The sequence below is a fragment of the Brevibacterium ammoniilyticum genome (genome assembly GCF_038429965.1).
Taxonomy (GTDB): domain Bacteria; phylum Actinomycetota; class Actinomycetes; order Actinomycetales; family Brevibacteriaceae; genus Brevibacterium; species Brevibacterium ammoniilyticum.
Window position 1 is genome coordinate 1 of sequence record NZ_BAABNP010000001.1, and the last position, 113,569, is coordinate 113,569.

102 protein-coding genes and 2 tRNA genes (1 of these 104 cut by a window edge) are annotated in these 113,569 nt (G+C 68.0%); 65 read left to right on the forward strand and 39 right to left on the reverse strand.

Features of this window, described 5'->3' with window-relative positions; genetic code table 11:
• Nucleotides 1-119: 119 nt before the first annotated feature.
• Both AAHA49_RS00005 and AAHA49_RS00010 read right to left on the reverse strand, forming a co-directional pair.
• Nucleotides 120-770 carry a GNAT family N-acetyltransferase gene (locus AAHA49_RS00005; RefSeq protein ID WP_339393956.1) on the reverse strand — a complete coding sequence of 217 codons (651 nt, stop codon included), beginning with the start codon at nt 768-770 and terminating at the stop codon, nt 120-122.
• Between the two features lie 40 nt (nt 771-810).
• A complete protein-coding gene (locus tag AAHA49_RS00010) occupies nt 811-1,326 on the reverse strand; it encodes a flavin reductase family protein (RefSeq protein ID WP_342036764.1) in 516 nt (171 codons plus the stop codon).
• Nucleotides 1,327-1,357: 31 nt separating this feature from the next.
• Between AAHA49_RS00010 and AAHA49_RS00015 the strand changes: the two genes are divergently transcribed.
• Together AAHA49_RS00015 and AAHA49_RS00020 are read left to right on the forward strand one after the other, a co-directional pair.
• On the forward strand, nt 1,358-1,612 hold the full coding sequence (locus AAHA49_RS00015; protein WP_339393958.1) for a DUF3039 domain-containing protein: 255 nt from the start codon (nt 1,358-1,360) through the stop codon (nt 1,610-1,612).
• Nucleotides 1,613-3,394 (forward strand): DEAD/DEAH box helicase, encoded by a 1,782-nt coding sequence (locus AAHA49_RS00020; protein WP_339393959.1) that lies wholly within the window; start codon nt 1,613-1,615, stop codon nt 3,392-3,394.
• Between the two features lie 44 nt (nt 3,395-3,438).
• Here the strand turns inward: AAHA49_RS00020 and AAHA49_RS00025 are convergent, their stop codons facing one another.
• Entirely contained in the window at nt 3,439-4,758 is a 1,320-nt protein-coding gene (locus AAHA49_RS00025) for a nicotinate phosphoribosyltransferase (RefSeq protein ID WP_339393960.1), read from the reverse strand.
• A gap of 52 nt (nt 4,759-4,810) precedes the next feature.
• Between AAHA49_RS00025 and clpS the strand changes: the two genes are divergently transcribed.
• From clpS to AAHA49_RS00075, 10 genes are all read left to right on the forward strand, one after another.
• Nucleotides 4,811-5,116, forward strand: a complete 306-nt coding sequence (clpS, locus tag AAHA49_RS00030; protein ID WP_339393962.1) for an ATP-dependent Clp protease adapter ClpS — start codon at nt 4,811-4,813, stop codon at nt 5,114-5,116.
• 3 nt (nt 5,117-5,119) lie between these two features.
• The gene (locus AAHA49_RS00035; RefSeq protein WP_339393963.1) at nt 5,120-5,695 is read left to right on the forward strand and encodes a DUF2017 family protein; all 576 of its coding nucleotides are present in this window, start codon (nt 5,120-5,122) and stop codon (nt 5,693-5,695) included.
• Nucleotides 5,692-6,513 (forward strand): MBL fold metallo-hydrolase, encoded by an 822-nt coding sequence (locus AAHA49_RS00040; RefSeq protein ID WP_339393964.1) that lies wholly within the window; start codon nt 5,692-5,694, stop codon nt 6,511-6,513. The genes AAHA49_RS00035 and AAHA49_RS00040 overlap by 4 nt, the downstream gene beginning before the upstream one ends.
• A gap of 38 nt (nt 6,514-6,551) precedes the next feature.
• On the forward strand, nt 6,552-7,277 hold the full coding sequence (gene rph / locus AAHA49_RS00045) for a ribonuclease PH (protein ID WP_339393965.1): 726 nt from the start codon (nt 6,552-6,554) through the stop codon (nt 7,275-7,277).
• Nucleotides 7,274-7,879, forward strand: a complete 606-nt coding sequence (gene rdgB / locus AAHA49_RS00050; protein ID WP_339393966.1) for an RdgB/HAM1 family non-canonical purine NTP pyrophosphatase — start codon at nt 7,274-7,276, stop codon at nt 7,877-7,879. The genes rph and rdgB overlap by 4 nt, the downstream gene beginning before the upstream one ends.
• Before the next feature lie 130 nt (nt 7,880-8,009).
• The gene (locus tag AAHA49_RS00055) at nt 8,010-9,512 is read left to right on the forward strand and encodes an ABC transporter substrate-binding protein (RefSeq protein ID WP_339393967.1); all 1,503 of its coding nucleotides are present in this window, start codon (nt 8,010-8,012) and stop codon (nt 9,510-9,512) included.
• 12 nt (nt 9,513-9,524) lie between these two features.
• A complete protein-coding gene (locus AAHA49_RS00060) occupies nt 9,525-10,472 on the forward strand; it encodes an ABC transporter permease (protein WP_339393968.1) in 948 nt (315 codons plus the stop codon).
• Entirely contained in the window at nt 10,469-11,329 is an 861-nt protein-coding gene (locus AAHA49_RS00065; RefSeq protein WP_339393969.1) for an ABC transporter permease, read from the forward strand. The genes AAHA49_RS00060 and AAHA49_RS00065 overlap by 4 nt, the downstream gene beginning before the upstream one ends.
• A gap of 1 nt (nt 11,330) precedes the next feature.
• Complete coding sequence (locus AAHA49_RS00070) at nt 11,331-13,079, forward strand: dipeptide ABC transporter ATP-binding protein (RefSeq protein ID WP_339393970.1); 1,749 nt, start codon at nt 11,331-11,333, stop codon at nt 13,077-13,079.
• A gap of 26 nt (nt 13,080-13,105) precedes the next feature.
• A complete protein-coding gene (locus AAHA49_RS00075; RefSeq protein WP_339393971.1) occupies nt 13,106-14,527 on the forward strand; it encodes an amidase in 1,422 nt (473 codons plus the stop codon).
• A 54-nt stretch (nt 14,528-14,581) separates the two neighbouring features.
• Here the strand turns inward: AAHA49_RS00075 and AAHA49_RS00080 are convergent, their stop codons facing one another.
• On the reverse strand, nt 14,582-16,432 hold the full coding sequence (locus AAHA49_RS00080) for a hypothetical protein (RefSeq protein ID WP_342036765.1): 1,851 nt from the start codon (nt 16,430-16,432) through the stop codon (nt 14,582-14,584).
• Between the two features lie 117 nt (nt 16,433-16,549).
• Here AAHA49_RS00080 and AAHA49_RS00085 point away from each other — a divergent pair, with 117 nt between their 5' ends.
• On the forward strand, nt 16,550-17,767 hold the full coding sequence (locus tag AAHA49_RS00085; protein ID WP_339393973.1) for a cell division protein PerM: 1,218 nt from the start codon (nt 16,550-16,552) through the stop codon (nt 17,765-17,767).
• Nucleotides 17,768-17,799: 32 nt separating this feature from the next.
• On the opposite strand, the gene AAHA49_RS00090 is transcribed toward AAHA49_RS00085, so the two are convergent.
• Nucleotides 17,800-18,252: a hypothetical protein gene (locus AAHA49_RS00090; RefSeq protein WP_339393974.1), complete on the reverse strand. Its 453-nt coding sequence runs from the start codon at nt 18,250-18,252 to the stop codon at nt 17,800-17,802.
• 103 nt (nt 18,253-18,355) lie between these two features.
• On the opposite strand from AAHA49_RS00090, the gene purN reads away from it, so the two are divergent.
• The 4 genes from purN (at nt 18,356) to AAHA49_RS00110 (ending at nt 21,385) form a co-directional block, all read left to right on the forward strand.
• Entirely contained in the window at nt 18,356-19,015 is a 660-nt protein-coding gene (gene purN / locus AAHA49_RS00095) for a phosphoribosylglycinamide formyltransferase (RefSeq protein WP_339393975.1), read from the forward strand.
• Nucleotides 19,012-20,565 carry a bifunctional phosphoribosylaminoimidazolecarboxamide formyltransferase/IMP cyclohydrolase gene (gene purH / locus AAHA49_RS00100; protein WP_339393976.1) on the forward strand — a complete coding sequence of 518 codons (1,554 nt, stop codon included), beginning with the start codon at nt 19,012-19,014 and terminating at the stop codon, nt 20,563-20,565. Before purN ends, purH begins: the two co-directional genes overlap by 4 nt.
• Nucleotides 20,566-20,671: 106 nt before the next feature.
• Entirely contained in the window at nt 20,672-20,908 is a 237-nt protein-coding gene (locus AAHA49_RS00105; RefSeq protein WP_339393977.1) for a hypothetical protein, read from the forward strand.
• A 294-nt stretch (nt 20,909-21,202) separates the two neighbouring features.
• Nucleotides 21,203-21,385, forward strand: a complete 183-nt coding sequence (locus AAHA49_RS00110; RefSeq protein WP_339393978.1) for an antitoxin — start codon at nt 21,203-21,205, stop codon at nt 21,383-21,385.
• Nucleotides 21,386-21,544: 159 nt separating this feature from the next.
• Here the strand turns inward: AAHA49_RS00110 and AAHA49_RS00115 are convergent, their stop codons facing one another.
• Together AAHA49_RS00115 and AAHA49_RS00120 are read right to left on the reverse strand one after the other, a co-directional pair.
• Nucleotides 21,545-24,133 (reverse strand): UvrD-helicase domain-containing protein, encoded by a 2,589-nt coding sequence (locus AAHA49_RS00115; protein WP_342036766.1) that lies wholly within the window; start codon nt 24,131-24,133, stop codon nt 21,545-21,547.
• Between the two features lie 129 nt (nt 24,134-24,262).
• On the reverse strand, nt 24,263-24,679 hold the full coding sequence (locus AAHA49_RS00120) for a hypothetical protein (RefSeq protein WP_342036767.1): 417 nt from the start codon (nt 24,677-24,679) through the stop codon (nt 24,263-24,265).
• 64 nt (nt 24,680-24,743) lie between these two features.
• On the opposite strand from AAHA49_RS00120, the gene AAHA49_RS00125 reads away from it, so the two are divergent.
• The 6 genes from AAHA49_RS00125 (at nt 24,744) to pth (ending at nt 29,949) form a co-directional block, all read left to right on the forward strand.
• A tRNA-Gln gene (locus tag AAHA49_RS00125) sits at nt 24,744-24,815 on the forward strand.
• A gap of 35 nt (nt 24,816-24,850) precedes the next feature.
• Nucleotides 24,851-26,305, forward strand: a complete 1,455-nt coding sequence (gene glmU / locus AAHA49_RS00130; protein WP_339392527.1) for a bifunctional UDP-N-acetylglucosamine diphosphorylase/glucosamine-1-phosphate N-acetyltransferase GlmU — start codon at nt 24,851-24,853, stop codon at nt 26,303-26,305.
• Complete coding sequence (locus tag AAHA49_RS00135) at nt 26,302-27,273, forward strand: ribose-phosphate diphosphokinase (protein WP_339392526.1); 972 nt, start codon at nt 26,302-26,304, stop codon at nt 27,271-27,273. Before glmU ends, AAHA49_RS00135 begins: the two co-directional genes overlap by 4 nt.
• Before the next feature lie 133 nt (nt 27,274-27,406).
• Nucleotides 27,407-28,417 (forward strand): alpha/beta fold hydrolase, encoded by a 1,011-nt coding sequence (locus AAHA49_RS00140; RefSeq protein WP_342036768.1) that lies wholly within the window; start codon nt 27,407-27,409, stop codon nt 28,415-28,417.
• 137 nt (nt 28,418-28,554) lie between these two features.
• Nucleotides 28,555-29,196: a 50S ribosomal protein L25/general stress protein Ctc gene (locus tag AAHA49_RS00145; protein WP_342036769.1), complete on the forward strand. Its 642-nt coding sequence runs from the start codon at nt 28,555-28,557 to the stop codon at nt 29,194-29,196.
• Nucleotides 29,197-29,346: 150 nt separating this feature from the next.
• Entirely contained in the window at nt 29,347-29,949 is a 603-nt protein-coding gene (gene pth, locus AAHA49_RS00150) for an aminoacyl-tRNA hydrolase (RefSeq protein WP_342036770.1), read from the forward strand.
• 8 nt (nt 29,950-29,957) lie between these two features.
• On the opposite strand, the gene AAHA49_RS00155 is transcribed toward pth, so the two are convergent.
• Complete coding sequence (locus AAHA49_RS00155) at nt 29,958-30,680, reverse strand: rhomboid family intramembrane serine protease (RefSeq protein ID WP_342036771.1); 723 nt, start codon at nt 30,678-30,680, stop codon at nt 29,958-29,960.
• A 192-nt stretch (nt 30,681-30,872) separates the two neighbouring features.
• Between AAHA49_RS00155 and mfd the strand changes: the two genes are divergently transcribed.
• The 4 genes from mfd to eno all read left to right on the forward strand — a co-directional run bounded on the left by mfd (nt 30,873) and on the right by eno (nt 37,160).
• Complete coding sequence (gene mfd, locus AAHA49_RS00160; protein WP_342036772.1) at nt 30,873-34,496, forward strand: transcription-repair coupling factor; 3,624 nt, start codon at nt 30,873-30,875, stop codon at nt 34,494-34,496.
• Complete coding sequence (locus AAHA49_RS00165) at nt 34,493-34,999, forward strand: MazG nucleotide pyrophosphohydrolase domain-containing protein (protein ID WP_342036773.1); 507 nt, start codon at nt 34,493-34,495, stop codon at nt 34,997-34,999. The genes mfd and AAHA49_RS00165 overlap by 4 nt, the downstream gene beginning before the upstream one ends.
• Nucleotides 34,996-35,796, forward strand: coding sequence for a tyrosine-protein phosphatase (locus tag AAHA49_RS00170; protein ID WP_342036774.1), 801 nt, complete (start codon nt 34,996-34,998; stop codon nt 35,794-35,796). The genes AAHA49_RS00165 and AAHA49_RS00170 overlap by 4 nt, the downstream gene beginning before the upstream one ends.
• Nucleotides 35,797-35,879: 83 nt before the next feature.
• Nucleotides 35,880-37,160: a phosphopyruvate hydratase gene (gene eno, locus AAHA49_RS00175; RefSeq protein ID WP_342036775.1), complete on the forward strand. Its 1,281-nt coding sequence runs from the start codon at nt 35,880-35,882 to the stop codon at nt 37,158-37,160.
• 266 nt (nt 37,161-37,426) lie between these two features.
• Here eno and AAHA49_RS00180 read toward each other — a convergent pair whose 3' ends face one another.
• Nucleotides 37,427-38,353 carry a DUF559 domain-containing protein gene (locus AAHA49_RS00180; RefSeq protein ID WP_342036776.1) on the reverse strand — a complete coding sequence of 309 codons (927 nt, stop codon included), beginning with the start codon at nt 38,351-38,353 and terminating at the stop codon, nt 37,427-37,429.
• A gap of 609 nt (nt 38,354-38,962) precedes the next feature.
• On the opposite strand from AAHA49_RS00180, the gene AAHA49_RS00185 reads away from it, so the two are divergent.
• The 6 genes from AAHA49_RS00185 to AAHA49_RS00210 all read left to right on the forward strand — a co-directional run bounded on the left by AAHA49_RS00185 (nt 38,963) and on the right by AAHA49_RS00210 (nt 44,725).
• Complete coding sequence (locus tag AAHA49_RS00185; protein WP_339392516.1) at nt 38,963-39,466, forward strand: FtsB family cell division protein; 504 nt, start codon at nt 38,963-38,965, stop codon at nt 39,464-39,466.
• Nucleotides 39,463-40,014, forward strand: a complete 552-nt coding sequence (locus AAHA49_RS00190; RefSeq protein ID WP_339392515.1) for a DUF501 domain-containing protein — start codon at nt 39,463-39,465, stop codon at nt 40,012-40,014. The genes AAHA49_RS00185 and AAHA49_RS00190 overlap by 4 nt, the downstream gene beginning before the upstream one ends.
• 8 nt (nt 40,015-40,022) lie before the next feature.
• Nucleotides 40,023-40,961, forward strand: a complete 939-nt coding sequence (locus AAHA49_RS00195; RefSeq protein ID WP_339392514.1) for a Ppx/GppA phosphatase family protein — start codon at nt 40,023-40,025, stop codon at nt 40,959-40,961.
• Nucleotides 40,958-42,256, forward strand: a complete 1,299-nt coding sequence (locus tag AAHA49_RS00200) for a S8 family peptidase (RefSeq protein ID WP_339392513.1) — start codon at nt 40,958-40,960, stop codon at nt 42,254-42,256. The genes AAHA49_RS00195 and AAHA49_RS00200 overlap by 4 nt, the downstream gene beginning before the upstream one ends.
• A gap of 79 nt (nt 42,257-42,335) precedes the next feature.
• Entirely contained in the window at nt 42,336-43,709 is a 1,374-nt protein-coding gene (locus tag AAHA49_RS00205; RefSeq protein ID WP_342036777.1) for an NAD(P)/FAD-dependent oxidoreductase, read from the forward strand.
• Nucleotides 43,710-43,867: 158 nt separating this feature from the next.
• Nucleotides 43,868-44,725, forward strand: a complete 858-nt coding sequence (locus AAHA49_RS00210) for a hypothetical protein (protein ID WP_339392511.1) — start codon at nt 43,868-43,870, stop codon at nt 44,723-44,725.
• A gap of 34 nt (nt 44,726-44,759) precedes the next feature.
• Here AAHA49_RS00210 and AAHA49_RS00215 read toward each other — a convergent pair whose 3' ends face one another.
• Entirely contained in the window at nt 44,760-45,377 is a 618-nt protein-coding gene (locus AAHA49_RS00215) for an NAD(P)-dependent oxidoreductase (RefSeq protein WP_339392510.1), read from the reverse strand.
• Between the two features lie 85 nt (nt 45,378-45,462).
• Here AAHA49_RS00215 and AAHA49_RS00220 point away from each other — a divergent pair, with 85 nt between their 5' ends.
• Nucleotides 45,463-45,837 carry a winged helix-turn-helix transcriptional regulator gene (locus tag AAHA49_RS00220; RefSeq protein WP_339392509.1) on the forward strand — a complete coding sequence of 125 codons (375 nt, stop codon included), beginning with the start codon at nt 45,463-45,465 and terminating at the stop codon, nt 45,835-45,837.
• On the opposite strand, the gene AAHA49_RS00225 is transcribed toward AAHA49_RS00220, so the two are convergent.
• Complete coding sequence (locus tag AAHA49_RS00225; protein WP_339392508.1) at nt 45,827-46,255, reverse strand: hypothetical protein; 429 nt, start codon at nt 46,253-46,255, stop codon at nt 45,827-45,829. The two genes, AAHA49_RS00220 and AAHA49_RS00225, sit on opposite strands and share 11 nt — an antisense overlap.
• A 43-nt stretch (nt 46,256-46,298) precedes the next feature.
• Nucleotides 46,299-46,372: transfer RNA gene (locus AAHA49_RS00230), tRNA-Leu, on the reverse strand.
• Nucleotides 46,373-46,519: 147 nt separating this feature from the next.
• On the opposite strand from AAHA49_RS00230, the gene AAHA49_RS00235 reads away from it, so the two are divergent.
• Together AAHA49_RS00235 and ppk2 are read left to right on the forward strand one after the other, a co-directional pair.
• Nucleotides 46,520-47,791 carry an MFS transporter gene (locus tag AAHA49_RS00235; RefSeq protein WP_339392507.1) on the forward strand — a complete coding sequence of 424 codons (1,272 nt, stop codon included), beginning with the start codon at nt 46,520-46,522 and terminating at the stop codon, nt 47,789-47,791.
• A gap of 98 nt (nt 47,792-47,889) precedes the next feature.
• Entirely contained in the window at nt 47,890-48,792 is a 903-nt protein-coding gene (ppk2, locus tag AAHA49_RS00240) for a polyphosphate kinase 2 (protein ID WP_339392506.1), read from the forward strand.
• 93 nt (nt 48,793-48,885) lie between these two features.
• Here the strand turns inward: ppk2 and AAHA49_RS00245 are convergent, their stop codons facing one another.
• The 6 genes from AAHA49_RS00245 to AAHA49_RS00270 all read right to left on the reverse strand — a co-directional run bounded on the left by AAHA49_RS00245 (nt 48,886) and on the right by AAHA49_RS00270 (nt 52,928).
• The gene (locus AAHA49_RS00245; protein WP_342036778.1) at nt 48,886-49,200 is read right to left on the reverse strand and encodes a hypothetical protein; all 315 of its coding nucleotides are present in this window, start codon (nt 49,198-49,200) and stop codon (nt 48,886-48,888) included.
• Between the two features lie 332 nt (nt 49,201-49,532).
• Entirely contained in the window at nt 49,533-50,618 is a 1,086-nt protein-coding gene (locus AAHA49_RS00250) for a TIGR01906 family membrane protein (RefSeq protein WP_342036779.1), read from the reverse strand.
• Between the two features lie 110 nt (nt 50,619-50,728).
• Nucleotides 50,729-51,655, reverse strand: coding sequence for an AEC family transporter (locus tag AAHA49_RS00255; RefSeq protein WP_342036780.1), 927 nt, complete (start codon nt 51,653-51,655; stop codon nt 50,729-50,731).
• 134 nt (nt 51,656-51,789) lie between these two features.
• Complete coding sequence (locus tag AAHA49_RS00260) at nt 51,790-52,110, reverse strand: hypothetical protein (RefSeq protein ID WP_342036781.1); 321 nt, start codon at nt 52,108-52,110, stop codon at nt 51,790-51,792.
• A gap of 63 nt (nt 52,111-52,173) precedes the next feature.
• Nucleotides 52,174-52,515: a DUF202 domain-containing protein gene (locus AAHA49_RS00265; RefSeq protein WP_342036782.1), complete on the reverse strand. Its 342-nt coding sequence runs from the start codon at nt 52,513-52,515 to the stop codon at nt 52,174-52,176.
• Nucleotides 52,512-52,928, reverse strand: a complete 417-nt coding sequence (locus AAHA49_RS00270) for a YidH family protein (RefSeq protein ID WP_425286492.1) — start codon at nt 52,926-52,928, stop codon at nt 52,512-52,514. The genes AAHA49_RS00265 and AAHA49_RS00270 overlap by 4 nt, the downstream gene beginning before the upstream one ends.
• 75 nt (nt 52,929-53,003) lie before the next feature.
• On the opposite strand from AAHA49_RS00270, the gene AAHA49_RS00275 reads away from it, so the two are divergent.
• The 4 genes from AAHA49_RS00275 to hrpA all read left to right on the forward strand — a co-directional run bounded on the left by AAHA49_RS00275 (nt 53,004) and on the right by hrpA (nt 59,880).
• Complete coding sequence (locus tag AAHA49_RS00275; RefSeq protein WP_342036783.1) at nt 53,004-53,432, forward strand: DUF4186 domain-containing protein; 429 nt, start codon at nt 53,004-53,006, stop codon at nt 53,430-53,432.
• Between the two features lie 153 nt (nt 53,433-53,585).
• Complete coding sequence (locus AAHA49_RS00280; protein WP_342036784.1) at nt 53,586-54,893, forward strand: Nramp family divalent metal transporter; 1,308 nt, start codon at nt 53,586-53,588, stop codon at nt 54,891-54,893.
• A 33-nt stretch (nt 54,894-54,926) separates the two neighbouring features.
• On the forward strand, nt 54,927-55,517 hold the full coding sequence (locus AAHA49_RS00285; RefSeq protein WP_342036785.1) for a DinB family protein: 591 nt from the start codon (nt 54,927-54,929) through the stop codon (nt 55,515-55,517).
• A 67-nt stretch (nt 55,518-55,584) separates the two neighbouring features.
• A complete protein-coding gene (gene hrpA / locus AAHA49_RS00290; RefSeq protein ID WP_342036786.1) occupies nt 55,585-59,880 on the forward strand; it encodes an ATP-dependent RNA helicase HrpA in 4,296 nt (1,431 codons plus the stop codon).
• A 251-nt stretch (nt 59,881-60,131) separates the two neighbouring features.
• Here the strand turns inward: hrpA and AAHA49_RS00295 are convergent, their stop codons facing one another.
• Nucleotides 60,132-60,506 carry a hypothetical protein gene (locus AAHA49_RS00295; protein ID WP_342036787.1) on the reverse strand — a complete coding sequence of 125 codons (375 nt, stop codon included), beginning with the start codon at nt 60,504-60,506 and terminating at the stop codon, nt 60,132-60,134.
• Between the two features lie 182 nt (nt 60,507-60,688).
• Here AAHA49_RS00295 and AAHA49_RS00300 point away from each other — a divergent pair, with 182 nt between their 5' ends.
• The 6 genes from AAHA49_RS00300 (at nt 60,689) to AAHA49_RS00325 (ending at nt 68,420) form a co-directional block, all read left to right on the forward strand.
• Complete coding sequence (locus AAHA49_RS00300) at nt 60,689-62,281, forward strand: peptide chain release factor 3 (protein WP_342036788.1); 1,593 nt, start codon at nt 60,689-60,691, stop codon at nt 62,279-62,281.
• Between the two features lie 131 nt (nt 62,282-62,412).
• Nucleotides 62,413-63,498, forward strand: a complete 1,086-nt coding sequence (locus AAHA49_RS00305) for an inositol-3-phosphate synthase (RefSeq protein WP_342036789.1) — start codon at nt 62,413-62,415, stop codon at nt 63,496-63,498.
• A 249-nt stretch (nt 63,499-63,747) separates the two neighbouring features.
• Nucleotides 63,748-65,331, forward strand: a complete 1,584-nt coding sequence (locus AAHA49_RS00310; RefSeq protein WP_342036790.1) for an AbgT family transporter — start codon at nt 63,748-63,750, stop codon at nt 65,329-65,331.
• 256 nt (nt 65,332-65,587) lie between these two features.
• Nucleotides 65,588-66,385, forward strand: coding sequence for a Bax inhibitor-1/YccA family protein (locus AAHA49_RS00315; RefSeq protein WP_425286493.1), 798 nt, complete (start codon nt 65,588-65,590; stop codon nt 66,383-66,385).
• A gap of 34 nt (nt 66,386-66,419) precedes the next feature.
• Nucleotides 66,420-66,749 carry a hypothetical protein gene (locus tag AAHA49_RS00320; RefSeq protein ID WP_342036792.1) on the forward strand — a complete coding sequence of 110 codons (330 nt, stop codon included), beginning with the start codon at nt 66,420-66,422 and terminating at the stop codon, nt 66,747-66,749.
• A gap of 3 nt (nt 66,750-66,752) precedes the next feature.
• Nucleotides 66,753-68,420, forward strand: a complete 1,668-nt coding sequence (locus tag AAHA49_RS00325) for a molybdopterin-dependent oxidoreductase (protein ID WP_342036793.1) — start codon at nt 66,753-66,755, stop codon at nt 68,418-68,420.
• 89 nt (nt 68,421-68,509) lie between these two features.
• Here AAHA49_RS00325 and AAHA49_RS00330 read toward each other — a convergent pair whose 3' ends face one another.
• On the reverse strand, nt 68,510-70,504 hold the full coding sequence (locus tag AAHA49_RS00330) for an acetoacetate--CoA ligase (protein ID WP_342036794.1): 1,995 nt from the start codon (nt 70,502-70,504) through the stop codon (nt 68,510-68,512).
• Between the two features lie 248 nt (nt 70,505-70,752).
• On the opposite strand from AAHA49_RS00330, the gene AAHA49_RS00335 reads away from it, so the two are divergent.
• Genes AAHA49_RS00335 through AAHA49_RS00345 form a run of 3 tightly spaced genes read left to right on the forward strand, consistent with a single transcriptional unit; the run spans nt 70,753 to nt 73,065 of the window.
• Nucleotides 70,753-70,959, forward strand: coding sequence for a hypothetical protein (locus AAHA49_RS00335; RefSeq protein WP_342036795.1), 207 nt, complete (start codon nt 70,753-70,755; stop codon nt 70,957-70,959).
• Entirely contained in the window at nt 70,956-72,494 is a 1,539-nt protein-coding gene (locus tag AAHA49_RS00340) for a sodium/proline symporter (RefSeq protein WP_342036796.1), read from the forward strand. The genes AAHA49_RS00335 and AAHA49_RS00340 overlap by 4 nt, the downstream gene beginning before the upstream one ends.
• A 4-nt stretch (nt 72,495-72,498) precedes the next feature.
• Nucleotides 72,499-73,065, forward strand: coding sequence for a hypothetical protein (locus AAHA49_RS00345; RefSeq protein WP_342036797.1), 567 nt, complete (start codon nt 72,499-72,501; stop codon nt 73,063-73,065).
• A gap of 22 nt (nt 73,066-73,087) precedes the next feature.
• Here the strand turns inward: AAHA49_RS00345 and AAHA49_RS00350 are convergent, their stop codons facing one another.
• Together AAHA49_RS00350 and AAHA49_RS00355 are read right to left on the reverse strand one after the other, a co-directional pair.
• Nucleotides 73,088-73,996 carry a nucleotidyl transferase AbiEii/AbiGii toxin family protein gene (locus AAHA49_RS00350; RefSeq protein ID WP_342036798.1) on the reverse strand — a complete coding sequence of 303 codons (909 nt, stop codon included), beginning with the start codon at nt 73,994-73,996 and terminating at the stop codon, nt 73,088-73,090.
• A complete protein-coding gene (locus AAHA49_RS00355) occupies nt 73,989-74,813 on the reverse strand; it encodes a type IV toxin-antitoxin system AbiEi family antitoxin domain-containing protein (protein WP_342036799.1) in 825 nt (274 codons plus the stop codon). Before AAHA49_RS00355 ends, AAHA49_RS00350 begins: the two co-directional genes overlap by 8 nt.
• 161 nt (nt 74,814-74,974) lie before the next feature.
• On the opposite strand from AAHA49_RS00355, the gene AAHA49_RS00360 reads away from it, so the two are divergent.
• Nucleotides 74,975-76,123 (forward strand): BREX system ATP-binding domain-containing protein, encoded by a 1,149-nt coding sequence (locus AAHA49_RS00360; protein WP_342036800.1) that lies wholly within the window; start codon nt 74,975-74,977, stop codon nt 76,121-76,123.
• A 30-nt stretch (nt 76,124-76,153) separates the two neighbouring features.
• Here AAHA49_RS00360 and AAHA49_RS00365 read toward each other — a convergent pair whose 3' ends face one another.
• Nucleotides 76,154-76,564, reverse strand: a complete 411-nt coding sequence (locus AAHA49_RS00365; RefSeq protein WP_342036801.1) for a VOC family protein — start codon at nt 76,562-76,564, stop codon at nt 76,154-76,156.
• A gap of 108 nt (nt 76,565-76,672) precedes the next feature.
• On the opposite strand from AAHA49_RS00365, the gene AAHA49_RS00370 reads away from it, so the two are divergent.
• Complete coding sequence (locus tag AAHA49_RS00370) at nt 76,673-77,563, forward strand: helix-turn-helix domain-containing protein (protein ID WP_342036802.1); 891 nt, start codon at nt 76,673-76,675, stop codon at nt 77,561-77,563.
• Here the strand turns inward: AAHA49_RS00370 and mqo are convergent.
• Nucleotides 77,546-79,045 carry a malate dehydrogenase (quinone) gene (gene mqo / locus AAHA49_RS00375; protein ID WP_342036803.1) on the reverse strand — a complete coding sequence of 500 codons (1,500 nt, stop codon included), beginning with the start codon at nt 79,043-79,045 and terminating at the stop codon, nt 77,546-77,548. The two genes, AAHA49_RS00370 and mqo, sit on opposite strands and share 18 nt — an antisense overlap.
• A gap of 115 nt (nt 79,046-79,160) precedes the next feature.
• Here mqo and AAHA49_RS00380 point away from each other — a divergent pair, with 115 nt between their 5' ends.
• Nucleotides 79,161-80,072 (forward strand): LysR family transcriptional regulator, encoded by a 912-nt coding sequence (locus tag AAHA49_RS00380; protein WP_342036804.1) that lies wholly within the window; start codon nt 79,161-79,163, stop codon nt 80,070-80,072.
• Here the strand turns inward: AAHA49_RS00380 and AAHA49_RS00385 are convergent.
• A complete protein-coding gene (locus AAHA49_RS00385; RefSeq protein ID WP_342036805.1) occupies nt 80,069-80,989 on the reverse strand; it encodes a LysR family transcriptional regulator in 921 nt (306 codons plus the stop codon). The genes AAHA49_RS00380 and AAHA49_RS00385 overlap by 4 nt on opposite strands.
• A gap of 115 nt (nt 80,990-81,104) precedes the next feature.
• Between AAHA49_RS00385 and AAHA49_RS00390 the strand changes: the two genes are divergently transcribed.
• The 4 genes from AAHA49_RS00390 (at nt 81,105) to AAHA49_RS00405 (ending at nt 87,654) form a co-directional block, all read left to right on the forward strand.
• Nucleotides 81,105-82,274, forward strand: coding sequence for a PrpF domain-containing protein (locus AAHA49_RS00390; protein WP_342036806.1), 1,170 nt, complete (start codon nt 81,105-81,107; stop codon nt 82,272-82,274).
• Nucleotides 82,275-82,356: 82 nt separating this feature from the next.
• Nucleotides 82,357-83,736: an SLC13 family permease gene (locus tag AAHA49_RS00395; protein WP_342036807.1), complete on the forward strand. Its 1,380-nt coding sequence runs from the start codon at nt 82,357-82,359 to the stop codon at nt 83,734-83,736.
• Nucleotides 83,737-83,875: 139 nt separating this feature from the next.
• Nucleotides 83,876-85,009, forward strand: a complete 1,134-nt coding sequence (locus AAHA49_RS00400) for a metallophosphoesterase family protein (protein WP_342036808.1) — start codon at nt 83,876-83,878, stop codon at nt 85,007-85,009.
• Nucleotides 85,006-87,654: an AAA family ATPase gene (locus AAHA49_RS00405; protein ID WP_342036809.1), complete on the forward strand. Its 2,649-nt coding sequence runs from the start codon at nt 85,006-85,008 to the stop codon at nt 87,652-87,654. The genes AAHA49_RS00400 and AAHA49_RS00405 overlap by 4 nt, the downstream gene beginning before the upstream one ends.
• Before the next feature lie 20 nt (nt 87,655-87,674).
• Here AAHA49_RS00405 and AAHA49_RS00410 read toward each other — a convergent pair whose 3' ends face one another.
• The 5 genes from AAHA49_RS00410 to AAHA49_RS00430 form a co-directional block, all read right to left on the reverse strand.
• Nucleotides 87,675-89,432, reverse strand: a complete 1,758-nt coding sequence (locus tag AAHA49_RS00410) for a class I adenylate-forming enzyme family protein (RefSeq protein ID WP_342036810.1) — start codon at nt 89,430-89,432, stop codon at nt 87,675-87,677.
• A gap of 152 nt (nt 89,433-89,584) precedes the next feature.
• Nucleotides 89,585-90,751 carry an acyl-CoA dehydrogenase family protein gene (locus AAHA49_RS00415; RefSeq protein WP_342036811.1) on the reverse strand — a complete coding sequence of 389 codons (1,167 nt, stop codon included), beginning with the start codon at nt 90,749-90,751 and terminating at the stop codon, nt 89,585-89,587.
• A 128-nt stretch (nt 90,752-90,879) separates the two neighbouring features.
• Nucleotides 90,880-91,722: a fumarylacetoacetate hydrolase family protein gene (locus tag AAHA49_RS00420; protein WP_342036812.1), complete on the reverse strand. Its 843-nt coding sequence runs from the start codon at nt 91,720-91,722 to the stop codon at nt 90,880-90,882.
• A 44-nt stretch (nt 91,723-91,766) separates the two neighbouring features.
• Nucleotides 91,767-92,645 carry a VOC family protein gene (locus AAHA49_RS00425; RefSeq protein WP_339392904.1) on the reverse strand — a complete coding sequence of 293 codons (879 nt, stop codon included), beginning with the start codon at nt 92,643-92,645 and terminating at the stop codon, nt 91,767-91,769.
• Between the two features lie 122 nt (nt 92,646-92,767).
• Nucleotides 92,768-93,754 (reverse strand): AraC family transcriptional regulator, encoded by a 987-nt coding sequence (locus AAHA49_RS00430; RefSeq protein WP_342036813.1) that lies wholly within the window; start codon nt 93,752-93,754, stop codon nt 92,768-92,770.
• Nucleotides 93,755-93,908: 154 nt separating this feature from the next.
• On the opposite strand from AAHA49_RS00430, the gene AAHA49_RS00435 reads away from it, so the two are divergent.
• The 3 genes from AAHA49_RS00435 to AAHA49_RS00445 are packed head-to-tail and all read left to right on the forward strand — an operon-like array spanning nt 93,909 to nt 97,815.
• Nucleotides 93,909-95,837, forward strand: coding sequence for an FAD-dependent oxidoreductase (locus AAHA49_RS00435; protein WP_342036814.1), 1,929 nt, complete (start codon nt 93,909-93,911; stop codon nt 95,835-95,837).
• Entirely contained in the window at nt 95,834-96,892 is a 1,059-nt protein-coding gene (locus AAHA49_RS00440; protein ID WP_342036815.1) for a maleylacetate reductase, read from the forward strand. The genes AAHA49_RS00435 and AAHA49_RS00440 overlap by 4 nt, the downstream gene beginning before the upstream one ends.
• Nucleotides 96,889-97,815, forward strand: coding sequence for a dioxygenase family protein (locus AAHA49_RS00445; RefSeq protein WP_342036816.1), 927 nt, complete (start codon nt 96,889-96,891; stop codon nt 97,813-97,815). Before AAHA49_RS00440 ends, AAHA49_RS00445 begins: the two co-directional genes overlap by 4 nt.
• A gap of 64 nt (nt 97,816-97,879) precedes the next feature.
• Here AAHA49_RS00445 and AAHA49_RS00450 read toward each other — a convergent pair whose 3' ends face one another.
• From AAHA49_RS00450 to AAHA49_RS00470, 5 genes are all read right to left on the reverse strand, one after another.
• Nucleotides 97,880-98,605 carry a DeoR/GlpR family DNA-binding transcription regulator gene (locus AAHA49_RS00450; protein ID WP_342036817.1) on the reverse strand — a complete coding sequence of 242 codons (726 nt, stop codon included), beginning with the start codon at nt 98,603-98,605 and terminating at the stop codon, nt 97,880-97,882.
• 28 nt (nt 98,606-98,633) lie between these two features.
• On the reverse strand, nt 98,634-99,680 hold the full coding sequence (gene pdxA / locus AAHA49_RS00455) for a 4-hydroxythreonine-4-phosphate dehydrogenase PdxA (protein ID WP_342036818.1): 1,047 nt from the start codon (nt 99,678-99,680) through the stop codon (nt 98,634-98,636).
• A gap of 88 nt (nt 99,681-99,768) precedes the next feature.
• On the reverse strand, nt 99,769-100,359 hold the full coding sequence (locus AAHA49_RS00460) for a nucleotide-binding domain containing protein (protein WP_342036819.1): 591 nt from the start codon (nt 100,357-100,359) through the stop codon (nt 99,769-99,771).
• Complete coding sequence (locus tag AAHA49_RS00465) at nt 100,360-101,166, reverse strand: four-carbon acid sugar kinase family protein (RefSeq protein ID WP_342036820.1); 807 nt, start codon at nt 101,164-101,166, stop codon at nt 100,360-100,362.
• Nucleotides 101,163-102,629 carry a GntP family permease gene (locus AAHA49_RS00470; RefSeq protein ID WP_342036821.1) on the reverse strand — a complete coding sequence of 489 codons (1,467 nt, stop codon included), beginning with the start codon at nt 102,627-102,629 and terminating at the stop codon, nt 101,163-101,165. Before AAHA49_RS00470 ends, AAHA49_RS00465 begins: the two co-directional genes overlap by 4 nt.
• 196 nt (nt 102,630-102,825) lie before the next feature.
• Between AAHA49_RS00470 and AAHA49_RS00475 the strand changes: the two genes are divergently transcribed.
• Nucleotides 102,826-104,991, forward strand: a complete 2,166-nt coding sequence (locus AAHA49_RS00475; RefSeq protein WP_425286488.1) for a heavy metal translocating P-type ATPase — start codon at nt 102,826-102,828, stop codon at nt 104,989-104,991.
• 37 nt (nt 104,992-105,028) lie between these two features.
• On the opposite strand, the gene AAHA49_RS00480 is transcribed toward AAHA49_RS00475, so the two are convergent.
• Complete coding sequence (locus AAHA49_RS00480) at nt 105,029-105,946, reverse strand: VOC family protein (RefSeq protein ID WP_342036822.1); 918 nt, start codon at nt 105,944-105,946, stop codon at nt 105,029-105,031.
• Nucleotides 105,947-106,090: 144 nt separating this feature from the next.
• Here AAHA49_RS00480 and AAHA49_RS00485 point away from each other — a divergent pair, with 144 nt between their 5' ends.
• The 5 genes from AAHA49_RS00485 (at nt 106,091) to AAHA49_RS00505 (ending at nt 111,362) form a co-directional block, all read left to right on the forward strand.
• Complete coding sequence (locus AAHA49_RS00485) at nt 106,091-106,810, forward strand: VIT1/CCC1 transporter family protein (RefSeq protein WP_342036823.1); 720 nt, start codon at nt 106,091-106,093, stop codon at nt 106,808-106,810.
• Nucleotides 106,811-106,962: 152 nt separating this feature from the next.
• Nucleotides 106,963-108,474 carry a sugar ABC transporter ATP-binding protein gene (locus AAHA49_RS00490; RefSeq protein ID WP_342036824.1) on the forward strand — a complete coding sequence of 504 codons (1,512 nt, stop codon included), beginning with the start codon at nt 106,963-106,965 and terminating at the stop codon, nt 108,472-108,474.
• Entirely contained in the window at nt 108,475-109,521 is a 1,047-nt protein-coding gene (locus tag AAHA49_RS00495; RefSeq protein ID WP_342036825.1) for an ABC transporter permease, read from the forward strand. It begins immediately after the preceding gene.
• A 64-nt stretch (nt 109,522-109,585) separates the two neighbouring features.
• Nucleotides 109,586-110,554, forward strand: coding sequence for an ABC transporter substrate-binding protein (locus AAHA49_RS00500; RefSeq protein WP_342036826.1), 969 nt, complete (start codon nt 109,586-109,588; stop codon nt 110,552-110,554).
• 43 nt (nt 110,555-110,597) lie between these two features.
• Complete coding sequence (locus AAHA49_RS00505; protein WP_342036827.1) at nt 110,598-111,362, forward strand: FadR/GntR family transcriptional regulator; 765 nt, start codon at nt 110,598-110,600, stop codon at nt 111,360-111,362.
• Nucleotides 111,363-111,384: 22 nt separating this feature from the next.
• Here AAHA49_RS00505 and AAHA49_RS00510 read toward each other — a convergent pair whose 3' ends face one another.
• From AAHA49_RS00510 to AAHA49_RS00520, 3 genes are all read right to left on the reverse strand, one after another.
• Nucleotides 111,385-112,140 (reverse strand): SDR family NAD(P)-dependent oxidoreductase, encoded by a 756-nt coding sequence (locus AAHA49_RS00510; protein WP_342036828.1) that lies wholly within the window; start codon nt 112,138-112,140, stop codon nt 111,385-111,387.
• Between the two features lie 53 nt (nt 112,141-112,193).
• Nucleotides 112,194-113,075, reverse strand: a complete 882-nt coding sequence (locus AAHA49_RS00515) for a fumarylacetoacetate hydrolase family protein (protein ID WP_342036829.1) — start codon at nt 113,073-113,075, stop codon at nt 112,194-112,196.
• An 88-nt stretch (nt 113,076-113,163) separates the two neighbouring features.
• On the reverse strand, nt 113,164-113,569 hold the final stretch of the coding sequence (locus AAHA49_RS00520; protein ID WP_342036830.1) for an aldo/keto reductase. The gene runs 587 nt beyond the window's last position; 406 of the gene's 993 nt are visible here — the last part of the coding sequence; its start codon lies beyond the right edge, outside the window — the gene reads right to left on this strand; the stop codon is at nt 113,164-113,166.

A 113,569-nucleotide genomic window follows, 5' to 3' on the forward strand; every position in this document is an offset into this window, starting at 1 on the left:
GTTGTGGGAGAGTAAGTGACTGCCGCAATATTCTTCGGGTGGGGGCACTCCTTCAAGGGGTGCCCCCACTTTTTGCATTCACGACCCCGCAACCAGAGCGGCAGCCTGGACCTCGGCGGTCAGCCGGCGTCGAGGCCGAGGAAACGGCGGACCGCCTCGGCGCCGGTGATCCCGACCCCCTCATCGCGGACGAGATCAGCTGCGTCGAGCACGAGCTGGTGCTCACGATGTGCCTGACCGTCCTGGACGACGATGAGCTTCTCACCATTGGGCCGGTACCCGAGCTTCTCCGAGACCCGACGACTCGCATCATTGCCCTCGACATACGCGGTATGGAACACCCGGGTGTCGAAGTACTCGGCGCACGCCGTGAGGAGGGCGCGACGCATCCGTGTGCCGAAGCCCCGACCCTGCTCCGTGAGGGCCAGCCAGGACCCGGTCGTGACCGACAGCGTCTGCGGATAGTCCGTCGCGCTGATGCCCTGCACGCCGACCACGCGGCCGTTGACCCGCACCGTGAACTCGAGAGTCCAGTCCTCCGTGCGGTAGTTCGCCCGTGTGCCCCACTGGTACTGGGCGATCGAGCGGGCGATCTCCTCATCGGTGCCCGAATCCCAATCGACGAGGAACGCCTGGACCCCGTCGCGGCGCACACCGCCGCGGGCGATCTCCGCAAGCTCCCCGTAGTCCGCTTCCCGGGTCGGGGCGAGCTCCATATCGGCGGTGGTGATGCGCAGGCCGAAGGGCGGCCAGATCTGTGCAAGCTCCATGGTCGGAGTCTAACGGTCCTGGTCAGGCCGGCGACTCGTCTCAGCGCGGACCGATCGTGCCGTACGCCTTCCGCCAGCGCAGCAGCGGCCGGCTCTGCCCGCTGCCCGGACTCGCCCCGAGGGCCACGACCTCGCCGACGACGAGACTGTGCGTCGCCACCGTGAGGATGTCGACCGTCCGCAGCTCGAACCACGCGACCGCCCCGCCGATGATCGGCTGCCCCGACCGCGGCGCAGGGGAGTGGTCGACGCCGGCCAGCGCCCCGTAGAGAGGCTGCCCGGTCGCACCGAGGCGCTCGGAGAGATCCCGCTGCTCGGAGGCGAGCACGGAGATCGCGAAGTGCTCGCTCATCTCCAGTGTCTCCATCATCCGCGACCCCGAATAGATGCTCACCGCCATCGTCGGCGGATCATAGGAGACGTCGAGGAACGAATCGACCGTGATCGCGTGCGCCGTGGTGCCCCGCCTCGCCGAGACCACGGCGACGGCCGCAGCGATGTCGTCGCTGAGCTCGCGGTAGCGCTCTGTGAGCGAATACTCGTGGGACCGATCCATGGTTCCCATTCTAGGGAACTACAATGGAGCCATGACCTATCCATCATCAGGCGGTTCAGCCACGATCGAGCGCGAAGCGACCGAGCAGCTCGTCGAACCGGGCGACCACGAGCGCTTCAGCCACTACGCGCCCAAGGACAAGATCATGGAATCCATGGTCACCGGGACGCCGCTCATCGCCCTGTGCGGAAAGGTGTGGGTCCCCACCCGCGACCCCGAGCGCTTCCCCGTGTGCCCGAAGTGCAAAGAGATCTTCGAATCGATGCCTGAAGGACCCAAGGAGTAGATGGCTGCGGAACGTCTCCCCGGGACCTCCGCCGCCGAACAGCTCTCACCGGCCTTCCCCGAGCGCGCCGCGTGGGGAACGGCCGGCAAGCTGCGCGCCTGGCAGGCCGAGGCCCTCGAACTCTACTTCCGCGACCAGCCGAAGGACTTCCTCGCAGTCGCGACCCCGGGCGCCGGCAAGACCACGTTCGCTCTGCGCCTGGCCGCCGAACTGCTCGCCCAGCGCGTCGTCAACCGCGTCACCGTCGTCGCCCCCACCGAACACCTCAAGGTGCAGTGGGCGGACTCCGCGGCCCGCGTCGGCATCAAGCTCGACCCCCACTTCAGGAACTCCCAGGGCAAGCATGCTCCCGGCTACCACGGTGTGGCGCTCACCTATGCCCAGGTCGCCGCGAAGCCCGTCCTCCACCACAACCGCACGGCCGCCGGCCGCACCCTCGTCATCCTCGACGAGGTCCACCACGCCGGCGATGCGCTCTCGTGGGGCGACGCCGTCCGTGAGGCCTTCGGACCCGCGGTGCGAAGGCTCTCGCTGACGGGCACCCCGTTCCGGTCCGACACCTCGCCGATCCCGTTCGTCACCTACGCTCCCGACGACGAGGGCATCCGCACCTCGGTGGCCGACTACTCGTACGGCTACGGCCGCGCCCTCAAGGACTTCGTGGTCCGCCCGGTCCTCTTCCTCGCCTACGCCGGCGCCATGTCATGGCGGACGAAGGCCGGCGACGAGATGTCCCACGTCCTCGGTGAGGAGACGACGAAGGACATCAACTCCCAGGCCTGGCGCACCGCCCTCGACCCTGCCGGCGACTGGATCCCCGCCGTGCTCAAGGCCGCAGACATCCGGCTCACCGAGGTGCGCCGCACCGTGCCCGACGCCGGCGGCCTCGTCATCGCCACCGACCAGGACGCCGCCCGCGCGTATGCGAAGGTGCTGCGTGAGATCACGGGGGAGCGGCCCACGGTCGTCCTCTCCGACGAAGCCGGCGCCTCGGCGCGCATCGAGGAGTTCCAGAACTCGACGGACCGCTGGATGGTCGCGGTGCGCATGGTCTCCGAAGGCGTCGACGTCCCCCGCCTGTGCGTCGGGGTCTACGCGACCTCGTCCTCGACCCCGCTCTTCTTCGCCCAGGCCATCGGACGCTTCGTGCGCGCCCGCAAACGCGGAGAGACGGCCTCGGTGTTCCTGCCCTCCGTCCCGATCCTCCTCGCCCTGGCCAACACGATGGAGGTCGAACGCGACCACGCCCTCGACCGGCCGAAGACCGAGGACGAGAACGACGTCGTCGTCTTCGACGACCAGGCGCTCGAAGCGGCCAACCGGAACGAGGGCGCCTCCGATCAGCTCGGATCCTTCGAGGCCCTCGGCGCGGAAGCGCTCTTCGACCGGGTCCTCTTCGACGGCGGCGAATTCGGCACCGGCGGGGCGATCGGCTCGGAGGACGAACTCGACTTCATCGGCATCCCCGGCCTCCTCGAACCCGACCAGGTCCACGAACTCCTGCGCACCCAGCAGGCCAGGCAGGCCCAGCGCAAGACCGCCGCCGCCCCACCGGCGCCCGAGACGCACACGAGCGAACTCGAGCACCGGGCGATGAAGGAGGAGCGCAACCAGCTCCAGAGCCTCGTCGGCGCATGGTCGCGGCGCACGGGCAAACCGCACAAGACCGTCCACGTCGAACTCCGCAAGGCGTGCGGGGGCCCGGCCGTCGCCCAGGCCACCCGGGAGCAGATCCAAGCCCGGATCAAGCGCCTCCAGGGCTGGTTCGTCGGCCAGAAGTGAGCCGGGCTGGGTTCGAGCCGACCGCGGCTCGAGCCGAACGCGGCTCAGTTCGTGTAGAACACCGTGGGGATCGCCGGCTCCCCGTCCTGCAGGCGGCGCGCCGACCGCGGCAGCTCCGCCAACGACTCGTCATGCCGGGCGCAGGCCTTCTTCACACCGCCGGCACCCGTGAACGAGCGGTCGATCTCCCCGCCGACGACGAGGTCGACCGAGAGCCGACGACCGTCGTCGAGGTCATCGGGCAGGTCGGGGATGCCCACGGCCTCCTCGACGGCGATCGCCCCGTCGATGAGCCGCCTCGCCTCCTTATGACCGCCGCGTGAGGGTTTGCCGGTGGAGTTCTTCGCCACCGCCGTCCACGTGCCCGATTCGTCCGCGCGGGCCACGAGCTTGTAGACGAGTCCCGCCGCCGGAGCACCCGAGCCGGTGACGACGCGGGTGCCCACGCCGTAGGCGTCGACGGGGGAGGCGGCGAGTGCGGCGATCGCGTACTCGTCGAGGTCGCTGGTCACCGTGATCGTCGTGTCCTTCGCCCCGAGGCGGTCGAGTCCCGCCCGGACCTCGCTCGCCTGCTCGATGAGGTCGCCCGAATCGATGCGCACCCCGCCGAGGCGGGGGCCGGCGAGCTCGATCGCCGTCTTCAGAGCCTCCTCGACATCGTAGGTGTCGAGCAGCAGGGTCGTGTCCGTGCCCAGCGACTCGAGCTGGGCGGCGAAGGCCTCCCGCTCGGAGTCGTGGAGGAGGGTGAACGAGTGCGCGGAGGTGCCGATCGTCGGCAGCCCGTAGCGCAGACCGGCTGCGAGGTTCGACGTCGACGCGAAGCCGCCGATGACCGCGGCCCGGGCGGCCGCGACCGCCGCATGCTCGTTGGTCCGCCGCCCGCCCATCTCCGCGCACGGCCGGTCCCCGGCCGCCTGCGCCATGCGGGAGGCCGCCGAGGCGACCGCGCAGTCGTAGTTGAGAGCGGAGAGGATGAGGGTCTCCAGGATGACGCCCTCGGCGAAGCTCGACTCGATCGTGAGCAGGGGAGAGCCGGGGAAGTAGATCTCGCCTTCGGCATAGCCGCGGATCGTGCCCCGGAACCGGTAGTTCGCCAGCCAGTCGATCGTATGCGCGTCGACGATGCGCTCCCGGCTGAGGAACGAGAGCTCCTCGTCGTCGAAGCGGAAGTCCGAGAGCATCTCGAGGATCCGGCCCGTGCCAGCGACGACCCCGTAGCGGCGGCCCGCCGGCAGGCTGCGTCCGAAGACCTCGAAGAGGCTGGGCCGGTGAGCGGCCCCGGACCTCAAGGCGGCCTGCACCATGGTCAGCTCGTACTGATCGGTGAAGAACGCAGTGGAATCGATGCGTGTGAGATCACTCATAGGCGTGATCCTACGTCACGACAGCATCACGGATCTGCCGTATTGTGGAAACGTGAGCAATCCAACGACCCCTGTTCTGGAGCCGGACGTCGGCGTCCGGACCGCCCTGGATCAGGCGCGGCCATGGAAGACCGTGGTCTTCAACGACCCGGTCAATCTCATGAGCTATGTCAGCTACGTCTTCCAGTCCTACTTCGGCTATTCGGCGGAGAAGGCCCACACGCTCATGCTCGAAGTCCACGAGAAGGGCCGCTCCGTCGTCGCCACCGGCGGTCGCGAGGAGATGGAGCGCGACACCCAGGCGATGCACGAATTCGGCCTGTGGGCCGCGTGCCAACCCGAATCAGGATCCGACTGACGCATGGCAGCCATCGACGCTCGTGGGGACGACGTCGTCCTCAGACTCGAGGACAACGAACGCTCCCTCATGCTCACCGTCTTCACCGACCTTGCAGCCCTGCTCGCCGAGGACGAGGACGCCGAAGGGCGACCCGACTCGGAGAACTGGGAGGCCCGTCTCGGGCTCGTCGACCGTCCCCGCCCCGAGGACCCGGCGCTGCTGCGACTCTTCCCCGACGTCGATCCCCTCGACGAGGAGCGCTCGGCCGAGTTCCGCCGCCTCACCGAGTTCGACCTCGCCCAGGCGAAGGCCCACAATGTGCGCATCATCGTCGCGGGACTCCGGCGAGGCGCGGCGATCACGCTGAGCCGAGACGAAGTGCTCGCGTGGATGAAGGGACTCAACGATCTCCGGCTCGTCCTCGCCGTGCGCCTGGGCATCGACACCGAGGAGGCGCAGGAGGACAAGTACGCCCACCGCGGCGACCTCGACGAGTCCGAAGAGCTCACCCTGACCCTGTACGACTTCCTGACCTGGATTCAGGACCGACTGACGATGACCCTGCTCTCCGAGATGCAGGGGGATGACGACGAATGAAACTCACCGCCTTGGGCACCGCCGGATCCTTCCCCGGACCCGGCTCCTCAGCCAGCTGCTACCTCGTCGAGACCGAGGAGGAGAAGCCGACCCGCGTCGTCCTCGACCTCGGCTCCGGGGCGCTGACCCCTCTGCAGCGGGCGATCGACCTCGACTCGATCTCCGCGGTCGTGCTCAGCCACCTCCACCCCGACCACTGCATGGACATGCTCGGCTTCTACGTGCGCCACAGCTACGATCCGCGCTTCTTCTCCGGCGACGTCACCGACACCGGCACGATCCGCACCCGCACCGCCGTCTACGCCCCCGCAGGCGCCCAGGAGCGCCTGACCCGGGCCTACCACACCGATCCGGGGAAGTCCCCGACGGCCGGAGGCTGTGAGGACACGGACTTCTCCCGGGCCTTCGAGTTCGTCGACCTCGACCATCGCCTGGTCTGGCAGGTGGGCTCGCTCACCCTCGAGGCCTTCCTCGTCGACCACCCCGTGGAGACCTACGCGGTGCGGATCACCGACGCAAAAGGATCCGTCATCGTCTACTCCGGCGACACCGACGAGTGCGAGAACCTCGTCGAGGCCGCCCGCGACGCCGACCTCTTCCTCTGCGAAGCCGCCTTCCAGGAGGGCAGGGACTCATCCCGCGGCGTCCACCTCACCGGACGCCGCGCCGGCCGCGTGGCGACGAACGCCGACGTCCGCTCCCTCGTGCTCACCCACATCCCGGTGTGGACCGACTGCACGATCGTGCGCGGGGAAGCCGCAGGAGAGTACCGCGGACCCATCGAACTGGCCAAACCCGAAGCCTGGTGGAGCGTGTGAGCGCCACCGGGGAGACGACACCGACAGGAAGGGCGAGCATGGCACGCGCAGACGGACGAGCAGCGGATGAGCTCCGCGATGTGCGGATCACCCGCAACTGGATCACGACGGCCGAGGGGTCGGCGCTCATCGAGTTCGGCAACACGCGTGTGCTCTGCGCCGCCTCCCTGACCGAAGGGGTGCCGCGCTGGCTCAAGGGCCAAGGCCGCGGCTGGGTGACCGCCGAGTACGCGATGCTCCCGCGCGCCACGGACTCCCGCAGCACCCGCGAATCCGTCAAGGGCAAGCTCGGTGGACGCACCCACGAGATCTCCCGCCTCATCGGACGCAGCCTGCGGGCCGTCATCGACATGACGAAGCTCGGCGAGAACACCCTCGTCCTCGACTGCGATGTCCTCCAGGCCGACGGCGGAACCCGCACCGCGTCGATCACAGGCGCCTACGTCGCCATGGCCGACGCCATCGACAAGGGCCGCTCATCGGGGATCATCCCCGCCGCCAACAAGCCCCTGACCGACTCCGTCGCCGCGATCAGCGTCGGCATCATCGACGGCCAGCCCCTCCTCGACCTGCCCTACGTCGAGGACTCCCGCGCCGAGACCGACATGAACGTCGTCATGACCGGGTCGGGCAAGTTCATCGAAGTCCAGGGCACCGCCGAAGGCGCCCCCTTCGACCGCGACGAGCTCTCGGCCCTGCTCGACCTCGCCGCGAAGGGCTGCACCGACCTCACCGCACTCCAGGCCGAAGTCCTGGCCCGATGACGACGTTCGTCCTCGCCACCCGCAACGAGAAGAAGAAGCGCGAGCTCCTCCAGATCCTCCTTCCCGTCCTCGGTGAGGACACCGAGATCCGCACCGCCGCCGAGGCGGGACTCGCCGACGTCCCCGAGACCGGGGTGACGTTCGCCGAGAACGCGCTCATCAAAGCGCGCGCCGCCGCCGTGGCCACCGGCCTGACCGCGATCGCCGACGACTCCGGGATCGCCGTCGACGTGCTCGGCGGGGCTCCCGGGATCTTCTCCGCCCGCTGGGCCGGGCGCCATGGCGACGACCGGGCCAACCTCGAACTCCTCCTCGCGCAGCTCGGCGACATCGCCGAGGAGCACCGCGGTGCGCAGTTCCGCTGCGCGGCTGCCGCGGTGACCCCCGACGGCCGCGAGTTCGTCGCCGAAGGGGCGATGCCCGGACACCTCGCCGCCGCCCCGGCCGGTGAGGGCGGCTTCGGCTACGACCCGATCTTCGTTCCCGCAGGGTCGACGAAGAGCGCGGCGCAGATGACGCCCGAGGAGAAGAACGCCCGCTCGCATCGGCGGATCGCCTTCGACGGCCTTGCCGCCATCCTCGCCGAGCAGACGGGACTCTGAGCGCCCCTTGCCGCCTCGGCGACACCGTTCCCGGTCAGCGGCTCACGATGTGATCATGGACACATCTTCACAGGGTCTTCTCGGTTAGACTGAGCGAGCCGATGGGCGTTGACGAACTACGAGGTGAACCATGACGATTCCGCGCACCGCCCTTCTGGGCGCAGCAGCAGCGGCCCTTGCCCTTGTCCTCTCCGCCTGCTCGGCCGGCGCCTCGTCGCCCGGAGACGATGAGCAGAAGGACTCGATGGCGATCGCATTCACCGCCGAACCCGTCAACCTCGACTTCACCTCGACCTCGGGAGTGGCCATCCCCGAGGCGCTCATGGAGAACGTGTACGAGTCCCTCGTCCGGCTCGACGAATCAGGCAAGGTCCAGCCGGCGCTCGCCGAGGACTGGACGGTCTCGCAGGACCGGAAGACCTACACCTTCACCCTCCGTGACGGCGTGAAGTTCTCCAACGGGGCCGACCTGACGAGTGAGGACGTGAAATTCTCCTACGAGCGGGTCAAGAGCGACTGGAAGAACGCGCTCAAGGCGAAGATGGACGTCGTCGACTCGATCGCGACCCCCGACGAGAAGACCGTCGAGATCACCCTGGCCAAGCCCTCGAACCAGTGGCTGTTCAACCTCACCACCCTCGTCGGCGCGGTCTTCGACACCGAAGGCACCGGGGATCTCGCGAATCAGGCGATCGGCACCGGACCGTACACGATCGAGAAGTTCACCCGCGGACAGTCGATCGACTTCGCCGCCAGGGGCGACTACTGGGGTGAGGCGCCGGCGGTGAAGAACGTCGAGTTCAAGTACTTCAAGGACGCGGTGTCGGCCGCCAATGCGCTGAAGTCCGGAGAGATCGACATCGTCTCGAACCTCCAGGCCCCGGAACTCGCCGGGGACTTCCAGAGCGCTGATTACCAGATCATCTCGGGCACGACGAACGGCGAGGTCGTGCTGTCGATGAACAATGCCGAGGGGATCTTCACCGACAAGCGGGCCCGCGAAGCGGTGATGTACGCGATCGACCGCAAGGCCGTGCTCGACACCGCGTGGGCCGGCTACGGAGAGCTCATCGGCTCGATGGTTCCCCCGACCGATCCCTATTACGAGGACCTCACCGGGGTGTGGCCGTACGACCCGCAGAAGGCGAAGGACCTTGTGAAGGAGGCGGGACTCGAGGGGAAGGAGTTCGCCTTCACCGTCCCCAACCTCCCGTACGCCAAGGCGATCTCCGAGATCGTGTCCTCGCAGCTGAACGAAGTGGGACTCAAGGCGAAGATCGAGACGCAGGAGTTCCCCGCGGTGTGGCTCGACAAGACGTTCACGAAGCACGAATACGACATGTCGGTGATCAACCACGCCGAACCCCGGGATCTGCTCACGGTCTTCTCCTCGGATTACTACACCGGCTACGACGATGAGAAGATCAAGGCGCTCGCGGAGAAGGCCGACACGGGTACGGAGGAGGAGTACATCTCCGGGATGAAGGACATCGCCCGGACGATCACCGAGGACGCCGCCGCGGACTTCCTCTTCCTCTTCCCCAACCTCGTCGTCGCGAAGGCCGACATCGCTGGCATCCCCGCCAACCGCGTCTCGGATGCCTTCCGCATCGCCGACCTCAGCTGGAACTGACCTGCGCCGACCATGATCGCCTACATCCTCGGTCGGCTCGTCCAGTTCCTGCTCTCCCTCCTCGTCGCCTCGGTGGCGGTGTTCGCGCTCATGAGCGTCCTGCCCGGCAATGCCGCGCAGGTGGCTTTGGGCACGAACGCCACCCCGGAGGCCGTGGCCGCACTCGAAGCCCAGTACGGTCTCGACCAGCCTCCGCTCGTGCGCTACCTCGACTGGCTGGGCGGGATGCTGCGCGGGGACTTCGGGACCTCGTATGTCACGGGCGCCCCGATCACCCCGGTCATCGTCGACAGCGTCCAGGTCACCCTCATCCTCGTCATCGCATCGATCATCCTCGCCGTGCTCATCGCCGTGCCCTTGGGCACCGTCGCCGCCCTCGAACAGCGCACCTGGGTGGGGTCGACGATCTCCGCGCTCAGCCAGGTCGGGATCGCGGTGCCGAACTTCCTCGCAGCGATCCTCCTCGTCATGGTCTTCTCGCTCACCCTGGGCTGGTTCCCCTCGCAGGGGTGGATGGCACCGATCGAGGGGTTCGGAGGGTTCCTCGCCCGACTCGTGCTGCCCGTCGTCTCCCTCGCCCTCGTCCAGGCGGCGATCCTCACCCGCTACGTGCGGTCGGCCGTGCTCGACGTCATGCGTGAGGACTTCATCCGCACCGCCCGTGCGAAAGGGCTGACCCGCTCGCGGGCTCTCTTCCGGCACGGACTGCGCAACGCCGCGATCCCCGTCATCACGGTCGCCGGAGTCCAGTTGGCGACCCTGCTCGTCGGCGCCGTGGTCATCGAGCAGATCTTCGTCATCCCCGGCATCGGCTCCGAACTCGTCCGCGCCGTGTCCAACCGCGACCTCGTCGCCGTCCAGGGCATCGTCATGGTCCTCATCGTGCTCGTGCTCATCATCAACTTCACAGTCGACCTCCTCTACCCGGTCATCGACCCCAGACTGCGGAGCGCGGCATGAGCGCGCCGCGCACCCGCGCCCGGTCGCGACGGCGGATCGGGGCGCCGATGGTCATCGGCGCCGTCCTCGTCTCACTCGTCGTCCTCCTCGCCGTGGTCTCCTTCGTCTGGACCCCGTACGATCCGGCCGCGATCGACCCGACGCAGCGCCTGCTCTCGGGCAGCCCCGACCATCCCTTCGGCACCGACCAGTTCGGCCGGGACACCCTGACGTGGATCATGTACGGGGCGAGGATCACCCTCATGGTCGGCCTCGTCGCCGTCGGCATCGCCCTGCTCATCGGCACCCCGATCGGCATCCTCGCCGCGGTCTTCGCCCAGTACCGGTGGGGCATGTGGCTGAGTGCGCTCATCATGCGCGCCAACGACATCCTCCTCGCCTTCCCCGCGCTGCTCCTGGCGATCATCTTCGCCGCCGTCACCCAGCCGGGCACGGGACCGGCGATGCTCGCCGTCGGCATCGCCTCGATCCCCGGGTTCGCGCGGGTCGCCCGCTCGGGGACGATGCAGGTGCTCGGCTCCGAATACGTCCGCGCCGCCCGGGCGGCCAACCGCAGTGCCGCCGCGATCGCGGTCGTCCATGTGCTGCCGAACATCGCCGGCATGGTCATCGTCCAGGCTTCGGTGACGTTCGCCCTCTCCGTCCTCGCCGAGGCGGGACTGTCCTTCCTCGGCCTCGGCACGCAGGCCCCGGTGCCCTCATGGGGGCGGATGCTCCAGGAGTCCCAGCAGTTCCTCGCCAGCCAGCCCGAGCTGGCCCTGTGGCCGGGGCTGTTCATCGCGCTCGCCGTCCTCGGGTTCAACCTCCTCGGCGACGGACTCCGCGACCGCTTCGACCCGAAGATGGAGGTGCGCTGAGATGGCCGAGACGCTCGTCGACGTCACCGACCTCACGATCACCCCGGCCGGGTCGCCGACCCCCGTCCTCGACTCCGTGTCCCTTTCCATCCGTGCGGGGGAGCGGGTCGGGCTCATCGGCGAATCCGGGTCCGGCAAGTCGCTGACCGCGGCCTCGATCATGGGTCTCCTCCCCGAAGAGCTGCACGCGAGCGGGACGGTGACGGTCGCAGGCTTCGCCGGCAACGTGCTCACGGCGAAGGAGAAGCGGCTCGCCCGGATGCGCTCGGACCTCGTCTCGATGGTCTTCCAGGAGCCGATGAGCGCCCTCAACCCGCTCATGCGGGTGGGCGATCAGATCGCCGAAGTGCTCCGCCTCCACGGCAGCGTCCCCCGCGCTGCGATCCCGGCCCGGGTCCGGGAGCTCCTCGTCAGCGTGCGCATGCCCGATCCCGACAGCGCTCGGTTCGCCTACCCGCACCAGCTCTCCGGCGGGCAGAGGCAGCGCGTCATGCTCGCGATCGCCCTGGCGAACACGCCGCGCCTGCTCATCTGCGACGAACCGACGACCGCGCTCGACGTCACCGTCCAGAAGCAGATGCTCGACCTCATCTCCGAACGTGTCAATGCCGTCGACGCGGGCCTGCTCTTCATCACCCACGACCTCGCCGTCGTCGCCGGCATGTGCGAACGCGTCATCGTCATGTACCAGGGGCGCATCGTCGAGACCGGGGACGTCGAGGCGATCTTCACCGCCCCGCAGAACCCCTACACCCGTGGACTCCTCGCCTCCTCGGACCTCGCGGCCACCGATGCGGACGGGAAGCTGTTCACCCTGCGCACCGCGGGGGACTACTCGGGACCCGGCGAGGGCGAGCCGGCGGTGACCCGCCCTCGCAGCACCGCCTCGGCGGGGACCGGGCTGACCAACGAGGACACGACCGCCTCGGCGGGGGAGGACCCACCGGGCGCACCTCCGCTCATCGAGGTGGCGGGAGTGTCGAAGATCTACCGTCCCGGGGGACTGGTGCTGCGCCGCAAAGCGCCGGTGCAGGCCCTCGACGAGGTGAGCTTCACGGTGCGGCGCGGTCAGCGCCTGGGCATCGTCGGGGAGTCCGGCTCGGGGAAGTCGACGCTGCTGAACATCCTCTCCGGCCTCGACCAGCCGAGCGCCGGGCATGTGCGGGTCGGCGACATCGCCGTCGAATCCGCGTCCGCCGCGGGCCTGCGGCGACTGCGCGAGAACCTCCAGATCGTCTTCCAGGACCCCTTCGCCTCCCTCGACCCGCGGATGCGGGTCGAAGACATCGTCGCGGAGCCCCTCGTCGCCAAGGGCGTGGGACGTGAGGCCCGCCTGAGCGAGGTCGAGGCGATGCTCGACGCCGTCGACCTCGACCCCGCGTCGATGCGCCGCTACCCTCACCAGTTCTCCGGTGGGCAGCGGCAGCGGATCTCGATCGCCCGGGCGCTCATCACCCGGCCGCAGATCCTCGTCGCCGACGAACCGGTCTCCGCGCTCGACGTCTCCGTCCGTGCCCAGGTGCTCAACCTGCTCACCGACTTGGTCGACGACTACGCGCTCACCCTGCTCTTCGTCTCCCACGACCTCGGCGTCGTCAGGCACCTGTGCTCCGAGGTCATCGTCATGAAGGACGGACGCATCGTCGAGGCGGGAGAGACGGAGGCGGTCTACGACCAACCGCGCGAGGAGTATACGAAGAGCCTCATCGCGGCGACCCCCAACCTCGCCGCCGCGCTTGCGACCGGGTGAGGCCCGGGAACCATCGGGAGGATGAGATGACGACGACGGAGCCTGGCACGACCCTGGCCGACCTCAGCGCCGCAGCGATGAGCGCCGGATTCGCCGCGGGGACGTTCACGCCGCTCGAGGTGCTCGCCGACGTGCACGCGCGCATGGATGCCTGCGAACCGGTCGTCAACGCCCTCCACCACCGCGACGACGCGCGCTCGACCACGGCCGCCGAGGCGGCGGCCCGCCGCTGGGAGACCGGCCGGCAGCGCGGCGGGCTCGACGGGGTGCCGGTGACGATCAAGGAGAACATCGCCCGCAGGGGAGTGCCGATGCCCTCGGGCCATGCGTGGGTCGAGATGCCCGTGGCCGACCACGACGCCCCGATCACCCAGCGTCTCGAAGAAGCCGGGGCGATCATCGTCGGGTCGACGACGATGCCGGACTGGGGGATGCTGTCCTCCGGAGTCTCCTCCCTCCACGGCATCACCCGGTCCCCGCTCGACCCGACCCTGACCACGGGCGGGTCGAGTGCGGGAGCCGGGGCCGCGGCGGCCGCGGGCTACGGACCCATCCACATCGGCTCCGACATCGGCGGGTCGATCCGCCTGCCGTGCACGTGGCTCGGGCTCGCCGGACTCAAACCGAGCTTCGGCCGGGTGCCCCTCGATGCCCCGTACATGGGCCGCTGTGCGGGGCCGCTCGCCCGCACCATGGCCGACGTCGCCCTGGCGATGAGCGTGATCTCGGCACCCGATGACCGCGACTGGACCCGACTGCCGGCGCTCGCCGTCGACGACCCCCGGGACGAGGCGGGTGCCGACTTCGACCCCGCCGGTCTGCGCATCGGACTCCACCTCGACGCCGGCTGCGGCGTGCCGGCGTCACCGGAGACCCTGGCGGTCGTCGCCGAGGCGGCCGAGCGGTTCCGTGCCGCCGGTGCCGAGATCGTGCCGATCGACCCATTCATCGACGACGCGCTGCTGGCGGACATGGACCTGTTCTGGCGGGTCCGGTCGTGGAACGACCTCCGGGGCCTCCCGATCGCCGAGCAGGCGCTCATCCTGCCCTACATCCGGGCGTGGGCGCAGGGCGGGGCCGATGTGACGGGGACGAGGCTCATGGACTGCTACCACAGTGTGCAGGAGATCCGGCGGCGCACCGTGGCGGCGACGGCGGACCTCGACCTCGTGCTCTCCCCGGTGGCGCCGGATGCCGCGTTCCCCGCCGAACAGCCGATGCCCTACCCGGACGTCTCGCAGCCCATGGGCCACATCGGCTTCACGATGCCCTTCAACATGTCCGAACAGCCTGCCGCCTCCGTGCACGCGGGCTTCACGGACGACGGACGCACGATCGGGGTGCAGATCGCCGGGAGGCGCTTCGCCGACGGCGTCGTCATGGCCGCAGGCCGCTGGTTCGAGGCGGCCGCGGCGGTGCCGGCGCCGCAGCGCTTCGATCTCGGCTGAAACGCCGATCGCCGGGACTCCGTGCGGAGTCCCGGCGATCGGTGCGGTGCGAGGTCAGAAGTCGAAGAACTCGACCGTGAGCTTGTCGCCTTCGATCTTCACACTGCCGGAGACCGACAGCGGGTTCCCGTTGGAGAAGTACGAGGATCCGCGCTGCTTGCCCTCGACGCTGAAGTCGAAGCTGCCGTTCTTCTCGGTGAAGAACGATCCGGTGCCGGGGTCACCGGTGCCGAACGACGCCTTGACCTTCGGCGACTCCTTGAGGGTCCACTTCGCGGTGTTCTTCTTCGCGAGTTCGTCGAGCTTCTTGTCCGTGCCGCCGACCGGGATCTGCGTGGGATCGAACTTGATGAACTTGCACTTGGGCTTGATGTCCTTGTTGTCGAAGCACTTCTTCAGCTCCGCATCGACCTGCTTCTGGACCTCCTTCTCGAAGTCCGGAGTGGGGGCGAGATCGAGGTTGAGCGAGAGCGGTGCGACCTGATCGCCGGTCGGCTGGTCACCGGGGGCGTACGCCTGCGGGAAGTTCGCCGCAGCCGTATCCGAGGCCTCCGAGACCCACTTGCTCGCGGGGATCGAGAACTCGTAGTTGCCCGGGTAGACCGCGAATGCCGTCGTCCCTGCCTGCGCCTGGTAGTCCGTGCCGTTGATCGTCAGACCGTCGGCGGCGGGAACGTCGAGGGAGATGACGTGGAGCGCGGGCCCGGCCAGCGACCACTTGTCGAAGAAGAGGTTCTGCTTGCCGTCCTTCTTCGCCGTGAGATCGACGTTGTAGGTCGCGCCGTCGAGCTGGTAGGTGACGGTGACCTTGCCGTTGTCACCGTCGACGCTGGAGGACTCGACCTTCGCGTTCTCGATCTTCGCCGCCGAGGCTTTGGTGAAGTTCGTCGAGAGCAGGTCGAGGTTCGTGCCCTCGGGCCGCGGTGAGGGGGCGATCTTCTCCGCCGCGGCGAAGTCGCCCTTGTTCAGGGCCGCGACGTAGTCCTCGGCGACCTTGTCCGGTCCGTAGTTGTTCTTGTTCACCGAGTTGACGACGAGGACGCCGACAAGCACGAGGACGAGGACTAGGACCACGGAGCCGAGGGCGATGAAGAGAGGGAGCTTGCCCTTCTTCTTCGGTGCCCGGGACTCCGCGCGGGTGGCCGTGGCCGCTCCGCCGGCGAATCCGGGGGCCGGTGCCGGCTGCGGAATCGCCTGGGACGAGCCGGGACCCGAGCCGGTGCGCGGACCCGAACCGGTCTGCTGCGGTCCGGACTGGTACGGGTCGTGCTGTCCCTGGTAGGGGCCGGACTGGTTCTGGTACGGGCCGTTCTGCTGCGGCCCGTTCTGCTCGGGCACGGCCGGGTAGCGGCTCGTGGCCTGCTCACCCGGGTACTGGGGCGCGCCGAACTGGTCGCCGCCGTACTGCGGTCCGCTCTGCTGGGCACCGCCCTGCTGGGGGCCGCCCTGCGGTGGCCCGTACTGCGGGCCATTCTGCTGCGGCTCGTTCTGCTGGGGTCCACCCTGCTGCGGGCCGCCGAACTGCGGGGCCGACTGGGGTCCCTGGCCGGGAGCGCCACCGGATGCCGGGGGCTGGTTCTGCGCCTGCGACTGGTTCTGCGCCTGTGACTGCGCGGAACCGGGGGCGGAGAAGGGAGGGGCGTCGCTGCCGAAGGAGCGTTCGCCGCCCTGGGCTGCGCCGTTCGGCTCGGGGGCGCCGTCGGACTGTGACGGTCCGTCCTCGCCGCGGTCGGAGGAGAACGGGCTGGGCATTGCGACGGTCTCGTCGCCGTTCGTGCTGCGCTCCGGTCCGGAACCGGAATCGCTCACCCCGTTGCCGTCGGCAGCGCTCTCGCCGCTGCCCGATCGGTTCGGAGGATCGTTCGGTGGGGGCGGAACATTCTGTTCGTCGTTCCCATTGCTCATCGCTGGCTGCTTCCTTAACTTCCGACACGCGCGTCCTGGCGCAATTGTACGTCCCAGACATGAGTTTCGCGCGGTCAATACCGCAATGTGCGCTTGTCGTCAGCGAAAATGGAAGCGATGCACACTTCTCCACCTCAGAGCGCCACCCGCCATCCCGTCCTCGTGGGCCTGGTCGAAGCCTTCCGCCTCGACCTCATCGTCGTCCCCTCGGCGTTCGTCGCAGCGACCGTCTTCTGGATCGTCGGCCTCGGTGCCCAGCTCGACTACTCGATCATCCCCGAGTGGGCGTTCGCGCTGTGGGCGCTCGTCCACGGACTGAGCGTGACGACGATCGGATTCGAGTTCTCTCTCGCCCCGAGCCTCGTCACCGTGGGCGTGTGGCTCCTGGTTTCCTCCGGAGCGACCCGGATCGTCTCGGAGCTCTCGGACGCCGAACCGCACCCCACCTCGTCGGGGGAGGAGACTCCCTGGTGGGCCACCTGCACGATGGCGCTGACCGGCTTCGCGCTGGGCTATGCGGGGCCGCTCATCGCCCTGGCGCTCATCGTCGGCACGGCCGTCGTCGATCCGTTCGGGGTGCTGCGCCTCGTCGCCCTGCTCGGCACGGCCTTCGCCTTCGGCTATGTCCGCGCCCGCGGCGTCGTCGACGTTCCCTGGCTGGGTGCGCTCGACGCCGAGGTCTGGGAGGCCGCGCGTGCCCTGGCCAAGCGCCTGCTCTTCGGCGCCCTCGCGCTCGCGGTCGTCGTCATCGGCGTCGGCCTGGCACTGCGCTGGAGCGACCTCACGGAGTCCATGGAGTCCTACAGCTCACCGTTGTCCGCGGGCATCGGGCTCATCGTCGTGCAGCTGCTCTTCGCTCCCGGTGCGCTCTTCGGTGCGCTCTCGTGGGTCGCGGGCTCCGGTGTGAGCATCGGTGCCGGGGGCCTGTCCTCGGCGTTCGTCGCGGTCACCGGGCCGGTTCCCGACGTTCCCGTCCTGCAGCTGCTCACCGGCGACTACCCCGTGTGGACGACGGCGGCACCGGTGCTTCTCGTCGTCCTCGGTCTCGGTTGCGTCGTGATCGGACGCACGCATGCCGGTCGGGTGTACGCAGCCTCATGGACGGGAGTCGGCATCGCCGCAGGTCTCATCCTCATCGCCTGCGAGACGGTGGCGCTCTTCGCCTACGGCGCGATCGGACCGCTGGGGCTCGCGGCCTTCGGACCGTCGCCGGTGTTCGCAGCGGTCGCCGTCACGGCCTGGCTGAGCCTGGGAACGGCGATCGGCCTCGTGCTCACGAAGCTCTCGCACATGCAGTACGACGAGTCGGAGTTAGCGGCACACGACGACCGCTGAGTCGGCACCGCGGAGACCTCGGGCGACGAGCCTCAGTTCGACCCGGGAAGGTTGAGGTCCTGGCCGGTGATCTGCTTGAACCACGCGCTCAGGCCCTCTTCGTAGCCGCTGGCACACGAGAGTTCGGCCTGCTGGGTGATCGCGTCGCGAACGCATTCCTCGTACTTCGTCTGGATCGGCCAGAGCACGACGGAGGACAGTGTGGAGAAGATGAGGTAGAGGCTGAGCAGTCCGCCGAGGATGCCGAGCGAGATGCTGCGCCGCTGCTTGGCTCGCACGACGGCGATGATGTAGCGGACCGACCAGACGATCGCGGCGACCGCGAAGCCGGCGGCGGCGAGCTTGAAGGGCAGCGGGTAGGTGAACGTCAGCACCGCCGCGAGGACGAGGAGGACGAGGATGAGTCCGTGCCGGGCCGGCGCGGCCTGCCTCTCCTCTTCCGGAGTCGGGGCGTTCTTCTCTTCGGTGCTGTTCGGTGACGTCACCGTTGCATTTTGTCACAGTCGACTGACAAACGCCTCGGCGGTGGTGCCGTCGGAGCCCGGTGCCGAGTCCGTGGCCCGAACCCGGCGAGGATAGAATGTCTCCGTGCGCATCGTTCTGCTGGCCTCCGGCTCAGGTACTCTCACCCAGGCCGTCATCGACGCTTTCACCGGTCCCGACATCGCCGAGGCGGATGTTGAGATCGCCGCGATCGGCTCGGACTCCCAATCGGCCGGGGTCCTCGAGAGGGCACGCACGGCCGGCATCCCCGACTTCGTCCTCGCCCCCCGCGACTGCGCCGACCGCTCCGAGTGGAACATCCGACTGCGCGAGACCGTCGCCGCCTACGCCCCCGACTGGGTCGTCTCCGCCGGGTTCATGCGCATCCTCGGGCCCGAGTTCGTCGCGGCCTTCCCCGACCGGATCATCAACACCCACCCGGCCCTGCTGCCGTCCTTCCCCGGCTCCCACGGCGTCCGCGACGCCCTCGCCCACGGAGTCAAGGTCACGGGCGGAACCATCCACCTCGTCGACTCCGGCGTCGACACGGGCCCGATCATCACGCAGTTCCCCGTCCCCGTCATCGACGGTGACACCGAGGCGAGTGTGCATGAGCGCATCAAGAAGCGGGAACGCGAGGAGGTCGTCCGGCTCTTGGGCTTCCTCGCCGTCCACGACCTCATCCTCGACGGGCGACACGTCACGGGATATCCGCCCGCCCAGACCGAACAGATCACGACCAGAACCCTCAAGGAGGACCAGTGACAGGAACCCGCGCGATCAGGCGAGCGCTCATCAGCGTCTACGACAAGACCGGACTCACGGAGCTCGCCCGCGGACTTTCGGCAGCCGGCGTCGAGATCGTCTCCACGGGATCGACGGCGTCCCGGATCGCCGAGGCCGGCGTCGACGTCACCCCGGTCGAAGAGCTCACAGGGTTCCCCGAAACCCTTGAGGGCCGGGTCAAGACCCTCCACCCGCGCGTGCATGCCGGCATCCTCGCCGACTCCCGCAAACCCGAGCATCTGGGCCAGCTCGAGGACCTCGAGATCGAGCCCTTCGACCTCGTCGTCGTCAACCTCTACCCGTTCGCGGACACCGTCGCCAGCGGTGCGGGCTTCGACGAATGCATCGAGCAGATCGACATCGGCGGTCCCTCGATGGTCAGGGCTGCGGCGAAGAACCATCCCACCGTCACCGTCGTCACCGATCCGGACGACTATGCGGCCGTGATCGAGGCGGCAGCGGGAGAGGGCTTCGACCTCGCGGCCAGGCGCGCCTTCGCCGCCCGCGCGTTCGCCCACACCGCCGCCTATGACACCGCCGTCGCCTCGTGGTTCGCCGCCGAGCTCGCCGCGCCGCAGGAGACGGAGCTGCCGGACTTCGCCGGGCTCACCGGGGTCAAGCTCGCCGACCTCCGCTACGGGGAGAACCCGCACCAGGCGGCCGCCGTCTACACCGACGGCACCCGCGGCATCGCCGGGGCGAGGCTGCTCGGCGGCAAGCCGATGTCGTACAACAACTACACGGACACCGATGCCGCGATCCGCGCCGCCTTCGACTTCGACCAGCCGGCCGTGGCGATCATCAAGCATGCCAATCCGTGCGGCATCGCCGTCGGCGAGACCGCGGCCGAGGCACACCGTGCCGCGCACGCCTCCGATCCGCTCTCGGCCTACGGCGGTGTCATCGCCGTCAACCGAGAAGTCGATGCGGAGCTCGCCGAATCGATCAGGCCGATCTTCACCGAATGCCTCGCGGCTCCCTCGTTCTCGCCCGACGCGCTCGAGATCCTCTCGGCGAAGAAGAACCTCCGCCTCATCGAACTCGGCGAGGTCGACTTCCCGGCCGAGGAGCTCACGCAGATCACCGGTGGGTTCCTCATCCAGGATCGGGACGTCTTCCAGGCCGAGGGTGACAGCCCCGAGGTGTGGACGCTGGCGGCCGGTCCCGCAGCCGACGCCGCCGTGATCGCCGATCTCGAGTTCGCCTGGAAGGCGTGCCGGGCCGTGAAGTCGAACGCGATCCTGCTCGCCAAGCACGGAGCCTCGGTGGGTGTGGGCATGGGCCAGGTCAACCGGGTCGACTCCGCGAAGCTCGCCGTCGAACGCGCCGGAGCCGAGCGCGCGGCCGGTTCCGTCGCCGCCTCCGACGCATTCTTCCCGTTCGCCGACGGACTCCAGATCCTCCTCGACGCCGGAGTCAGGGCCGTCGTCCAGCCGGGCGGATCGATCCGCGACGACGAGGTCATCGCCGCCGCCGAGGCTGCCGGCGTCTCCCTCTACCTGACCGGGAGCCGCCATTTCTTCCACTGAGCGCACCAGCACCTCCCCCCGCCATGCCCGGCGGGGGAGAGGGGCGCTCGCCAAGCGCTGGATCTACTGGAAGCGCCGCTACTCGCATCCGGACTCCAAGGACTGGGTGCTGCTGGGATGCCTGCTCGCGATCATCGTCGCGGCCGCCTGCGCGTTCATCGACTTCCGGCTCGCGGCGATCGTGCTCGCCGCCGTTCCCGCGGGGCTCGCGCTCATGCGGGCGATGCCCTCGCCGTGGGGCGAGTACTGGGTCAACCGGTCCCGCGGCGTCGACATCCTCACGTGCGTCATCTTCGCCGGACTCCTCATCCTCCTCGCCTTCGCCGTGCCGCAGTCCCGGTGAGCCCAGGTCGCAGCGGGCTCGAGTTCCCGTGAGCTCACGTCCCGGTGAGTTCACACTCCGGGGAACTCACATTCTGGGAAGCCGACCGGAGGACAGCGCAATCGCTGCGGCCGGGTCACGTGCGGGTCACTGCGCAGTCATTGCACTGTGAGGTAAGTTACCGTCCGCCGAATGAGCGTTACGTTGAGAGGTCCCTGTGAAAACCGGGCCCTCCGGTTCCCTCGCGCGCCAGAGGTGGCATCGTGGTCTGCGTCAGGAGGTCCGAGAGGACCTCTTCCGATGAAAGGAGACAGCATGGGATTTGATGACCTGACCAACAAAGCCAAGGACGCCTTGAATAGCGATAAGGGCGAAGAGCTCAGCGACCAGGGACTCGACGGCGCCTCGAACGCCGCCAACAACCTGACCGGCGGCAAGTTCGAAGACCAGATCAACCAGGGTCGCGACGGTGCCGATGGAGCCATCGGCAACGAATGACCTTCGATCCATAGCCGCGTCCGGCATGGATGAGCGCCGAGGTGAGCGATCACCTCGGAGCTTCGTCGTCTCCGGGGCACACGCGCCCTTCCGGGGGTCGCCCGAGTCCCGCGGCCGCCCGAGTCCGACGGGCCGCCCGGAGTCGAGCGACGGCCGGAGTCAGCTGAGTTTCTCGACGGGCGCGTAGCGGAGCAGGAGGCGCTTCGTGCCCGCGGATCCGAAGTCGACGACGGCGACGGTCTTGTCCCCGGTGCCGTTGACCTCGGTGACGGTGCCGAGGCCGAAGGACTCGTGTGAGACCTTCTCGCCGACGGTCACCGAGATGACCTCCCGGTTGGGTCGGATCCGGTTCGGGAAGCCCGCCGACGAGGAGCTCGAGGACCGCGAGGCGCGGGAGGACCCGGTGCTGCGTGAGGACCCGCTGCCGAAGCTTGCGCGCGATCCGTAACCGCTGCCGTAGCCGCCGCCGCTGAAGCCGCCTCCGCTGCCGAGCGCCGAGGAGAAGCTGCCTGTGCTCTCCCACTCGATGAGGTTCTCGGGGATCTCCGTGAGGAAGCGACTCGGCGGGTTGTACTGCGGCTGGCCCCACATGCTGCGCGTCTCGGCGCGCGTGACGAGCAGGCGCTGCCTGGCCCGGGTGAGACCGACGTAGGCGAGCCGGCGCTCCTCGGAGAGTTCGCTCGGGTTCTCGAACGATCGGGCGTGCGGGAAGCCGCCGTCCTCGAGTCCGGTGAGGAAGACGACGGGGAACTCGAGGCCCTTCGCGGTGTGCAGGGTCATGAGGGTGACCTGGCCGAGTTCGGCGTCGGGGATCTGGTCGGTGTCCGAGGCCAGTGCCACCTGTTCGAGGAACGCATCGATCGTCGCCTCGCCCGCGCCTGCTTCCACCGGCTCGGCCTCCGTCGGCTCGGCCTCGGACGGTTCGGCGTCGGCGGTTGCAGCGTCCGACCCGGCCGCGGCGCCCGACCCCGACTCAGCGCCCGCCCCCGAGTCAGCGTCCGACTGCGAGTCAGCGTCCGACTGCGAGCCAGCGTCCGACTGCGAGCCAGCGTCCGACTGCGAGCCAGCGTCCGCCCCCGACTCGACGACCGCCTCGGTGCCCGCCTCGGCGGGGACTGCCGCACGGGTGGCGACGAAGTCCTCGGCGACGGCGACGAGCTCGGCGAGGTTGTCCACCCGGGACTCGTCCTGCGGGTCCGTGCTCTTCTGCAGGGACTCGAGGTAGCCGCTCTGCTCGAGGATCGCCTCGATGACCCGGGAGACGGGAGCCGCCTCGGCGGTCTGGCCGAGGTCCTTGAGGAGATCGGCGAACTTCTTCACCGCGGACTGGGCACGCGCGGGCAGGTGCGGGATCTCGTCGAGACGGTCGAGGGCGGCGGAGAAGCTGATGCCCTCCCGGTCGGCGAAATCGGCGATGATGCCCTCCGTGCGATCCCCGATCGAGCGTTTGGGCACGTTGAGGATGCGGCGGAGGTTGACGTCGTCGGCGGGATTGGCGATGACGCGCAGGTACGCGAGCGCGTCCTTGATCTCCTTGCGCTCATAGAACCGGGTGCCGCCGACGACCTTGTACGGGATGCCCGAGCGCACGAGCGCGTCCTCGATCGCCCGGGACTGCGCGTTCGTGCGGTAGAAGACGGCGAAGTCCCCATACGTGTACTTCTCCTCGTCGATGAGCTCGTCGATGCGGTCGACGACGAAACGGGCCTCGGCCTGCTCGTTCTCCGCGACCCAGCCGACGATCGGCTTCCCGCCGCCCTCGGAGGTCCACAGGCGCTTGTCCTTGCGGTCCTGGTTGTTCGCGATCACCGCGTTCGCGGCGTCGAGGATGTTCTGCGTCGACCGGTAGTTCTGCTCGAGGAGGACGACCTCGGCGGCGGGGAAGTCCTGTTCGAACTCGACGATGTTGCGCACCGTCGCCCCGCGGAAGGCGTAGATCGACTGGTCGGCGTCGCCGACGACCGTGAGCTCGGCCCCGTTCGCCCCGCCCGCCCCGTCACCGGCGAGTGCGCGGATGAGCGCGTACTGTGCGGGGTTCGTGTCCTGGTACTCGTCGACGAGGATGTGGCGGAACCGGCGCCGGTAGTGGTCGGCGACCTCGGGGAAGGCCCCGAAGAGGTGGACGGTCTCGGCGATGAGGTCGTCGAAGTCGAAGGCGTTGGCCAGCCGCAGACGCGCGGTGTAGCGGCGGAAGACGTCGGCGAGCACCTCGTCGGCGGGATTGTTGGGCCGGGGGACGAAGTCGTCGGCGGTGAGCAGCTCGTTCTTGAGGTTCGAGATCCGGTGGAGCATCGCCCGGGGAGCGTACTTCTTCGAATCGAGGCCGAGCTCCTTGAGGATCTGCGCGACGAGGCGCTGGGCGTCCTGGGCGTCGTAGATCGTGAAGTTCGACTTCATCCCCAGAGTCTTCGCCTCCCGGCGGAGGATGCGCACGCATGAGGAGTGGAACGTCGAGACCCACATCGACCGGGAGGCGGGACCGACGATCGCGGAGACGCGTTCGGCCATCTCCTTCGCCGCCTTGTTCGTGAAGGTGATCGCGAGCACCTCGCCCGGATGCGCCCGCCCCGTGGCCAGGGCGTAGGCGATGCGGCGGGTGAGCACCGTGGTCTTGCCGGAGCCGGCTCCGGCGACGATGAGCAGGGGGGAGCCCGTGTGGACGACGGCCTCGCGCTGGCGGGGGTTGAGGCCCGCGAGGAGGTCGTCGGCGTGGGAGTCGGCGGTCGTGTTCTCAGCTGCAGCAGTCATGTCGGTGACAACGATACCGCCCGCCCCTGACACACGATGAGTGCAGCACTGCTGTCAGCAACCCTCCGGGCGCTGAGCCACCCTGCGCAGGGTTGCCGAGCGCCCGGAGGGTTGCCGAGAGGGGCAGGGTCAGCGGACGAAGACCGCGACGAGGACGTTGAGGATCGCGAAGGCGAAGGTGAGGTGCGCCATCGTCGCCGAGGGGTTCTTCGTCGCCGTGACGATTCCGGACCCTGCGGCCCCCGCCGAGGCGCTTCCTGCCTCGAGTTCGGCCGTGAACCGCTTCTGCTGCCGGTTGCCGATGAAGGCGAAGACGGTGACGAGGATCGCGACGATCAGCTTGATGCCGATCTTCATGTGGTTGACCTGGCCGTCGCCCATCTCGGCGAGTCCGACGAGGAGGAGACCGGTGACGAGCTGGAGGTACGAGGCGTGGAGCATTCCCGGCAGCACGCGAGGGGAGCGGATGACCGTGAAATAGCCTCCCACGATGATCGCCATGCCGATAAGATGAAGGGTGAGGAGAACCTCGCGCAGAATTTCCATACCGTTCATCGTAATGGCATGATGGGTGTTCGTGAGCGCGGGCCCTATGACTGGCGCACGCTGTTCCGCCCTGGTGTAATGGCAGCACGCCGGCCTTTGGAGCCGTGCAGTATAGGTTCGAATCCTATGGGCGGAGCTGGCCCCATCCGACTTGCGAAGGATTCTTTTCACATGCCGCAGATCCGTCCCACTGCCGTCATCGTCCTGGCCGCCGGTCAGGGCACTCGCATGAAGTCGGCACTGCCGAAGGTGATGCACCCCATCGGCGGACGCTCCCTCCTCCACCACGCGATCGCCGCGGCTGAGGGCACCGCACCCGATCACCTCGTCGTCGTCGTCCGTCATGAGCGCGACCAGCTCGTCGCCCACCTCGACGACCTCTCCATCACCTCCACGCGCACCGTCCTCGTCGCCGACCAGGATGAGGTCCCGGGTACCGGGCGCGCCACGGAATGCGCGCTCACCCAGCTGCCCGCCGAGCTCGCCGGCACCGTGGTCGTCACCTACGGCGACGTCCCGCTGCTGACGACGGAGACGATCAACGGCCTCGTCGAGGTCCATGAGGGCGAAGGCAACGCCGTGACCGTGCTCTCCGCCGAGGTGGACGACCCCACCGGGTACGGACGCATCGTCCGCGACGGGGCGGGCAACCTCCTGCGCATCGTCGAGCAGAAGGACGCCACCGAGGCCGAAGCGGCCATCCACGAGATCAACTCCGGCATCTACGCCTTCGACGCGACCGCCCTGCGCACCGGGCTTGCGGCCCTGACCACGGACAACGCTCAGGGGGAGAAGTACCTCACCGACGTCGTCGGCGTCTCCCACGATGCGGGCCTGCCGGTGGCCGCGACCGCGACCGACGACCTCTGGCAGGTCGAGGGCGCCAACGACCGCGTGCAGCTCGCCCAGCTGGGCAAGGAGCTCAACCGCCGCACGTGCGAGAAGTGGATGCGCGCGGGGGTGACGATCATCGACCCGGACACGACGTGGATCGACGTCGACGTCTCCCTCGGCGCCGACGTCACCCTCCTGCCCGGTGTGCAGCTGCTCGGGGCCACCGACATCGGCGACCGTGCCGTCGTCGGACCCGATTCGACGCTCAAGGACACCGAGGTCGGTGCCGGCGCCCAGGTCGTGCGCACCCACTCGGAGCTCGCGATCATCGGCCCCGACGCCTCGGTGGGGCCCTTCGCCTACCTGCGTCCGGGCACGAAGCTCGGGGCCGCAGGCAAGATCGGCACGTTCGTCGAGACGAAGAACTCCGACATCGGCGCCGGCGCGAAGGTGCCGCACCTGTCCTACGTCGGCGATGCGGAGATCGGGGAGGGCACGAACATCGGCGCCGCCTCGGTGTTCGTCAACTACGATGGTGTCGCCAAACACCGCACCACGATCGGCAAGCACGCGCGGATGGGCTCGGACAACATGTACGTCGCCCCCGTCACGGTGGGCGACGGCGCCTACTCGGGCGCCGGGACCGTGGTGCGCAAGGATGTCCCTGCAGGAGCGCTCGCCATCACCGTGGCACCGCAGCGCAACCTGGAGGGCTGGGTCGAAGCCAACCGCCCCGGCACGCCTGCAGCGCAGGCCGCCGAGGCCGCATCCGAGGGGAAGACGGATCAGTGAACGAGATAACGACGGCGGGCGACAAGAAGCTCGTCCTGGTCAGCGGACGGGCCAATCCCGAACTCGCTGAGCAGGTGGCGGAGAATCTGGGCACGGAGCTCCTGCCCACCGACATCTACAACTTCGCCAACGGCGAGATCTACGTCCGGTTCTCCGAGTCGGTGCGCGGCTGCGACGTCTTCGTCCTCCAGTCCCACAGCGCGCCCATCAACGAATGGCTCATGGAGCAGCTGATCATGGTCGACGCCCTCAAACGGGCCTCGGCGAAGCGGATCACCGTCATCGCTCCCTTCTTCCCCTACGCCCGTCAGGACAAGAAGCACCGCGGCCGTGAGCCCATCTCCGCCCGCCTCGTCGCCGACCTCTACAAGACCGCCGGCGCCGACCGGATCATCACCGTCGACCTCCACACCGCGCAGATCCAGGGGTACTTCGACGGACCCGTCGACCACCTCATCGCGATGCCGATCCTCGCCGGCTACGTCAAGGACAACTACCCGGGCGACCTCGCCGTCGTCTCACCCGACGCCGGACGCATCAAGGTCGCCGAGAACTGGTCGAACGCGCTCGGCGGAGTGCCACTGGCCTTCATCCACAAGACCCGCGACATCACCCGACCGAACGAGACGAAGGCCAACCGTGTCGTCGGCGAGGTCGAAGGTCGCACGTGCGTGCTCGTCGACGACATGATCGACACCGGCGGCACGATCGTCCAGGCCGCCGATGCGTGCATGGCCGCTGGGGCGAAGAGCGTCATCGTCGTCTCCACCCACGCCGTGTTCTCCGGTCCCGCCGTCGAGCGCCTGTCGAACTCCGTGGCCGAAGAGGTCATCGTCACCAACACCCTGCCGCTGACCGAGGACAAGATCTTCGACAAGCTCACGGTGCTCTCGATCGCCCCGCTCATCGCCCGCGCCGTCCACGAGGTCTTCGAAGACGGATCGGTCACCAGCCTCTTCGAGGTCTGAGCCGCAACCGCCTCCCGCCTGCCGGAGCAGCTCCGGCCCGACGAACCCCCGCCTTCGGGCGGGGGTTCGCTCTACACTGGAGGCAGCGTCGGAAACGGCGTCAGAGCCACGGCCGAGCGAAGGGACTGCGACGATGTCGACGCACGATTACAACCGCTACCGGGTGGGCGTCGCCGGAGGTGAGCTCTCCGTCGGAGTGTGGGAGCCGGTTTCGGCCGAACCCGGCCCCGTGCCCACCGTGTGCGTCATCCACGGCATCACCTCGAACCATCTCTTCTTCGCAGGCCTCGTCCCGCTGCTGCCGGGCGTGCGCATCATCGGACCCGACCTGCGCGGGCGCGCGGACTCCCGGCTGCTGCCCGGACCCTTCGGCATGGTCGCGCACGCCGAGGATGTGCTCAGGGCCATCGAGACGTTCTCTGATTCGGGCGTCGTCACCCTCGCCGGGCATTCGATGGGCGGTTTCGTCGCCATGACCCTGGCCGGCCTGCCCGCCGCGATCGGCGCCGCCGACGTCGACTCCGACACCGAGGCGACCGTGCGCTTCCGCGGACCCGTCCTCATCGACGGGGGCCTTCCCCTCGCCGTGCCGGGGACCGCGGACGAGGATCTCAACGCCGCGCTCGACACCGACGACCTCATCGCCGCGGTGCTCGGTCCCGCCGCCGAACGGCTGTCGATGAGCTTCGCGACCGTCGAGGAGTACCTCGCCTTCTTCGCCGCCCACCCGGCCTTCGCCGACGGCCTCGACACGGTCGCGACCGAGAGCTTCGTCTACGACCTCGCCGCGAAGGACGACGACAGCTTCCAGCCGTCCACCTCGGTGGCTGCGATGCAGGAGGACTCCGCGGACATGTACACCGGCACCGCCTACCCGGCCGCACTCGAGGCGGTCATGGGCGATGCCGAACGGCAGGGCGACGTCGCCTTCCTCTTCGCCGAACGCGACCTCCTCGCCGCCGAACCCGGGCTCTACCCGCCGGGGCTCGTCGCCGAGTACCGCAGGCGGTGGCCCGAGATGGACACCGTCGAGGTCCTCGGCACGAACCACTACGACATCCTGCTCACCGAGGAGGGCATCCAGGCCTGCGCCGAGGCGGTGACCGCACGACTTGGCCCGGTCGAGGACGGTGCCGTAGAATAGTCGGGTTGCCTCGGCGAGGGAGACGCCAGTCTCCGTGATCGACGCGGTCCTGACCCACTGAGGTGCGCCCACGCGCACCCGGTGATGTCTCAGACTGTTTCGCCGTGGTGCAGACTAACACCACGAAGGAGAGAAACATGGCTGACTTCAAGCTCATCGCAGAACCCCGTGACGAATTCGGCAAGGGCGCTGCCCGCCGCATCCGCCGCGCCGGTCGCGTCCCCGCCGTCGTCTACGGTCACGGCGGAGATCCCGTGCACATCTCGCTCGAGGGACACGCCACGATGATGGCCCTCAAGCACGCCAACGCGCTGCTCGAGATCGAGAGCACCGACGGCTCGAAGAACGTCCTCGCGATCGCCCGCGACGTCCAGATCGAGCCCGTGCGCCGTGAGATCGAGCACCTCGACCTCATCATCGTCAAGCGCGGCGAGAAGATCGAGGTCGACGTCCCCGTCCACGTCGTCGGCGACGCCGCCCCCGGCACCATGGTCTCGCAGGTCGAGTCGACCCTCTCGGTCCTCGCCGACGCGACCAAGCTGCCCGAGGGCTTCGAGGTCACCGTCGAGGGCCGCCCGGCCGGTGAGCACATCCTCGCCGGACAGGTCGAGCTGCCCGCCGGCGTCGAGCTCGTCGCCGACCCCGAGCTGCTCGTCGTCAACATCTCCGAAGAGGTCGAGATGGACACCGAGTCCGATGCGGACGAGACCGCTGAGGAAGAGACCACCGAAGAGGGCGCAGCCGACGAGGCCGAGTCCGAGGGCTCCGACGAGGAGTGACCTCAGATAAGCGTGAGAGCGCATCGATCCCCGACTGAGTCGAGGTTCGAATGACCCGATCGGCGGGCCGCCAGCATGGCGGTCCGCCGATCTGTCTATCCTGGTGAACCGGGCCCGCAGCGAGCGGGGGAGAGAGATGAGAGGGCGGCGATGAGCAGCGAGGCGTGGTTGGTGTTCGGACTCGGCAATCCGGGGCCGAAGTACGAGGCGACCCGACACAACATCGGACAGATGGTCGTCGCCGAACTCGCCTCCCGGATGGGCATCACCCTCTCGCGGACGAAGCTGCGCGCGAACGTCGGCACCGGGCGTCTGTCGCACGGACCGGTTCCGGGACTGCCCGGGCCCCGGGTCGTGCTCGCCACCTCGACGGGGTACATGAACGAGACGGGAGGGCCGCTCAAGCAGGTCGCCGACTTCTACGGCATCGGCCCCGACCGCATCATCACCGTCCACGACGATGTCGACATCCCCTTCGACACGATCAAGGCAAAGGTCGGCGGGGGAGAAGGCGGGCACAACGGCCTGCGGTCGACCACCTCGGCGCTGGGGACGAAGGACTACGTGCGCATCCGGGTGGGGGTCGGACGTCCGGCCGGTCGCCAGGACACCGCGGACTTCGTGCTCAGCCCGTTCGCGAAGGCGGAGCGGGAGACCCTGCCGATCCTCGTCTCAGACGCCGCCGACGCCGTCGAGATGTGCATCGTCGAGGGCCTCGAGCCCGTGCAGGCGAAGTTCCACGCCCGCAGCTGACGTCGCGATCAGCTCTCGACGCGGGCCCGCGATCCGCGCCTGCGGTGGATGAGCCACGCCGCGAGGACGCCGCCGACGAAGCCGAAGAGGTGACCCTGCCAGGACACCCCGTTGGCCTGGGGGAACATGCCGAAGACGAGGGAGGCGCCGTAGGTGACGAAGACGAAGAGGCCGATCGCGAAGTAGATGATCTTCCGCAGCACATCCTCGGTGAACCATGTGCGCACGGCAAGGTAGCCGAAGTAGCCGAACACGATGCCCGACGCACCGACGATGTAGTGGCCGGGCATCGTCGTCAACCAGGCTCCGAGGCCCGCGACGAGCGCGACGATCCCGGTGACCAGCCAGAACCGGCGGGCGCCCTCGGCGGCGATGAAGAGGCCGAGGATGAGGAACGGGAACGTGTTGGCCAGGAGATGGCCGAAGCCGGCGTGGAGCAGTGGGGAGGTGACGATCCCGTAGAGGGAGAGCGGGTTCCACGACTGGAGGCCGAGCAGGTCGAGGTCGGCGGGGACGATCGCATCGACGATCTCGATGATCCACATGACCGCGAGCAGGATGAAGACCGGGGCGAAGCGGGAGAGTCCGCCGCCTTGGCCGAGGGCCGTGCGCATGCGCTCGCGCATGCTCGTGGGAGTGCCCGTCTGGGCGGAGGCGAGGTTGGGGGATTGGGGGCCGAAGAGGACGCGGGATTCCTCGGCGGTGAAGCGGGGGGAGTTCTTCGAGCTCATGCTCCGATTATCGGCCACGAACTTTGGAGAAAGCCCAGAGACGCGGTGCCGTGACCGTTTCGTGAGGGAGCGCCGAGGCGGCTTCGGGACCGAGTGTGCACGGTGTGCGACGGCGGTGGCGGGCTTCGCCGCAGGTCAGCGTCACGCCGTGGGCCTCAGGCTCGCGTCAGTGCCGTGGACTAGAATTGCCAGGTGCTCAACGGACTCGATCTCACATTGCAGAATCCCACCGTCACCGAACTCGTCGAGGCCTTCCGGGACCCGACGACGACGGGCGGGACCATCGACGCGATCAGGGGACTGTGGCCGTCGATCCTGCGACGCACCGTCTCCACCGGCGGCCCTGTCTCCGCCGACGGCCCTGTCACCACTGGCGGCCCCGTCTCGCCCCAGCTCATCGTCACCGCCACGACCCGGGAGGCCGAGGACCTCGCACGCTCGCTTGCCGACTGGGTGCCCGCGGAGTCGATCGCGGTCTTCCCCAGCTGGGAGACGCTGCCGCACGAGAAGCTCTCGCCCCGCTCCGATACGGTCGGTCAGCGCCTGGAGATCCTCCGCCGGCTCGCCCACCCGAAGCCCGGACGCGAGCTCACCTTCGTCATCGCGCCCGTCCGCGCGTTCCTCCAGCCCCTGGCCAAGGGCCTCGGCGAGATCCCCCCGATCGAGGTGGCCGTCGGCGACGAGGTCGAGATCGAAGCGACCGCCGCCCGCCTCACCGAACTCGCCTACACCCGGGTCGACATGGTCTCCCGCCGCGGCGAGTTCGCCGTGCGCGGCGGCATCGTCGACGTCTTCCCGCCCACGGCCGACCATCCCCTGCGCATCGAGTTCTTCGGCGACGAGGTCGACGAGATCCGCGAATTCGCGGTGGCCGACCAGCGGTCGATCCCCGCCGAGCCCGACGCCGCTCCGCTCGTCCTCTCCGCCCCGCCGGTGCGCGAACTCCTCCTCACCGACTCCGTGCGCGCGCGGGCGGCCGAGCTCTCGGCCTCGCTGCCCTCGGCCGCGGACATGCTCGAGAAGATCGCGGCAGGCATCGCCGTCGAGGGCATGGAGTCCCTCACCGCGGTCCTCGCCGACGGCATGGAACCGCTCATAGCCCTGCTGCCGCAGGGCACGAAGATCATCATCACCGAACCCGAACGGGTCGAGGCCCGCGCAGTCGACCTCGTGACGACGACGAACGAGTTCCTCCAGGCAGCGTGGTCGGGGGCCGCCGGCGGCGGTGAGACCCCGATCGACCTCTCGGCCGCGACGTTCCGCACCCTTGACGAGATGCGGGAGGGCGCAGGGCTCATCGGACTCGCGTGGTGGGAGATCGGCGGCTTCGCCGCCGATGCCGAGCTCGCCTCCCCGGGCGACAACCTCTTCTCCGTGCCCGCCAGGCCGCCGAAGGGCTACGCTGGCGATGTCGAGGCGATCCTCGCCGATGTCAGGGGACTCGTCCACGACCAGTGGCGGATCCTCGTCCTCACCGAAGGGCAGGGACCGGGCAAGCGCATGGTCGAGGTGTTCTCCGAGGCCGGTGTGCCCGCGAGCTTCGTCGAGAACCCCACCGATGTGCCCGAGGCGCTCGTGACGGTGACGACGGCGGCGCCGTTCGGCGGGTTCGTCTTCGACGACCTCAGATTGGCCGTGCTCACCGAGGCGGACGTGCTCGGTCGGGCGGCGGCCACCTCGACGAGGGACATGCGCCGACTGCCGACGCGGCGCAAACGCAACCAGGTCGATCCGCTCAACCTCGCCCCCGGGGACCTCGTCGTCCACGAGCAGCACGGGGTGGGCCGGTTCGTCGAGATGACGCAGCGCACCACCGGCAAGGGTAAAGCCAAGCACACCCGCGAATACCTCATCATCGAATACGCCCCGGCCAAGCGCGGGCAGCCCGGTGACCGCCTCTACGTCCCCAGCGACGCCCTCGACCAGGTCAGCCGCTACGTCGGCGGGGAGAACCCGAGCCTGAACAAGATGGGCGGAGCCGACTGGCAGTCGACGAAGGCGAAGGCCCGCAAGGCGGTCAAGGAGATCGCCGGGGAGCTCATCCGCCTCTACTCCGCCCGGCAGGCCACCGTCGGCCACGCCTACGGACCCGACACCCCGTGGCAGCGCGAACTCGAGGACGCCTTCCACTACGTCGAGACCACCGATCAGCTCACGACGATCGACGAAGTCAAGGCCGACATGGAGAAGTCCGTGCCGATGGACCGCCTCATCTGCGGCGACGTCGGCTACGGCAAGACGGAGATCGCGGTCCGCGCGGCGTTCAAGGCGATCCAGGACGGCAAGCAGGTCGCCGTGCTCGTCCCCACGACCCTGCTCGTCCAGCAGCACTTCGAGACCTTCGCCGAACGCTACGCGGGATTCCCCGTCACCGTCGGCGCGCTCTCCCGGTTCCAGACGAAGCAGGAGTCGGAGAAGGTCGTGGCCGACCTCGCCGAGGGCAAGCTCGACCTCGTCATCGGCACCCACCGACTCCTCAGCGGCGAGGTCCGGTTCAAGAACCTCGGACTGGTCATCATCGACGAGGAGCAGCGCTTCGGCGTCGAGCACAAGGAGACGCTCAAGGCGATGCGCACGAACGTCGACGTCCTCGCGATGTCGGCGACCCCGATCCCGCGCACCCTCGAGATGGCGGTGACCGGGATCCGGGAGATGTCGACGCTGGCGACCCCGCCCGAAGAGCGCCACCCGGTGCTCACCTACGTCGGGAAGTACGAGGACCAGCAGGTCAAGGCCGCGATCCGCCGCGAACTCATGCGCGAAGGGCAGGTCTTCTACATCCACAACCGGGTCCGCGACATCGAGGCCGTCGCCGCGCACCTGGCCGAGCTCGTCCCCGAGGCGCGCATCGCGATCGCCCACGGCAAGATGAACGAGCATCGGCTCGAACAGGTCATCGTCGACTTCTGGGAGAAGAAGTACGACGTGCTCGTGTGCACGACGATCGTCGAGACCGGCATTGACATCGCCAATGCGAACACGCTGATCATCGACCATGCCGACCGCTATGGGCTCTCGCAGCTCCACCAGCTGCGCGGCAGGGTGGGCCGCGGTCGCGAACGCGCCTACGCGTACTTCCTCTACCCGCCCGACACCCAGCTCACCGAGACCGCCCACGACCGGCTGACCACGCTGGCCGCGCACACCGAGCTCGGCGCAGGCATGCAGGTGGCGATGAAGGACCTCGAGATCCGCGGCGCCGGCAACCTGCTCGGTGGTCAGCAGTCGGGGCACATCGAAGGGGTCGGCTTCGACCTCTACGTCCGCCTCGTCGGCGAGGCCGTCGCGAACTTCCGCGGGGAGGACACCGAACCGGAGGCGGAGATGCGCATCGAGCTGCCCGTCGACGCCCACCTGCCCGCCGAGTACGTCGACCATGAGAGGCTGCGTCTCGAGGCCTACCGGAAGCTCGCGGCAGCGGCGAACGAGGATGAACTCCAAGAGGTCCTCGACGAACTCGTCGACCGCTACGGGCCCTACCCGGAAGCTGTCGGAGTCCTCGCCGACGTCGCCCGCCTGCGCATCCGGGCCCGCGCCTCGGGCGTCAGCGACATCGTCGTCCAAGGCAACTTCGTGCGCTTCGGGCCCGTCGAACTCGAGGACTCGCAGGTCGTGCGCCTCAAGCGGCTCTACCCGAAGACGCTGCTCAAGCCCGCGATCCGGTCGGTGCTCGTGCCCAAGCCGATGAACGGGGACGGGTTCGGGGCCAAGGAGATGACCGATTCCGACATCCTCCGCTGGGCCCACCAGTTCCTTGACGCGATCGTCCCGGTCATCCCCGCCGAGGTGGTCGAATCCGAGGTCGTCCGGGCATGAGCGCCGTGCGAGCGGGTGGCGACGGGGGTGCGGTGAGTGCCGACGGGATCGTCGAGGCCATGGCCGTGCTCCGCTCCCGGTGCCCGTGGTCGTCGGAGCAGGACCACGGCAGTCTGGTGAAGTACGTGCGGGAGGAGACCGAGGAGCTCGTCGACGCGCTCACCGACTTCCGGGCGCAGCCGACGCCCGAGCACCGAGAGGCGGTCCTCGACGAACTCGGCGACGTCCTCTACCAGGTGCTCTTCCATTCGGCCCTGCTCGACGAGAGCGGGGGAGAGAACTACGGGCACAGCCTCGGCGCCGTCATCGCAGGCCTGGAGGCGAAACTCGTGCGCAGGCACCCCTTCGCCTTCGACGGGCAAGGGCGGAACGGGCCGATGGCCTCGCTCGAGGACGTCGAAGCCGAGTACCGTCGGATCAAGGACGAAGAACGAGACGCAGGCGGACACCGAGCCGACCACGTCGGACACCGAAGCGAGACAGACGGAGAAGAGGGACAGTGAGCTTGGACAGGATCGACATCGAGGGGACCTTCAACTTCCGTGACCTCGGCGGGGCGCCCGTCGGTGAGGCCTCGGTCGCCAAGGGTCGGGTGTTCCGGGCCGACGGCCTCGCCCAGCTCACCGACCGCTCCAGGGAGGAGCTCACGCGGCTGGGGATCACCACAGTGCTCGACCTGCGCGACATCGGCGAGAGGTCCAAACGGCCCGATGCGATCGAGGGACTCGACGTCGACTACATCGAACTCCCGGTCTTCGAGGACCGGTTCTTCCCGGCCGCACCGCCCACGCCGGAGGAGATGCGCGAGCTCGCGGAGACGACGGGACTCGATCTCACCGACCGGTCGCTGCGGCGGATCTACGACTACCTCATCGACCATTTCGGGCCCCGGCTGGCGCTGGCCGTCGACACGATCGCGAACCGGTGCGAGTCGGGCATCGTCTTCCACTGCTCGGCCGGCAAGGACCGCACGGGTCTCGTCGCGGCGTTCGTCCTCGACCTCCTCGGCGTGGACCGGGAGGACGTCCTCGACGACTACACAGTCACCGAGGACCACCTCGGCGGGGCGTTCCTCGAATCGATCCTGCGCAACTACTCGGATGCGGGGATCTCCGGGAACCTCGTCGAGACGGCGACGGCCGCACCCCGGGAGCTGCTGGCGGGCATCCTCGATTCGCTCACCCGGACCTACGGTGACGACGCGGTGGAGAAGTACCTGCTCGAGCACGGAATGGATCCGGCGACCCCGGCCCGACTGCGGTCGAGCCTGCTCGTGGCAGGCGACGACCGGGCCGCGTGAGGGCTGGGCGGATCCCGGTTGTGCACTAAGCTGAGGCGCAGGCACATGTTCCCCATGTGAAACCGACTGCTAAGGAGTAATCAGTGGCTGAGATCGTTGCCGCAAACGCCCGCGAAATCCTGGATTCCCGGGGAAACCCCACCGTCGAGGTGGAAGTGCTCTTGGCCGACGAATCCGTCGGTCGCGCCGGAGTGCCCTCCGGTGCCTCCACCGGTGAGTTCGAAGCCGTCGAGCTGCGCGACGGGGACCCGGAACGCTACCTCGGCAAGGGTGTGACGAACGCCGTCGACGCCGTCATCGACGAGATCAACGATGCCATCGTCGGACTCGAGAGCGACGACCAGCGCCTCGTCGACCAGGCCCTGATCGAACTCGACGGGACCGAGAACAAGTCCCGCCTCGGCGCGAACGCGATGCTCGGCACGTCCCTGGCAGTGGCCCGTGCGGCAGCGGTCTCGGCCGACCTTCCCCTCTACCGCTACCTCGGCGGACCGAACGCCCACGTCATGCCCGTGCCGATGATGAACATCCTCAACGGCGGATCGCATGCCGACTCGAACGTCGACATCCAGGAGTTCATGATCGCTCCGATCGGTGCGGCGAGCTTCCACGAGGCCCTGCAGTGGTCGGTCGAGGTCTACCACGCGCTCAAGGGCGTGCTCAAGGAGCGCGGCCTGTCCACCGGTCTCGGCGATGAGGGCGGCTTCGCGCCCAACCTCGAGTCCAATGCCGCGGCCCTCGACCTCATCCTCGAGGCCATCGAGATCGCCGGACACCGTCCCGGACGCGACATCGCGCTCGCCCTCGACGTCGCCTCCTCCGAGTTCTACAAGGACGGCGCGTACGAGTTCGAAGGGGAGAAGAAGTCGGCCGAGGAAATGGCCGCCTACTACGAGGAGCTGCTCGGCAAGTACCCGCTCGTCTCGATCGAGGATCCCCTCGACGAGAACGACTGGGAGGGCTGGGCGAAGCTCACCGCGGCCATCGGCTCGAAGGTCCAGCTCGTCGGCGACGACCTCTTCGTGACCAACCCCGAACGCCTTGAGCGCGGCATCGACAACGACACCGCGAACTCGTTGCTGGTCAAGGTGAACCAGATCGGCACCCTCACCGAGACCCTCGACGCCGTGGCCCTGGCCCAGACCAACGGGTACACGACGATGATCTCGCACCGCTCCGGCGAGACCGAGGACACGACGATCGCCGACCTCGCGGTGGCCACCAACGCTGGACAGATCAAGGCCGGCGCCCCGGCCCGCTCCGAGCGCGTCGCGAAGTACAACCAGCTCCTGCGCATCGAAGAGCAGCTCGGCGACGCGGCCCGGTACGCCGGCAAGCGCGCCTTCCCGCGCTTCGAGGCCTGAGCGCCCGGACCCGGGCGCATGACCTCGCCGAGGCGGGGGTCGGATGATCGTCGACGATCACCCGACCCCCGCCTCGGCGATTCACTCAGGTTACGCGGCTAGTCCCACGTTCCACCCGACGTCCTACCCTCCGCTTCGCACACCGACGCTTCAGCGCGACGTCCTACCCGTCCACGGGTGGTTCATCGCGCTCCACCTGACGGCAGCGGAGAGCTTGAGCGGCCACGGCTCCTCATTGCGGGCCTGCCGCCATCCCTGAGCGAAGCTCACCTCGCCGAGGCGGCCGCCGCGGTTTCCGAGCGCATGATCGCGAGCTTGATCTCCTCGAACTTCGCCTCGGAGAAGAGCTCCTTCCAACTGATGCGAATGACCTGCCAGCCTCGGTCGCGCAGCCATTGCTCACGGCGGCGTTCCCTCTCCAGCTCTTCTCGCGGCACGCCTGAACCGAGGTAGAGCTTTCCGAGACCGTCGATTTCGACGATGAGCCGGGCTTGCCTGTGACAGAAGTCGACTCGGATCTGCGTACCTGCTTCGTCGATCACGAAGCTCACCTGCGGGGACATGCCGTGGATTCCGTGCTCGTAGAAGCGGACGGCGGCGATCGACTCGGCAGGGGATTCGCGCCTGCCGTCGGCGAGTTCGAGAGCGCGTCGGACCTTCTTCGTGTTGCGCTTCTCCACCGCCTGACCGAGGACCGTGAGGATCTTCTCCGGGGTCGTCAGGTGACGGTGGAGCGCATCGTCGATCATCGCCACCGAGACCTCCAGGCTGTAGGCCCGAGCGACATCGACGAGTGTGCGTTCCAGAGTGGTCACGCGCATCCCGCGGATCGTGCCCTGATGATGTTTGGGAATCGGCGTGCCGCGCACATGGAGGTTCGCGAAGCGTCGGTTGATGCCGGGACGCACCACTTCGACCTGGTGGGTGACGGGGGAGGCGAGCGGCAGACCGTGGATGATGGCCGCCGAGATGTGGGAGATCACCTCGGTGCCCGACGATGAGCTCGCGGTCTCGCCGTCCGATGGTTCGGTGCCGTCTCCTGAGCCCGACTGTCGGCGCTGGAACTGCTGTTCGCATCTGGCCATCACCGCCGCATCGAGCTTCGTCACCTCATCGCGCATGTCTCCGTACTCGGGGTAGGCCTCGAACGTGCTGTCTTCGATGCCTGCCCACAGCGGCCGATGAGTCTCCACTGCGCACACGTGTTTGGCGACGTACACGCCTCGCGAGAGACGCAGCAGGCAGCACTTTCGGGCGAAGCGGATGTCTTCATGATTGAACCCGAGTCGATTGAGCTCTTGTGTTATCAAAATTCTGTACATAGATACAAACTGCATCAAACGTGTTGTAAACGCAATAAGAGATTCACGATCTGTGGATAACTCTGTGGGCGTCTTGTGGGCAGCTGTGGACGGAACGGTGGCATCGGGTTCGCCGAGGCGTGCGTGGGGAAGCGTCGGGTCCCGCGCGGGCTGTCGTCAGGCTTGGCTCGATTTCCTACCCGTAGACATGTAGGACGTCGAGCTCGAGGTGGTGCGTGCGGAGCGGAAGGTGGTGTGTGCGGCGCAAGGTGGTGCGTGCGGCGCAAGGTGGTGTGTGCGGTGCGAGGTGGTGAGAGGAGTGGGCGGTGGTGTGTGGAGCTGAGGGAGGTGGGTGCAGGTGCGGGTGTGATTTGGACGCGACTGTTCGGTGCGCCACGCGAACACGCCACGGCGGCGAAATCCTCGGCGACCGGTGATCGACACGGCAGACTTGGAGTACTGCGACTGCCTTCCCAATCCCCGGTCGCACAAGGAAGAGTCATGGTTCCGAGCAAACCGAGAAGAACTGCCCCCAAGACGGCCCCTGGCAAAGCCACCCCTCGGCGACGCCCCAAGCCGGTCGTCGAGGTGCCCGCACAGCCGGACGCGCGCGGGCGCCGCATGTCGTGGCAGGCCGGGGTGTTCCTCGCCGTGCTCGCCATCGTCCTCGTCACGTTCCTGCCCTCGATCAACTCCGCCCTCAAGCAGGCCCAGCAGATCGCGGCGCTGAACAACGAGATCGACTCCACCCGCTCCGAGGTCGAAGCGCTGCGACAGAAGAACAAGGACCTCAAGGACCCCACCCAGATCGCCCGCAAGGCCCGGGAAGAGCAGTACTACGTCGAGAAGGGCAAGAACGCCGTCATCGTCACCAATCAGCAGACAAGTGACGATGACGATTCGGACACATCCTCCCCACAGCGCAGTCAACCCTGGTACCTTGAGTTGCTGGAGTCGATCGAAGAGGTCGGCAATTCGAGCAACACGACGGGAACCCCCAGATGATCACAGAGTGCACCGAGGCGGACTTCGCAACGCTGAAGGAGCAGCTCGGACGCATTCCCCGCGGTGTCGTCGGCATCGCCGCCCGCAGCACCGCCGGTGAACCGCTCGTCGTCGCCACCGCCCCTCGTCTCGAGGACGGCACCCCGTTCCCCACGACGTTCTACCTCACCCACCCGGCGTTCGTCGCCGAAAGCTCGCGCCTCGAAGCCTCGGGCATCATGGCCGAATGGACCGCCGAGATCGCCGAGGACGATGAACTCGCCGCAGCCTACCGTCGCGCCCACGAGGCCTACCTCGCCACCCGCTCCGAGATCGGCCAGGACGCCGGCATCGCCGAGGTCGAGGAGATCGCCGACTTCTCCGCCGGCGGCATGCCCACCCGCGTGAAGTGCCTGCACGCCCTCGTCGGCCACGCCCTGGCCGCCGGGCCCGGGGTCAACCCGATCGGCGATCGCGCACTCTCGTTCATGAACGACGTTCCGACCCCGGCCGTCACCGACGCAGAGACGACGGACGCACAGACGACCGACGCCGAGACGACGGACTAGGGGGAACCATGCGCGTAGCCGCCTTCGACTGCGGAACGAACTCACTGCGCCTGCTCGTCGCCGACGTCGACGAGACCGGGGCGATGATCGAACTGCGCCGCGAGACCCGCATCGTCCGCCTCGGCCAGGGCGTCGACGCGACCGGCGAATTCGCCCCCGAAGCCCTTGAGCGCACGTTCGCCGTCACCCGGGAGTACGCGGAGATCGCCTCGGAGTACGCGCCGGAAAGGATCCGCTTCGTGGCCACCTCGGCGAGCCGGGACGTGAAGAACCGGGATGAGTTCTTCGCCGGGATCTTCGCGATCCTGGGCGTCGTCCCCGACGTCATCTCCGGAGACGAGGAGGCCCACCTGTCCTTCCTCGGCGCCACCGCCGGGCGCAGCGCCGAGACGGGACCGTTCCTCGTCATGGACCTCGGCGGGGGATCGACCGAACTCGTCCTCGGCACCGGCGAGGTCGACGCCGCCGTGAGCATGGACATCGGGTCCGTGCGCCTGACCGAGCGGCACATGAACACCGAGGTTCCCGACGGCGACCAGATCCGCGCGGCCGTGACCGACATCGACACCCACCTCGACCGGGCCGCCGAGGTGGTCGACCTCGCCGCCGCCCGCACCTTCATCGGCGTGGCCGGCACCGTGACGACACTGACCGCCGGCATCCTCGGACTCGACAGCTACCAGCGTGAGCGCATCCACGGCGCGCAGGTCACCGTCGCCGAGGTCGAAGCGCAGGCCGACGCCCTCGTGCAGATGGACCGCGCCGCCCGTGCCGCGCTGCCCTACATGCATCCCGGCCGCGTCGACGTCATCGCCGCCGGCGGCCTGATCTTCGCCCGTGTCGTCGCCCGCGTCGACGAAGCCGTGCGCGCCGCCGGGTCGGACCTGACGATCGTCGTCTCGGAGACGGACATCCTCGACGGCATCGCCCTCGACCTCGCCTCATGAGCGCCGTCCCCGGCCGATCGAGCGGTCCCGCCCCCGGACGGTCGCGCCGCGTCGCCCTCGGTGCGCGCAGGTTCGCGCTCATCGGACTCGTGCTCGCTCTCGTCTTCGGGACCGCCCATCCTGCTCTTGCCGCTCCCAAGGCCGGACCCGGACAGTGGTTCATCGGCGACTACGGCATCGACAAGCTGTGGAAGACCTCCACCGGCAAGGGCGTGAGCGTCGCCGTCATCGACTCGGGTGTGAACAAGAACCACGAGGACCTCAACGGCGTGGTGACGAAGGCCAAGGACTTCAGCGGCCTCGGCAAGGACGGCACGACCCCTATCGGCGGGAAGACCACGATCCACCACGGCACCGCCGTCGCCGGTGTCATCGCCGGTCAGGGCGAAGGCGCCGGCCCTGTCGGCGTGGCCCCCGACGCGAAGATCCTCTCCGCGTCGATGTGGCTGGGTCCCGACCGGCCCAAGGAGTCGGGATCGACCCGGGAGCAGGCCGCCGAGGCGATCCGCTGGTCCGTGGACAACGGCGCCAAGGTCATCAACATGTCGCTGGGCTGGGACGACCCCGCGTGGCCCGAGAGCTGGGACAAGGCGTTCGCGTACGCGTATGAGAAGGACGTCCTCGTCGTCGCCTGCGTCGGCAACGCCTCCCAGGGCGCGACCCAGGCGTGGTCGCCGTCGACGGTTCCCGGCGTCATCGGCGTCGGCGGACTCGGCAAGGACGGGCGCGTCCTCGACGCCTCGACGGCGCCGGGCACCGCCGTCGACCTCATGGGTCCGGCCGCCGACATCCCCATCCCGTACTACTCCGGCGGCTACGCCGAAGGTCAGGGCTGCTCGTTCGCGGCCCCCGTGGTCTCCGGGGTCGCCGCGCTCATCCGTGCCGACAACCCCGACCTCAGCGCCGACGAGGTGGCCGCGAAGCTGCTGTCGACCGCGAAGCCGGTGGCCGGCTACAAGGGACAGAGCACCCAGGACAAGCCCGATCCGATCGTCGGCTGGGGTCGCCTCGACCCCGAGGCGGCGATGAAGGCCGACGTGCCGAAGACCGTGCCCAGCGCCGCCGACGCGCTCTCGAGCTGGGTGAAGATGCACCGCCGCGCCGACACGGATCCCGCGGAGACCGAGACCGCCGCACCCGCCGAGGACGACAGTCCGAAGGCCGTCGCCCCCAAGGACGTCGTCGCCTCGCAGTCGACCCCGACGCTCGGGTACTGGCTGCTCGGACTCGGAGGCGCTGTGGGCATCGGACTCCTCGTCCTCGCTCTCGTTCTCCACCTCCGTCGCCGACGCTGATCGCGGGCCGTGATACGCGTCTCATCTGGGACGTCGCAGGCAATTAGTGAAAGTTTTCACAAGGGCCTAGGATGGGGTTATGGCTCTCATCAGAAACTCGAAACTGCGTCCACGAATCCTCGTCGTCGGTGGCGGATACCTCGGCCTCGTCACGGCCCAGAATCTGCTGAAGAACCTCGGCCGCGGTGAAGCCACCGTGACCGTGATCGACCCCAACCCGTACATGACGTACCAGCCCTTCCTCCCCGAGGTGGCTGCCGGTTCGATCGAACCCCGTCACGCCGTCGTCCCGCTGCGCCGCAACCTGCCCGGCGCCGAGGTGATCACCGGCTCGGTGACCTCGATCAACCACGCCGACAAGTTCGTCGTCGTCGAACCCGAGAACGACGAACCCTTCGAGCTCGACTACGACCACATCATCATGGCCGCCGGCTCCGTCGCCCGCACCCTGCCGATCCCCGGCCTCAAGGAGAACGCGATCGGCCTCAAGCGGATCGAAGAGGCTGTGGCCCTGCGCGACCACCTCCTCTCGCGTCTCGCCGACGCCGCCCTCATGGAGGACGACGAGGAGCGTCGCAAGGCGCTCACCTTCGTCTTCGTCGGCGGTGGCTTCGCAGGCATCGAACTGCTCGCCGAACTCGAGGACGTCGTCCGCTCGGCGATCGCCCAGTACGAGACCCTCACCGAGGCGGACGTCCGCTTCGTCCTCGTCGAGGCCCTCGGTCGCGTCATGCCCGAGGTCGGCGAGGCTCAGGCCCGCTGGGTCGTCGAGCACCTGCGTGAGCGCGGCATCGACGTCTACCTCGAGACCTTCCTCCAGGACTGCACCGACAAGCGCGTCAAGCTCTCGAACGGCGAGGAGTTCGACGCCGACACCATCGTGTGGTCGGCCGGCGTCAAGGCCAACCCCGTCCTCATCGACTCCGACCTGCCGATCGACGAGCGCGGCCGCGTGACCGTGCGCGCCGACCTGCGCGTCGAAGGCGAAGACGGCGTCGTCGAAGGTGCCTGGGGCGCCGGTGACAACGCCGCTGTGCCCGATCTCTCCGGCGGCGGCGTGGGCGGCTTCTGCGTGCCCAACGCTCAGCACGCCGTGCGCCAGGCTCCGGTGCTCGCGGCCAACGTGCTCGCCGCCCTGCGTGGGGAGACCGAGTTCAAGCAGTACTTCCACAAGACCATCGGTTCGGTCGCCGGTCTCGGCCTCTACAAGGGCGTCTCCCAGATGGGCGACTTCGAGGCCCGCGGCCTGCTCGCATGGCTCATACACCGCGCCTACCACGGCTACGCGATCCCGAGCCTCGACCGCAAGGCGAAGGTCTTCGGCAACTGGATCCTCAACTTCGTCCTCGGTCGGGACACCTCGCCGCTCGTCGATCTCGACGTGCCGCGCAAGTCCTTCGTCGAGGCCGCTGAATCCAAGCCGGTTCCGAAGAAGGAGCCCGTCAAGGCCTGAGCCTGACAACAGATCCACTCGGATCCGAGACGACAGCGCCGGGAGTGTTCGCACTCCCGGCGCTGTCGCGTTCCGCGAGGGATCGGGACCGCAGGTCGTGATGAGCCTGTGATCTCCTCACCGACACAAACGGTCTGAGCGGCGACTAGGGTGAGGGCATGAACCGCATCGTCGCGATTCCCGCCCTCGTGTCCCTGCTCGTGCTCACCGGCTGTACCGGCGCAGGAGGGAATCCGCCCGGGACCGGGGGCACTCCCACCTCGGCGGTAAAGACCCCATCGGAGGCTGCCACCGAGGATGATACGGTCGTCGCCGACGAACCCCTGCCCGTCGGACTCTGCGGCCAGGCACCGGCTCCGCTGTCCGACCAGAGGGTCTATCAGGGGTCGAAGGAGACCGACTGCGGGCAGGCCAGGGACGCGCTCACGGCATTCGGGCGCGGCGAGGACTCCGTGGACGAGTCCGGCCACGGCACGTTGGTCGACGGCTGGTCGTGCGTCTTCCCCATGGACAACGAGATCGTCGACTACGCGATCACGCTCTCGTGCGAGAAGGGCGGACAGCGCTTCGTCCTCCGCCCGCGCTCCGTTGCCGTACCCGCCGGCTACGCCGTGCTGCCGTGGGACTACGAGGGGACTGCGACGGGAGCTGCGGGGATCTACTTCACGACGGAGTCGCGGAAGCACCACTGCAGCTTCACCGAGACCGAGCTCGGCTGCGACAACTTCAACTTCCCCGACGACCTCCCGCCGGTGCGCTACATGGGGCAGCCGCAGCAGCCCACCGCGATCGTGCTCGAGCCGCAGGGCTCACCGCGGTTCGAGGTCTACGGGGATCCGACGTTCACCCAGTACTCCGATTCGGGGGAATGGGGTGCGGACACGAGAGTCCTGGGCTACGGTGAGGTCCTCTGGGTGCGCGGCATCGGCTGCACGACGGATCCCGACCGCGGCGTGGTGTGCACCAATGGCCAGCACGGATTCGAGATCTCGTCCAAGCGGTACGCCATCAACTGAGGGTCTGCCGGGTTCGCAGCTCACGGTACGAGGATCAGTTGACCTCGGAGTTCGCGACGGTGAAGCGGGCGTCGGTGTGCTGGGGATCCTCGATCTCGTCGACGAGGGCGATGGCGAAGTCCTCGGCGGAGATCGAATCGCCGGCCGGGGAGTCGAGGGCCACGGCGTAGTAGCCGGTGCGGGTGCCGGGCGCGATCTGCGGGGCGGGGGAGAGCATCGTCCACGGCGAGTAGTTCCCGTCGCGGAGCAGCTCGAGGGCGCGCGTCCCGGTCTCGGCTTCGGCCTTGTAGACGGCGGGGAAGCCGGGGGTGTCCTTGAGCAGGGTGTCACCGACCGACAGGGAACCGGCTCCGCCGACGACGATGAGTCGGGTGTCGCCGCTGGCCTCGGCGAGGGTCTTCAGCGCTGCGAGCCATTCGCCGTGGTCGCCGCCGGTGCGGCTGGGGCCGGTGGCGGAGACGATGACGTCGTTCTCGGCCACGACGCGGGCGTCGAAGTCGGCGTCGGCCATGTCGCCGGTGAGGCTGTGGGCGACGCCGGGCACCTCGGCGCCCGAGCGGGTGATCGCGGTGACCTCGAGTCCGCGCCCGGCGGCTTCGTCGGCGATGCGGGAGCCGACCATGCCGGAGGCTCCGAAGAGGGCGATTCTCATGTCCGTACCTTTCGTTGGTTCATCTGATGGCTCAACGATATACTTCGGATACCACGTACCTCAAAGATACTAATGGAGATTTCTCATGGCAATCGCCTGGGAGGGCAACGCGTACGATCCGGAATGCCCGACGCGCGTCGTCCTCGATCGGATCGGGGACAAGTGGACGGTGCTCATCATCGAGGTCCTCGACGCAGGTCCGCGGCGCTTCAACGAGATCCGCCTGGCCATCGGAGGCATCACTCCCAAGGTGCTCACCTCGACGCTGCGTTCCCTCGCCGCCGATGGCCTCATCGTCCGGGAGGCGTTCGGAGAGGTGCCGCCGCGCGTCGAGTACCGGCTCACCGACCTCGGGCGGTCGCTGCTCGAGCCCGTTGCGGCCCTGAGGCAGTGGGCGGAGCGCAATGTCGCCGAGATCGAGGGCAATCGGAACAGCGCCGAGGCGGTGGCTACGCGCTGATCGCGGCAACCACCTCGGCGAGGTCCCGCAGCTCACCGGCGATCCGGTAGCGCCGCGGATGGCCCGAGTAGATCCAATTGTTCGTGATCATCGACGCGCTCGCCCCGTTCGTCGTCGCCTTGAACTCCTCGACGTCGAAAGCGGCCGTGCGATCGGCGAGCACACGCGCCCGAAGTGCAGGAGCGAGCGCCTGCCAGTGGTCGGCGGCCTCGTAGCCGATCTCCTGCCAGTGGCCACCGCGTTCTCGGAAGGAAAGGGGACGGAGACCCAGCGTCGTCGGGTCCGGAGACTCAGGGAGTGCAGCCGCGACATCAGCGGCGACGATGAGTGCGGGGCCGACCGCCTCGGCGGCGAGGGGATCGTCGATCCCGGACACGGGCTGCGGTCGATTCCCGGGGGAGAGGAGCATCGGAGTCATAGGGACATCCTGCCCGAGCGTGAGTGCTCAGGCGAACCGGAGGTCCCCCCACTGGGACTCGAACCCAGACTGAATCGATTTTAAGTCGACTGCCTCTGCCGATTGGGCTATAGGGGGCGGCGCACGCGTGGTGCAGCGGCGTCGTCGCCAGCACTCACTCTACCGTCCCGACGGGTCCGGATCTCCCAGGCGCGACCCACCTCGAGAGGGTCGGAGAGTGAGACATCGTCGTCTGCATGATGATCGGGGACTACCGTCGGGCCTATGACTCCGACCCCGCCCAGCCGTCAGGCCTGGGTGATCCTCGTCGTCGGAGTCCTCGCGCAGATGGCTGCGACCGTCGCCATCACCGGCCCGGCCTTCCTCATCCCGTACCTGCACACCGAACTCGGCTTCTCCCTCACCCAGGCCGGCACGGTCGCCGTGGCCCCGAGCTTCGGCCTCATCCTCACCCTCATCGCGTGGGGTGCGGTCGCCGACCGGTACGGGGAGCGGCTGGCGATGACGCTCGGCCTCGGTTTGACCGCGCTGACCTCGGCGATCGCCGTGGCCGTCGTCGATTCGCCCGTCTGGCTCATCGTCGCCATCGCCGCCTCCGGAGCCGCAGCGGCGTCGGTGAACTCCGCGAGCGGGCGCGTCGTCATGGGCTGGTTCCCCCGCCACCGCCGCGGCCTCGCGATGGGCATCCGACAGATGTCCCAACCCCTGGGCACCTCCGTCGCCGCCCTCGCCGTCCCGCCCATCGCCGCCGCCGGAGGCATCGCCGCCTACCTCTGGTTCGCCGCCGCCGTCACCGCTGCGATGACGCTCATCTGCCTCCTCCTCATCCGCAATCCTCCTCCCGCCGAGGCGGTTCCCAGCATCGTCGACATCGACGATGGTGCGGCGCCGGGGGAGAGTGCGGGAGCCCGACCCGCGGTCACGGGCCAGGTGAGGGCGGGGGCCGCCTCGGCGGACAATCCCTACAGGGAGGACTCCTTCCTCTGGCGGATCCACGTCGTCTCCGCCCTCCTCGTCGTCCCGCAGTTCGCGTTCTCCACCTACGGACTCATCTGGCTCATCAGCACCCAGGGGATCTCCGCCGGGGCAGCCGGGGGCATCGTCGCAGCCGCTCAGCTCATCGGTGCGATCGGACGCCTCGTCGTCGGGGGAGCCTCGGACGCCCTAGGCACGCGGGTGGGACTCATCCGCGTCATCGCGCTCGCCGCCTGCGTCCTCACCGCCGCCGTCGCCCTCGTCTCCCTCACCCCACTGCCCATCGTCGCGGCGGTCGTCTTCATCCTCGCCTCGACGGTCTCGGTCGCCGACAACGGACTCGCCTTCGCCTCGGTGGCCGAGGCGGCAGGACCCCGCTGGTCGGGCAAGGCGCTGGGAGCTCAGAACACGGGACAGTTCGCGGTCTCGGCGCTCGTCGGCCCCGGCCTCGGCGCTCTCATCACCGTGCTCGGGTACCCGCTGTCGTTCGCCGTCGTCGCCGTCTTCCCGCTCATCGGGGCGGGACTGGTTCCGAAACACGACGTCGATCGCATAACCTGATGTTCATCTCGGGTCAGTACCGTCCGAGGCGCCAGCACCAACCCAGTCGATGTCGCAGTCGGACCCGACGACGGCATCGCTGAAGCGAAGGAGACACCGTGTCCATCCTGCCGAAAGAGAACCTGCGCGAGTACATCGACAAGCTGCGCATCGAGGGATACACGGTCACCGACAGCCACACCCCCGACCCGCAGCTCATCGACCCGATGGGGCGCGCCGTCGAGACCTGGCGGGAGGGTTACCCGTACCCGGAGCTCATGGACCGGGAGGAGTACGAACTCGAGAAGTACCGACTCCAGGTGGAACTGCTGAAGTTCCAGTACTGGGGCCAGGACACGGACTCCAAGCACGTCATCGTCTTCGAAGGCCGCGACGCCGCCGGCAAGGGCGGGACGATCAAGCGCTTCACCGAGCACCTCAATCCGCGCGCAGCCCGCGTCGTCGCGCTCAACAAGCCCTCTGACCGGGAAGCCGGGCAGTGGTACTTCCAGCGCTACATCTCTCACCTGCCCACGAACGGCGAGATCGTCATGTTCGACCGCTCGTGGTACAACCGGGCCAACGTCGAACGCGTCATGGGCTTCTGCACCGACGCCGAATACCAGACGTTCATGGAGCAGGCACCCGTGTTCGAGAAGATGCTCATCGACTCCGACATCCACGTGACGAAGTTCTGGTTCTCCGTCACCCAGCGCGAACAGCGCACCCGGTTCGCGATCCGCCAGATCGACCCCGTCCGGCGGTGGAAGCTCTCGCCGATGGACCTCGAATCGCTGGGGCGGTGGGACGACTACACGGTGGCGAAGGAGGAGACCTTCCGACGCACCGACACCGACCACGCCCCGTGGATCACGATCAAGAGCAACGACAAGAAGCGCGCGAGGCTCAACGCGATGCGCTACTTCCTCAACCAGTTCGACTATGCGGGCAAGGACACCTCGGTCGTCTACGCCCCCGACCCGCTCCTCGTCCGCCGCGGTCGCGACGCCGTCGACGACTGAGGTCTGTTTAGGCGGGCGGTTCCGGTGGTTTCGGCGGGCCGTTTTGGCTGGTGGTTCGCTTGTCCCGGCGACGCGCTCAGGTTGGAGGTTCGCTCAGGCTGGCGGTTCCGGTGGGCCTTCGGTGCTCGAGTCGTCGCCTGCTCCCGGATCGTCGTCGGTGAGGACCGCGTCGACGTCGACCGGCCCGGCAGCGTCGGCGCCGTGTCGATCGGGATCGACCTCGTGTTCCTCCGTCGTCCCGGCGCTGGAGGCGCTGCCGCCGACGGAATGATCGCCGCGGTCGACCCTCACGTGCGGAGCAGTGGTGACCGCGACGGCCGGTTTCGAACTCCTATCGGGTGAAACTGTGTCCGGCGTGGCCTCGTCCCCGGTGGTCGCCTCGTCTGCCCGTGCGTCGTCTGCGCTCATCGCTGACCCTCCAATTCGGCATGGTGACTTGCTGTCAACGGTAGACCGGGATGCAGCGGTGCGCAAGGGGAGGTGGCGGGCCCAGCGACGGACCGGTGCTGGGTGTCTCGAGAACGCCGCAGGTTCCGTGAACCCGTCTGCGTCCCTCGCGAGCCCACCGCCGTGCAGATAGGCGCGCACCTATCGGCAGCGGTGGATGTGTTGCCGGCCGACACACATCGGCCGCGGTGAATGTGATGCGGCCGGGTGGAAGGGGAAAGACCACCCGGCCGGAACCGTGGGGCGCGTGAGCGCCGTGATGCGCCGCGAGACGGTGGGTCCGCGGCAGCCTCTCAGATCGCGTCGGCTGCTTCGCGCTGCGCCTTGCGTGCGGCCTTGCGCTTCTTGTGGCCGGCGAAGCTGAAGAGGAAGAGGATGATCGCGAGCAGGAGGAAGATCGCGCCCGCACCGATGCCGGCATCGACCCAGAACTGGGGCGGGAAGAGTCGGATGAGGGAATCGTCGGCGTAGAACTCCCAAGTGCCGTTGGCGAAGAAGATGCGGTGGAAGCCGCGGAAGAAGCTGTCCCAGCCCAGCAGTGCGACCACGGCGATGCCCGCCATGGCGATGATGCTGAAGATCGACCCGAGCCGGAACCCGATGCGCATGCCCAGACCTCCCTTGCGGGAGAGGTAGAGCGAGAAGAGGACGGTGCCGATGAAGCCGACGATCGCGATGAGGTAGAGCAGGGAGATGAGTCCCTTGACGTCGGCCATGTGGTTGAGCTCATCGGAGATGAACACCGGTTCGCCGTTGGGCAGGATGACATCGGCGAGGTAACGGCGCCCGTCGAGGTTGTGCAGGTAGTCGATGACATAGGTCGCGTAGTGCTCGCGGTCGGCCTGACCGAAGCCGAACTGGTCGGCTGGGAAGCCCGGACGGAAGTACTCGAACTTGAGGAACATCCCCGAGGCGATCGCGCGAACGGCGAGGGCGAGCAGCATGAACGGCACGGAGAGTGCGATCCAGATCGTGCCGATGATGTCGAGCGGGTTCTTCCGGCGCTCCGGGAACTCCGGTTCGTGGGTGTCCCGGGAGGTCGCGGCCTTCGTCACCGCGGCCCAGTCGGCTTCGCTCATCACCGAGGAGTGAGGCGTCGTCGCCGAGGTGTCCGTCGATTTCGCCGGGACCTCGCGGGTGCGGGCGGTGTCCTGGGGCGCGCTCGAATGCGCGGGGGTCACCCGAACCGGACCGGTCGAGGGCCGAGGCTCCTCCTTGAGGATGGGATCCTTGATCGGATCGAACGCCTCGGTGTCGGTCGACGGGTCGTTCGCGGCCTCGGGCGATGCCTTCGACGGTGTCTCGGCAGCGCTGTGGGACCCCGAGCTCATGCGCCTGCTCAGGAGGTCTTCGGTCTCGTTCTTCTCGTCTCCAGCCACGGTCCCATTGTCAGTGACCCGGCAGGCGATGCCCGGGAGGACACGCCCTGCAGCCCCAGATCGCCGAGGTGGCCGCAGGCAGGTGCGAGGGCCGCCGTGGCCGGCGGGGCTCAGCCGAGGAGGGCTGCGACGATGACGAGAGTGGGCACGGCGAGAACGGTGGTGATGAAGACAGCGTCGCGCATGAGCGCCTCGGACTGCCGGTACTGCATCGAGTAGATGTAGACGTTCTGCGCTGTCGGCAGCGCTGAGGTGACGACGATCGCGAAGAGGTCGATGCCGGTGTAGCCGAGCAGCGGGCCGCCGATCGCCCACGCGATGACCGGCTGGAGGACGAGTTTGCCGACGGTGATGTAGCTCAGCTGCGACCGGGTTCCACGCACCGGCAGCGCCCACCCGTCCTTGAGTGAGATCCCGAACGCGAGGAGAGCTCCCGGCACCGCCGTCGCCCCGATCATGTCGATGGGTTCGAAGATGAAGCGCGGAAGCTCGAATCCTGTCGCCGAGGCCGCCACCCCGGCTGCGGCACCGAGGAGGATCGGGTTCTTGAGCACCTGGAGGATCGTCGAATACCAGTGCGTGTCGTGCTTCTTCTTGCCCGCGGCGTCGAGGACGGCCATGCCGATGGGGGCGAGGACGATGAGCTGGAAGAGCAGGACGGGGGCGACGTAGCCGACGTCGTAGAGGACGTAGGCGGCGATCGGAATGCCGAGGTTGCCGATGTTGACGTAGCTGACCGCCCATGCCGAGAACATCGCCTCACCGGTGCTTCGCTTCCGGATCCAGCGGGTGAGGGCGAAGAGGAGGATCCCGACGATGATGGCCGACCCACCTGTTGCGAGCAGGGCGGAGTTGAAGATGAGGTCGAGGTCGGTCTGGGAGACCGTGACGTAGAGCAGCGTCGGCGTGCCCGCATAGAACACGAGCTTCGCGATGACCTGCTGGCCGGTCGGGCCGAGCACCCCGGAACGTCCCAGGAGGAACCCGACGAGGATGACTCCTGCGATGACGGCGAAGCCTTCGAATACGGCCAGCATGGTCTACCGGTGGTCCTCGCTTCCTGGGATCCTGCGGTCTGTGGTGCTCACGGTGCGCGGCTCGGCGCTCACGGTGCGCGACGAATTGCGTGCGGTCTGCGGTGCGAGCGCGTGCGGCGGTGCGCTCGTGGCGGTCAGTCGGCGTCGCGCTGGGCGTCGACGGCGAGGTACGCGGCACCCGCGGCGGCAGCGGTGACGGTGACGACCGCCGGCCACGCGCCGATCTTCTTCGCCAGGGGGTGCGAGAGGCCGAACCCGCCGAGGTAGGCCAGGCCGAGGGCAGTCGCCGTCGGCCAGCCGCGCTTGGCGTACCACGTCCGTGCGGCAAAGCCGCCGGCGGCGGCGAGCACGACGCCCCCGAGCGGGCGGATGCCGGTCTCGCGGGCGGTGAGGTACCCGCCGATGAGACCGACGGCGACGAGTGGGGCGGTGGAGACTTCCTGGGCGTCCTTCATGGCCACCAGTCTAGGGTCGCCGGTGCGCGGACCGAACGGCGGTCCCACGACGAGGATCGCGGATCAGCTCAGCGTCAGACGGATCACCGAGGCGATGCCGAGGACGGCGATGAGGCACACCGAGGTCGTCAGCCCGAGGATGGGCCACGGGCTCGGGCGACCGCGTTCGGCGCGGATCGACCCCGAGCCGACGCGGTAGCGGTGGACCTGAAGGGCGACGACGGCGGCCGCGAGTCCGATGCAGATGACGAAGACGGAGACGGAGAGGACGGGGAAGAGCGTGATCCAGCGGATGAAGAGGAGGCTGACGACCGTCATCGTCAGGCTCGTGCGCAGCCACGACTGGGTGGTGCGCTCAGGCTGGAGGCCGGGATCCTCGTGCGGGGCCAGCCTCGGGGTGCTCACAGCACTCCGGAGAAGACGAGGACGAGGAGGCCGGCTCCCAATGCCGAGGCGAGGCTGACGATGGGGATGATCAGCGGCAACGGCAGCGACTGCTTGCGGCGCATCGCCGATTCGATCCGGAACCAGCGGAACGCGGCACCGGCAGCGAGGACGAACCCGATGGTCATGAGCACGATCGACAGGGTCGCCCGGAGGCCCGGAGTGAAGACCGCGCCGGTGAAGGCCTCGACGGCGATGCCGCCGCCGATGAAGGCGAGTGACGTGCGGATCCAGGACAGAAACGTACGTTCGTTGGCGAGCGTGAAGCGGGGGTCGGGATCCTCCCCGTCGGGGAACATCCGCCGGGCGAGTCGGCCGCGTGTGTCATCGGAGTCCACGATTCTGAGGATACACGCGCTCGCCGGTGTCCCCATCCGTCCCGTGCGGCAGAGTCCTCGAAGGGCTGCTGCCGCGGCCGTGTCAGTGCCGATGGATACGCTCACCTCATCATGGACGATCACCAGCTGGACCAGCGGATCAGGCGCATCACCCGGGCGCCGTTCCGGTCGCGCTTCCATCTCCGGGGACCGGAACTCGACTACGTCGCCGATCGCGGCATGGACACGGTGAGACATCACGCCCAGGACTTCATCGCCTCCCGACTGGCACCGCAGAATCCGCCGCGCGACGGCAAGCAGACCCCGTGGAACGGGCACCCGGTCTTCCTCGCCCAGCATGCGACGGCGACGTGCTGCCGCACCTGTCTGCAGAACAGCCACGGCATCCCGGCCGGCCGTGAACTCACCGCGGCGGAACAGGCCGATGTCGTTGCCGTCATCTGCCGGTGGATCGACGTGGAAGCCGCATCCGCCCCGCCGAGGCGACCATCGCCTCCACCGGCACGAGAGAGGAGGACACTTCAACCGACACTCTTCTGACGTTTCCCGCTAGGCCCGTGCCCTCCGGCCGTGCCGGTCTCGCGGGCCCCGCCGCCCGGCGGTGTCCGCGATCCGGGGTGACGTGTGGGCCCGGACACACGCTGTCGTAGCATGACTGGAGACCCGAGCGGGTCGTGACGACAAAGGAGACGCATGACTGAGGGACCGAGCCAGCCGCCCACTTCGCCGGGGAACACCGGCCCCGACCGCCTCGGCGAGGGTGGGGGCAAGCCGAAGTGGAAGATCATCGGCCCCGGCCTCGTCGTCGCCGCCACCGGTGTCGGAGCCGCGGACATGGTCGCCACCCTCGTGGCCGGCAGCCGGTTCGGCTACGCACTGCTCTGGGCGGTCATCGTCGGCGTCATCCTCAAGATCGTCCTCGTCGAGGGTGCCGGACGCTACACCCTGGCCACCGGCAAGACGATCTTCGAGGGCTGGCGCAGCCTCGGCCGATGGACGACGTGGTACTTCGGTCCCTACATCATCATCTGGGGCTTCGTCTACGGCGCGACCGCGATGAGCTCCGCAGCCCTGCCGCTGGCCGCGCTCTTCCCGATGGTGCCGCTGACCGTGTGGGCCGTCATCATGGGCCTCGCCGGCTTCACCATGGTCTGGCTCGGCAAGTACACCGTGTTCGAGCGGATCACCGCCGTCCTCGTCGGGATCATGTTCGTCACCGTCGTCGGCCTCGCCGTTATCGCCGCCCCCAACATCCCTGAACTCCTCTCCGGTCTCATCCCGCTCATCCCCGAAGGCGGCATCATCTACACCCTCGCCCTCGCCGGCGGCGTCGGCGGCACGATCACACTCGCCGCCTACGGTTACTGGCTGCGGGAGAAGGGGTGGATCACGCCCAAGTGGATGCGGGTGATGCGCATCGACAACACGATGGCCTACGTCATGACCGGCATCTTCGTCATCGCGATGCTCATCGTCGGCGCCGAGGTGGTCCGGGCAGCCGGAGTCTCGCTCTCCGCCGGTGATGCCGGCCTCATCGACCTCACGCAGGTGCTCAAGGACCGCTACGGCGATGTCGTCGGCGTGGGCTTCCTCATCGGATTCTGGGCGGCCTCGTTCTCCTCGATCATCGGCGTGTGGAACGGCGTCTCGCTCATGTTCGCCGATTTCTGGGGCCACATGCGCAAGAAGCCCGCGGGACACCCGGACACGATGACCGGGGGCAAGTACTTCAAGTTCTACCTGCTGTGGCTGACCTTCCCGCCGATGATCCTCTTCCTCCTCGGCAAGCCGATCGGCCTCATCCTCGCCTACGGTGTGCTCGGCGCCCTGTTCATGCCCTTCCTCGCCCTCACCCTCCTCGGTCTGCTCAACGGCAAGCGGATTCCCAAGGAGTGGGCGAACAAGGTCCACACGAACATCGCGCTGGGCATCACCGCCCTGCTCTTCCTCATCCTCGGCGTCCAGCAGCTCATCGAAGCGCTCTCGCCGCTGTGGAGCTGAGACACAGCGGCGGATCTGAGGCACACTGAGACCATGGCCGACGACGACGCTCTCAAGGACCATCTGCGCGCCGCGCTCAAGCGGACGCAGGAGAACATCCTGTGGAAGCTCGAGGGACTGAGCGACCGGGACCTGCGGCTGCCGCGGACTCCGACGGGATTCAACCTCCTCGGCGCGGTCAAGCACATCGCCCAGACCGAGTACACGTACCTCGGAGAGACCTTCTCCCGACCCTGGCCGAACCCTGACGAACTCATCACCTCAGCGCAGATCACCGCCGACCCCCAGGCCGACTGGTACGCGACGGCCGATGAGTCCACGGAGGGCATCCTCGGGTTCTACGCGCGAGTGCGCACGTTCGGCGATGAGACGATCCGTGAGCTGCCCCTCGACGCGGTCGGAACGGTCCCGCACTGGCCGATGGTCACAGCGAGCGTGACCCTCGGCCAGATCGTCGTCCATCTCCTCATCGACATCACTCGACATCTCGGGCAGATCGACATCGTCCGTGAGGGCATCGACGGCAAGGCGGGGTTGGGCGAGGCGAACCCGAACCTGCCCGAGGACCACGACTGGGCCGCCTATACCGCGAAGCTCACCGCCCTCGCAGACGGCACGCGCTGACAGGCGGTGCGGGTCGCCCACCGGCCGCGCTGCGGCATGCCGGTCGGGCGATAAGCTGGGAGGTGAGATGGCAGAAGAGAACTCGGCCGGAGCCGAGCAGCAGAAATCCTCCCGGACCGATGGACCCCAGGCCGGTGAGCGCGCGCACGGCGAGAAGGCCCATGCGCGCCGGGGCGACGGCCGATCCTGCCGCGGCGGGTCGAAGCGACGCAGCGGCCGACGGGGCACCACGGGAGCCGAACACCGGGAGCGGCGTGCCCGCCTGAAAGCGGCCCGTGCCGCCCACCCGGTGAAGGTCACCTATCCGCCGGAACTCCCGGTCAGCGCGGCCAAGGACGTCATCGCCGAGGCGATCCGAGACAACCAGGTCGTCATCATCGCCGGTGAGACCGGGTCCGGCAAGACGACACAGCTGCCGAAGATCTGCCTCGAACTCGGCCTGGGCGTCGAGGGGATGATCGGGCACACGCAGCCGCGGCGCATCGCCGCCCGCACGGTCGCCGAACGCATCGCCGACGAACTCGGCGAAGACCTCGGCGGCACGGTCGGCTACCAGGTGCGCTTCACCGCGCAGGTCGCCGACGAGACCCGGATCAAGGTCATGACCGACGGCATCCTGCTCTCCGAGCTCTCCCGCGACAAGCTCCTGCGCGACTACGAGGTCATCATCATCGACGAGGCGCACGAACGCAGCCTCAACATCGACTTCCTCCTCGGCTACCTCAAGGAGGTACGGAGGAAACGTCCCGACCTCAAGATCATCATCACCTCGGCGACCATCGACCCCGAATCCTTCGCCGCCCACTTCGACGACGCCCCGATCATCGAGGTCGAAGGCCGCACGTACCCCGTCGAAGTCCGGTACCGACCGCTGGTCGACGATCCCGGCGACGACGACGTCGACGGCCCCGGTGAGTCCGGGGACTACGAGACCGGGGTCGAGGATCAGATCGACGGCATCATCGCCGCCGTCGACGAACTCAGCGCGGAGGACCCGGGCGACATCCTCGTCTTCCTCTCCGGCGAGCGGGAGATCCGCGACACCGCCGACGCCCTCGACGCGCACCTGCGCAAGAGCCCGCGGCTGCGCGACTGGGAGGTCATCCCGCTCTTCGCCAGACTCTCCGCCGGGGAGCAGCAGAAGGTGTTCAAACCGCACACGCGCCCGCGCATTGTGCTCGCCACCAACGTCGCGGAGACCTCGCTGACGGTCCCGGGCATCAAGTACGTCATCGACGTCGGCACCGCCCGCATCTCCCGGTACTCCAACCGCACCCGCGTCCAGCGGCTGCCCATCGAACGCATCTCCCAGGCGAGTGCGAACCAGCGCAAGGGCCGTTCGGGCCGGACGAGCGAGGGCATCTGCATCCGCCTCTACTCGGAGGCCGACTTCGAGTCCCGACCCGAGTTCACCGACCCGGAGATCCTGCGCACGAACCTCGCCAGCGTCATCCTCCAGATGGCCGACCTCGGCTTCGCCTCCAGCGACGAGGAGATCCTCGGCTTCCCGTTCCTCACCCCACCGGATGCCAAGGCCGTCCGCGACGGGCGGACGCTGCTCGCCGAGCTCGGTGCCCTCGAGAGCGATCCGACCGGCACGATCCGGGTCACCCCGATCGGTCGGAAGCTCTCCGTCCTGCCCATCGATCCGCGGTTGGCGCGCATGGTCATCGCCGGCGCCGAGGCGGGGGTCGGGGGAGAGGTCCTCGTCATCGTCGCCGCCCTGTCCATTCAGGACCCCCGGGAACGCCCCGCCGAGGTGCGTGCCGCCGCCGATGAGAGGCACACCCGCTTCGTCCACCGCGGCAGCGACTTCCTCTCCTACCTCAACCTGTGGAACTACCTCGAGGACTCGCAGGCGGCGATGTCGTCGTCGAAGTTCCGCCGCCAGGCCAAGGCCGAGTTCCTCAACTTCGTGCGCATCCGCGAATGGCAGGACCTCGTCGGCCAGCTCCGCTCCCTGCTCGGCTCCGCCGGCATCCGCGCCGAACGCTCGAGCTGGCGGCAGAACGTCGACGAGCCCGGCGACCGGGTTCCCGGCGATGACTCCCGCCGAGGTGGGGGCCGGGATGGCCAGGACAGGAACGGTCGGCGCGGGGGGACCGCCTCGGCGAGGCAGGAGACGACACCGCAGACGAGCGGGCAGGGGAAGATCGGCTTCGCCGAGATCACTGCGGCGAAGAAGCAGGCGAAGAAGGCCCGCGGCGGAGTCGAGGCCGGTCGCGGCGCGGACGCCGCGGCGATGAAGCTCGACCCGACTGCCGTGGCGATCCACCGTGCCCTGCTCACGGGTCTGCTGTCGATGATCGGTTCGCGGTCGGAACGTCACAAGGACTACCAGGGTGCGCGCGGCACCCGGTTCGCGATCTTCCCCGGATCGGGCCTGTTCAAGGTCAACCCGGACTTCGTCATGGCCGCCGAACTCGTTGAGACCTCGAGGCTGTGGGCGCGCACGGTCGCCGCGATCGACCCCGAGTGGGTCGTCGACGCCGCAGGCCCGCTGGTCACCCGGCAGCATTCGGAGCCGCACTGGTCGAGGACGGCCGGGGCGGCGATGGTGTACGAGAAGATCTCGCTCTTCGGCGTCACGCTCATCAGCGACCGCCGGGTCGGCTACGGGGCGATCGATGCCGCTGCGGCGCGGGACATGCTCATCCGCAACGGACTCATCGACGGCGATTGGCGGGAGCGGTTCGGATTCCTCGAACACAACGCCGAGGTCATCGAGGAAGCTGAGGAGCTCGCCTCCCGTACCCGCAACCGCCGGGTCCTCGATCAGGACGATGCCCTCTTCGACTTCTTCGATGCGCGGATCCCGGCCACGATCACCTCGGCGGCGGACCTCAGGTCGTGGTGGAAGGGGCAGAAGAAGCGCGACCCGCACCTGCTCGACCTCACCACCTCGGTGCTGCTCAGCGATGACAGCGAGTCGCTGACCGCCTCGGTGGCCGAGGACTACCCGATGGAATGGGAACTGTCCGACGGGACGAGCGCGAAGCTGCGGTATTCGTTCGACCCCGGGTCGACCGAGGACGGGGTGACCGTGGAGATCCCCGCCGAGGCGGTGGCCCTCGTCGATCCCGACGAGTTCAGCTGGCAGGTCCCGGGCCTGCGCGAGGAGCTCGTCGCCGCCTACATCCGGTCGCTGCCGAAGGGCAAGAGGCGCTACTTCGTGCCCGCCCCCGACGTCGCCCGGGACCTCCTGCCCTCTCTCACCCCGTATCAGGGGAGCCTGCCCGAGGTCCTTGCCGCGCATCTGAGCGAGCGGGCCGGTGGGGGAGGCCTGCAGGATCTCGTGCCGATCACCGTGAGCGCCGCGGACTTCGACCGCGACCGCATCCCGCCCCACCTGCGCATCCGCTTCCGCCTCGTCGACGGGGCGAAGACCGTCGGTCTCGGCGAGGACCTCAGCGCGTTGACGACGCGGGCGAAGCCGCAGGTGAAGAAGGCGAGAGCGAAGGCGTCGGCGTTCGCTGAGAAGCGCGGGCTGACTGCGTGGAGTCTCGGGGATCTGACCGATCCCGACACCGCCGAGGCGGGACTCGTCCCGGGGCTTGCCGACCGCGGGTCGAACATCGACCTCGTCGCCTTCGACACGGCCGGGCAGGCGCGGATCGCGAGTCGGGAGGCCGTCATCACCCTGCTCACCCTGCGCACGGCCGAGGCGCTGAAGTATCTGCGCGAGGGGCTGACGACGGAGGAGAAGCTCGTGCTCGCCGGGCACCAGAAGCGTGCCGACGAACTGCTCTCCGCCCTCATCCGATCGTGTGTCCGCGGCATCGTCGAGGCGGAGACCGGTCCGGCGGAGACCGCGTGGGTGGCCGATGAGGGGGAGTTCGCCCGCCTGCAGTCGGCGGTGATCGCGCAGCTGACCGGGGCGGCGACGAAGCTGCTGCCGTCCCTCATCACCGCTCTGCGACGGGCCACCGAGCTCGAGAAGCTCGTCGGGAAGTCGTCGTCGTTGGCGATCCTGTCCAATCTCGCCGATGTCCAGGCATGGTCGGCCTCACGGATCAGCGCGCCGGCGATCGCGGCGATGACCCCTCAGATGGTGGCGGCGCTGCCGAAGTGGGTGGAGGCCGAGAAGGTGCGCATCGGCGCGATGGTCGATTCCCCGATGCGCGACCGCCAGCTCATGGACCGGGTGACGGGCAGCGCCGAGGCGGTGGCGAAGAAGATCGGCACCCGCTTCCCGGGTCTGGGGCAGGCGGAGTGGGATCGCTGGCTCGTCACGGTGCCGAGCACCTGGCGTGACGTCCTCGTCCAACTCGAGGAGCTTCGGGTGAGCCTGTACGCGAACGCCCTGGGCACCACGCACCCGGTCTCCGAGAAGCGCATCGCGAAGGCCCTCGCCCAGCTGTAGGAGGTGCGCACGGCCGCCCAGGCGGGGCGAGGTTTCGCTGTCGTCATGCTCAGCGGCAATTCCTACCTTTGCACAGGTAGGATTCGGCGCTCCAGGTGGTGCGTGTGAAGTTGCAGCGGCGTTTTCGCGCTAAGGGTGCGATTCGGTGCTCCGGGTGCGATTCGCTGCTGCAGGTAGGCCGTGGCTTTGCAGGTGAGGGGATGCGGCGGGCGTCCGGATTGGTGGTGGCGCCGAGGCTGCTCGGGCGCTGGCTAGACGGAAGCGCCTGAGAAGAAGCCGGCGAAGAGCCACCAGAGGGGGAGGGCGCCGGCTGAGAGCAGGGCGCCGACGGCCCACCCGATGCGCCACCTCCACGTCCGGCGACGCGAACCGACGAAGAGACAGACGAGGTAGGCGATGACGCAGAACGCGCCGGAGAGGCTGAGCAGCACCATTCCGGCCGCCTCCCAGCCGGAGGTGCTGAGATCGAAGAGGTACTTCGTGATCTGGGCTATGTAGAGCGAGAACCAGATCGCCACGCCGAGCAAGGGGATCCCGAGGACGCCCGCGATGATGAGCGGGAGCGCTTTGAGCCACCGCTCCTTCGGCTCCGAGCGGCCGGCGAAGTCAACGTATTCCTCAGTCATCGCCACCCAGCATAGGCACGGAATCCGACAGGATGCTGGAAGCGCCACCGCCCCTCTGGAACCGCCCCGCGACTCCGGTTCGGCGCCAGCGACCCACCGCCTCGGCGACACCGATACAGGACGCCTGCGACTGTGACTGATCGGACAGGGACCCCGGCGACGATCGGCGGTAGGATACTTTGGTGACTTCCGGCCAACATTCTGATAAGGAGATCCGGACGCAGGCGGCACGCCGTCGCACGTTCGCCGTCATCTCCCACCCCGACGCGGGCAAATCCACGACCACCGAGGCGCTCGCCCTCCACGCCCGCGCGATCGGTCAGGCCGGCGCCACCCACGGCAAGGCCGGACGCCGCGCCACCGTCTCCGACTGGATGCAGATGGAGCAGGACCGCGGGATCTCGATCTCCTCGGCAGCCCTCCAGTTCGAGTACCGCGACGCCGTGTTCAACCTCGTCGACACCCCCGGCCACGCCGACTTCTCCGAGGACACCTACCGGGTGCTCTCCGCCGTCGACTGCGCGGTCATGCTCATCGACGCCGCCAAGGGCCTCGAGTCGCAGACGATGAAGCTCTTCGAAGTCTGTGCGCACCGGAACATCCCGATCATCACCGTCGTCAACAAATGGGACCGTCCCGGCCTCGACGCGCTCGCCCTCATGGACGAGGTGCAGGCGCGCACGGGTCTGCTGCCCACCCCGATCACGTGGCCGGTCGGCCAGTCCGGCGATTTCCGCGGTGTCCTCGACCGGATCACCGGCGAGTACACGAAGTACACGCGCACCGACGGCGGAGCGACGATCGCCGGCGAGGAGACCTTCGCCGCCGACGCCGCCGCCGACCTCGAAGGCGACGCCTGGGCGACCGCGGTCGACGAATCCGAACTCCTCGACATGGAGGAGCAGAACCACGACCAGGAGACGTTCCTGGCCGGGAAGTCGACCCCGGTGATGTTCGCCTCGGCGGTGCTCAACTTCGGCATCCACAAGCTCCTCGACACCCTCGTCGACCTCGCCCCAGCCGCCGAGGCCCGCGAGGACAAGGACAGCGCACCGCGCGACGTCGCCGCCCCGTTCTCCGGCTTCGTCTTCAAGGTCCAGGCCGGCATGGACTCCAACCACCGCGACCGTCTCGCCTACATCCGTGTGTGCTCCGGAGTCTTCGAACGCGGCAGCGTCCTCACCCATGCCGGCACCGGCAAGCCGTTCGCGACGAAGTACGCCCAGCAGGTCTTCGGCCGTGACCGCGACGTCGTCGACGAGGCCTTCCCCGGAGACGTCGTCGGCCTCGTCAACGCGAGCGCCCTGCGCGTCGGCGACTCCCTCTACTTGGACAGGAAGGTCGAGTTCCCCGGGATCCCGACGTTCTCGCCCGAGCACTTCATGGTCATCCGCGCGAAGGACTCCTCGAAGTACAAGCAGTTCCGCCGCGGCATCGAACAGCTCGACCACGAAGGCGTCATCCAGGTGCTGCGCTCCGACCTGCGCGGCGACCAGGCTCCCGTGCTCGGGGCCGTGGGGCCCATGCAGTTCGAAGTCGCCGAGGACCGGATGACGAACGAATTCAACGCCCCGTGTACGCTCGAGCGGCTGAACTTCTCCCTCGCCCGGCGCACGACACCCGAATCCGTGCCGACGCTGGCCCGTGAGCGCAACGTCGAGGTGCTCAGCCGCTCCGACGGCGAACTCCTCGCCCTGTTCTCCGACCGGTGGCGACTGCAGGGCGTGGAGAAGAACCACCCCGACCTCGTGCTCGAACCGCTCGTCGTCAGCTGATCGAGGGCCGCGGACACCCGTTCCGCGGTTTTGACGAGGTCACTAAGATGGAAAATCGAGTCCGCGCGCACGCGGACATCGCCGGGGCGACCCGGCACCCGGGGAGACCCGAGAGGACTGAAGGAGAATTCGTGGGAACGAAGAAGATTCGAGTCGCCATTGCCGGCCTCGGCAACTGCGCGTCGTCCCTGATCCAGGGTGTGGAGTACTACCGGGATGCGGCCTCAGGAACGAAGGTTCCCGGACTCATGCACGTGGAATTCGGGGACTATCACGTCGGTGATATCGAATTCGTCGCCGCCTTCGACGTCGACGGCAAGAAGGTCGGCACCGACATCGCCGAGGCGATCAACGCCAGTGAGAACAACACCATCACCATCGCCGAGGTGCCCCCGACCGGTGTGAGCGTCCAGCGCGGCCCCACCCTCGACGGCCTCGGCCAGTACTACCGCGACACGATCGTCGAATCCGACACCGATCCCGTCGACGTCGCCCAGGCACTGCGTGACGCCGAGGCGGACGTCCTCGTCTGCTACCTGCCCGTCGGTTCGCAGGAGGCCACCGAGTACTACGCGCAGGCCGCGATCGACGCGCAGGTCGCCTTCGTCAACGCCCTGCCCGTGTTCATCGCCGGGACGAAGGAATGGGACGAGAAGTTCCGCGCAGCCGGTGTGCCCATCGTCGGCGACGACATCAAGTCGCAGATCGGTGCGACCATCACCCACCGGGTGATGGCGAAGCTCTTCGAGGACCGCGGCGTCGTCCTCGACCGCACGTACCAGCTCAACGTGGGCGGCAACATGGACTTCAAGAACATGTTGGAGCGCCAGCGCCTCGAGTCGAAGAAGATCTCGAAGACCCAGGCGGTGACCTCGAACACCCAGGCCGAGCTCGCCGCCCGCGACGTCCACATCGGCCCGAGCGACTACGTCGAATGGCTCGACGACCGCAAGTGGGCCTTCGTCCGCCTCGAGGGCCGCAACTTCGGCGACGCCCCCGTCTCCCTCGAGTACAAACTCGAGGTGTGGGATTCGCCGAACTCGGCCGGTGTCATCATCGACGCCGTGCGCGCCGCGAAGATCGGCCTCGACCGCGGCATCGGCGGTGCGCTCATCTCCGCCTCGTCGTACTTCATGAAGTCGCCGCCCGAGCAGCAGAGCGACGACTCCGCCCACGAGGCGGTCGAAGCGTTCATCCGCGGCGACATCGAACGCTGAGGGCGGCCGCACAGCGACTCCTCATCAGCACGGCTGTACGATGCCGGCCACACCACGGGTGTGGCCGGCATCGTCGTCCCCGGACACCGCGTCCGACCACGATGCGAGATCTCTTCGACGCAACTTCGGCTGTCAGTATGCTGGTATCTTTCTCAGTGACTGCGCTCACATGACCCGCCAGGTCAGGGGCACGGTCGCCGAGCACGAAGCATCAGCACTCAGCACCGCCGCACCGACCGAGGAGCACCCATGTCGACCACGACCGCCGAGACCGACAAGGCGTCGAATTCCCCCGACCGACTCAGCTGGCTGATGAGAGTCCTCGTCGTCATCGAGAAGGCCGGCAACAAGCTGCCCCACCCGTTCTGGCTCTTCCTGTCCCTCGCCGTCGTCGTCATGATCCTCTCGGCGATCTTCTCCGCGACGGGACTGAACGCCGTCAACCCCGCCACGGGGGAGACGGTGACGGTGACGAACCTCTTCACCACCGAATCGCTGCGGGCGATCGTCGGGGGAGCGGTGACGAACTTCGTCACCTTCCCGCCGTTGGGACTGGTCATCATCGTCCTCCTCGGCGTCGCCGTCGCCGAGCAGTCGGGACTCATCCCGGCGATGCTGCGCGGGACGATCGCCGGTGCCTCGCCGAGGTGGATCACCTTCATCGTCGCGCTGGCAGGAACCGCCTCGTCGATCGCCTCCGACGCCTCGTACATGATCATGATCCCCCTCGGCGGACTCGCCTTCCGCGCCGTGGGACGCAACCCGATGCTCGGCTGCATCGTCGCCTACGCGGCGACCTCGGGCGGGTACTCCGCAGCCCCGATGGTCAACGCGATGGACACCGTGCTCGGCGGCCTCTCCACCTCGGCGGCGCAGATCATCGACCCCGAATACGTCGTCAGCCCCGTCGCGAACTTCTACTTCAACTTCGTCTCGATGTTCGTCGTCGCCGGCGCCATCACCCTGGTCACCGAGCTCCTCCTGTCCAAGCGCGCCGACCAGATGACCCTCGACCCCCTCGATGAAGATGACCCCGAGGCCTTCGACGTGAAGATGGCCCTCGACGCCAAGGAGAAGCGGGGAGTCCTCTTCGCCGTGCTCACCATCGTCGTGTGCGCGGGCATCCTCTTCGCCCTCGCCTTCCCCACCGATTCGTTCCTCCGCGATGAGTCAGGCGGCTTCGGACCCGAGTCCGGTCTCATGGCCGGGATCGCCGCGATCATCGGCTTCGGCTTCTTCATCGTCGGCATCGTCTACGGCTACGCGACCGGATCGATCACGAAGATCACGGAGATCCCGGAGATGATGGGCAAGGGCCTGCTGCCGTTCGTCCCCGTCATCGTCCTCTTCTTCGCCGCCAGCCAGTTCCTCGCGCTGTTCAAGATGTCCAGCCTCGGCGAGATCCTCGCGATCAGAGGTGCGGAGTTCTTCGGCAACCTCGACACCTCGACCTTCGTCATCCTCCTCGGCGGATGGCTGCTCGTGGCCCTCGGGGCGCTCTTCCTCACCTCGGGTTCGGGGCTGTGGACACTCATGGCCCCGGTCCTCGTGCCGATGTTCATGCTCCTGTCGATCTCCCCGGAGACGACGCAGGCCCTCTACCGGATCGGCGATTCGACGACGAACATCATCTCCCCGATGTCGCCGTACTTCGTCGTCGTCTTGGGCTTCATCCAGCGCTGCAAGAAGGACGCCGGCATCGGCACCCTGCTCTCCTTCACCATCCCGCTCTCGTTCGCGATGTTCGTCTTCTGGGGCCTGCTCTTCTTCCTCTGGTGGTTCACCGGCATCCCGTGGGGTCCCGGTGCCGCCATGACCTACCAGATGAACTGATCGTCCGCGGATCCACGGATCCGATCCCTCGCCGAGGTGGTCGAACCTCGACATGCCACCGCCCGGCCGCCTCGGCGGGGAATTCCAGGCGAACCTCCCGCGTTACGATCGTGCAACGCTGTCAGCGCAGGACCGGCGATCTCAGTGTCCATCCAGGCGATCCGGATAGACTTGTGCGTGATGTTCGAATCGCGCGGATCATGGTCTGCGCGAACTCTCTACTCAGATCGAAAGGATCTCGACCGTGAGTAACCCCATGATGGACCGCACCATCCGCGAAGGTGTCCAGGCGGGCCGCAACCAGGCGCCCGTCATGTCCGATCAGCAGCTCAACGACCTGTTCAACCAGCCGGCAGCGGAGAACCGCAACACCGGCCGCCCCGTCGACGACCGGGTGATGACCTACGACGACGTCATGATGAAGACGGGCGTCCTCTTCGCCATCCTCCTCGCCGGCGCCGTCCTCGGCTGGTTCGTGCCCGTGCTCGCCTTCCCGGCGATGCTCATCGGCCTCGTCCTCGGCCTCGTCAACGCGTTCAAGCGCGAACCCAACAAGGGCCTCATCATCGGCTACGCCGCTTTCCAGGGAGTCTTCCTCGGCGGCATCTCGATGATCTTCGAGACCCGGTGGGACGGAATCGTCCTCCAGGCGGTGCTCGCGACCCTCTGCGTCTTCGGCGTCATGCTCGCCCTCTTCAAGTTCAAGGGCGTGCGCTACGGCTCGAAGATGATGAAGTTCATGATGATCGCCGTCGGCGGCTACGCGATCTTCTCGCTCATCAACTTCGGCTTCGCGATGTTCACCGGCACCGGTGGTGCGCGTTCGGTCGAGATCACCCTCTTCGGCATGACCATGCCGCTGGGCGTGATCATCGGCATCGTCGCCACCGTGCTCGCCGCGATGACCCTCATCGCCGACTTCCAGATGATCGAAGAGGGCGTCAAACAGCGCATCCCCGAGAAATACTCGTGGCTGTGCGCGTTCTCGCTCATGACCACCCTCGTCTGGCTCTACCTCGAAATCCTGCGCCTCATCTCCTACTTCAGGAACTGAGGCTGGGGCGCGGCACCACGCCTATGATGGAGCCATGAACGACACGACGGCGGACCTCGAGACCGAGGTCCGCCGTCTGCGTGTGCGCATCATCGGACTCACCCCCACCCAGCTCACCCGGCCAGGGGAAGGGGCGACGGTGCCCCGCAGGCAGGCCATCGCCGAGGCGCTCGCTGAGCTCTCGTCGATCGGCTCCGACGGTCGGGCCGTTCCCGACATCGGTGACCAGTCCCTGGCCGATCAGGTCGTCGTCCTCATCGAGACCGGCATGAGGCGTGCACGCGCGCTCGAATCCGCCGAGGGCGAGCGGATCCTCACCCGACTGCTCGAAGCAGCCGTCGACCTGCGCCGGAGTCTGGCCTGACTCATGCGTGATCGCCGCCCGCTCCTCGCCGCGACCGCCGGTGCGGTGGCCGCGCTCGTCTACTTCGGGTCATCGGAGTTCCTCGCCGGTGTCCTCGCACTCACCTCGGCGCCGCTGCTGATCCTCGGGCAGACGGTCATTCCGCTCGTGCCCACCCCGCTGATCAAAGCGGCGATCGCCGTGTTCGGCACGAACGACAAACTCGCCCTCGTCATCACGATCGCCGTGGTCGGGGTGGTCATCGGCGGGATCATCGGGTGGATCGGCGTGCGCCGGCGCAGCCTCTCCCTCGTCCTCCTCGCCGGATTCGGAGCCCTGCCGATCATCCTCCAGTTCACCGCCGGGGGATCGCTGACCGGAATGGTTCCTGCCGTCGTCGGAGTCGTCCTCGGGTGCGCGGCGTATCTCGGGCTCCTCCGCCTCGCCGAAGTGGACGAAGCACCCGCCGCGCTCGCCGAGGTGGACGAAGCACCCGCCCCGGCGGTCCGGTCGACTGGTGCTGAGGCGACGCGGATCCTCACGACGGGGGAGACGACCGGCGGACCGGTTGGCACGACCGAGGCGCCGGACGTCAGGGCCGATGACCCTCGCGGACCCGACCGGCGACTGTTCTTCGGCATCGCCGCCGGACTCGGGGCGATCGGAGTCGCGGCCATCGCTGCCGGCCAGTCGGCGGCCGTGCTCGCCCGGAACGCGGCGGGAGCGGTCGCACAGTTCGTCCTGCCCCGGCCGGCCGCCTCGGCGCCGCCGATCCCGGACGGCGCGGATCTCGAGATCGACTCACTCGCCCCGATCATCACCCCGAACTCCGAGTTTTACCGGATCGACACCGCCCTCGTGCCCCCGGCCGTTGACGCCGGATCGTGGTCGCTGCGCATCCACGGGATGGTCGACCGGGAGGTGACGGTGACGATGGAGGAGCTGCTCGCGCTGCCGCTCGAGGAGCACTATGTGACGCTGACGTGCGTGTCGAACGAGGTGGGCGGTGACCTCATCGGCAACGCGAAGTGGTTGGGCTATCCCATCCGGGAGCTGCTGGCACGGGCGGGTCCGACAAGTGGGGCGGACATGGTGCTCTCGGGTTCCGACGACGGCTTCACCGCCTCGACCCCGCTCGAGGTCCTCACCGATGACCGCGCCGCCCTCCTCGCGGTCGGGATGAATGGGAAGCCGCTGCCGAGGGATCACGGGTTCCCCGCCCGTCTCGTCGTGCCCGGGCTCTACGGATTCGTCTCGGCGACGAAATGGGTGACGAGCCTCGAGGTCACCCGGTTCGCGGACAAGCAGGCGTACTGGACGACGCGGGGGTGGTCGACGCACGGACCGGTGCTCGTCGCCTCCCGAGTCGATGTGCCGCGCTCCGGTGTGCGGGTGCGCGCCGACGGCGGGAGAGTCGTCGCCGCGGGCATGGCGTGGGCCCAGCACACGGGGATCGGGCAGGTGCAGGTGCGCCTCGACGAAGGCGACTGGCAGACGGCGCAGCTGAGCGAAGAGCTCAACGTCGACACGTGGCGGCAGTGGCGCATCGACCTCACTGGGGTGAGCTCAGGTTCGCACACGGTGACCGTGCGGGCGATCGACAAGGACGGCAACGTCCAGATCTCCGACCGCCGCCCCGCGATCCCCGGCAGCGCCACAGGCCTCCACGCGCGCGACTTAACCGTCGAATGAGCCAGCACCAGCACGGTGAACCGACACAAGCACGGTCCACGTACCGTGCTGGTGTCGGTTCACCGTGCCGGTGGCCCGCGAGTGGGCGCTCAGCGCGCCTGCTGCTCCTGAGCGAACGCATGGGCGTAGTCGACGAACCAGTCGACGATGGCAGGGTCGGTCGCCGTGGTCCGGTTGACCGCTGCCGGGTCACCGCCCTGGAAGACCCGTTTGATCGGGACCTCCATGATCTTGCCGGTGCGGGTGCGGGGAATCCCGGGAGCCTGGGTGATCGCGTCGGGAACGTAGCGCGGGGACACCCGGGTGCGGATCGCCTCGGTGATGGCCGTTCTCAGCGCCTCGTCGACCTCCTGACCACGGGAGGGCACGAAGAACAGCGGCATGTGGTACCCGCCGCCGTCGAGTTCGGCGCCGATGACCATCGACTCGGCGACTCCGGGAACGGCGTCGACGACCTCGGTGATGTCGGCCGATCCCATGCGAATCCCGCTGCGGTTGATCGTCGCATCCGAGCGTCCGTGGATGACGTACCCGCCGCCGGGAATCGTCGTCGCCCAGTCTCCCTGTCGCCATAGACCGTCGAAGTCGTCGAAGTACGCGGCCCGGTACTTCGCGCCGTCGGGGTCGTTCCAGAACATCACCGGCATCGACGGCATGGGGGCGGCGATGACGAGCTCTCCGACCTCCCCGATCACGGTCTTCCCGCGCTCGTCGACGGTGCGGGCATCGACGCCGAGGTAGGGCGCCTGAAGCTCGCCGAGCCACACCGCGTCGAACGGGTTCGACCCGAGGATCCCCGAGGCAACGTCGGTGCCCCCGGAGTCCGAGCCGACGAGCATGTCGGACTTGATGGACTCGTACGCCCACCTCCAGGTCTCCGACGGCAGGGGAGAACCGGTGGAGAGAATCGTGCGCAGCGGCGTGAAGTCGAGATCGTCCTTCGGGACCGTGCCGGCTCGGGCGCCGATGGAGAGGATGGCTGCACCCGCACAGAACAGGGTGGCTCGCTCCTCACTGCAGATCGCGAGGTGCCGGTCCGGGCGCTGCCAGGTCGGAGCACCGTCGTAGGTGATGATCGTCGCCCCGCGCATCATCGCATCGACCATGAGGTTCCACACCATCCACGTCGTCGACACCGCGAAGTGCACTCGGTCGCCGGGGCGGACGTCGTAGTGGAGGGCATTGGCTTTGAGCGATTCGAGGACGACGCCGCCGTGGGAGTGGACGATGCCCTTCGGTTTGCCGGTCGTGCCGGAGGAGTAGAGCACCCACAGCGGGTGGGAGAAGTCGACGGGCTCGAAGATCGGTTCGGCAGGTGTCGCGACGATCTCGCTGTAGACCGAGCTTGGGACGCGAAGGTCATCGTGTTCGCTGGTGTCGGGGGAGCCTCCGGCGGAGTCGATGAGGATGTGGCGGCGCACCGACGGCAGGGCATCGAGGATGGCAGGCAGCTGCGGCAGCTGGTCGCGGTGCTCACCGTTGAACTCGTGGGCATCGACGGTGAACAGGACGCTCGGTTCGATCTGCGCGAAGCGGTCGGCGATGCCGTCGACCCCGAAGTCGGTGTTGACGACCGACCAGATCGCGCCGAGGCTGGCGGTCGCGAGCATGGCCACCGGCGTCTGGATGAGGCTCGGCAGGACGGCGGCGACCGTGTCACCGGGTCGGACACCGATCTCACGCAGATGTCGGCTGAGCGAGGCGACCTGGGCGCGCAGTTCGGACCAGGTCAGGATCTCTCGTTCGCCGGTCTCATGGAGTCCGACGACCGCCTCGGCTTCGGGAGTCGAATCGGCATGGCGCAGAAGGTTCTCCGCATAGTTGAGTCGTGCGCCCGGGAACCAGCGGGTGTTCGAGATCGACGTGCCCTCGCGCACCGGGCCGTCGCCGCGGTCGCCGATGACAGCGAAGTAGGCCCAGATCGAGTCCCAGAAGTCGTCGATGTTCTCCACACTCCATCGGTGGAGTTCGTCGAAGCTGTCGGTTACGACGCCGTGGGCGTCCCCGAGCCAGGACATATACGCCCGGATCTGCGATCCGTTGATCCGATCGGCGCTGGGCTCCCAGAGCTTGATCCGGTCCATGCATCGCTCCCGTCTGTCGGTGTCGGAGATGCTCGGCCGAGGCGCTTCGTCCATGGGGTGATCGGTGCGCAGCGTCGAGCTGGTCCCATCTTGTCACGGCTGGTCGCGTTCACAGTTCAATGCGCAACCTGCACTCGATCCGGTGTGTCCGACTGTATCCTCGGTGGTGAAAGCCCCTTTCGGGCTCTTCGGACCGGGCCATACGTGACATCAGGTCCGGCGCACTCAGTCACAGTGAGGTGATCATCATGTTCGGTCTGCCGACCGCCACAGTCGTCGTCATCTTCGGCATCCCCACGATCTGGGTGATCTACACTTTCGTCTTCGTCTTCCTCTCGCGACACTGGTCGGCGGAGGACATCGACGACGCGGGAACCACCTCGGCGAGCAAACGCGGATTCGGCGACGCCGGGAATGAGGGAGACTTCGGAGCCGAGGCCGGGGAGCGGGCATGAATATCGAAACCTGGTTCCTCATTATCTACTTCGTCGCTATGGCCGGCATCGGCGTGTGGACGATGAAGATCGGCTCGCAAGGCTCGGAAGGCTACCTGCTTGGGGGCCGCAGCCTTGGCCCCGCGGTGACCGCTCTGCGACTTCAGTCTTCGTCGATGTCCGGGTACATGTTCTTAGGCGCCGGCTCACTCGGCTACACGCAGGGGTACTTCTCGCTGTGGTACGCGATGGGCGACATCGGTGGGGGAGTCCTCAATCTTTCCATCCTCGGACGCCGGATGCGCAAGCTCTCGCAGATCCTCGGTTCGCTGACGTCGATCGGGTATCTCGAGCAGCGCTATCCGTCGAAGTGGATCCGGGCAATCGCCGCACCGATCGCACTCTTCTGCATCTTCTTCTACGTCATGAGTCAATTCATTGCCGGAGGCCGCGGTCTGGAGATGGTCACCGGCGTCCCCTATGCGTGGGCACTGCTCGTGGCGGTCGGGGTCATCGTCTTCTACACCTTCCTCGGCGGTTATCTCGCAGTGGCCTACACCGACTTCGTCCAAGCGATCATCATGTGCATCGGCATGGTGTGGATCCTCATCGGCACACTTCAGGCTGTCGGCGGCTTCACCGCCGGCAACCAAGCAGTCGGAGCGGTCAACCCGAATCTTCTGACCATGTGGGGTCCGGGAGGGTTCGCCGACGTCCAATGGGGCATCATCATCGGCGCTGTCCTCGTCTTCTCCATCGGTTACATGGGATGGCCGCACGTCAACGTCAGCCACATGGCGATGCGGAAGCCCTCGGTGGCACGGACGGCGAGTCTCTACGCCACCGGATTCAACCTGCTCTTCATCCCTGCGCCGTACATTGTCGGCATCATGGCAATCATCCTGCTGCCCAACCTCGACAATCCGGAACTCGCCGTGTTCCAAGTCGCCGACACTGTCCTGCCGAACTTCGCTGTCGGCATCGTCATGGCCGGCATCATGGCGGCAATCATGTCGACTGCAGACGCTTTGCTTCTGCAGTCCGGGACGATCGCCAGCCAGGATCTGTTCCAGCGATTCCTCAAGCCGAACATGTCCGACCGGCAGTCCGTCTGGGTCTCCCGGTTCACCGTCCTCATCCTCGCGATCATCGGCTATGTCGTTGCAGTCAACGATCCACCCGCCGTCGCCGAGGTGGTCATCTTCTCCACCACTGTCCTCGGCGCAGCGTTCGTGCCCGTCTATGTCGCCGCCGCATGGTGGAAGAAGGCGAACGTGCCGGGCGCGATCGCGTCGATGGTCCTCGGTACGGTGTCCTCGGTCGGCTGGCAGCTCTCCGGACTCGTCGACGTCACAGCCGTGGACCCGATGGGTGTCGGCATTGTCGCCTCCACACTGGGGATCATCATCGTCTCCCTGGCGACACAGCGGTCCCACCCGGTTCCCGCCCACATCGTCGACGCACTCGAGGAGACAGCGAAGATCGGTCCGATCCCAGCGCGCATGCTCACCGGGCAGAACGACGCACTCGCTTCCCAAGTCCCGAAGGATGCGTGAGCGCGTGTCTCCTGCTGGAGATGAGGCCCGTGAGCCGAGTGGGGAACGTCATCCTGTCGACACCGAGTTCCTCCGGCTGGCTTCGCACATCAGCGCCGCCGAGGCGACGGAAGTGTTCGAACGCAGGCTGCCCGGTGCGGTCGCTGAGGTTGAGAAGACCCATCATCCGTTCTGGTGGGTGGTGTTGAGAGTGGATGTTGCAGGGATCCTCGACGGAGTGCGGGCGACACGCAGGCCGTCGGCAGTCGTCAACGTATTCGTCGACGCCGTCTCCGGCAAGGCATCCATTGCGGACTTCGAACCCCGGGGGGCCGCCATCGACGTGGCTGAGTGGACCGGACCCACAACCTTGAGCGGTGACGTCGTGGGCGCGGCGCACGACCTTGTGCGGACGAAGGTGATGCGCACGGTGAAGTTGGGCATGCGAGTTCGGCTCGGCGAGGCCGAGTCAGCGCGAGGAATCCTCAAGCCCAACTGGTTGGTGAGAGGGGCGAACCACAGATATTCGGCAACGTTCCTCGTCGACGGACTCGACGCTTCGCACTACGTGGTTCGGGCGGCGAGGGTGTGAGCGGAGGATCGCGGGAGAAAATTCAGTCCCAACTCAGCTTCTGTGGATTCCACGTCCGCGATTTGCTGTCGTCAGCGAGCGCTTCGTCGATGAAGGACCGGACAAGACTCACCGCGTCGTCGACAGAAGGGTGCCTACGGCAATGGGGGATCCGGGCCGCGGCCGTGGCGTACTGCAGGGCCCATTGGTCTGCCGGGATTCGTTCCGCGAAGCCACGGTCGGAAAGACCGCGAAAGTTCGCTTCGGCGGTGATTGCACGGCGCAGAGTGCGTTGGTGGAACGACTGGGTCGAGGCGAATGTGACGATGTCGACGAGATCTTTCGAGCGAGTGGACGGTCTCTGGTCCACATGGAGTTCGACCATCGCGCAGGCTTTGTCGGCAACATGGTCGTCAAGCGGGTAGAGGCGATACAGGCTGTGGGGGAGCCTCGGCATATGTGGCGCTGATGGGGGCAGTCTGGTTTCGACGTCGCCGACCAATGGATTCTGAGACACCACGAGATCGACACTGATCCGATTGAGCTGCGTCGGTCCGCAGGTCACTTCGAACGAGAGGGCAGCCCCGTTGGGTGAGCTGCGTTCCTCTCCTCCGACGAGCGGACCTACGGTGCGAAGGGTGAAGCGGAAGTAGTCTCCCAGATCTCGTTCAGCGGCATCTCTGAGTTCTTCGACGGCCGATTCGAGTGAGCCTCCCTCATGCAGCAGATCGATGTCCTTGGTCGTGCGAGCGTCCGGAAGCCTGATGAGTGTACTTGTCCCGCCTTTGAGAACCCATGGCGCCTCCTCGTGTGAGAAGATCCGGGCAAGAAGTCTGTTTCGGTACTCCAGTTGGATGATCGCATTCGCGTTGACTCCGTCAGATCTGGCTCTCCGCCTGGCGATATCCGAGATGGCTTTCAGGACCGCTTTCGGACTCGGGTAGTCATCCATCGGAAGCCGCTTTTCGGGGTCCGGAAGCACCGTCAGTGAGCGTTGCCTGGTCGTGCACGGCGCGTCGAAGCGCCTCTTCTACTGCAGACGGCTCTCCCATGGCGAAGTCCACCAGGCCGGGCCGCATCGCATCCATCAGTGAGCTGAGCCGCCCTGCCAGGAGGGAAGCGACGAGGCTGCGTTCGAGCCTGCTTGATCCCGCAATGAGAGCTTGGAGAAGCTCGGTTCCGCTGCGATGGCCGCTCCTGCGGGCCAGAGGGTCGAGCAGTGTGCGCAGTCGACCGATGTCGATCGCGTCGAGTTCCGCATCTCCGAGTGCATCCGAGACCGTCGAGAGATCCTCGTTGGTTCCGATGAGATCGGCAATGGTCCGCTCGATCGTTGTGCACGGCAGCCCGGCGACCAGAGTGATGTCTGCGGCAGTGAGGGACCGTCGCCGGAGGCGGACGTCTTCGCGTCGGGTTCGTTTTCTCGACGTAGAGACGAATTCGAGTTTGTCAGGGATGAGCTGGCCGATGCCCCAGAGCTCGGCGGCGGAACGATGCGTGACGGTGAAATCGGTCGGATCGGCGTCGAGCCGTTCGAAGGCGAAGCGGTGCGGATCGAGCGACAGCCATGCGGACCGGATATCAGCGTGAGGCCCGACTGCTCCTTCGGCTGTCGCATACACGCCGTGCGACAGGCGTTCGATGACGTGTTGATTCGCAAGACGGCTGAGCGTCAGGCGGGTGATGCCGCGGCGCTGCGCCTGCTGGGTCGTCAGCAGGCCTTCCTGTTCGGATGCAAGCTCCAGAACCTCAACCAGACTCTTGGACATGCCCCAATTGTATCTTCTGAAGATACTTTTGCGGCAGGGAATTCGTCAGTTTCAGAGATACGGCAAATACGGAAGGTACGGTAATATACGGATCGAGCAGTGAAGCTCGACGACGTACGCTTCAATCTGTCCGACATCTGCCCGACAGGTGAGGAGAACGCATGACGATCACGATCCCGCCCGCCTCGGCGAGCAATCGCGAATCACCGTATCGGCCCGGGTTCGGCACCACCCCACCCGTGGCAGTCGGCCGTCAGGCCGAGGTCAACGCGTTCGCCCGGGCCCTCGACCAACGAGGCGGCACCGGCCGCACCGTGTTCGTCACCGGACAGCGCGGTGTGGGGAAGACCGTCCTGCTCAACATCTTCGACGACGTCGCCGAATCCCGCCAGTGGATCACCGTGCGCGAGCAGGCCTCCCCGGGATTCGTCGAACGCCTCACCGGCGCACGGCTGCCCGAAGCACTCGAAACCCACGATGCCCACGAGACGATCCGGTCGAAGCTCGTCGGCCTGACCCTGCCCGCCGGACTGGGCGGACTGACCACGCGCACCGAGACGACGAGCGCCCTGCAGCCGGACTTCCGGCACCATCTCATGGCGGTGCTCGAACTCCTCGACGTCCATGACACCGGGCTCGTCATCGCTCTCGACGAAGTCCACCGCTCGAACCTCGACGAGTTCCGCACCGTCACCGACGCCGTCGCGTATGCGATGTCCCAGGAGGCACCCTTGGCGTTCGTCGCAGCGGGACTGCCCGCGAGCATCGACACCATCGTCAACGACGAGGTCTCGACGTTCCTGCGCCGGGCGAACCGGATCAACCTCGGCAGCTTCACCCCCGAGGAGACGGCGCTCGCCCTCAGACTCCCGGCCGAAGAAGCAGGCAAAGGATTCGACGATGCGGCGCTCGACCTCGGCGCGAAGGTCTCACTCGGCTACCCGTACATGGTGCAGATCATCGGGGACCTCGCCTGGCGAGAGGCCGCCGATGCCGCGACCATCACGGTCGACCATGTCGCGGCGGTCGTCGACGAAGCCAAGCAGATCCTCATCCAGCAGATCTACGGACCCACCCTGGCGGCACTGACCCCCGGCGCCCGGCGCTACCTCACCGCCATGGCCGCGGACCCCGAGGTCTCGCACACCGGTGAGATCGCGGAGCGGCTCGGTGCGAAGAAGCAGACGGCCAACGACTACCGGCGCATGCTGCTCGCCCACGGCGTCATCGAAGCGCCCGCGCACGGTCTCGTGCGGATCGTCATCCCGCACCTGCGCGACTACCTGCTCACGGAGTCGAACGAGGCCTGATCGGCCGCAGGCCGCGCCCTTCCCGGCGGCTCAGCCCCAGTTCTTCGCATCAGTGATGCAGAACGGGTGGCCAGCGGGGTCGATGAGGACCGTCCACGTCTCGCCCGGCTGCGGTTCGGCCCGGGTCGCACCGAGTTCGACGCACCTCTCGACTGCCTGCTCGATGTCCTCAGCGGCGAGATCGAGATGGAACTGCTTGTGGCCGTCATCGGGCCATTCCGGGCGCTTGTAGTCGGGAATCGTGCCGATGCCCAACGCGTGGCTGGGTCCTTTGAGCATCGCGTAGTTCTCATCCGAATACACGATCGGCCAGCCGAGGACGGCGGACCAGAACTCACCGAGGGGACCGGCATCCGGGGCATCGAGAGTGACCATCGCGAGGCTGGCGACGGGGGTCGACGAGGAAACAGTGGATTCGGAGTCTGTCTGCGTGTCAGTCATGTCTGCCATTCTTGTCCTATGGGCGAGGCCGTCACTAGGAAAAAACCGCCACGAGCGGCACCGGGACCGTCGCGTGCCGATCGTGGGGTCGCGCCGCCTCCGGACCACATGATCGGCAGGGTGCTGCGTCCCGGTGACCTGCTCGACCATGCGCAGTATGCGATGGCCGCCCCCGCCGAGGCGCTGCGACCCTGGATCGAACGCTACTGGTCCGTGACCTGGGACCTCGGCCCCGACGAACGGTATCTCGCGACGACCGTGTCCGAACCGGCGGTCAACCTCACCTCGGAGTGGGGCGATCTCGATCGTGCGGGGACCACCGGGCCCGGACTGTGGGTGACCGGGCCGGTCACCCGCACGCGGTTCGACGTCGGGCTCGTCGGCACCGGCGGTGTCGTGGGGGTGAAGTTCCGCCTCGGCGGGACCTGCGCCTTCTCCTCAGGACGGCCGGCGGGCGTGCGGGATACGACGGTGCCGGCCTCGCGGTGGTTCCCCGGCATCGACGGGGAGCTCAAGGTGCCTGCGGATCTGACATCGGCCGCCGAGGTGGTCGACCGGTGGCTGCTGGCGCTGGCTCCCGAACTCACCGAGGGCTATGAGCGGGTGCGACGCGCCCTGAGCATCATGGCCGATTCCTCGACGACGAGTCTGCGCGAGCTGGCCGGGAGGATGGCGCTGAGCGAACGCAGTCTGCAACGGCTCTTCCTCGACCACTGCGGGGTCGGCGTCAAGCGGATCCTCGTGCGCGCACGCGTCAGCGATGCCGTGGCCGCGCTCGACCGCGGCTGGGAGGGCTCACTCGGTGAGCTGGCGACCGAACTGGGGTGGTTCGACCAGTCGCACTTCACCGCCGACTTCCTCCGGGTGACTGGCTGCCGCCCGACCGAATACATCGCCGATGCGGACCGACGGCGAGGCGATGCGGCCCGACGGCGCGCAGACCCGGACCCGGGAGGAGAAAGGGCGATCCGCGGGGCGGTCTCACCTGATCTCGGCTGACGATCCCAACCCCAGCGCCCGGTCGGTGCGGCCCTGACTGGCGGCCACCGCCTCGGCGTCCCAGGACCGGCGCTCGAGATCGGGAACCGCGCGCATCACCCGCTCCTTCCACCCGCGATGCCAGGCTGCAGGGAATGCGCGGGTCAGCAGATCGATCATGATCGGCACCGCCGTCGACGCACCGGGGGAGGCGCCGAGGAGACCTGCGATCGAACCGTCAGCGGAGACGACGAGCTCGGTGCCCTGCTGGAGCACGCCGACCCGTCTCGGATCGGGTGTGACGAGCTGGGCCCGCTGACCTGCGGGAACGAGCTCCCACTCGTTGCGCCGCGCTGCGGGAAGGTAGCGGCGCAGCTGCTCGAACTTCGTCGTCGGACTCGCCGCGAGCTGCCCGATGAGATACCGGACGAGGCTGAGATTCTGCAGACCCGCGGCGGCGATGACAGCGAGATTGCCTGGTCGCAGCGTGCGGAAGAAGTCGGTGAGCCGACCGCGCTTGAGCAGCTTCGTGCTGAACGTCGCGAACGGCCCGAAGAGCAGATGCTCCTCACCGTCGACGACGCGCTTGTCGAGATGCGGCACCGACATCGGGGGAGCGCCGACCTCGGCCTGACCGTAGACCTTCGCGTCATGACGTCGGACCACCGACGGGACCGAACACCGATAGAACGCGGCACCGACGGGCAGGACCGCATAGCCTCTGACCTCGGGGATCCGGGCCTTCTGGAGCAGGTGGAGGGCGAATCCGCCGGCACCGACGAACACCGTCGACGCCCGGATCGCGAACCGCTCACCGGCAGCCTTGCCGGACACCACCCAGTCGTCACCGCGGCGCTCGAGACCGGTGACGTCGTGCCCGGTGAGCACCTCACTGCCGGTCTCGGCGCCATTCGCCGTGACGACGGAGAGGAGAGCGCGGGTGAGCGCTCCGAAGTCGATGTCCGTGCCGCGCTCCACCCGGGTCGCGGCGATCGGGCCGACGGTCCCTCTGCCCTCCATCGTCAGCGGCGCCCACTGCGCGATCCGCTCCGGATCCTCGGTGAGCTCCATGTCGGCGAAGAGCGGATCGGCCCGCAGCGTGCCCACCCGCCGACGCAGATAGTCGACATCGTTCTCACCGAAGACGAGATTCATGTGCGCCGTGCGATGGATGAATGTCGAGGGATCGATGAGTCCCTCCTCGGCGAGATGCGACCACCACTGCCGGCTGAGCTGGAACTGCCGGGCGATCGCGGCGGGCTTCGACCCGTCTGCCGGATCGGGCATGTAGTTGAGTTCGCAGAACCCGGAATGGCCGGTGCCGGCGTTGTTCCACGGGTCGCTGCTCTCGGAGGCGAGCTCACCGGACTTCTCGAGCACGACGATGCGCCACGAGGGTTCGAGGACGGCGAGCATCGACCCCAGGGTCGCCGACATGATGCCGGCGCCGATGAGCACGATATCGGCCTCGGCGTTGGGGGCGGAGTGCGGTGAGCGGGGCATGACGGTCTTCCCTTCGGATGCGGCGGGCACTGAGCGGGGCGCTGTGCCCGTACCTCCACGATGCGCCTCACGGATTCATCCGTCCAATGAGTGAAATGATGAGTATGATCCGAATATGGATGACATGCTCGATGCCCTCGCCCCGCAGCTGCGGGCACTCGTCGAACTTGTCGACCAGGACGGGCATATGACCGATGCCGCCTCCGTCCTCGGCATCCCTCAGTCGACGATGAGCCGACGCATCCACGGACTCGAGGACCGCCTCGGCGTGCCGATGATCGTCCCTCACGGCCGCGCGATCGGCCTGACCCGGCAGGCGCGCGACCTCGTCGCCCAGGTCCGCGCACCGCTGCGGGAGATCGGCGGGGCGGTGACGGACCTCGCCGAGGCGGCCGACCCCGACCGCGGCACGATCCGCTTCGGCTTTCCGCTCACCATGGGCGCCGGTGTCATCCCCGACCTGCTCGCGGCCTTCAGCGACGCCCATCCCGGCATCCGCCTCGACCTCAAGCAGGCCCACGGCGCCGTCCTCAGCGATGATCTCCGGCAGGGGATCCTCGACGCAGCGATCATCATCCCGCCGCCGGTCGACATCGCGCACGAGGTGCTTGCGCAGCAGCGGATCGTCCTTGCCGTCTCCTCCGGCCACCGGCTCGCTGGGCACCGGTCGGTCGCACTGTCGACGCTGGCGGGGGAGCGGTTCATCGCCAACCCCGAGACCTACAACCTCCGTGAGCTCACCGATGAGTGGTGCCGGGACGCTGGCTTCGTCCCCGAGGTGAAGACCGAGGTCACGGAGTTCTCGACGATCCGCGAATTCGTCAGCCGCGGCATGGGTGTGGCCCTGCTGCCCCGCAGCGTCCGTCCCGTCGATGGCCTCGCCGAGGTGGAGCTGCGCGGCGGGTCGTACACCCGGGCCGTCGCCCTCGTCACCGGCGCTCGGAGACCCAGCCGCGTCGTCGAGCGCCTGCGCGACTTCATCCGCGAGCGTGCACGCGACTGGGCGACCGCCCGGACCGGCGTCTAACGGCTCCACTCCTTCGACCCGCTCACCGTGCGGAACGAGCGGACGAGGGCGAGCGTCGCCGGCGACTGAACGCGTTCGGCGAGTTTCGCGAGCAGGATCCGCCGCGGAGCGGGGTTGCCGCGGATCGCGACGACCTTGACCTCGGGCCCGTGCGAACGCACCGCAAGGCGCGGGGCGATCGCGACGCCGAGGCCGGCGGAGACCATGCCGAGCAGCTCCTGATAGTCGTTGGCCTCGAAGACGACATGCGGGTCGAAGCCTGCCTCCCGGCAGATCCGCTCGAGCACCGAGGCCACCGGGTGCGATGACCGGGTGATCCACCGGTCGCCGGCGACCTCCTCGAGATCGACGATGCGTCGCCGGGCGAGCGGGTGGCCGGCCGGCAGGAGGAGCATCGTCGGCTCCTTGAGCAGCGTCGTCTGGACGGGGATCTCCGCGCCGATCGGCGCCCACGGATAGTCCCACAGGGTCGCGTGGTCGCCCCCCCGCCGTTCGAGCGCCTCCTCGATGCGATCGAGCCGGTAGCTGCGGACCGTGACCTCGACCTCGGGATGGAGGTCGTGGAAGTGGAGGAGGACCTTCGGCATCACCGAGGCGGCGAACGTCGGGAACGTCGCAATCCGCACCTCACCGCGCTCGAGCGTGGCGAACGCCGCCATGTCGTTGCGGGCGGCCGCGAGCGCATTGTCGATCCGCAGCGCATACGCCGAGAGCCTCACCCCGGCATCGGTCAGGCGCATCCCCTTCGGGTGGCGGACGACGAGCGGGAGGCCGACTTCGCGTTCGAGCTTGCTCATCTGCTGGGAGACCGCGGAGGTCGAGAGCGCGAGTTCGTCGGCGGCCGCGGAGAGGCTGCCTGTCCGACTGACGAGAAGGAGCAGGAGGAGCCGGTCGACGTTGTACGGCGCTGAACTCATGGTTTAAGCATAGCTTAGAGAGGAGTAATCAAGTGTTGATTGAACTTAAGTGAAACCGGTGTCACCGTGAATCGAGACGTCGCACCACGGCGACGACGGGATCGAGGAGACACAGGTGAACGGTCAGCTCCACGGACAGTGGTACCGAGGCGGCACATCGAAGTGCTGGCTCTTCATGGGAGACGAGATGCCGACGGATCGGGCGCAGATCGCCCATGCGCTCACTGCGGCATTCGGATCCGGCGACGACCGGCAGCTCAACGGGGTCGGCGGAGCATCGTCGACGACGTCGAAGGCGGCGATCATCTCACCCTCGGCGATCCCCGGCATCGACATCAGCTACCTCTTCGCGCAGGTGGGGATCGGACGCTCCGCGGTCGAGTTCACCTCGAACTGCGGCAACTGCGCCTCAGCGGTCGCGCTGTTCGCGATCCAGAACGGCCTCGTCCGTCCGACCGGCGACCTCACGACGGTGAGGATGATCAACGAGAACACCCGCTCCGTCCTCGCCGCCGAGGTGGCGACCCCCGGCCGGACGGTTCCGACCGATGGCAGCGAGACGATCCCCGGCAGCACGATGCCGGGCATCCCGGTCGACGTCTGCTTCGAAGGCGTCGACGGCACCTCGACAGGGGAGCTGCTGCCGACCGGGAAGCCGGTGGAGACGCTCGCCGTCGGCTCCCGCACGGTCAGGGTCACCGGCATCGACGCCGGCGCCCCCGCATGCTTCGTCGCGGCCGCCGACCTCGGGATGACCGCAACCGAGACGCAGGCCGAGATGCGGCTGCGCCTGCCCGAGCTCATCGGCATCCGCGAGCTCGCCTCCGCTGCGATGGGCCTGACCCTGCCCGGCGAGGAGGTCAGTCCCGCAGTGCCCAAGGTCGGCATCCTCGGTCGGCCCTGCGATTACACGACGACGACCGGTGAACGGATCGACGCCTCCGACTACGACATCGCCGTGCGCATGGTCTCGATGTTCGACCCCCACCCGGCCATCGGGATCACCTCGGCGATCGCCGCAGCACGGGCCGCCTTCGTCGAGGGCAGCCTCGTGCGGGATCTCATCGACCCGGACAGACTCGACCCGGTCGACGGGCACGCGCTGATCCGCCTCGGCACCCCGGTCGGCGTCGTCGCCTGCCGGGTGCAGGTCGACTCCGCAGGCGACGTCACCCGACTCGGCATCAGGCGTGTGGCCCGGCGGATCGCGAACGCCGCGATCGACCTGCCCGAGATCGACCTCGCCGCAACCCACCCGGAATCGACCCTGCCGCTCGTCGGCTGAACTGCCCGGTCAACGGACCGACCGGCGCAGACCACCGCACCACCGCAAGAATCACACTGACAATGAAGTTGGAGGAACTCCCATGACCCTCGTACAGATACTCATCCTGGTCGTTCTGGTGGTGATGTTCGTCATCGCCACGAAATGGCCGATCAACATCGGGATCATGGGGTTCGTCGGAGCGTTCCTCTTCGGCACCTTCGCCTTCGGCATGAGCGACAAGGAGATCCTCGCGGAGTTCCCGGCGAGCATCGTGCTCACGATCATCGGCGTGACGTTCTTCTTCAGCATGGCCCAGCGCAACGGCACCATCAAGATGCTCGTCGATCTCGCGATCCGGGCCGTGCGCGGTCGCCTGGGCATCGTCCCCTGGATCTTCTTCGTCATCGCCTCGATCCTCACCGCATTGGGCACGTTCTCTCCGGCGGCGGTCGCCCTGCTCGCCCCCGCCGCGATGGGATTCGCCGCGGCCTCGGGCTACAGCGGGGTCGTCATGGGAGCGATGATCATCAACGGCGCCCACGCCGGCGCGTTCTCCCCGATCTCGGTCTCGGGCATCATCGTGCGCGACATCGCCAAGGAGAACGGCTTCGACATCGACAAAGGCGCGCTCTTCGCCGCCTCCTACGTCATCAACGTCCTCGTCACGGTCCTCACCGTCATCATCATGCGCCTCATCGGCCGCCTGCGCACCACCCCCGAACCCGAGGCCGTCGACGGCGGCGCAACGGGGACGGCGGCGGCCGGGGGAGGCGGCGATCGCCTCGGCGGGAGCACCACCACCCCTGCCGGTGCCGCGTGGGGCAAAGGCGGAACCCAGCTGACCGCGCCCGCTCCCGCTCCGGCTCCGGTGCGTACGAACACACTGAGCCCGCAGGTGTGGCTGACCCTGTCCCTCATCGCGGTCATGGTCATCGGTGCCTTCGGCTTCGAACTGCCCATCGGGTTCCTCGGCCTCGCCTGCGGACTCGTCCTCGCCTTCACCTCGATGAAGCACTCCGAGACCTTCGTCTCCGGGATCTCCTGGTCGACCGTGCTCCTCGTGTCCGGCATGATCGTCTACATCAGCCTGCTGTCGAAGGCCGGGGTCATCGATTCGCTCTCGACCATGGCGGTCGCGATCGGCGTTCCGCTCCTCGTCGCGGTCGTCCTCTGCTACGTCATCGGCATCAGCTCGGCCTTCGCCTCGTCGACGGCGCTGCTCACGGCGTTCATCCCACTCTCCATCCCGCTGCTCGAGCAGAGCGACCTCAGCCCGACCGCGGTCATGGCGGCACTCGCGATCTCCGCGACGATCGTCGACGTCTCCCCGTTCTCGACCAACGGCGCCCTCGTCATCGCCAATGCGAAGGGCACGGCGGCGAAGACGATCTGGCGCGACCTCATCATCTACGGGGCCATCGTCATCGCCGTCGCCCCGCTGCTCACCTGGCTCCTCCTCGTCGTCTCCGGCGTCATGTGAGACGCAGGTGCTCATGTGAGACCGGCACAGGGCTCGTCCATGCGGGCGGGCCCTGTGCCGTGTCCCACAGTCCGTGTCCGTGCCGAACCGTAGCCTGGGGTGCGTACATAGGATTGAGGCAGACGTGAGGAGGGCACCGATGAGATTCATCGCCACCGGAGACTGGCAGCTGGGCATGACCGCGCATTTCCTCAGCGCCGAGGCGCGCCCCCGTTACCAGCGTGCCCGGCTCGATGCGATCCGCCGGATCGGGGAGCTTGCCGCGGAGAGGGAGGCCGCGTTCGTCCTCGTCTGCGGCGACGTGTTCGAGTCGAACCAGCTCGACCGGGCGATCGTCGCCCGCACCTTCGACGTCCTCAATGATTTCACCGTCCCCGTCGTCCTCCTGCCCGGCAACCACGATCCGCTCGATGCGTCCTCGATCTACGACTCGCAGGCCTTCGTCGCCCGGCAGCCCGCCGAGGTGACGGTGCTCCGCGACTCGACGCCGTTCGAGGTGGTGCCCGGAGTCGAGATCGTCGGTGCCCCGTGGTTCTCGAAGCGGCCCCTGTCCGATCTCGTCGCCTCTGCCACCGCTGACCTCGCCGAGGTGGCACCCGGGTCGGTGCGCATCATCGCCGGTCACGGGGCCGTGAGCTCGCTCGACCCGGACAGGGAGTCGCTCGCGACGATCGACGAGGCGAATCTGCGGCACATCCTCGACTCCGGTCGCGCCCAGTTCATCGCGCTCGGCGACCGGCACGCGACGTACTCCGTGACCGATCGGATCTGGTACCCCGGGTCTCCCGAGGTCACCTCCCGCCGGGAGGACGATCCGGGCAATGTCCTCCTCGTCGACATCGAGTCCGAGTCCCATGTCGTGAGTGTGGAGAAGATCCCTGTCGGTCAGTGGACGTTCACGGTCATCGAGGCCGGCGTCGACTCCGACGACGATGTCAGTGCCCTCGAGGCGCGTCTGGCGGCGATCCCGGACAAGGACCGCACTGCCGTGTGGCTCGTCCTCACCGGCACCCTGTCGACGGCGGCCAAGGCGAGACTCGACGAGGTGCTCGACCATGCCGGGGATCTCTTCGCCCTCGTCTCCCTGTGGGAGCGGCATTCGGACATCGCCGTCGTCGCCGCCGACGAGGACTTCGCGGGACTCGGCTTGAGCGGGTACCTGCAGGAGTCCCTCGACGAACTCGCCGACCGCGCCGCCGGGGACGACGCCTCCGCGTCCACCGCTCAGGATGCCTTGGGCCTTCTCTACCGATTCGCGAGGAGCGGAGCATGAGGCTGCATTCGATCAGACTGCGGAACTACCGTGGCATCACCGACGCCACCGTCGACTTCTCCGACGGGGTGACGATCGTCGAAGGCCCCAACGAGGTGGGCAAGTCCTCGATCCATGAGGCGATCACGCACCTGCGGGAGGACAAGGCGAGTTCGAAGAAGGCGAGCATCAAGGATCTCCAGCCCATCGGCGTCGATGCCGGTCCCGAGGTCGAACTCCACCTGACCAGTGGCGACGTCGAGATGACGTACGCGAAGAGGTGGCTGCGCGGTCAGTCGACGACACTGTCGATCCTCCGCCCGAATCCGCAGCAGCTCTCCGGTGATGAGGCCCACGAGCGCTTCAGCGCGATCCTCGCCGAGACCGTCGACGTCGACCTGCTCGTCGCCCTCGATGTCGCCCAGGGGGAGAGCCTCGACCAGGCGCCGATGGCCCAGATCAACGCCCTGCAGTCGGCGCTGAGCGAATCCGGGACCGAGGTCGCCGACCATGATGCGTTCCTCGAGAAGGTCGAGGCCGAGTACGCGAAGTACTTCACGAAGTCGGGCAAGCGAACCGGAGAGTACAGGAGCATCGACGACGAGGTGGCCGCCGCCGAGGAGGCTCACCAAGAGCTGCTCGTGCGCAGTGAGGCGATGGACGACCTCGTCGACCGTCATGCCCGGGCCACCGCCCGACTCGAGAGCGTGCGCGAACAGCTGAGCGAAGCGGTCGAGAAACGCGATGCCGTCGAGGAGTCCGTCGCCGCGCTCGCAGCGCTGAGATCGGCGCTCACCACGGCTGAGGAGAGCGCCGAGGCGGTCGCCCGCGATCTCACTCTGGCGAACGAGGCACGGGAGCGACGCGTGACGCTCGTCGACGACGCGGCCGCCGCGACGGCAGCGGTGACCGAGGCGAGCGGCCGTGCGCGCGCACTCGAAGCGGAGCAGGTGGAGAAGGACGAGGCGTTCTCCCGCGAGCAGGCCGGGCTGGCCGAGGCGCAGGAACGACTCGGCGCTCTCCGGGATGCGGCCAAGCGGACGGCGCGCAGGCTGGCGCGGACACGGGCGCAGGGCGAATTCGCAGACCTCGGCCGGCGCCTCGGCGAGATCAGAATCGAGGACGAACGACGTTCCACAGCGCTGGCGACGATCGGATCGATCGACGTCACAGCCGCCGACGTCGAACGCCTGATCTCGCTCGAGACGGATGTGCGCATCGCGAAAAGCGCGAAGACGGCCGCGGCTGCGCAGATTCGGGCTCATCGCCTCGGTGAGACCCAGGTCCGCGTCGGCGAGGTCGCCCTCGGGGAAAACGGTGAAGAGGAATTCGCCGTGACCAGCGAGCTCCTGGTCGCGATCGACGGGATCGCGGAGATCACCGTGCGACCCGGAGCCTCTCCGGTCGAACTCGACCGAGCACTGGACGCGGCGACAACGGCGTTGGAGCGGGAACTCGAGCGCCTCGGGGAGGACTCGGTCGACGAGGCGAGGGAGCAGGCGCAGCGCCGATCCGATGCCGACGCCGAGGCGGCTGAGGCTGCCTCGACGCTCAAGGCCCTGCTCGGCCGGGATCGGCGGGAGGACCTCGAGACGAGGTTCGCGCGGGCCGAAGCTATGGTCGCGAGCGGAGACAAAGACGCAGGAACCGAGGAAGCAGAGAAGCCTGAAACGGGGGCCGGCGCGGACACGGAACGAGCGTCGATCGCCGAACTCGAGAGCGCCCTGTCTGATGCCGAGGCGGCTGTCGATGCTTCCCAGTCTGCGGTCGACGAGGCCGCAACGAGACTCGACACGGCGCGGACCGCCCGCGACGAGGTTCGGGTGGACGCGGTACGTGCGCAGACCAGCGTGCAGGAGACCACGGCGCAGGCGCAGAGACTGACGCAAACGTTGGCCGAAGCGCGGGAGGCGCACTCCGATGATGCGCTTGCGGCGGCGGTGGCGCAGGCGGGGGAGCGGGCACAGGAGGCCGCGACACGGGTGGTCGAGGCTCGCGCGGCCTATGAGGCGGCCGATCCGGAGACACTGGAGATGACGGTGAAGAACCTCCGTCAGCTCGTCGTGAGCAAGGAGGCGCAGCGGGAGTCCGACCGGCAGGAGGTCGACGGGTTGACCGCGGTCATCGATGATCGTGCCGGTGAGGGGATCTATGAGAAGCTCTCCGCTGCCGAAGAGGCGCTCGAATCCGCGCGGGCGCGGCAGGCGAGGCTCGAGCGCAGTGCTCGGGCGATCGAGATGCTGCGGTCGACGGTGCTGGCGCACAAGGAGGAGGCGCAGCGGAAGTACGTCGCTCCCTTCAAGGAGCAGATCGAACGGCTCGGCCGGCTGATCTTCGGGCCGGGACTCTCCGTCGAGGTCTCCGAGGATCTCGAGATCGCCTCACGGACGTTGGGCGGGACGACCGTTCCCTTCGCGTCGCTCTCGGGAGGCACCAAGGAACAGCTGTCGCTTATCGGCCGTCTGGCCGTCGCAGCCCTCGTCGACTCGAAGGCCGGAGCCCCGGTCATCCTCGACGACGCGTTCGGCTTCGCCGATCCCGAACGCCTCGCCGCGCTCAACGTCGTCCTCGGCAACGTCGGCGAGAGCGCGCAGGTCATCCTGCTCACCTGCCAGCCAGAGCGCTTCGCCTCCGTCGGCGGAGCAACGACGGTCAGTCTGGGGTAGAGCCGCAGTTCGCCCCTCTGTCAGTTGGCCGAGTCGGTCGCGCCGACATCGGCACGGGCAACTTCGTCTGGCCGCGCCTGAGCAGACTCAGCCGCCTCGGCGCGGATCGTGCGGCGCAGGATCTTGCCCGAACTCGTCTTCGGCAGTTCGTCGATGAACGTCACCTGGTGAGGTGCCTTGAACGAGGCAAGCCGCTCGCGGCAGAAGGCGATGATCTCCTCGGCACTCGCCTCGGCGCCCGGCTGCAGGGTGACGAACGCGGCGACATCCTCCCCGCGATACTCGTCGGGGACACCGACGACCGCCGCCTCCTGCACAGCCGGATGGGTGTAGAGGACGTCCTCGACCTCACGCGGCCACACCTTGTAACCCGAGGCGTTGATCATGTCCTTCTTCCGGTCGACGATGAACAGCCACCCGTCCTCGCGCATGTAGCCGACGTCCCCGGTCCGCAGCTCACCGCCGGGCAGCGACTCAGCTGTCGCCGTGGGATTGTTGATGTACTCCGAGGCGACCTCGGGGCCCGAGATCGCAACCTCACCGATCTCCCCGGGTCCCACCGGCTCACCGAAGTCGTCGAGGATGCGGATCATCGTATCCGGCTGCGGCAGCCCACAGGAGAGATTACCGCTGTCAGGGTCGACGGGAGCCTCGAGCCCAGCAGGTACAGCAGCGGCCTGACCGACCGTCTCCGTGAGACCGTACCCCTGCCCGATCGGCACCCCGAACCTCTCCTCGAACTTCGTCACCAACCCCTCAGGCAGCGGAGCGCCACCGGACATCAGCCGTTTGAACGACGAGAAATGATCGGGGGTGACGGCCGGATGCGCGAGCATCGCGGTGAACGCGGTCGCCGGCCCTGCCATGTAGCTCGGCCGCTCGTTGACGAGCAGATCGAGGAACGAATGCGGATCGAACCTGTAGTTGGGGATGAGCCGCGCACCGCCGGAGACTCCAGCGATGAACAGGCAGATGAATCCGGTGATGTGGAAGATCGGTGCCAAGGTGAGGTAGCCGTCCCCAGGTTCGAACAGCGGATTGCGGACGTTGTAACGGGAGTTGCTCGACACCGAGGCATGCGACCCGGATGCGCCCTTCGACCGTCCCGACGTGCCCGAGGTGTAGACGACGATCGCCTCGTCCTCGGGAGCGGGATCGAGGGGTGTGAAATCGGTGGCGAGGCGCTCGGTGACGATCGCCTCGAAGTCGGGACCGCCGAGGAAGTCCGGGGATCCCGGATCCGCGTTCACCCCGGGTGCACCGGGCAGGCCGTCGAACATCGAGAAGATCGAGGAGGGGCCGTTGACCTGGTAGCCGCGATCATCGGCGAGGACGATCGTGGGAATCGACTCCGCGTACGGTTTCACCCGATCGAGGTAGGCGGCCTTCGACACGACGAGGGCCGCGATCTCGGCGTCGGCGAAGACATGCTCGAGTTCTCCGCGATACATCGGGTTGAGGGGAACGACGACACCGCCCGCTTTCCAGATGCCGTAGACGGCGACCATGAACGCCGGCGTGTTCTGGTCATAGATGCCGACGCGGTCGCCCCGGCCGATGCCCTGCTCGGACAGATACGCGGCGAAGGCCGTCGACTGCCGGTCGAAGTCCGACCACGTCGGTTCGTATCCGTAGTAGCTCACGGCGACCTCGTCACCGCGCGCGGCCACCGTCGCGGCGAGATCCCGCAACGGGGTCGAAGTCTCCAGCAGGTGCGGTATCGGGGCGATGTCGCCCCACGCCTGCAGCCAGGGGCGGGTGTCGAACCATGAGCTCATCGCGTCACTTCCTCACGTGCCGTCGGCAGGAGCGCAGAGGATCTTCGACACCCCGCGCACCCATGCGCGGTGGTGGCGGATGACGTCAGCGCTGACCTCTCAAGTGAACATTCGTTCAGTGCTACTCACCCTATTCACTCGCGACGGGGGAGTCAACGGTTTCGGTGGCGCTGGGCGATGTCGCGGCCGATGAGCTCCTTCATCACCTCGTTGGCACCACCGAAGATCGCCTGGATCCGGTTGTCCTTGAACGCCCGGGCGATCGGGTATTCGAGCATGTAGCCGTAGCCGCCGAAGAGCTGCAGGCAGCGGTTGACGACCTCGATCTCGAGATCGGAGCCCAGATACTTCGCCTTCGCCGCATCGACGGCGGTGAGCTCCCCGGCGTTGAGGGCGAGTGCGCACCGATCGATGAAGGCCTCGAGCGCATCGACGCGGGTCTCGAGTTCGGCGAGTTCGAACCGCGTGTTCTGGAAGTCGCCGATCGTCTGGCCGAAGGCGGGACGGGAGAAGACGTACTCACTTGTCCATTCGAGGGCCGCGCGGGCGGAGGCGAGCGTCCCCGAACCGATGAGCAGGCGCTCGGTGGGGAGGTTGACCATGAGGTGGATGAATCCCTGGTCGAGTTCGCCGAGGAGGGCATCGGCGGGCACGCGGACGTCGGTGAAGGAGAGCTCCGCGGTGTCCTGAGCCTCCATGCCGAGCTTCTTGAGCAGGCGGCCGCGGGCGAAGCCGGGAGTGTCGGTGTCGACGATGAACAGCGACGTGCCGCGTGCGGCTTTGACCTCAGGGTTCGTGCGGGCGACGACGATGACGAAGTCGCTGTGATAGCCGTTGGTGATGAAGGTCTTCGCCCCGTTGATCACCCAGTCCTCGCCGTCGCGCACGGCCTTCGTCGTGATCCCCTGGAGGTCGGAGCCGGCCCCCGGCTCGGTCATCGCGATCGCACCGATCTTCGCGCCCGACGCCAGTCCCGTGAGGTACTTCTCCTTCTGCGCCTGGGTACCGAAGGCCTTGAGGTAGCCCGGGACGATCCCGTCGGACACGCCCCAGCCTGCGGTCACTCCGCCGACGCCTCTGCGGGCGATCTCCTCCGAGCGCACCATCTCGAAACGGTAGTCGTCGACGCCCGCGCCGCCGAACTCCTCGGGGATGGCCAGCCCGATGACACCGGCCTCAGCGGCCTTGACCCACATCCCACGATCGACGAGGTGGCTCTCCTCCCACTCCTCGACGTGCGGGACGACCTCCCGGTCGAGGAACGCGGCGACTGTGCCGCGGAAGGCTTCGTGATCGTCGTCGTACAGGTCCCTCTTCATGGCCGCCCTTCATCGGTGCCGGAAAGCGTCCGCCTCCGGCTCCGATGCCGCGACGGACGACGATCACTGATCGTTCGTTCAGTCTGGCACCGGGGCCGGAGGCGGTCAAGCAGGGCCGCGCTGCGAGCTCAGCCGACGAACTCCTGGCGGATCGTGCCGATGCCCTCGATCGTCGAGACGAGCACCTGGCCCGGCTGGATGAGCTTCGGGGGTTCGCGGGTGAAGCCGACGCCAGAGGGCGTGCCCGAGTAGATGACGTCACCGGGGGAGAGGGTGAGGATCTCCGAGAGCTTCTCGACGAGCGAGGGCACGTCGAAGAGCATCTGGCTCGTCCGCCCGGACTGGACGACCTCGTCATCGAGCGTGCACGTGATCTCGAGATCGTCGCGGTTCGGCAGCTCATCGGGGGTGACGAGCCACGGACCCTGCGGGGAGTACCCGGGATAGGACTTTCCGAGGCCGAACTGGGGGGCCGGACCCTCGAGCTGGATCTTCCGCTCCGAGATGTCCTGCCCCACGGTGACACCTGCGACATAGTCCCAGCCGGTGCCCGCGGCGATGTTGTGGGCGGTGCGCCCGATGACGATGACGAGCTCGGCCTCCCAGTCGTTGTCACCGCCGGGGACGAGGGTGACCGTCGTGTACGGACCCGAGAGCGAGGACTGGAACTTCGGGAACACCGGAGGCAGCTTGTCGGGGGTGTCGAAGCCGCTCTCGGTGACGTGCTCGGCGTAGTTGAGTCCCACGCCCATCGACTGCAGGGGGCGGGGCGAGACTGCGCCGAGCTGCGCGGGGTCGATTGCCACGGTGTCCCCGGAGGCGTTCGGCGCCCAGGTCAGGAAGTCATCCCACTGGTCGTAGACGTCCTGGATCTCCGGGCCGAAACGGCCCTCACTCGCGGTGGCGACGTCGATGCCCTCGGTCTCCGAGGTGAGGATGACGGCGCGGGAGTTGTGGTTGGCAAGCTTCATGGTGTCCCTTTCGGTGGGTGAGGAATGTCAGCAGTGCGGGTGCGTCAGCGGGGCGCGTTGGCGACGCCGTGGTCGAGGATGCCGGGAGGAACCTGGCCGTCCCACTGGTTGATCCAGTAGAGGTCGTCGGGATCCCAGTGCCTGGCCGGACGCTCCTTGTCGCGGATCGTCTCCATGTCGCAGTAGTACTCGATGACCGTCCCGTTGGGTTCGACGTAGTAGACCGCGACATTGTCCCCGGCCCCGTGGCGCACCGGTCCCCACGCCAGGCGCGCACCGCGACGGGCCAGACGATCGCCGAGGCGGACGAGGTCGAAGACGTTCCCGGCCTGCCAGGCATGGTGGTGGATTCCGGTCTTGTTCGACCGGAAGATCGCGATCCCGTGATGGTCGTTGTTGCAGCGCATGAAGAAGTTGTCGTTGCCGATCTGATCGGAGACGGCGAACCCGAAGACATCGCGGAGGAACGCGCTCTGGGCGATCGGGTCGGCGACCTGGATGTTCGTGTGCCCGAGCCGGTCCGGTGCGGCCGAACCGCGCTTGAGCATGCTGTAGTCGAGCTTCTCGGTGTAGATCTGCCACGTGAAGCCCTCGGGGCCGACGAACGCGAACCCCTTCTCGATGTGGTCCTCGATCGGATTCTCCGAGATCACCTGATAGCCGCCGCGATCGACCTTCGCGCGGATCGCCGCCAGCTCCTCGTCATTCTCCACGACGAGCCCCGTGTGATCGAGGGCGTCCTTGTCCGACTGCGTGTAGACGATCTCATGGTGCTTGTTCTGCGCCGTGAGGAACGCCTTCTTCCCGCTCGACTCGGACTCGACGAGTCCGAAGACGTCGATGGCATTCGTCATCGAAGCCCCGAGGTCGCGCGTGAGCAGCGAGACGTATCCGATCTCCGAGACAGATCCTTGTGCGGTCATGGTCCACTCCTCTTCGAGCTAATCAATCATAATGATTATGCTCAATACGATAGCAGTGAATCCCCGACAATCAAGAGGCCCGGCCGAACTTCCTCCGACGCCCTCGACACCGGGCCCGAGGATCACGGTTCCTGACGCGCCCGCATCTGCCTGCGGTGCTTGAGCGGGGTGATCCCGAACCGGGCGGCATAGCTGCGGGAGAGCTTCGCCTGGGAACGGAACCCGCTCTCGACGGCCACCTCGGCGATCGAAGCACCGGCGCGGTCGGGATCAGCGAGGATCGACCGGGCCGTCTCCAGCCTCGCGGCAGCCACGGCCTGCGGCAGACTGTGCCCCGCCTCGGCGAGGATCCGGGAGAGATGACGTTCGGACACTCCCGTGAGCCGGGCGATCCGGCCGGCGCTGAGATCGGGTTCGCGATGGTGGTCGGCGATCGCTGCGAGGACGTCGTCGACGATGTCGACGGACCCGCTGAGCCCGGAGAGCATCGTCCCGAGCAGGTCGAGGAGGCGATCGTGAAGACCGGACCCGGCACGCAGGCCGCGCCCGATGAGCCCGTCAGCCACCTCGGCGAAGTCATGCCCCGAGGCCCGGGCCGCCGGACTGCGGTCGAGGTCGAGCACCGTCGGACGCGTCCACGTCGGCGCACCGGTGAGCTCCTCGACGGTGGTGCGCGGCAGGCGCACGACGATCTCGTCGACTCCGCCGATGAGATCGCGGGCGAAGGCCGTGTCCCCGCTGCACACGACACCGCGACCGGGGCCGAGATCGAACCCCCCGCTGCGATGGACGAAGGTGCTCATCCCGGCCAAAGGCACGTAGACGAGCGCCCCCGACACCGGGTGGGCGGCGATGTCGGAGGCCCCCCGCCGCACCGAATGCTCGCTGCCCGTCACTCGAGCGATGCGCATGTCGGCGAGGTCGAGCGTCGAGGTCTCGGCCCGGAACCGGGCCCCACCCGCATGCGCGGTGCGCAGACCCACGAGCGTCGACGCATGGTAGTCCTCCCACCCGGAGACGCGACGATGCGAGGGCACGGAGCCCGTGGCGAACCGCGCGAGCGCACGAGGCTCGCCGGCCGCAGTCGCTGTGTCACCGGGGACGGACATGCCCCCATGCTAGACGCGATGATGTGACCCGGCTCTCAAGTTTTTGTCGATTTCGGCCACGATCGCCTCGGCGGGGTGACTCCGCACCCTCCGGCTGCCACGCTCGAGCTCAATCGTCATGGTCCACCGCAGCATCACGACAAGGAGAGCCACCATGGTCACCTTCGACGACGGCGTCGCAGAGACGACGACCCCGGACGGGGACACCGTCGACACCGACGTCCTCATCGTCGGCTCGGGCCCGGCGGGCGCCTCGGCGGCGCTCTTCCTCTCCACCCTGGGCGTGCCCAACATCATGATCACGAAGTACCGGTGGACGGCGAACACCCCGCGCGCCCACATCACCAACCAGCGGACGATGGAGATCTTCCGCGACGTCGGCATCGAGGACCAGGTCCTCGCCGAGGCGACCCCGCACGAGATGATCGGCGACACCGTCTTCTGCACCTCGATCGCCGGGGAGGAGATCGGACGGATCCTCACGTGGGGCAACCATCCGGCCAGGCACGCCGACTACGAGCTCGCCTCGCCTTCGCTCAACTGCGATATCCCGCAGACCTACCTCGAACCGATCCTCGTGAAGAACGCGACGATGCGCGGAACCCAGACCCGCTTCTCCACCGAATACCTCTCCCACGTCCAGCACCCCGACCACGTCGATGTCACCGTCCTCGACAGGCTCACCGGTCGCACCCAGGTCATCCGCGCGAAGTACCTCATCGGCGCCGACGGCGCACGGTCGAAGGTCGCCGCCGACATCGACCTGTCGATGGTGGGGCAGATGGACATCGCCGGGTCGATGAACATCACGTTCACAGCCGACCTCGAGAAGCTCGTCGGACACCGGCCCTCGGTCCTCTACTGGGTCATCCAGCCGGGGTCGAACATCGGCGGGATCGGCGCGGGCCTCGTGCGCATGGTCAGGCCGTGGAACGAATGGCTCATCGTCTGGGGCTTCGACATCGACCAGGGCGTGCCCGAGGTCACCGAGGCCGACGCGCTGCAGATCGTACGCAACCTCATCGGCGACCCCGGCCTCGAGGCGGAGATCACCGGGATCTCCCTGTGGGGCAACAACGAACAGTACGCCACCCGCCTGCAGTCGGGGCGGGTCTTCTGCGCCGGAGACGCCGTGCACAAGCACCCGCCGTCGAACGGTCTGGGCTCGAACACTTCGATCCAGGACTCCTACAACCTCGCGTGGAAGCTCGCCGCCGTCCTGAACGGCACCGCGGGGGAGGAACTGCTCGAGACCTACACCGCCGAACGCGCGCCCGTCGCCCGGCAGATCGTCACCCGCGCCAACCAGTCCGGCCGCGAGTTCGGTGAACTCTTCTCAGCCCTCGGCCTCGAACCAGGACAGACCGAGGAGGAGATGACCGCAGCGATCGCCGCCCGCAAGGATGCGACCCCCGCCGGAGCTGAACGCCGCCGACAGGTCAAGGCGGCAATGGAGCTGAAGAACTACGAGTTCAACGCCCACGGCGTCGAACTCGGTCAGCGCTACACCTCCTCAGCGGTGGTCGACGACGGTCGGGAGCCGACGCCCAACCCCCGCGACCCCGAGCTCTACTACGAACCGTGCACCGATCCCGGGGTGCGCCTGCCGCACGCCTGGGTGGGCAACTGTATCGAGAAGTCCTCGACTCACGACCTCGCACCGTATTCGCGTTTCACCCTCATCACCGGCACCACCGGGGCGGCGTGGGAGGACGCCGCGCGGACGGTGAGCGACCGCCTCGGCGTCGACGTCACCACCGTCGTCATCGGCCCCGACCGCGACATCACCGACCTCTACTTCGACTGGGACCGGGTGCGCGGCATCGCCGAGGACGGGGCGATCCTCGTCCGCCCCGACACACACATCGCGTGGCGGGTGGAGACCCTGCCGAGCGATCCCGCAGGCGACCTCGAGACTGCCCTGACCGCGGTGCTCTCCCGTGAGAGGCTCACCCGTGGAGCCGGGGGACGTGCCGGGGTTGCCGCTGATGCAGAGCCCGGTGATGCTGCCGGTACCCGGGCCGCTGAGGCGACACAGCCGACGACCGACCCCATCATCGAGAAGCAGGAGGCACCCGCATGACCCTCGACTTCACCCATCAGACGCTTCGCCAGCGCGTCGTCTTCGCCCCCGGCCAAGCGGCCGCCCGCGTCGGCGACGAAGTCGACCGACTCGGCGCCGAGCGCGTCATGGTCATCGTCTCCGGATCCGCCGCCGAGAAGGTCACCGACTTCACCGAGCACTTCCCGGTGGCGCTGTGGCATCGGGAGGTCGTCATGCACGTCCCCGCCGAGGTGGCCGACCGTGCCGTGGCCGCCGCGGAGGTCGGCGACATCGACCTCATCGTCAGCGTCGGCGGCGGATCGGCCACGGGACTTGCGAAGGCCGTGGCGCTCGAGACCCGGATCCCCATCATCGCCGTGCCCACCACCTTCGCCGGATCCGAGGCAACCAATGTGTGGGGCCGGACCGAGAACGCCCGCAAACGCACAGGCACCGATGACGCGGTGCTGCCGACGACCGTCGTCTACGATGCGCAGCTGCTCACCGACCTGCCCCACGACCTCGCCGTGTCCTCCGGGCTCAACGCCCTCGCCCACTGCATCGACTCGATGTGGGCGCTGCGCGCCGACCCGATCAACGCAGCGCTCGCCCTCGAGGGCATCCGGGCGCTCAACCGCGGCCTGCCGCAGCTGGGACCAGGCGACGACGGACTCAGCGGCCTCGAGGACACGCTCTACGGCGCGTACCTCGCGGCGGTGGCGTTCGCCTCGGCGGGGTCCGGGATGCACCACAAGATCGCCCACGTTCTCGGAGGCACCTTCGGCCTGCCGCATGCCCAGACCCATGCGATCCTGCTGCCCCACATCCTCGCCTTCAACGCCCCCGGAGTGCCGGATGCGGAAGCGCGCATGGCCGAGGCCTTCGACGCCGAGACGGCCGTCGAGGGCCTGCGCCGCCTGCGGGAGGCCGTCGGTGCGCCGAGCGCGCTCTCCGAGATCGGCTTCTCACCCGGCGACATCCCCGAAGCCGTCGACCTGTCCCTGTCCGCGATCCCCGAATCCAACCCGCAACCGGTGACGAGGGAGAACCTCACCGCCCTGCTCACCGCCGCCACGAATGGAGTGCAGCCATGACGAACACCACCGACACCACCGCCTCGGCGACCGCAGGCAAGGCGACCGGCCTCACCCCCGACGAGGTCGAATCGCAACTCATCGACACGGTCATCGCATCCTTTGCCGGCACCTCCGATGCGCGGCTCAAGGAGCTCCTGACCTCACTCGTCACCCACCTCCACGGCTTCATCAGGGACGTGCGCCTGACCGAGGAGGAATGGAACCAGGCGATCAACTTCCTCACCGCGGTCGGACACATCACCGACGACCGCAGGCAGGAGTTCATCCTCCTCTCCGACGTCCTCGGCGCCTCGATGCAGACGATCAATGTGAGCAACACGCCGTACAAGGACGCCACGGAGGCGACGGTCTTCGGACCCTTCTTCGTCGACGATGCACCGCAGATCGACAACGGCGGCGACATCGCCGGCGGGGGAGTGGGACAGCCCGCCTGGGTCGAAGGAGTCGTCCGCGACACCGACGGCAACCCGGTCCCCGGGGCCCGCATCGAGGTGTGGGAGGCCGACGAAGAGGGACTCTACGACGTCCAGCATGACGACGACCGCGTCTACGGCCGCGCCTTCCTCTTCTCCGAGGACGACGGCTCGTTCCGGTTCTGGGGACTCACCCCTACCCCGTACCCGATCCCCGACGACGGCCCGGTCGGTGCCCTGCTCAAGGCCACCAGCCGCTCGCCGATGCGCGCGAGCCACCTCCACTTCATGGTCACCGCACCCGGGTTGCGCACCCTCGTCACCCACATCTTCGTCACCGGTGATGAGCTGCTGGCCACCGACTCCGTGTTCGGGGTCAAGGAATCCCTGGTCAAGGACTTCGAACAGCAGCCGGCCGGCACCCCGACCCCCGACGGCCGCGACCTCGGCGATGCGACGTGGTCCCGGGCCCGGTTCGACATCGTCCTCGCCCCCGAAGGGGTGTGACGCGCAGGACTCACAGGGCGCCCCTCGCGGGCCGCGCCTCGCGGCCCGGTCGGCGCTGGGAGGCTCAGTCGCCGCCCGTGCCCTCGCCGGACTCGTCGATCCAGATCCACCCGGCGGGCAGCGGCGCCCAGGCGGCGACCTCGCGGCGATCCTTCGAGGAGTCGGCGAGGACGACGACGCGGCGCGCGCGTTCGGCGATGAGCTCCTTCGTCCGCGCCTCCTCGAGCGTGGGTTCGCCGAGCCCGATGTCCGGGTCGACGGCATCGGCGCCGAGGAACGCAACGTCGACGTGGATGCGGGACAGGGCGTGATCGCTCAGCGCACCGGTCGTCCCGTGCGACATCGTCGAGACCTCCCCGCCGACCATGACCACGCGCGGGCCGTGAGGGTGGGCGAGGGTGAGGGCGATCTCGAGTCCGCGGGTGATGACCGTGAGATCGCTGCGGTCGCGGATGCGCTCGGCCAGACGCACCGTCGTCGACCCGGCGTCGAGGAAGATCGTGCGCACACTCGGATCGATGAGGTGGGCCGCGGCTGCGGCGATCGTGTCCTTGGCCTCCGCGTTGAGCTCCATGCGCTGCCCCAACGGGGGTTCGACGTAGCCGGCGGCGGTCGCCCCGCCGATCGTGCGGATGACCTCACCCGCCTCGGCCATCTCGCGCAGGTCCCGGCGGATCGTCGACTCCGAGGTGCCGAGTTCGGCGGCCAGCCGCGGGATCGTCCACGACCCTGACTTGAGCAGGGACCCGATCGACTCGCGTCTCCTCTGCGTACCGGTGCGGATCGCCATCGGCTGCCCTCCTCAGTTCCTCGTGCTCCTACCTCGGCAGATACTCCGCCCGGATTCCGTCGACGAAAGGAGCGTAGCCGATGGCCGCGGTGTAGGCCGAGCGCATCGTGCCCGCATCGGCGAGTCCCTTCCCTGCGATGTCGAAGGCCGTGCCGTGATCGACCGAGGTGCGCAGGATCGGCAGACCCACGGTCACGGAGATCGTTCCGTCGAAGTCGAAGGTCTTCGAGGCGATGTGGCCCTGATCGTGGTACTGCGAGAGGATGCCGTCGAAGCGGCCGGTCAGGCCCTGGTGGAACACGGAGTCCGCGGGGATGGGTCCGGCGACATCGAAACCGCTGCCGGCGTTGACGGCCTCGACAGCGGGGCGGAGGATCTCGATCTCCTCATCCCCGAACGCTCCGTTCTCCCCGCCGTGCGGGTTCAGCGCGGCCACGGCGAGTCTGGGCTCGGCCACCCCGTAGAGCTGGAGGGCACGGTGGGCGCGTTCGATCGAATCGACCTGGGTCTCGACCGTGAGCGCGTCGATCGCCTTCCTCAGCGACATGTGCCGGGTGGCGAAGAAGATCTGGAGCTTGTGTCCGGGCGCCTTCGTGTTCTCGACGACGAACATCGTGTCCTGCTTCGTCACCCCCGTGAGCTCCCCGAGCATCTCGGTGTGCCCGAGATGGACCGAGCCGGACTCCCAGACGGCTTCCTTGTTGATCGGTCCGGTGACGATGCCCGCGATCCGCTGGTCCATCGCCGCCGTGGTCGCGACTTCGATCGCCGTCACCGCGGCCTTCCCCGCTCGGGCGTCGACGGTGCCCCACTCGGGCAGGTTCTCGCCGAGGACGCCGATGTCGAAGACGTCGATGACACTTTCCCCCGCCGAGGCGGTCGACCAGTCGGTCACCGACCGCAGCTCGACGTCGAGGCCGAGGACCTCGACGGCGCGCCTCATCACGGCGAGGTCGGCGACGGCGATGCCGTGTTGGTCGTCGCGACCGGCGAACTCGGCGAGCACCTGTGCGGTGATCTCGGGGCCGATGCCGACGGGGTCTCCGACGGTGACGGCGAGGACGGGTGCGCTCATGAGCTTCTCCTTCGTTGCTGGGCTGGGCCGGATCCGGTCAGTCTGGCGGGTGGCAGGTCGAGTGGACGGGGGTGGTCGGCGATCGGGCTCATCCCTGGCCGACCCGGGAGACGGCTCGGAGGTAGTCGAGGCACTGCGTCGCGGTGTCGGAATCGCCGATGAGCCCGCCCTTCGTCACGATCGGCAGACCGTCGCAGCGTCCCCCGACGAGGCGGCCGCCGACGGCGAGCGGGATGATCTCCTTGGCGATCTCCATACCCACCGCCCCGACGCTGCGCATCACGGCGGCGGTGACGTCGCCGCCGGTCGTGTAGAGGCCGGTGACCGCGGGGGAGGAGAGCAGGATGCCGGCGATCGCGGCCAGCCGCCGCGTCGTCTCCTCCGACTGCGCATCGGTGAGCTCGCGCACGTCCGAGCCCTCGACGACGGTGGCGATGATGATCGCCTTCGCCGAGGTGACCCCGTCGACCCGGGCGAGCGTGGCCTCGACGTCGGGCAGGCCGTCCTCGTCGACGGCGGTGCCGATGAGTGCGACGAGAGGATCCTCGGCCAGCGTCGCCAGCTGCGCTCGGGTGACCTCGGTGGCCGAACCGGAGATCCCGAGGATGACGCCGTTGGGTCGCGTCGGCAGCAGCGGCAGAGCCAAGGCGAGGCTGCCGGGACCCGGATCGATCGTCACCTAGTCGATGAGCTCACCCCGGCGCAGATTCGCGTGCAGCCGGACGTGCTCTCCGGGCGTGTCCGGGGCGGTGGCCGCGATCTCGCGGGTCACCGAGGCGACGACGGAGCCGACGAGGTCGATGTGCTCGGTGGTCAGGGCGTCGACGATGATGACGTCGGCACCCGAGGCGATGCCGGTGACCACCTCGGCGCGGATGGCGAGTCGTCCCGCGAGGACATGGGAGAGGTCGATGCGGTGGGTCTCGAGGTCGGTGCCGTCCTCAAGGATCTTCGCCACCTGGGAGGTGCGCATAGGCGAGCGGACGTCCCGGGCGAGCTCCGTGTGCTCGAGGAGCCTGCCGTCGAGGAGTTGGAGGCCCTGGACTGTGGTGCGCCCGGCCTGGGGGAAGGCGGGAACGCAGAGTCCGATGACCCGCTTGGGCGCTCCGCCGGACTCGGCGGCGATGCGGCGTCGGGCGCTCAGGGCCGCCTCGGCGGTGACACCGACGTTGCCGCGCAGGGTCGTATCGATGCGGCACGCGAGGAGGTCGACGTCCCCGGCGCTGCCGATGAGGGCGGCGGTGAGTTCGGCGGCCTTGACCGGGGGCAGATGTCGGGAATCGGCGTTGAGGACCACGGCGTCGTAGTCGTCGAGGAGGACGTCGAGGTCGACCGTGTCCTGTGCTCTCGTGCCGGTGACGGTGATGGTGCGCAGGCCCGCCTCGGCGAAGAGGGCCCCGCACGCGTTGCCTCCGGTGAGGTCGTCGGCGACGATGAGGATCCGTGAGTGCTCCGGCTCGGGGGAGACGGTCGGCTCGGTGCTCATACGACCAAGTCGAGCACGAAGAGGAGCGGAATGGAACCGAGCCACACGGCCGTGGTGATGCCCGACCAGCCCTTGATCGCCTGGATGCCGTCGAGGCCGGCGAAGCGGGTGACGACCCAGAAGTACGAGTCGTTGAAGTAGGAGAAGACCATCGATCCGGCCGTGCACGCCATGACTGCGACGAGCGGGCTGAGCCCCAGCGGGGCGATGAGCGGGGCGGTGACGGAGGCGGCGGTGATCATCGCAACCGTACCTGAGCCTTGGGCCAGGCGGACGAGGGAGGCGATGATGAACGGCACGAGCAGGGCGGGCAGGCTGATCGAGGCGATCGCCTCGGCGAGTGCGTCGCCGACACCGGATTCGCGCAGCACCATTCCGAAGCTGCCGCCGGCACCGGTGATGAGGAGGATGAGGCCGGCCGAGGCGGCGGCGTCGGCGAGCCAGCTCTGGACCTGCGTGCGCGGGGTGAGCCGCGGCAGGAGGGTGTAGACGGCGAGGACGAGGCCGATGATGAGGGCGACGACGGGGTTGCCGATAAACGCGAGCGGGGCGACCCAGCTCGAGGGCTCGTAGTCATCGCCGGAGAGGACGCCCTGGGCGTTGCGGTCGATGGCCGTGGATACGGTGTTCGCGACGATGAGGAGGAGGGGGATGATGAGCGGGAGGAAGCCGAGGAACGCTCCCGGCTGCTTCGTGCCGGCATCCCTCACCGAGGTCGTCGCCTCCACCGTCACGGTCTCCGTGGTGCCGTCGGGTTCGGTGATCGTCTCGACCGCGCTCGTTGAGGAGGTCGGGGCACCGGCGGCGACGGTCGAGTAGACGTCGTGCCTGACCTTGGCATTGAGGAAGGGTTCGAGCTTCGGGCCGATCCAGCGGGCGTAGATGACGACGACGGGCAGGAGGAGGACCGTGAAGACGAGACCGGTGAGGATGACGGAGCCGATGTCGGCGCCGAGGATGCCGGTCGCAGCGAGCGGGCCGGGCGTGGGCGGAACCATGTGGTGGGTCAGCGTCATCCCCGCGCCGAGCGCCAGCGCCAGGGTGATGTAGCCGCCGCGCTTGACGCGGGCGATCGACCGGGCGAGCGGGTTCATGATCACGTACCCGGAGTCGCAGAAGACCGGAATCGACACGAGCGATCCGACCGAACCCATCGCCCACGGTTCCCGGCCCTTGCCGAAGGCGCGGAGGAAGGCCCGGGCCAGGGAGTCGGCGGCGCCGGAGACCTCGAGGATCTTGCCGATCCCGACGCCAAGGCCGATGACGATGCCGATGCTCGCCAGCGTGTTCCCGAAGCCGGTGGTCACGGCGTCGATGAGGGAGAGCAGGTCCTGCCCGGCGACGACGCCGGTGACGATCGCGGCGATGAGCAGGGCGATGAAGGCGTCGAGGCGGGTGAAGAGAACGATGACGACGATCGTCGCGATCCCGGCGACAAGAGCCAGGATGAGCTGCAGGTCCATGGTGTCCTCCACGATGAGGCTGACCGGTCGGTCCGGTCAGAGTCGTGCTGTCTTCCGGGACGGCGTCGATGCCGGCCAGAAAGTTGCTCAGTATGAGCAAGTATGTTCCATAACTGCTCAGCAACGCAAAGAAAATTCTCAGAGATCTCACCGACTGGGCCTTGATTGATACCCCTAGGGGGTATAGATTGGCGACATGGACACGGAACGCAGCGACAGGACGACCACGGGCGTCGATGCAGGCGACGGCTCGCACGGCGACCATTCGGAGCATATGAACCACTCCATGCACGGGGATCACTCGATGCATGGCGATCACTCGAGCCATGGGGGCCAGGGGAGCGGCCACTCTGGTCATGATGGCCATTCCGGTCACGGCGGCCATGCCGCGATCTTCGGCCGCCTCTTCTTCATCAACCTCCTCATCGCGATCCCCGTCGTCGCCTTCAGCCCGATGTTCGGCCACCTCGTCGGCTATATGGTTCCCGACTCGGGACCGTGGGGGTGGCTGCGGTGGATTGCCCCGATCCTCGGCACGGTCATGTACGTCTGGGGCGGCAAGCCGTTCCTCACGGGAGGGCTGAGCGAGATCAGGGCACGCAAGCCCGGGATGATGCTGCTCATCGCACTCGCGATCACCGTCGCCTTCCTCGCCTCATGGGGATCGTCGCTGGGTCTCCTCGACCCGGAACTCGACTTCTGGTGGGAGCTCGCCCTCCTCATCGTCATCATGCTCGCCGGGCACTGGCTCGAGATGCGTTCGCTCGCGCAGACCACCTCGGCGCTCGACAGCCTCGCAGCGCTCCTGCCCGACGAAGCGGTCAAAGTCGTCGACGGGCAGACGGTCACCGTCTCACCCGCAGATCTCGTCGTCGGCGACATCGTCGTCGTCCGTCCCGGCTCCGCCGTCCCCGCCGACGGACGGATCATCGACGGCACCGCGGAGATGGATGAGTCGATGATCACCGGCGAATCGCGACCAGTTCGCCGCGGGGTCGGCGACACCGTCGTGGCCGGCACCGTCGCCACGGACTCCGGACTGCGCATCGAGATCACCGCGACCGGCGACGACACTGCACTCGCCGGCATCCGCAAGCTCGTCGCCGAGGCCCAGAACTCCTCGTCCCGCGCCCAGCGGCTGGCTGATCGGGCGGCCGCGTGGCTATTCTGGTTCGCCCTCGGCTCCGCCGTCATCACCGCGATCGTCTGGACGCTCGTCGGCATGCCCGACGACGCCGTGGTGCGCACGATCACCGTCCTCGTCATCGCCTGCCCCCATGCGCTGGGCCTCGCGATCCCGCTCGTCGTCTCGATCGCGACCGAACGCGCCGCCCGGGCCGGGGTCCTCATCAAGGACAGGCTCGCGCTCGAGACGATGCGCACCGTCGACGCCGTCCTCTTCGACAAGACCGGCACCCTGACGAAGGGCGAGCCGACCGTCACCGCCGTCGAGACCACCGGCGACCGTGACGAGGACGAGGTGCTCGCGCTGGCAGCGGCGGCCGAGACCGACAGCGAGCACCCCCTCGCCCGCGCCATCGTCCGGGCCGCGACCGACCGCGGACTCCACGTGCCGAACGCCCAGGACTTCTCCTCGTCACCGGCCGTGGGCGTGCGTGCCGAGGTCGACGGGTCCATCGTCGAGGTCGGCGGACCGCATCTGCTCACCGAACGCGGAGCTGCCGAAGCTGCTGTCGCCGAGACCTGGCGGGCCGAGGGAGCGATCATCCTCCACGTCCTCGTCGACGGGTCGGTCGTCGGTGCCCTCCGCCTGGCCGACGAGATCCGGTCGGAGTCGAAGCAGGCGGTCGAAGCCCTCCACGCGCAGGGCATCGAGGTCGTTATGATCACCGGGGACGCCGAGGCGGTCGCCCGGTCCGTGGCCGAACAGCTCGGCATCGACCGGGTCTTCGCCGGCGTGCGTCCCGCGGACAAGGCCGCAAAGGTCTCCGAGCTTCAGGCCGAGGGCAAGAAGGTCGCGATGGTCGGCGACGGCGTCAACGACGCCCCGGCGCTCGCTCAGGCCGATGTCGGCATCGCGATCGGCGCCGGCACCGATGTGGCGATCGGCTCGGCAGGAGTCATCCTCGCCTCAGACGATCCGCGGTCGGTGCTCTCCGTCCTTGAGCTCTCCCGTGCCAGCTACCGGAAGATGAAGCAGAACCTGTGGTGGGCGGCCGGCTACAACCTCATCGCTGTGCCCTTGGCCGCGGGCATCCTCGCTCCCATCGGCTTTGTCCTGCCGATGAGCGTCGGCGCGATCCTCATGTCGGCGTCGACGGTGGTCGTTGCCCTCAATGCGCAGCTGCTGCGCCGTCTCGACCTGCGGCCCGAGGCGGTCGTCGCCGCCGCCGAACGCTGAGCGCTGGACGCTGAGGCGGGAAGGACCAGAGCGCGGCTCAGCGTTCGAGGGTCTCCTCGATCGAGCTGGCCCCGACGGCGACGGTGACCTGTGTGCCCCATGGATCGTTGAGGCGCACGGTGCGGCCGTCGTCGGCGAAGGTCAGCGACCGGGAGGTCAGGCGGGCGATGAGCGCATCGAGGTCCTCGCGCCCGGGCACGGTGATCGCGAGGTCACCGAGCCCGAGGCTCGCCGCCCGTGGTCCCGCGCCGAGGCTGTTCCACGTATTCATCGCCACGTGGTGGTGGTAGCCGCCGGCGGAGGCGAAGATCGCCCCGCGCATCGCGGTGTGCGTCGTCTCGAAGCCGATGGCCCCGACGTAGAAATGCCGAGCCCGCTCGAGGTCGCCGACCTGAAGGTGGACATGGCCGACGACGCCCGGCAGCTGCGCAGTGTGATCGAGGGCCCCTGACTCGAGATGCCGGGAGAGGAAGGCGTCGGGGTCGAAGGCGATCGAATCCATTGCGATCTCGCCGTCCGGGGTGCGGCCCCACTGCGAACGGGCACGGTCGACGTAGAGTTCGATGCCGTTGCCCTCGGGGTCGGAGAAGTAGAAGGCCTGACTGACGAGGTGGTCCTGGGAGGCGAGGAATCGGCTTTTCGTGTTCGCCGCGGCATGGGCGACCGTCGCGGCCAGGGACTCCTCGGTCTCGAAGAGGAACGCGGTGTGGAAGAGACCGGCCTGCCGGCGAGAACCTGCGGGCAGGCCGGGGGTGGAGACGAACTTGACCATCGGCGTGCCGGCGCGGCCGAGCACGCGGTGGACCTCGCGTCCGCGGGCAGCCTCCTCGAGCGGTTCGAGGGCGAGAGCATCGGCGTAGTAGCCGGTCATGAGTTCGAGGTCGCCGACGCGCAGCGTCACGGCATCCATGCCGGCCTGCGGACTGATCGCGGTTTCGGAGACAGGGGTGGTCATCGGCGTCCTCGTGTGAATGGGTGCGGCCGCAAAGGCGCAACACCGCCAGTGGTTGAAGAATCAATTATACGCGTCGTTGCGGCGCCCGCTCAGGGGAGCCTGCGCATGCTTGCCCCCGGTCGCCTGCGGGGACATGATGTGGTCATGACAGCACAGCAGTCACATCCCCATGAACCCCATGATCGCGGCACCGGTCAGAAGCTCAACTGGCTGCGAGCCGGTGTGCTCGGCGCCAACGACGGCATCGTCTCGACCGCCGGCGTCGTCATCGGCGTGGCCGCGGCGACCCCGAACAATATCGCCGCCATCGCCACGGCCGGCATCGCGGCCCTCGTCGCCGGTGCCTTCTCGATGGCCGGCGGCGAGTACGTGTCGGTGAGCACGCAGCGCGACACGGAGAGGGCCCTCATCGCCAAGGAGAAGTGGGAGCTCGATGAGATGCCCGACGCCGAGCTCGCGGAGCTCGCCGGCTTCTACCGTGACAAGGGACTGTCTGCCGAGCTCGCAGAGCAGGTCGCGAAGGAGCTGACGAAGCGCGATGCGCTCGGCGCCCACGCCGAGGTCGAACTCGGCATCGACCCCAGGGAGTTCACGAGCCCGTGGGCGGCGGCCCTCTCATCGTTCGTCTCCTTCACCGCCGGCGCCCTCATCCCGCTCGCCCTCATCCTCCTGCCCGTCGGCCCGCACCGGGTGTGGGTGGCGGCCGCGGCCGTCGTCGTCGGTCTCTTCCTCACCGGGTGGATCAGTGCCACCCTCGGCAAGTCGCCGAGGCGGCCCGCGATCATCCGCAACGTCGTCATGGGCACCCTGACGATGATCGCGACCTATCTCATCGGTCTGATGTTCGGTGTCGCGACGGGGTAGCGGCATTCCGGCAAGTCATCCAATGTATTGAGTGAAATCTCCGCGTCATAGCGGAAAAACTCCGGATCAGTGCTTGTCATTGACGCCCGAGGCATCTAGTCTGAAGAACAGACATAGGATGTCTTAGGTTTTCAATGAGGAGTAACCGTCAGATGTCAACGCCGCTGCTCGACATCCGGGGCGCCGGGAAGTCGTTTCCCGGAGTGCGCGCCCTCTCCGACGTCGACCTCGACTTGTATCCCGGCGAGGTCCTCGGTCTCGTCGGGGAGAACGGGGCGGGGAAGTCGACGCTGATGAAGCTGCTCTCGGGTGTCTACACGCCCGACACCGGTGAGTTCCGCATCGACGGCAGACCGGTGCGCATCGGGTCGACAACGGAGGCCGAACGCCTCGGCATCGCGATCATCCACCAGGAGTTCAACCTCGTCGACGACCTCACCGTCGCCCAGAACATCTACCTCGGCCGGGAACCGCGGGTGGGTCCGTTCATCAACGAACGTCGCCTCAACGCCGATGCCGCCGCCCTCCTCGACCGCCTCGGACTCGCGCTCGATCCCAAGGCTGTCGTCGGGCGCCTCACGGTCGCCGCCCAGCAGATGGTCGAGATCGCGAAAGCGCTCAACCAGGACGCCCGCATCCTCATCATGGACGAACCGACGGCGGCGCTCAACGACGAGGAGGTCGAGATCCTCCACGGCCTCATCCGCCGTTTCGTCACTCCCGCCACCGGCGTCATCTACATCTCCCATCGCATGCCCGAACTCAAGGCGATCACCCAGCGCATCACCGTCATCCGCGACGGCGAGAAGATCGGCACCGTGCCGACCGCGACGACTGAGATGCCCGAGGTCATCCGGATGATGGTCGGACGCGAGCTCGACGCCGTCAGCGAGGCCCCGGCGTACCAGGGCTCGGGCGAGGTGGTCCTCGAAGTCCGGAACCTTACGACGAAGTCGACGCTCAAAGGCATCGGCTTCGGCCTGCGCCGCGGGGAGATCCTCGGCCTCGCCGGTCTCATGGGCGCGGGACGCACCGAGACGGCGCGGGCGATCATCGGCGCCGACCCGCTCACCTCGGGCGAGATCCTCCTCGGGGGACGGAGGGTGAGGATCCCCAACCCTGCGGCCGCGGCCAAGCTGGGAATCTGCTACCTCTCCGAAGACCGCAAGCAGCTCGGTGTCCTCACCGGTCAGTCCGTGCGCGACAACATCGCCCTGCCGAGCCTGCGCAGGCTCAGCCGCTTCGGGTTCACCGACGAGGGCCGCATCGACGCCGCCGCTCGGGAGTCCGTGTCGACCCTGAGGATCAGGACGCCGTCGATCACCCAGATCCTCGAGAAGCTCTCCGGAGGCAACCAGCAGAAGGTCGCGATCGCCAAGTGGCTCGTCAAGGACTGCGACATCTTCATCTTCGACGAACCCACCCGCGGCATCGACGTCGGGGCGAAGGCGGAGATCTACGCGCTGCTCCGGCAGCTGAGCTGCGAGGGCAAGTCGATCATCGTCATCTCCTCCGAACTGCCCGAAGTCCTCCTGCTCTCGCACCGCATCGCAGTCCTCTCCGAAGGCCGGCTCACCGGCATCCTCGACGCCGCCGAGGCAACACAGGACTCGATCATGGAGCTCGCCACCCGATACACCGAATCGATGGGAATCGTCGCCTGAATGAATGCCGAACTCGCCTCCGCCGCCCCGCCGCAGTCGACCGGACCGATGACGACTCAGCGTCCTGCGGGCACGCGCAGCCGCTGGCGCAATTCTCTCCAGCAGCTGCTCGCCGTCGCCAGCCTCGTCATCATCGTCATCGTCTTCGCGATCATCAACCCCGACTCGTTCCTCACCCTGACCAACCTCTCGACGATCCTCACCACGGTGACGACGGTGGGTCTGCTCGCCCTCGGCGTCACCTTCATCATCATCACCGGCGGCATCGACCTCTCCGTGGGCACGGGCATGATCCTCTGCGGTGTCATGGCCGGGGTGTTCATCACGAACATGGGCCTGCCGCTGCCTCTCGGCATCGCCCTGACGATCGGGTTCGGGGGTCTCATCGGGCTGATCAACGGGTTCAACGTCGCCGTCCTCGGGCTGCCGTCGTTCATCGCCACCCTGGGCATGATGATGGTCACCCAGGGACTCTCCCTCGTCATCAGCGGCACCAAGCCGATCTACTTCACCGACACCCCGGACTTCGGGGCGATCATGAATGCCTCGCTTCTGCCGGGGATGCGCCTGCCGCTGGGCACGGTGCTCTTCCTCGTCCTCATCGTCGTCTCCGTCGTCATCCTCCAGCGCACGCTCATCGGCCGGACCGCGTTCGCGATCGGCTCGAACGAGAAGGCGACGCGCCTGTCAGGGGTCAACGTCCGGGCATGGCTGATTTCCGTCTACGTCCTCTGCGGACTCTTCGTCGGCCTCGCCGGGGTGCTCGCGGCCTCACGGCTGAGCTCGGCCCAGCCCACCGGTGGTGCCGGCATCGAACTCCAGGCGATCGCCGCGGTCATCATCGGCGGCACGTCCCTGGCCGGGGGCCGCGGCTCCATGATCGGCACCGTCATCGGCGCCCTCATCATGGCCGTGCTCGACAACGGCCTGCGCATGGCCGGCGTCGCCCAGGAATGGCAGCAGGTCGCCATCGGCGTCGTCGTCCTCCTCGCCGTCTACCTCGACATCGTGCGGAAGAAGAACTCGTCGACCGGCGCCACGGGATAGACCAGCACCCTCGATTCCACCTGCCTCAACGACCACTGCCTCAACCGATTCGAAGGAGAACACCATGAGGTCCACCAAGCTGCTCACCACGCTCGCGGCGGTCTCCGCCGCCGCCCTCATCGCCACAGGCTGCGGCTCCGGCGGCTCCGGAGGGGGCGGAGACGATCAGAAGACGATCGCCATCATCTCCAAGGGCTACCAGCACCAGTTCTGGCAGACCGTGAAGAAGGGCGCCGAGGCGAAGGCGAAGGAACTCGGAGTCACCGTCACCTTCGAAGGCCCCGACAGCGAGACCGACGTCGAACAACAGGTCACCCAGCTGCAGGGGGCCTTGGACAAGCAGCCCGATGCCGTCGCCATCGCAGCCTTGGACAGCAAGGCCGTCATCCCGCTGCTCCAGCAGGCGCAGTCGAGTGACATCCCCGTCATCGCCTTCGACTCCGGTGTCGACAGCGACATCCCGCTGACCACGGTGGCCACCGACAACAAGGCGGCAGCGGCCGAGGATGCCAAGAAGCTCGCCGAGGCGCTCGGCGGCAAGGGCAAAGTCGGCATCGTCACGCATTCGGAGACCGCGCAGACCGGTGTCGACCGTCGCGACGGTTTCGTCGACTACCTCAAGGCCAACGAGCCCGGCATCGAGATCGTCGCCGAGCAGAACGCCGACGGGGACCAGGCGAAGTCCGCGGACGCGACGAAGGCGATGCTCCAGGCGAACAAGGACCTCGCCGGTCTCTACGGCACGAACGAAGGCGCGGCGATCGGCGTCGTCCAGGGTGTCAAGGAACTGGGGAACACCGACGTCACCGTCGTCGGCTTCGACTCCGGCAAGGCTCAGACCGATGCGATCAGGGATGGTTCGATGCTCGGCGCGGTCACTCAGAGCCCGCTCGACATCGGCGGGAAGACCGTTCAGGCCGCGGTCGACGCGATCGACGGCAAGCAGCTGGAGAAGCAGATCCCGACGAGCTTCTACTGGTACGACAAGTCCAACATCGACGACCCGAAGATCGCCGAGCTCCTCTACGAGTGAGGCGCGGGGCCGGACAGCACCGGTTGTGTATTAGGTTGGGGCCATGGCACTGACGGACGACGCGCTCGACAAGATCAAGGACCTCATCGTCTCCGGCGAACTCAAGCCCGGAGACCGGCTTCCGCCGGAGGGTGAACTCGCCGAGCGTCTCGGCCTCTCGCGCAACTCCCTGCGCGAGGCCGTCAAGGCCCTCGACTTCATCAACGTCCTCGACGTCCGGCGCGGCTCGGGCACGTATGTCACCTCGCTGTCGGCAGTCGACCTCACCGAGGCGGTGTCCTTCCTCGTCGACGTCCACGCCTCCGGGTCGCTGCGTGAGATCCTCGAGGTGCGGCGGATCTTCGAAGCCGAGACCGCCTACCGGGCGGCCGAACGCATCGACGAGGACGGGCTCGCGCAGTTGCGGCAGACGATCAGCGACACCGACCCGGAGTCGGTCGAATCACTCGTCGCCCACGACTTCGAGTTCCATTCGACGATCGCCGGCTACGCCGGCAACGACTACCTCGCCGCGATGCTCGAGGCGGTGTCGGTGAAGACGACGCGGGCACGGACGTGGCGCGGGATGACCGAAGTGGGTGCCGTCGAGCGCACCCTCGACGAGCATCGGCGCATCATCGATGCCCTCGCCGCCGGGGACGCGCGTCTCGCGCAGTCGATCATGGTCCTCCACGTCTCCGGCGTCCAACGCTGGGTCGACCACGTCGACGTCGCCACCGACGACGACCTCGGCGGGAGCGACCCAACCGACGACCTCCGTGGGGGCAACCCAACCCGCGACCCCGCCGAGGCAGGCGACGAGGTCTAGCGCCCCCACCTCGGCGAGCGGCTCACTGGGGGCGCAGCCGCAGACCCTGCATCCCGCCGTCGACTGCCAGGGCCGTGCCCGTCGTCGAACCCTGCAGCGGACTGGCGAGGAAGACGATCGTGCGCGCCACCTCGGCGGGTTCGACGAGCCGACCATGCGGCTGCCGCGCATTGAGCTGGCGCAGCTCCTCCGCGGGATCCTCCGCCTTGGCCATGAGCCCCTTCATCACCCACGGGGTGTTCGCGGTGCCCGGGCACACGGCGTTGACGCGGATGCCCTCCCGGACGTGGTCGGCGGCCATGGCCAGGGTCATCGAGTAGATCGCGCCCTTCGTCGCCGAGTAGAGGACCCGGTCGGGCAGTCCTGCGGTCGCCGCCACCGAGGAGGTGTTGACGACGGCGGCATGGTCGGACCTGCGCAGGTGAGGCAGGGCGGCCGCGGTGACCCGGGCGACGGAGACGACGTTGACGCTGAGCACGCGGTCCCATTCGTCGTCGTCGTTGGCATCGACCTGGCCCTGGGCGCCGATGCCGGCGTTGTTGATGACGATGTCGATGCCGCCGTATTCCTGCGCGGCCGCCTCGACGGCGGCATCGACGGAGGCCCGATCGGAGACGTCGCAGCGCAGACCGAGCGCCTGCTCGGGTGCGTCGGTCGGGTTGAGGTCGAGGACGGCGACGTTCGCGCCTCCTTCGAGGAGGAGCTCGGCGACGGCGCGGCCGATGCCCGAGGCTCCTCCCGTGACGATGGCGGTGAGGCCGGAGAACTCTGCATTCATGATGTCGGCTTTCGTGTCGGAGGGATGGGTGGATCGGGCCTGGTCAGCTCGGCTCAGCTGAGCAGGAGGTCGGCGCCGGTGCCGGCCGGGGCGTCGACGCGGAAGTAGGCCTGGCGCTGCCGCCCGAGGCCGGTGATCTCGACCTCGGAGACGTCACCGGGCTGCAGGTAGGGGAACCGCCCGGAGAGGGCCACACCCTGCGGGGTGCCGGTGGAGATGACGTCCCCGGGTTCGAGCTGCATGTACTGGCTCAGCCGCCAGACGAGGTCGTCGACGGGGAAGATCATGTCCGCCGTCGTCGAATCCTGCCGGGGGTCGCCGTTGACCCAGCTGCGCAGTCGCAGATCGCGGGTGTCGATGGCATCGGCCGTGACGAGATAGGGCCCCAGCGGCATCGAGTCCTTGACGACCTTGCCCTTCGACCACTGTCCGCCCGAATGCGTCGTCTGGTAGTCGCGTTCGGAGAGGTCGTTGGCGACGAGATAGCCGCCGATGACCGCACGGGCGGCCTCGGGACTCTCCAGGTAGGCCGCCTGAGCGCCGATGACGACGCCGAGTTCGACCTCCCAGTCGAAGGTTGCCGCACGCGGCGGGATGCCGATGTCGTCGAAGGGGCCGGTGATCGTGTTCGGCGTCTTGAGGAAGATGATCGGCTGGGTCGGGGCGGGGGAACCGGATTCCGCGGCGTGGGCGGCGTAGTTCTGTCCGATGCAGATCACCGAGGCGGGTCGGGTGATGGGTGCCCCGATCCGCTGTCCTGCGATGTCGATCTCCGGCAGGGTGCCGGCCTCGTGTGCCGCGGTGATCCGGGCGGGACCGTCGGCCCAGAATCCCGGGTCGATGTCGTCGACGACGGCTGAGAGGTCGAAGTGCGTGTCTCCGACCTCGAGCACGGGGGTCTCGGCATCGCGGGCACCGATTCGCATGAGTCTCAAGGGCATCTCCTCGTCAGTATCGGGGTTGTCGGGTGCTGGTGGTTGTCGGGTTCCGGCAGTCGTCCGGCGTCGGCAGTCGTCGGGCTGGTCAGGCGCTCAGGGTCTGTGGGTCGACGGCGATGAGTCCCTGCCCCACGGCCGCGGTCCAGAAGGACTCCGGCACGGGCTGCCTGAGGAGTTCGACGTCGCGCCTGACCTGGTCGGCGGTGCGCATCCCCAAGGTGACGTTCGTGATCGCCGGGTCGCGGAGACTGAACTGGAGGGCGGCCGCCGGCAGGGTCGTTCCGTTCGCGTCGGCCAGTGCGGCGAGTCTCTCGGCCTTCTCGAGGACGGCGGGCGGGGCGTCGTCGTAGTTGTACTTCGCCTGCGACCTGGGGTCGGGATTGGCCAGGATCCCGGAGTTGAACACTCCGACGTTGACGACGCCGACACCGCGGGCGGCGCATTCGGGGATGAGTTCCTCGCGTCCGCCCTGTTCGAGCAGCGTGTAGCGG

Coding starts and splice junctions, on each gene's coding strand:
- AAHA49_RS00005 (WP_339393956.1), bottom strand. CDS start 770: ATGGAGCTTGCACAGATCTGGCCGCCCTTCGGCCTGCGCATCACCACC.
- AAHA49_RS00010 (WP_342036764.1), bottom strand. CDS start 1,326: ATGGATCGGTCCCACGAGTATTCGCTCACAGAGCGCTACCGCGAGCTC.
- AAHA49_RS00015 (WP_339393958.1), top strand. CDS start 1,358: ATGACCTATCCATCATCAGGCGGTTCAGCCACGATCGAGCGCGAAGCG.
- AAHA49_RS00020 (WP_339393959.1), top strand. CDS start 1,613: ATGGCTGCGGAACGTCTCCCCGGGACCTCCGCCGCCGAACAGCTCTCA.
- AAHA49_RS00025 (WP_339393960.1), bottom strand. CDS start 4,758: ATGAGTGATCTCACACGCATCGATTCCACTGCGTTCTTCACCGATCAG.
- AAHA49_RS00035 (WP_339393963.1), top strand. CDS start 5,120: ATGGCAGCCATCGACGCTCGTGGGGACGACGTCGTCCTCAGACTCGAG.
- AAHA49_RS00040 (WP_339393964.1), top strand. CDS start 5,692: ATGAAACTCACCGCCTTGGGCACCGCCGGATCCTTCCCCGGACCCGGC.
- rph (WP_339393965.1), top strand. CDS start 6,552: ATGGCACGCGCAGACGGACGAGCAGCGGATGAGCTCCGCGATGTGCGG.
- rdgB (WP_339393966.1), top strand. CDS start 7,274: ATGACGACGTTCGTCCTCGCCACCCGCAACGAGAAGAAGAAGCGCGAG.
- AAHA49_RS00055 (WP_339393967.1), top strand. CDS start 8,010: ATGACGATTCCGCGCACCGCCCTTCTGGGCGCAGCAGCAGCGGCCCTT.
- AAHA49_RS00060 (WP_339393968.1), top strand. CDS start 9,525: ATGATCGCCTACATCCTCGGTCGGCTCGTCCAGTTCCTGCTCTCCCTC.
- AAHA49_RS00065 (WP_339393969.1), top strand. CDS start 10,469: ATGAGCGCGCCGCGCACCCGCGCCCGGTCGCGACGGCGGATCGGGGCG.
- AAHA49_RS00070 (WP_339393970.1), top strand. CDS start 11,331: ATGGCCGAGACGCTCGTCGACGTCACCGACCTCACGATCACCCCGGCC.
- AAHA49_RS00075 (WP_339393971.1), top strand. CDS start 13,106: ATGACGACGACGGAGCCTGGCACGACCCTGGCCGACCTCAGCGCCGCA.
- AAHA49_RS00080 (WP_342036765.1), bottom strand. CDS start 16,432: ATGAGCAATGGGAACGACGAACAGAATGTTCCGCCCCCACCGAACGAT.
- AAHA49_RS00085 (WP_339393973.1), top strand. CDS start 16,550: ATGCACACTTCTCCACCTCAGAGCGCCACCCGCCATCCCGTCCTCGTG.
- AAHA49_RS00110 (WP_339393978.1), top strand. CDS start 21,203: ATGGGATTTGATGACCTGACCAACAAAGCCAAGGACGCCTTGAATAGC.
- AAHA49_RS00115 (WP_342036766.1), bottom strand. CDS start 24,133: ATGACTGCTGCAGCTGAGAACACGACCGCCGACTCCCACGCCGACGAC.
- AAHA49_RS00120 (WP_342036767.1), bottom strand. CDS start 24,679: ATGGAAATTCTGCGCGAGGTTCTCCTCACCCTTCATCTTATCGGCATG.
- glmU (WP_339392527.1), top strand. CDS start 24,851: ATGCCGCAGATCCGTCCCACTGCCGTCATCGTCCTGGCCGCCGGTCAG.
- AAHA49_RS00140 (WP_342036768.1), top strand. CDS start 27,407: ATGTCGACGCACGATTACAACCGCTACCGGGTGGGCGTCGCCGGAGGT.
- AAHA49_RS00145 (WP_342036769.1), top strand. CDS start 28,555: ATGGCTGACTTCAAGCTCATCGCAGAACCCCGTGACGAATTCGGCAAG.
- pth (WP_342036770.1), top strand. CDS start 29,347: ATGAGCAGCGAGGCGTGGTTGGTGTTCGGACTCGGCAATCCGGGGCCG.
- AAHA49_RS00155 (WP_342036771.1), bottom strand. CDS start 30,680: ATGAGCTCGAAGAACTCCCCCCGCTTCACCGCCGAGGAATCCCGCGTC.
- AAHA49_RS00165 (WP_342036773.1), top strand. CDS start 34,493: ATGAGCGCCGTGCGAGCGGGTGGCGACGGGGGTGCGGTGAGTGCCGAC.
- AAHA49_RS00185 (WP_339392516.1), top strand. CDS start 38,963: ATGGTTCCGAGCAAACCGAGAAGAACTGCCCCCAAGACGGCCCCTGGC.
- AAHA49_RS00190 (WP_339392515.1), top strand. CDS start 39,463: ATGATCACAGAGTGCACCGAGGCGGACTTCGCAACGCTGAAGGAGCAG.
- AAHA49_RS00195 (WP_339392514.1), top strand. CDS start 40,023: ATGCGCGTAGCCGCCTTCGACTGCGGAACGAACTCACTGCGCCTGCTC.
- AAHA49_RS00200 (WP_339392513.1), top strand. CDS start 40,958: ATGAGCGCCGTCCCCGGCCGATCGAGCGGTCCCGCCCCCGGACGGTCG.
- AAHA49_RS00205 (WP_342036777.1), top strand. CDS start 42,336: ATGGCTCTCATCAGAAACTCGAAACTGCGTCCACGAATCCTCGTCGTC.
- AAHA49_RS00210 (WP_339392511.1), top strand. CDS start 43,868: ATGAACCGCATCGTCGCGATTCCCGCCCTCGTGTCCCTGCTCGTGCTC.
- AAHA49_RS00215 (WP_339392510.1), bottom strand. CDS start 45,377: ATGAGAATCGCCCTCTTCGGAGCCTCCGGCATGGTCGGCTCCCGCATC.
- AAHA49_RS00220 (WP_339392509.1), top strand. CDS start 45,463: ATGGCAATCGCCTGGGAGGGCAACGCGTACGATCCGGAATGCCCGACG.
- AAHA49_RS00225 (WP_339392508.1), bottom strand. CDS start 46,255: ATGACTCCGATGCTCCTCTCCCCCGGGAATCGACCGCAGCCCGTGTCC.
- AAHA49_RS00235 (WP_339392507.1), top strand. CDS start 46,520: ATGACTCCGACCCCGCCCAGCCGTCAGGCCTGGGTGATCCTCGTCGTC.
- AAHA49_RS00245 (WP_342036778.1), bottom strand. CDS start 49,200: ATGAGCGCAGACGACGCACGGGCAGACGAGGCGACCACCGGGGACGAG.
- AAHA49_RS00255 (WP_342036780.1), bottom strand. CDS start 51,655: ATGCTGGCCGTATTCGAAGGCTTCGCCGTCATCGCAGGAGTCATCCTC.
- AAHA49_RS00260 (WP_342036781.1), bottom strand. CDS start 52,110: ATGAAGGACGCCCAGGAAGTCTCCACCGCCCCACTCGTCGCCGTCGGT.
- AAHA49_RS00270 (WP_425286492.1), bottom strand. CDS start 52,928: ATGGGGACACCGGCGAGCGCGTGTATCCTCAGAATCGTGGACTCCGAT.
- AAHA49_RS00275 (WP_342036783.1), top strand. CDS start 53,004: ATGGACGATCACCAGCTGGACCAGCGGATCAGGCGCATCACCCGGGCG.
- AAHA49_RS00280 (WP_342036784.1), top strand. CDS start 53,586: ATGACTGAGGGACCGAGCCAGCCGCCCACTTCGCCGGGGAACACCGGC.
- AAHA49_RS00285 (WP_342036785.1), top strand. CDS start 54,927: ATGGCCGACGACGACGCTCTCAAGGACCATCTGCGCGCCGCGCTCAAG.
- hrpA (WP_342036786.1), top strand. CDS start 55,585: ATGGCAGAAGAGAACTCGGCCGGAGCCGAGCAGCAGAAATCCTCCCGG.
- AAHA49_RS00295 (WP_342036787.1), bottom strand. CDS start 60,506: ATGACTGAGGAATACGTTGACTTCGCCGGCCGCTCGGAGCCGAAGGAG.
- AAHA49_RS00310 (WP_342036790.1), top strand. CDS start 63,748: ATGTCGACCACGACCGCCGAGACCGACAAGGCGTCGAATTCCCCCGAC.
- AAHA49_RS00315 (WP_425286493.1), top strand. CDS start 65,588: ATGATGGACCGCACCATCCGCGAAGGTGTCCAGGCGGGCCGCAACCAG.
- AAHA49_RS00320 (WP_342036792.1), top strand. CDS start 66,420: ATGAACGACACGACGGCGGACCTCGAGACCGAGGTCCGCCGTCTGCGT.
- AAHA49_RS00325 (WP_342036793.1), top strand. CDS start 66,753: ATGCGTGATCGCCGCCCGCTCCTCGCCGCGACCGCCGGTGCGGTGGCC.
- AAHA49_RS00330 (WP_342036794.1), bottom strand. CDS start 70,504: ATGGACCGGATCAAGCTCTGGGAGCCCAGCGCCGATCGGATCAACGGA.
- AAHA49_RS00335 (WP_342036795.1), top strand. CDS start 70,753: ATGTTCGGTCTGCCGACCGCCACAGTCGTCGTCATCTTCGGCATCCCC.
- AAHA49_RS00340 (WP_342036796.1), top strand. CDS start 70,956: ATGAATATCGAAACCTGGTTCCTCATTATCTACTTCGTCGCTATGGCC.
- AAHA49_RS00350 (WP_342036798.1), bottom strand. CDS start 73,996: ATGGATGACTACCCGAGTCCGAAAGCGGTCCTGAAAGCCATCTCGGAT.
- AAHA49_RS00355 (WP_342036799.1), bottom strand. CDS start 74,813: ATGTCCAAGAGTCTGGTTGAGGTTCTGGAGCTTGCATCCGAACAGGAA.
- AAHA49_RS00360 (WP_342036800.1), top strand. CDS start 74,975: ATGACGATCACGATCCCGCCCGCCTCGGCGAGCAATCGCGAATCACCG.
- AAHA49_RS00365 (WP_342036801.1), bottom strand. CDS start 76,564: ATGACTGACACGCAGACAGACTCCGAATCCACTGTTTCCTCGTCGACC.
- AAHA49_RS00370 (WP_342036802.1), top strand. CDS start 76,673: ATGATCGGCAGGGTGCTGCGTCCCGGTGACCTGCTCGACCATGCGCAG.
- mqo (WP_342036803.1), bottom strand. CDS start 79,045: ATGCCCCGCTCACCGCACTCCGCCCCCAACGCCGAGGCCGATATCGTG.
- AAHA49_RS00380 (WP_342036804.1), top strand. CDS start 79,161: ATGGATGACATGCTCGATGCCCTCGCCCCGCAGCTGCGGGCACTCGTC.
- AAHA49_RS00385 (WP_342036805.1), bottom strand. CDS start 80,989: ATGAGTTCAGCGCCGTACAACGTCGACCGGCTCCTCCTGCTCCTTCTC.
- AAHA49_RS00395 (WP_342036807.1), top strand. CDS start 82,357: ATGACCCTCGTACAGATACTCATCCTGGTCGTTCTGGTGGTGATGTTC.
- AAHA49_RS00400 (WP_342036808.1), top strand. CDS start 83,876: ATGAGATTCATCGCCACCGGAGACTGGCAGCTGGGCATGACCGCGCAT.
- AAHA49_RS00405 (WP_342036809.1), top strand. CDS start 85,006: ATGAGGCTGCATTCGATCAGACTGCGGAACTACCGTGGCATCACCGAC.
- AAHA49_RS00410 (WP_342036810.1), bottom strand. CDS start 89,432: ATGAGCTCATGGTTCGACACCCGCCCCTGGCTGCAGGCGTGGGGCGAC.
- AAHA49_RS00415 (WP_342036811.1), bottom strand. CDS start 90,751: ATGAAGAGGGACCTGTACGACGACGATCACGAAGCCTTCCGCGGCACA.
- AAHA49_RS00420 (WP_342036812.1), bottom strand. CDS start 91,722: ATGAAGCTTGCCAACCACAACTCCCGCGCCGTCATCCTCACCTCGGAG.
- AAHA49_RS00425 (WP_339392904.1), bottom strand. CDS start 92,645: ATGACCGCACAAGGATCTGTCTCGGAGATCGGATACGTCTCGCTGCTC.
- AAHA49_RS00430 (WP_342036813.1), bottom strand. CDS start 93,754: ATGTCCGTCCCCGGTGACACAGCGACTGCGGCCGGCGAGCCTCGTGCG.
- AAHA49_RS00435 (WP_342036814.1), top strand. CDS start 93,909: ATGGTCACCTTCGACGACGGCGTCGCAGAGACGACGACCCCGGACGGG.
- AAHA49_RS00440 (WP_342036815.1), top strand. CDS start 95,834: ATGACCCTCGACTTCACCCATCAGACGCTTCGCCAGCGCGTCGTCTTC.
- AAHA49_RS00445 (WP_342036816.1), top strand. CDS start 96,889: ATGACGAACACCACCGACACCACCGCCTCGGCGACCGCAGGCAAGGCG.
- AAHA49_RS00450 (WP_342036817.1), bottom strand. CDS start 98,605: ATGGCGATCCGCACCGGTACGCAGAGGAGACGCGAGTCGATCGGGTCC.
- pdxA (WP_342036818.1), bottom strand. CDS start 99,680: ATGAGCGCACCCGTCCTCGCCGTCACCGTCGGAGACCCCGTCGGCATC.
- AAHA49_RS00465 (WP_342036820.1), bottom strand. CDS start 101,166: ATGAGCACCGAGCCGACCGTCTCCCCCGAGCCGGAGCACTCACGGATC.
- AAHA49_RS00470 (WP_342036821.1), bottom strand. CDS start 102,629: ATGGACCTGCAGCTCATCCTGGCTCTTGTCGCCGGGATCGCGACGATC.
- AAHA49_RS00475 (WP_425286488.1), top strand. CDS start 102,826: ATGGACACGGAACGCAGCGACAGGACGACCACGGGCGTCGATGCAGGC.
- AAHA49_RS00480 (WP_342036822.1), bottom strand. CDS start 105,946: ATGACCACCCCTGTCTCCGAAACCGCGATCAGTCCGCAGGCCGGCATG.
- AAHA49_RS00485 (WP_342036823.1), top strand. CDS start 106,091: ATGACAGCACAGCAGTCACATCCCCATGAACCCCATGATCGCGGCACC.
- AAHA49_RS00490 (WP_342036824.1), top strand. CDS start 106,963: ATGTCAACGCCGCTGCTCGACATCCGGGGCGCCGGGAAGTCGTTTCCC.
- AAHA49_RS00495 (WP_342036825.1), top strand. CDS start 108,475: ATGAATGCCGAACTCGCCTCCGCCGCCCCGCCGCAGTCGACCGGACCG.
- AAHA49_RS00500 (WP_342036826.1), top strand. CDS start 109,586: ATGAGGTCCACCAAGCTGCTCACCACGCTCGCGGCGGTCTCCGCCGCC.
- AAHA49_RS00505 (WP_342036827.1), top strand. CDS start 110,598: ATGGCACTGACGGACGACGCGCTCGACAAGATCAAGGACCTCATCGTC.
- AAHA49_RS00510 (WP_342036828.1), bottom strand. CDS start 112,140: ATGAATGCAGAGTTCTCCGGCCTCACCGCCATCGTCACGGGAGGAGCC.